Here is a 111,874-nt window from a genome sequence, read left to right as displayed (position 1 = left end):
CCGTTTGCGCGGCCCCGCCCGTCCCGGCGCCCGCCACGCGCCGCCGGCCCGCCTCCCCGGCCCGCGCCCCTGCTAGAATCGCAGTTTCCCGTCGTATTTCCGCCGTTCCTCTACAGACCCTATGTCCGCAACCGACCTCACTTCCGTGCAGGCTGCGGCGCCGCAAGGCGCGCGCCAGATCCTCGTTACGTCCGCACTGCCCTATGCCAACGGGCAGATCCACATCGGCCACCTGGTCGAGTACATCCAGACCGACATCTGGGTGCGGACGCTGCGAATGCACGGTCACGAGGTCTACTACATCGGCGCCGACGACACGCACGGCACGCCGGTCATGCTGCGCGCGGAGAAGGAAGGCCTGAGCCCGAAGCAGCTGATCGACCGCGTCTGGACCGAGCACAAGCGCGACTTCGACAGCTTCGGCGTGTCGTTCGACAACTTCTACACGACCGACTCGGACGAGAACCGCGTGCTGAGCGAGCAGATCTACCTCGCGCTGCGGGAAGCCGGGCTGATCGCCGAGCGCGAGATCGAGCAGGCGTACGACCCCGTCAAGGAAATGTTCCTGCCGGACCGCTTCATCAAGGGCGAGTGCCCGAAGTGCCACGCGAAGGACCAGTACGGCGACAACTGCGAGGTGTGCGGCTCGACCTACCTGCCGACCGAACTGCTGAACCCGTATTCGGTCGTGTCGGGCGCGACGCCGGTGCGCAAGACGTCGAAGCACTACTTCTTCCGCCTGTCCGACCCGCGCTGCGAGACGTTCCTGCGCGAATGGGTGAGCGGCCTCGCGCAGCCCGAAGCGACCAACAAGATGCGCGAATGGCTGGGCGACGCCGGCGAGGCCAAGCTCGCCGACTGGGACATCTCGCGTGACGCGCCGTACTTCGGCTTCGAGATCCCGGGCGCGCCCGGCAAGTATTTCTACGTGTGGCTCGACGCGCCGGTCGGCTACTACGCGAGCTTCAAGAACCTGTGCGACCGCAACGGCATCGATTTCGACGCATGGATCCGCGCGGGCTCGAAGGCCGAGCAGTACCACTTCATCGGCAAGGACATCCTGTACTTCCACACGCTGTTCTGGCCCGCGATGCTCGAGTTCTCGGGCCACCGCACGCCGACCAACGTGTTCGCGCACGGCTTCCTGACGGTCGACGGCGCGAAGATGTCGAAGTCGCGCGGCACGTTCATCACCGCGCAGAGCTACATCGACACGGGCCTGAACCCCGAGTGGCTGCGCTACTACTTCGCCGCGAAGCTGAACGCGACGATGGAAGACATCGACCTGAACCTCGACGATTTCCAGGCGCGCGTGAACAGCGACCTCGTCGGCAAGTACGTGAACATCGCGAGCCGCGCGGCCGGCTTCCTGCTCAAGCGCTTCGACGGCCGCGTGCAGGACAGCGCGATGAACCATCCGCTCGTCGCGAAGCTGCGCGATGCGATTCCCGCGATCGCCGCGAACTACGAAGCACGCGAATACAGCCGCGCGCTGCGCCACACGATGGAACTCGCGGACGACGTGAACGCGTACGTCGACGGCGCGAAGCCGTGGGAGCTCGCGAAGGATCCGGCCAACGCGGTCGCGCTGCACGAAACCTGCAGCGTGAGCCTCGAGGCGTTCCGCCTGCTGTCGCTCGCGCTGAAGCCGGTGATGCCGCGCGTCGCCGAATCCGTCGAGGCGTTCTTCGGGATCGCACCGCTCACGTGGTCCGATGCCGCAAAGCCGCTGTCGTCGGAACAGCCGATCAAGGCGTACCAGCACCTGATGACGCGCGTCGATGCGAAGCAGATCGACGCGCTGCTCGCCGCGAACCGCGATTCGCTGCAAGCCGACGCGGCCGGCGCCGCCGCTGCGGGTGTGAACGCCGCGAAGGATGCAAAGGATGCGAAGAACGCCAAGACCAACGCGAAGCCGGCCGTCGTGAACGGCGCCGACGACGCCCCCATCTCGATCGACGATTTCGCGAAGATCGACCTGCGCATCGCGAAGATCGTCGCGTGCCAGGCCGTCGAAGGCTCGGACAAGCTGCTGCAGCTCACGCTCGACGTCGGCGAGGAAAAGACCCGCAACGTGTTCTCGGGCATCAAGTCCGCGTACCAGCCCGAGCAGCTCGTCGGCAAGCTGACGGTGATGGTCGCGAACCTCGCGCCGCGCAAGATGAAGTTCGGCCTGTCCGAAGGGATGGTGCTCGCTGCGTCGGCGACCGACGAGAAGGCAGAACCGGGCCTCTACATCCTCGAGCCGCACAGCGGTGCGAAGCCCGGCATGCGTGTGAAATAAGCCGAGCCGAGCGCACCGCCGCTTGCACGAAAAAAGGCCCCGCACAAATCGTGCGGGGCCTTTTTTTCACGTGTGCGGCGCGACGCCCGCCGTCAGCGTTGCCCGAACCAGCGGTCGAAGCGCCGCGTGTAGTTCAGGTCGACACCCTGGAACGTGCCGCCGTACGCGGACACCGACCAGAAGCGCGTCAGGTTGATCGTCGCCTTGAACGCGTTGCTCGCCGACTGCAGGCCCTGCTCGAAGCCGAGCACGAAACGCTCGTTGATCGCCTTCGACACCTGCACGACCTGCGGATCGGTCAGGCCGACATCGCTGCGGCCGATCGAGAACTCGTCGAGGCCGAAGGTCTGCGCGACCCGCTTGCCGGTCACGCTGCCGAGCAGCCCGAGCGCCGCTGTCATCGTCCCCTGCTGGCCGACGTTGTTGCCCTGGTCGGTGCCGTGCCCGAACAGCAGCCACGACAGCTTTTCGTTGTCGGTGACGTTCGGCTCCGACACGAGCTTGACCGTCAGCGACTGGATCGTGCCCGTCACCTGCACGCCGGCCTCGACCTCCTGGTTGCGCCGCATCGCGAGGATGTTGACGCCCGGATTCGACACGGGCCCGTTGAACGTGAAGAAGCCGTTCTCGATCGCGAGCTTGCGGCCGAACGACGTGTACGTCGATCCTTCGGTCACGCGCACGTTGCCGACCGCGCGCAGCGGCACGCCCGGCGCGCTCATCACTGTGATCGTGCCGCGCAGCCCGAGATCCGCGCCGTGGCCCTTGAAGCGGAAGTTGTTGCCGAGGCCGATGTCGATGTTCGCGCGCGGCGCGAGCGACGGCGCCGGCTTGTCCGTGGCCGGCTGCGGCTTCGCCACCGCGGTGCCCGTCGGCGTCTCGCCGCGCACCGTGCCGTCCGGCTGCATGATCACGACATCGTCGGACAGGTGCGGCGCCGATTCCTCGGGCAGGTCGAACAGCGCATGGTCGACGACGAACTTGCCGTCGATCGACAGCGCGCCGCGCGGCCCGTCGTTCGCGACCGTCGCCTTGCCCGACAGCGACAGCTTGCGATCCGGCGCCGCGAACAGTTCGAGCTTGTCCGCGACGATGCTCGCGGTCAGGTCGGGCGCCTCGCCGTCGAGGCGCACGCGGCCGAGCGCGCGCAGCGTGCCGTCGCCGCCGTGGAACTCGACCTGCTGGAATTCGACGAGGTTTTCCGTGAGCTTCACGCGCACGATGCCGTCCTTCAGTTGCACGCCCTGGTCGACGAGCGTCGCGGACAGGTCATCGCCCGTCAGCATCCCCGACAGGTTCGGCTTCAACGGCGTGCCGGCGACCGTCAGCTTCAGCGCCGCGCGCCCGCCGAGCAGGTAGCTCGGCCCGAACAGGTTGCCGGTCGCTTTCAGCGACGGGATGTCGGCGTCGATGCGACCCGACAGCGGGCCGTCGTCGGCGACCCCGAACATGCCGTCGCGCAGCGCGAACGGCACCGTGACGTTCGCGTCGAGCGTGCCGATCCGGTTCGCCTTCGCGAGCGCCGTCACGTTGAGCCGGTTGCCGGGCGCGAAGCTCGCGCGCGCGGACAGGTCGGTCAGCCCCAGCGACGCGATGCCGCGCCCGCTCTCGATCGTCACGTCGCCGCCGCGGCGCTTCACCTGCACGTAGCCCGTCGCGTTCGCGCCGAGCGAGAAATCCCAGTCGGCATCGAGCACGACGTCGGTGCGCACCGGCGGCCGCTGGCCCGTCAGCTCCTGGCGGATCTCGAGGAAACGCGCAACCGATACGCCGCTCACCGAGCCTGCCGAGCGCATCTGGCCGTGATCGAACACGAACGACTTCAGGTCGATCGCCGCGCCTTCGAGCGTGAGCCGTGTCGCGCCGAGCGTCACGCGTCCGGCGCCGGCCGACACGGTGAGCGGCGCCTGCAGCGCGACGGCCGGCGTGCCGCGGTTCGCGAGGCGCGTGACGGTGCCGTCCCAGCGCATCCCGTCGCGGCTCTCGACCACGCCGCCGTTCGCCGCGAGCGTCGCGTCGATCACGCGGCCGCCGGCCGTCCCGAGCGCCGATGCGTCGAGCGTGTGCTTCGCGCGCGTGCCGTTCAGATTCGCGCGCAGCGATTTCAGCTTCAGCGAGCCGAGCGCGATGTCGGTCGCGTCGGCCGTGAACACGAGTGCGCCGTGCGCGCCGTCGCGGATGTCCGCGCGGCCCTGCGCGGCGCCGATCCGGTTCGATCCGACGACGACGCGCTCGGCCTTGTAGGTGGCCGTCACGTTCGGATGCGCGAAGCTGCCCGTCAGGTCGCCCTGCGCCTGCACGAGCCCTTCCACGCCGAAGCCGAGCCGGTCGAGCTGCGGCGCGTCGACGACGAAGCGCAGCCGGTCGCCGGGCGCGCCGAAGCTGCCGCGCAAATCGACGTGGTTGCCCGCGATCGACAGGTTCGCGTTGCTCGGCAGGATCCGCGAGCCGACGAGCTGCACGACGCCGGCACCGGTCAGCGGCACACCGTCGTACAGGCTGTCGCCGAGCTTGAAGGTCGCCTTCGTCGACACCTGCGGCGCAAACGCGCCCGACGCGGTCAGCGTGCCCGACACGCGCGTCTCGCCGCGCCTGGCCGGCGCCGCTGCCTTGGCGGCCGCCTTGCCGCCGGCCTTCGGCGCACGTAGCGCGGCGAGCAGCAGCGGATCGAACGCCGTCAGCGTCGCCTTCGCGTCGTAGCTCGAATGCGCGTCGTGGCGGAACACGCCCGTCAGGTCGATACGGCCCTTGGCCGCCGTCACGCGCGCGTCGGTCAGCACCGTCTGCTGCGACGTCAGCGCGACCTTCGCGCGCGCGCCGAGCGCGAGCTTCGGGTCGTTCAGGTTGAAGTCGACGGTCGTCACGTCGCCCGCGAGCGTCACGCCGACCGGGCCGCCCAGGCGCATCGGCCGCAGCTCGGCGACGAATGCGTTCAGGTCGAGGTTCGCGACCTTCAGGTCGAAGCGGCCCTTGCCGCCCGTCAGCGTGCCGTTGCCCGTCACGCTGCCGTCGCGGATCAGTTTCAGCGCGAGATCGTCGATCCGCTGCGCATGCGCGTCGAGATGCACGTTCGCGTGCGCATCGATCACCGGCAGCAGGTGGTCGCCCAGCGTACCGGGCTTCGCGTTGACGATCGACACGGGGCCCGTCACCGCGAAACCCTTCGCCGACGTGGCGTCGGCCGGCGCGGTCACGGGCGCGAGTTCCGCGCGCACCGCGAGATCGGCGGCCGGCGCGCCGGGCGCAAGCGCCTGCGGGTTCACGTGATCGAACGCGAGCGACGCACGCGTGAGCGGCACCGCGCCGAATGGCGCGGCCTCGACGTGCGCGCGCCCGCTCAGCTTCATCCCGCTCGCGTCGACGTCGGCGACGAGCGCCTCGAGCGAACCCGACACGCGGGCCCGCGCGTCGACCGGCTCGTTGGACAGCTTGCCCGCGTAGGTGGCTTCGCCCGTCAGCGCGAACGGCTTCACGCCGTCGAGCTTCGCGCGTGCGGTCAGCGCGCCGTACGGCGTATCGATGCTGTCGAGCGCGAGTTCATGGTGACGGCCGTCGCTGCGGCCGTTCAACGCGAGATGGTCGAGCTGCGTCGTCGAACCGCCTTCGTGAATCGCGAGGTGATCGACGCGCAGGTCGTCGATCCGCAGTTGCAGCGGCAGGCTCAGGTCCTGCGGCGTCGTGCTCGGCGTCGACGGCCCCGGCACGATTCGCACGTCGATCGTGCCCGCGCGAAGATAGGCGACGGACAGCCGCCACGGCGCGCGGGTCAGCGCCCAGCGGCCCGCGATCCGGTCGATGCGTACTTCCGTGCCCGCACCGCCGGGGCTCGTCCACGCGAAGTCGCGCAGCCGCACGCCGGTCGCGAGCGTTCCGCCCTCGAGCGTGCCCGCGAGCTGCCCGCCGAGCACGCGCACGGCCGCCTGCCACGCGAGCCGCGTGCCGCGCTCGGTCGTCGCCGCGGCCAGTATCAGCCCCACCGCCAGCACGACGAGCAGCACGGCCGTCGCAAGCGTCCACGCGACGACGCGCACCGCACGCCCGCGGCGCGGCGCGCGCGGCGGCGCGGCGGGCGCGCCGTCGGGCGAGTCCGGATCGTGAGGCGGCGGCGTGTCGTTCGGGTCCTTCGTCATGCGGTTCGTCGTGGATGAAGCGGTACGTTCAGAAAGCGATGCCGAGCGTCAGGTACGGGCGCACGCTGTGGTTGCGCAACCCGTACGCGACGTCGACGTTGATCGGGCCGACCGGGCTGCGCCAGCGCGCACCGATGCCGACGCCCGGGTAGAACACCTTCTCGCCCCACGCATCGGTCGCGGTACCGATGTCGAAGAACGTCGCGGCGCCCCAGTCGCGGTTGAACCAGTGCTGGTACTCGGCGGTGCCCGTCATCAGGTACTTGGTCGGCAAAACGGAGCCGGCGACGCTGTTGCCGATGCTCTGGTAACCGTAACCGCGCACCGAGTTCGAGCCGCCCGCGCGGAACAGCAGCGATGCCGGCACGCCGGTCGAGCTGCCGCTCGTGAACACGCCGCCGAGCTCCGCGCGGAACACGAACAGGTCGCGCTTGCCGATCGGCAGGTACTGCTGGCCGCGCGCATAGCCGCGGATGAAGGTCTGGTCGGTCGCCACGCCCTTGACCGCGAAGCCGGCCTCCGCGTGGATCAGGTTGCCCGAACGCGGAAACAGCGGATCGTCGACGTTGCGGCGCGTCCAGGCCCATTGCGGCACGAGCGCGCGGCTCGTGGTCGGCCCCGCGCCGTTCTGGTCGAGCCGGTCCTGGTAGAACATCAGCGAATACGCATAGTCGATGAACTGGCCCGTGCGCGTGCGCTGCACGCCGACCCGCGCGCTGTAGATGCGCGTGTCCGACACGTTGGTGTTCGTATACGACGCGAGCACGCTGTTGGTCCACCCCCGCTCGCCCGGCGGCATCGACAGCTGGACCTGCCCGTACTGCTGGATCTGGTCGAGCCGGCCCGACACGGTCAGCGGCCATGCGGCGCCGAACGTGTCGAGATACGTATAGGAGCCCTGCACATGCGGGCCCGTGTCGGTTGCATAGCCGACGCCGCCGCGGATGCTGTTGTACGGGAACTCGCTGACCTTCACGTGCACGGGCGTGCGTTCGGGCTTCGCCGTATCGTCGCCGACGTCGATCGCGACGCTCGCGTAGTACGGCGTGTTCTGCAACTGCCGCTGCAATTCGGTGATCCGCTGCACATCGTAGATCTCGCCTTCCGACAGCGGATTGACGTTCGCGACGATCTTCTCCGGATAGCGGCGCACGCCGTCGACATCGACCTTGCCGATCGTGAAGGTCGGGCCGCTGTCGAACGTGACCGCGAGCGTCGCGCGCTGCGTGCGCGGGTCGATGCGCGCCTCGGACGACGCGATCTTCGCACCGAGATAGCGGCGCGACTGCAGTTGCTTGAGCGCCGCGCCCTTCGCGCCGTCCCAGTCGGACTGCGTGAACGGGTCGCCCGGCTTCAGCGAGAACGCGAAGCGGGTCGCGGCCTCCTGCTTCGGATCTTCGGTATCGACGGGGCCCTTGAACGTCAGGTCGACCGTCGACACGACGGTCTGCGGCCCCGGATCGACCGCGATGCGCACGTCGCGCTTGCCGTCGCGCGTGCGCACGTCGGTGCGCACGACCGGCGAGAAATAACCGGCAGTCGCGGTCAGGTCGCGCACCTGCTGCGGGGTGGCGGTCACGAGGAAGTCGAACTGGTCGTCGCTGATGTCGTCGCGCTTCGAGAAGCGCGCAATATCGAGATGCGACTTGAGCAGCTTGCGGACCGAGCGCGGCGCGTCGATGTCGACGTCGTACTTCGCGTGGGCCGGCAGCGCGAAGCACGCGGCCACGCAACCCGCGAGGGCCGCCCGTGCGGCTCGGGCCGCGGCGCCGGCGCGATTGCGTGCCGCGCGCGGGCCCGCGTCATGCGCCATGTGTGCTTGCTGGTTCGACTGCCCCGCCAAATATGACCTCGCCCTCGGTTGTCACGATTTCGTGGAAACCCTGTATTTGACCACAGGGCGCTGGCGTCAAAGCCAAACGTTTCCGAAAGGCGTCGCGAACCAGCGTGACTGCGGCGCGACGCCTGTCCGCGCCGGCCCGCGGGTTCGACGCGCGATTGGCGCCGGCCGTTCCCCCAATGCGGTAAAATCCCGCCATCGCGAATCCGGCGCATCGTGCGCCGCCCGAAACGGAAAATCCAGCCATGCCGTACCAGTCCGACGTCACGCAGTTCCTGAACCAGCTCAAGCAGCAGAAGCCGACGCTCGAGGAAGAGCAGCGCAAGGGCCGTTCGCTGCTGTGGGACAAGCAGCCGATCGACCTCGAAGAGCGCGCCGAGCAGCAGGAATCGCGCGTGAAGCAAACGTCGTACGTCTACTACCAGAACTTCTGACGACGTGAGCGCCGCCGACGAGGCCAGCGCCGCCCGGCAGGACGACGCGATCGCCGCGCCCGCGGGCGCCGATTCGACGCCCGACACGGTCGACGGTGTCGCGGCGTTCGCTCGCCTGTACGGCGAGCCGCTCTTCAAGCTGCCGCAGGATCTCTACATCCCGCCTGATGCGCTCGAGATCTTCCTCGAGACGTTCGAAGGCCCGCTCGACCTGCTGCTGTACCTGATCCGCAAGCAGAACTTCAACGTGCTCGACATCCCGATGGCGCAGGTCACCGCGCAATATCTGGGCTATGTCGACCAGATCCGCACGTCGAACCTCGAGCTGGCCGCCGAATACCTGCTGATGGCCGCGATGCTGATCGAGATCAAGTCGCGGATGCTGCTGCCGGTCAAGAAGGCCGACACCGGCGACGAAGCGGAAGATCCGCGTGCCGAACTCGTGCGCCGCCTGCTCGAATACGAGCAGATGAAGCTCGCCGCACAGCGTCTCGACCAGTTGCCGCAGCTCGGCCGCGACTTCCTGCGCGCCGACGTCTACATCGAGCAAAGCATCACGCCGCGCTTCCCCGACGTGAACTCCGACGACCTGCGCGCCGCGTGGGCCGACGTGCTCAAGCGCGCGAAGCTCGTCCAGCACCACAAGATCTCCCGCGAGGAGCTGTCGGTGCGCGAACACATGAGCCTGATCCTGCGCCGGCTGCAGAACGCGCGATTCATGGAATTCGCCGACCTGTTCGACACGTCGCGCGGCGTGCCGGTCGTCGTCGTGAACTTCATCGCGATGCTCGAACTCGCGCGTGAATCGCTCGTCGAGATCACGCAGCCCGAGCCGTTCGCGCCGATCTACGTGCGCCTCGCGTACCTGCCCGCGTAAGGCCCGCGCCCACCCGTCCCGTTCTCCCGATTCACCCCGACGCTCGCCGCTTCGCCGCGGCGGGTGGCCGCGGCCCCAAGCCGCGGCTCGTTTCCCGTACGCCCGATTAAAAAGTGAACGATCGTTCTCTTTTCGATGCGTTTGGCGGCCAAATCCTCTACAATCCGCCGACGCCCGATGCGCCGCCCGCGCGCCGGCGTTCTCCGCTTCGACCCCGACGCCGCTGCCGCGGCGCCAACGCGCGCATGCGCGAGGAACCCGCTACCCGATCATGAAAGTCATCAGCTCGATCCAGGAACTGCGCGACCAGTTGCGCGGACAGAACCGCACGGCGTTCGTGCCGACGATGGGCAACCTGCACGAAGGGCACCTGTCGTTGATGCGCCTCGCGCGCCAGCACGGCGACCCGGTCGTGGCGAGCATCTTCGTCAACCGCCTGCAGTTCGGCCCGAACGAGGATTTCGACAAGTATCCGCGCACGCTGCAGGACGATATCGAGAAGCTGCAGAAGGAAAACGTCTACGTGCTGTTCGCGCCGACCGAGCGCGACATGTACCCGGAACCGCAGGAATACCGCGTGCTGCCGCCGGACGATCTCGGCGGGATCCTCGAAGGGGAATTCCGGCCCGGCTTCTTCACCGGCGTGTGCACCGTCGTGTCGAAGCTGATGGCCTGCGTGCAGCCGCGCGTCGCCGTGTTCGGCAAGAAGGACTACCAGCAGTTGATGATCGTGCGCCGCATGTGCCAGCAGCTCGCGCTGCCGGTCGACATCATCGCGGCCGAAACCGTGCGCGACGAGGACGGCCTCGCGCTGTCGTCGCGCAACCGCTACCTGTCGGCCGACGAGCGCCGGGAAGCGCCCGAACTCGCGAAGACGCTGCAGCGCATGCGCGAAAGCGTGCTCGGCGGCGAGCGCGACCTCGGCAAGCTCGAGCAACTGGCGCGCACGCACCTGGCCGAGCGCGGCTGGGTGCCCGACTACCTGTCGATCCGCCGCCGCGCGAACCTGATCGCGCCGAGCGCCGCCGAACTCGAAGCCGGCGAGCCGCTCGTCGTGCTCGCGGCCGCGAAGCTCGGCGCGACGCGCCTCATCGACAACCTGGAAATCTGACGGGCCGCCCGCCCGCGCCTCTCACGACGCATCACGGAGACACCATGCAGCGCCACATGCTCAAATCGAAGATCCACCGCGCGGCAGTCACGCACTGCGAGCTGCACTACGAAGGCTCGTGCGCGATCGACGAAGACCTGCTCGAAGCGTCGAACATCGTCGAAAACGAACGGATCGACATCTGGAACATCAACAACGGCGAGCGCTTCTCGACGTACGCGATCAAGGGCGAGCGCGGCAGCGGGATGATCTCGCTGAACGGCTCGGCCGCGCGCCGTGCGCAGCTCGGCGACCTCGTGATCATCGCGGCATTCGCGATGGTCGACGAAGCCGAGCTGCAGGCCGGCTGGAAGCCGAAGCTCGTATTCATCGACGACGGCAACAAGATCAAGGGCCACCGCGATCACGTGCCGACGCAGAACTGGACCTAACCTGAGCAGCCGCCCGCGTGCCGTGGCGCGCGGGCGCGGCTGCGCCGCCTGCGGTCGAAGGGCCGGATCCCGTGCGACACGGGATCCGGCCCTTTCTCATTTCGGCGCGCGCCCGCCGCGCGATCGGATCAGGACGCCTTGGCGGCCTTCTCCGCCTTCGGCGCACCGCGTTCGGCCCACTCGACGATCGGCCGCCATTGTTCGAGATCCTTTTCGACACGACTCTTCGCGACGTCCCACAGCGTGAGGCCATGCGCGGCGATCTGCACGTAGTTCTGCGTGTCGCGCACGTAGCCGAGCACCGGCAGGCCGAGCCCTTCGACGAAGCGGTGCAGCTGGTCGGACGAGCGCGTGCGCGCATCGACCCGCATCCCGACGATCCCGACCTCGACACCGCCCTTGCGCACGGCCTTCTCGCCGGCGAGGCGCTCCAGAAACTGCTGGGTCGCGAGAATATCGAACATCGACGGCTGCAGCGGCACGATCACCTTGTCGGCCAGTTGCAGCGCGACGCTGAGCCGGTTGCCGTGCAGGCCGGCCGGCGTATCGATCACCGCGTATTCAAGGCCGCGCGGCGGCTTCGACGGCGCGTCCGGATCCAGATCCCACGATTCGATCGCCGGCAAGCCGGCCGGCCGCAGGTCGAGCCACGCATGCGCGGACTGCTGCCGGTCCAGGTCGGCGAGCGCGACCCACGCGCCCTGCGCCGCGAAATAGCCGGCAAGATTGGTGGACAACGTGCTCTTCCCCACGCCGCCCTTCGGATTCGCCACCACGATCACCGTCATGAATTCCCCCGAAAAAGCCACGCGGCGCCGGCCGCATGGCTGGCGCCGCTCGATTGCGGATACAGGGAGCGATGATATCGGCAAACGGGGGATCACCGAAACGGGGTGCACCGAACCATGCGTTGCTCACGCGCCCGTCATGCGCGCTGAACCGCGGCCTCCCGTGCGCCGATCGAGAACGCGCCGCCGCCCAGCAGCGCCTGCACGGCGAGCGTGACGGCCCAGAACGCCGGATATTCCCAGCCGCCGTGCGGCGACGAGAAGCTCCAGCCGTTCGGCAGATGCGCGGCGGTCGCGCCGAGCATGAACGGCAGCAGCGCGAGCGCGGCGACGCGCACGCGGAAACCCGCGAGCAGCGCCAGGCCGCCCGCCAGTTCGACGAACGTCGTCAGGTATGCGAGCCAGCCCGGCAGGCCGATCGACGCAAAGAACTGCGCGGTGCCGGGCAGCGTGAAGACGAAAACCTTCTGCGCGACGTGCGCGAGGTACAGCACGCCGAGCGCGACGCGCAGCAGCGTCGCGGCGAAATCGTTCAGGCGATCGGGGTTCATGGCGGATTCCTTCGTGCGTGGATGAGAATGGCCCCACTCTATTCGAACCGATTCGACCGATAAACACGTCAATCCGCTTTAACTGATTCCCAAAAGGAACGAATAAACCCGAAAAAGGGGCATGAGCGATCATGCCCCGATACCTGCGTCAGTAACCGCTTTTGCCTTGCGTGGCGTCGCCGGAACCGGACTGGCTGCCGCCCGGTGTGTACGAATCGCACGCGTGCGCAACCGCCGATGCGCCCAGCAGCGCCGCGAGCAGCACGCTCCACCACCATCGAGCCTTCATCGTCGCACTCCTCCAGGCGGACCTCCGCCCTCCTTGTGTTGTACGCGATCCGGCGGAAAAAGCGAGGGCGGCACGGCGCCGCTTCAACGAAACTCGGCGTACAGCGCGCCGAGGTCGAGATGTTCGGCGAACGTGTCGGCCAGCCGCTCCAGCGATGCCTCGCGCAGCGCCGGATAGTCGATGCGTTCCGCGCCGTCGAGCCCGGCCCACGCGAGCAGCGCCGCGCACGCGTCGGGCGCGTCGAACAGCCCGTGCACGTAGGTCGCGAGAATCTGGTTGTCAGCCGAAACCGCGCCGTCCGGGCGCGCGCCGCCCTGCGCGGCGTCGGCTGCCAGCGTCAACGCGGGCGCGGCGAGCGCGGGCCCGCGCGTGTCTCCCATGTGGATCTCGTAGCCGCGCACGGCGGCCCCGCCCGGCAGCGCGAGATGCCCCGTCACGTTCTTCAGCGTCTTGTCGGGCTGCAGCGTCGTGTCGAAATCGAGCAGCCCGAGCCCCGGCGCGCTGCCGGGTGCGCCTTCGAGGCCGAGCGGATCGTCCAGCGTGCGGCCGAGCATCTGCATCCCGCCGCAGATGCCGATCACCTTGCCGCCGTAACGCAGGTGACGACGGATCATCGCGTCCCAACCCGCGTCGCGCAGCCATGCGAGATCGCGCTGCACGCTCTTCGAACCGGGCAGGATCAGCAGGTCGGCATCCGGCACCGGGCCGCTCTTCCAGTATGTGAACTCGACCTGCGGATGCGCGCGCAGCGGATCGAAATCGGTATGGTTGCTGATGCGCGGCAGCGCGGGCACGACGACGCGCAGCACGCCGGCGTCGCCGCGTGCGGCGGCGCTGCGCGCCTGCGCGGGCAGCATGTCCTCCGCATCGAGCAGCAGCCCGTGCAGGTACGGCAGCACGCCGAATACCGGCTTGCCGGTCTGCGCGCGCAGCCAGTCGAGCCCCGGTTCGAGCAGTTTGATGTCGCCGCGGAAGCGGTTGATCACGAAGCCGCGCACACGCGCACGCTCGCTGTCCGACAGGCACGCGAGCGTGCCGACCAGGTGCGCGAACACGCCGCCGCGGTCGATGTCGGCGACGAGCACCACCGGGCAGTCGACGCGTTCGGCAAAGCCCATGTTCGCGATGTCGCCGTCGCGCAGGTTGATCTCGGCCGGGCTGCCGGCGCCCTCGACGATCACCGTGTCGTAACCGGCGCGCAGGCGCGCATACGACTCGAGCACCGCGTCGAACGCGACCGGCTTGTAGTCGTGATATGCCCGCGCGTCGAGGTTCAACCGCGCCTTGCCGTGAATGATCACCTGCGCGCCGCGGTCGCTCGTCGGCTTCAGCAGCACGGGGTTGAAATCCGTATGCGGCGCGACGCCCGCGGCCAGCGCCTGCAGCGCCTGCGCGCGGCCGATCTCGCCGCCGTCGGCCGTCACCGCGCTGTTGAGCGCCATGTTCTGCGGCTTGAACGGCGCAACGCGCGCGCCGGCACGGCGCGCCAGGCGGCACAGGCCCGCGACGAGCGTGCTCTTGCCCGCGTCGGACGTCGTGCCCTGGATCATCAGCGTGCCGCGCGGCCGCGGTTCGGGTGCATTCATCGTGTTAAAGGTCGTCGCGAAGCAAAGGCCGCATTATCGCCCGCGCCGGTACGCCCGCGCCGTTACAATCACGCGATGATTCCGCACGACCTCACCTTCGTCCTCGGCGGCGCGCGCTCGGGCAAGAGCGCGCATGCCGAGCAGCTCGCGGCCGACAGCGGCCGCCCCGTCACCTACATCGCGACCGCGACCGCCGCCGATGCCGAATTCGCGCAGCGCATCGCGCATCATCGCGCGCGCCGGCCGGCCGAATGGGGCTTCGCCGATGCGCCCGTCGACCTCGCCGGCACGCTCGCGCGGCTCGACGATCCGCATGCGTGCCTGCTGGTCGACTGCCTGACGCTGTGGCTCACGAACCTGCTGTGCCCGGCCGACGGCGAACCGCTCGACGATGCGCAGTACGCGACGCAGGTCGAGCGGCTCGAACACGCATTGCGCGGCGCGCGCGCGAAGGTGATCGTCGTCAGCAACGAGATCGGGCTCGGCGTCGTGCCGCTCGGGTCGGTCACGCGCCGCTACGTCGACGAACTCGGGCGCCTGAACCAGCGCGTCGCCGCGCTCGCGACGCGCGTGACGCTGCTCGTCGCCGGCCTGCCGCTCGACCTCAAGACGGGAGCGCCGTCATGCTGATGCTGTCGCTGCCCGTCGTCGCGATGCTCGCGGTCGCGGCCGCGATCGTCGACCGCGCGATCGGCGAACCCGCCGGCTGGCATCCGCTCGTCGCGTTCGGCCGGCTCGCCGCGCGCATCGAAGGCGCTCTGAATACGGGCCGGCGCGGCCGCGCGGCCGGTGTCGCCGCGTGGGCCGCGGCCGTCGTGCCGCCGGTGGCCGTCGCCGCATGGCTCGTGGCCGTGCTGCCGTGGCCGCTCGCGGCCGCGCTGCACGTCGCGCTGCTGTGGTTCGCGCTCGGCGCGAAAAGCCTCGCCGACCATGTCGCGCCGATCGCCGCGGCGCTGCTGCGGCGCGACCTCGACGCCGCGCGTAAGCTGACCGCGCGCATCGTGTCGCGCGACACGAGCGACGCCGACGAAGGCGCGTTGTCGCGCGCGGCCGTCGAATCGGCGCTCGAGAACGGCAACGACGCGATCTTCGGCGCATTGTTCTGGTTCGTCGTCGCGGGCGGCCCCGGCGCGCTGCTGTTTCGGCTCGCGAACACGCTCGACGCGATGTGGGGCTACCGCACGCCGCGCTTCCTGACCTTCGGCTGGGCCGCCGCGCGCCTCGACGATGCGCTGAACTGGATTCCCGCGCGCCTCACGGCCGCGAGCTACGCGCTGCTCGGCGACACGGCGGCCGCATGGCGCTGCTGGCGCACGCAGGCGCGCCACTGGGACAGCCCGAACGCGGGCCCGGTGATGGCCGCGGGCGCGGGCAGCCTGAACGTGCAGCTCGGCGGCCCGGCCGTCTATCACGGCGAAATCGAGGATCGTCCGGCGCTCGGCACCGGCGCAACGGCGACCGCCGTCCACGTCGTCGCCGCGCTGTCGCTCGTCACACGCACGCTCGCACTGTGGCTCGCGCTGCTGGTCGCGGGCGGCGCACTCGTCATGGCCACCCATCATGTCTGACACACGCATCGCGCACGGCGGCAACCTGCATGAAGCCGCACGCCGCCACGGCATTCCGTACGACGCGTGGCTCGACCTGTCGACCGGCATCAATCCGGTCGGCTATCCGGTGCCGCCCGTCCCGGCCGACGCGTGGCGCCGGCTGCCCGACGACGGCGACGGCCTCGCGGCCTGCGCCGCGCAGTACTACCGCGCGCCCGATCCCGCGCACGTGCTGCCGGTCGCAGGCAGCCAGGCCGCGATCCGCGCATTGCCTGCGTTGCTGCCGACCGGCGACGCCGGCGTCGCGTCGCTCGCGTACGGCGAATACGCGCCCGCGTTCGCGCGTCACGGCCATCGCGTCGTTCCGCTCGACATCGCCACGGATACGCTGCCGGCGACGCTGCGCCACGTCATCGTCGGGAATCCGAACAACCCGACCGCAGAATTCGTGCCGGCCGAGCGCCTGCTCCGCTGGCATGCGCAGTTGTCGGCCCGCGGCGGCACGCTGATCGTCGACGAGGCGTTCGCCGATACGGGCGCGACGCAATCGCTCGCGCCGCAGGTTAATCGGCCGGGGCTCGTCGTGCTGCGCTCGGTCGGCAAATTCTTCGGTCTCGCCGGTATCCGAGCGGGCTTCGTGCTCGCATGCCCCGAACGGATCGTCGCGCTGCGCGACATGCTCGGCGCATGGACGGTCGGCGGCCCCGCGCGTCACGCGGTCGCGGCGGCGTTCGCCGATCGCGCATGGCAGGCCGCCGCGCGTGAACGACTCGCGGCCGACGGCGAGCGGCTGGCCGCACTGCTGCGCACGCACGGTTTCGCGGTTCGCGCGACACAGCTCTTCAGCTGGACCGACGATCCGCGCGCCGCGGCGCTGCACGCGGCGCTCGCGGCACGCGGGATCTGGACGCGATACTTCGCGAAGCCGTCGAGCGTGCGCATCGGCCTGCCGTGCAGCGAAGCAGAGTGGCAGCGCCTCGATGATGCGCTCGCGCACTGCGTGCCGACGCTGCAACAGGAATCCGCATGAACCCGCGCATGTTCCGCCGGCTGGCGCCGGCCGCGACGCTGACCGCGCTCGCTCATGCACCGCTCGTCCATGCCGATGTCGCGGCACGCGACGACGCCGGCAATACGGTTACGCTGCCTGCGCCCGCGCAGCGCGTGATCAGCCTCGCGCCGCACGCGACCGAGCTGGTCTACGCGGCCGGCGGTGGCACGAAGCTCGTCGGCACCGTCACGTACAGCGACTATCCGCACGCCGCGCAAGCGGTGCCGCGCGTCGGCGACAACAAGGCGCTCGACCTCGAACGAATCGCCGCGCTGAAGCCGGACCTGATCGTCGTCTGGCGGCACGGCAACGCCGAACGGCAGACCGACGCGCTGCGCGCGCTGCATATCCCGCTGTTCTTCAGTGAACCGAAACATCTCGACGATGTGTCGTCGTCGCTGCGCCGGCTCGGCGCGCTGCTCGGCACGCAGCCGGCAGCCGATGCGGCCGCGGCGTCCTTTGCGCACGACATCGCGACGCTGCGTGCACGTTACGCCGCGCGGCCGCCCGTCACGATGTTCTTCCAGGTCTGGGACCGCCCGCTGACGACGCTCAACGGCGCGCACCTGATCAACGACGTGATCGCGCTGTGCGGCGGCCGCAACGTGTTCGCGTCGCTCAAGCCGCTCGCACCAAGCGTCACCGACGAGGCCGTGCTCGCCGCGAATCCGGAAGCGATCGTGACGACGAGCGCCGGCGCAACACGCTCGGACGATCCGCTGCCGAGCCTTGCACGTTGGCACGCGTGGCCCGCGCTGACGGCCGTGGCGCGCAACAACCTGTTCGCGATCGACGGCGATCTGCTGACGCGGCCGTCGCCGCGGATCGCGCAAGGCGCGGCCGCGCTGTGCGAGGATCTCGATGCCGCGCGTGCGCGCCGGCCGGCGCGCTGATTTCCGCTGACTTGCGCGTTGGCCGCGCACCTGCCTCTGCTGCGTCCGGTGCTTGAGATGGTTTGACCGCGCGTCGTGTCGTTCACATGCAGACGCGAGCGAGCCTATTCATCCCAGTGCACGACTTCCCATGTTCGCGCCGCGTCATCCGCACGCAGCCAGACGATACCGCCTGTCGGCACCGGCCGCGACAGCAACGTATCGAGCGGCACACGCAACACATGCGATGCGAACGCGCGGATCACGCCCGCATGCGTGACCGCCCATTGCGGCCGATCGGCCTGCATCACCGCATCGGCCCGCCGTGCAACCCGCGCGGCGAACCGCGCGACGCTTTCGCCGCCATGCGCGCATGCATGCATCAGGTCGGCCGCCCACGCATCGAGCGCCGCACGGTCGATATCGTCCCAGCGCCGCATTTCCCACGCGCCGAAATCCATCTCCTGCCAGCCGGCATCGCGTTGCAGCGGCACATCGAATGCCTGCGCGAGCCGTTCGGCGATCGACGCGCATCGCGTCAGCGGGCTCGTCCAGATCTGTTCGGGCCGCGGCGCGCCGAGAGCCGACAGATGCGCGTGCACGGCATGCGCACCGGCGTCGGCCGGCGCGGCGAGCGGCACGTCGCTGTGTCCGTAACACATGCCCGGCTCGACGCCGACGGCCGGATGGCGGATCAGGACGAGGTCCATCCGAGCACCACGAGATAGATCGCCAGTTCGCTCAATTGCTGCGCGAAGCCGAGGCAGTCACCCGTATAACCGCCGATCCGTTTCACGAAATAGCGGGCCGCCCACGCGCGCACGAGCACGAGCGCGGCGCCCGCGGCGACGCCGATGCGCCAGTCCGGCCAGAACAGCCACGGCAACCCGAATACCGCCGCGACGCACGCCGCGCGTGCGCCCATCCGTTGCGCGACCGGCTTCGCCTTGCCTTCGGGCCGCACATAGTCGAGCGACATCAGCAGGCTGACGGCCGCCGCGCGGCTCGCCGCATGCGCGGCGATCATCGTCCACGCGGCGCGCAGCGGCGGCATGGCCGCGAGCGCCTGCCATTTCAGGCCGAGCGCGATCACGAGCGCGACCGCGCCGAACGTGCCGATCCGCGAGTCGTGCATGATGCGCAGCACGTCGTCGCGCGTATAGCCGCCGCCGAATGCATCGCAGCTGTCGGCGAGGCCGTCCTCGTGGAATGCGCCGGTCGCGAGCAGCGTCGCGGCCATCGACAGCCCGACCGCGATCGACGCGGGCAGCACGCGCAGCGCGGCGAGATAGACGAGCGCACCCCACGCGCCGACGCATGCGCCGACGAGCGGGAAATAGCGCGCGGCCTGGTCGAGATCGCCGGCCGCGTAGCCGATCGCGCGCGGCACGGGCACGCGCGTGAAATAACCGAGCGCGACGAAGAAGTAGCGCAGTTCGGCATGCACGCCGCGTGCGCGATCAGGCGTCACGATTGTCGACGCCGGCAGACTCGAAGCTCGCCATCTCGCTCAGGAACGCGGCTGCCGCGCGCACGAGCGGCAGCGCGAGCGCCGCACCCGTGCCTTCGCCGAGCCGCAGGTCGAGCGCGAGCAGCGGCTTCGCGCCGAAATGCTCGAGCATGCGCCGGTGCCCGGCCTCGTGCGACATATGCGAGAACACGCAGTAGTCGCGCACGCCGGGCGCGATACGCTCGGCGACGAGCAGCGCGGCCGTCGCGATGAAGCCGTCGACGAGGATCGTCATCCGCTCGCTCGCGGCCGCGAGATACGCGCCCGTCATCATCGCGATCTCGAAGCCGCCGAATGTCGCGAGCACGTCGAGCGGCGCGATCGCGTGCGAGTGCTTGACGAGCGCGCGGCCGAGCACCGCGCGCTTGTGCGTGAGGCCCTGGTCGTCGAGGCCCGTGCCGCGCCCGACGCACGCGTCGATCGGCACGTCGAGCAGGCGACTCATCAGGCACGCGGCCGACGACGTGTTCGCGATCCCCATCTCGCCGAAGCCGATCACGTTCGTGCCGAGCGACGCGTGCAGGCGCACGCGCGCCGCACCGGCCGCGAGCGCCGTCATCGCCTCGTCGTGCGTCATCGCCGGCTCCGCCGCGAAGTTGCGCGTGCCGCGCGCGACCGGCAGCGACACCAGCCGGTCGGACAGCGGCAGCGGCGACGCAACGCCCGCATCGACGATCTCGAGCGTGCTCTGCGCGACGCCCGAGAACGCGTTGATCGCCGCGCCGCCGGCCAGGAAGTTCGCAACCATCTGCGCGGTCACCGCTTGCGGATAAGGACTCACGCCCTCGGCCGCGATCCCGTGGTCGCCGGCGAACACGATCGTCACGGGGCGCTGCACGACCGGCCTCTCGGTGCGCTGGATCAGGCCGATCTGCAGCGCGAGCGCCTCGAGCTGGCCGAGGCTGCCGGGCGGCTTGGTCTTGTGGTCGATCACATGCTGCAGGCGCTTGCGCAGCGCCTCGTCGAGCGGCGCAATCGCGGGCGGGAAGTGGGTCGGAGTCGTCATCGGGAAGCCGTGTCGTTGGCGCGGCCTGCGCCGCGCATCGGAAAGGAAAAGGTCATTGTCGCTCGGGCCACGCAGGCAGCAGTGCGTCGCGGCCGTTCTCGCGGATCAGCACGAGCGGATAGCCGAACGCATCGCTCGCACGCTCGGGCGTCAGCACGTCGTGCACGGGGCCGGCCCACGCATGGCCGCGGCCGTCGAGCAACAGCGCATGCGTCGCGAAACGCCGCGCGAGATTAAGGTCGTGGCACGAGAACAGCACCGTGCGCGGGCCTGCGTCGAGCCATGCGGCCAGCGCGCTCAGGCAGTCGATCTGGTGATGCAGGTCGAGATGCGCGAGCGGCTCGTCAAGCAGCATCAGCGGCGCATCCTGGCACAGCGTCGCGGCCAGCGCGACCCGCTGCCGCTCACCGCCCGACAGCGACAGCACGTCGCGCGACGCGAGCGCGGTCAGGTCGAACGTCGCGAGCGCGTCGCGCGCGGCCGCGCGGTCGCCATCGCGCTCCCAGCCCCAGCCGCCGAGATACGGAAAACGGTTGAGCAGCACCGTGTCGAACACGGTCGCGCTGAATGCATCGTGCAGTTGCTGCGGCATCAGTGCGCGGCGCTGCGCGAGCTGCGCGGGCGGCCACGCGGCGAGCGGCCGGCCGTCGATCTCGACCCGGCCGCCGGCCGGCGCGTGCAGCCCCGCGAGCGTCGCGAGCAGCGTCGTCTTGCCCGCGCCGTTCGGCCCCGCGACGCACCAGATTTCGCCGGGGCGGAAGGCCTGCGTGAAGCCGTCGAGCAGCGTGCGCGCGCCGGCCTTCAGCGTCAGGTCGACGGTCGTGCAGGCCATGTCGTTGCCGGAGGCGGCAGCGTGCTGCGCAGTGCCTGTCATCGCATCGGCCTCCTCAGCAACATCCACAGGAACACCGGCACGCCGATCAACGCGGTCATCACGCCGACCGGCAGTTGCGCGGGCGCGATCGCGGTGCGCGCGAGCAGGTCCGCCGCCATCACGCCGCCGCCGCCCGCGAGCATCGCGGCCGGCAGCAGCATGCGCTGGTCGTTGCCGAACGCGAGCCGCAGCGCATGCGGCACGACGAGGCCGACGAAACCGATCGTGCCGGCCGTCGTTACCGCAGCTGCCGCGGCCAGCGACGCGACGAGATAGATTCGCACGCGCAGGCGCGCGACGGGCACGCCGAGCGCGAGCGCGGTCGCGTCGCCGCGCAGCAGCACGTTCAATTGCGGCGCGGCCGGCAGCGCGACGCACGCGGCCAATAGCAGTGCGCCCCACGCGAACCACGGCGCCGTCACGCCGTTCAGGTCGCCCGTCAGCCAGAAGATGATCCCGCGCAACCGCGCATCGGGCGCGAGCGACAGCAGCAGCGTGACGAGCGCGCCCCACCCTGCCGCGATCACGACACCGGTGAGCAAGAGCCGCGGCGACGCGTCGCGCGCATCGCCGCGCCACAGCTCGCGGCGCGCGAGACCGAGCACGAGCGCAACCGACACGAGCGCGCCGGCGAACGCCGACGCATCGACGAGCCACCACGCACCGCCCGCGATCATCGCGACGAGCGCGAATCCGGCCGCGCCGCCGGACACGCCGAGCACGTACGGTTCCGCGAGCGGGTTGCGCAGCAGCACCTGCAGCAGCGCACCGGCAAGCGCGAGCAGCGCACCGCACGCGAAACCCGCAAGCGCGCGCGGCAGGCGCAGCGTGCGGACGATGTCGGCGAACAGCGCGTCGCCGCCGTGCGGCACGAGCGACGCGAGCGCCTGCCACGGCGACATCGGCACGCTGCCGATCGACAGCGATGCGACGAACAGCAACGCGACCACGGCGGCCAGCGCGGCCCAGATCGCGGCGGCGCGCGCGGCGCTCATGCCGCGCACGGCCCCGCGCACGACGCGCAGCGCATCCGCTTACTGCTGCTGCCAGCCGAGCGTGACATAGGCGCCGCGCTTCGGCGTGTTGTAGGCATATGCAAGCTCGTAGTCCTTGTCGAGCAGGTTGTCGATGCGCGCACTGACGTACCACGACTTCGTGATGTTGTAGCGCGCGGAAAGGTTGACGATCCCGTAGCCGCCGAGCCGCCCGCCGCCCGAATCGTTGCGCGCGCCGCTCACGAGCCATTCGCCGCCGGCGCGCCACGCGCCGAACGCGCGGTTCACGGCCATCGACGCGAAACGCCGCGCGCGGCGGTCGAGATCCTGATTCTGCGTTTCGTCGACCGGGTTCTGCAACGTGGCGGCAACCCGTACGTCGGTCGCGCCGACATGCCCCTGCCACGACCCTTCGAGCCCCTGCACCTTCGCGCGGCCGACGTTCTGCGCAATATAGTAGAAACCGCTCCCGTCGGGCCGATAGTTGATCAGGTTCGCGTAGCGCGTCTGGAACGCGGTGAGCCGCATCACGCCCACTGCATCGGACGCATACTGCAGCGCGGCTTCGATCGAATGGCTACGCTCCGGCTGGATCGACGGGTTGCCGGCCATCGGGTAATAGAGGTCGTTGAAGCTCGGCGCGCGGAACGCGTCCGAATAACTCGCGGTCACCTTCCAGCGATCGGTCAGTTCGAGGCCGTAGCCGAGATAGTAGGAATTGGCGCCGCCGAAGTCCGAGTACTGGTCGCGGCGCAGGTTCGCCTGGAACTGCTGGCGGCCGACGCGCCCCGAATAACCGATCCAGCCGGAATTCACATGACGCTGCGGCGCGGCATACGCATTCGACATGAACTGCTGGTCGAGCCGCTCGTAGCCGGCCTGGATCAGGTGCCCGGGCGCGATCCGGAAATCGTTCTGCCACGTGTACTGGCGGTTGTCGGTATTGAAGTGATCGGTATAGACGCCGTTCAGCGCCGACTGGCTACGATCGTTGCCGGTCGACACGCTCAGGCGAGCAGTCCACCAGTCGGTCAGCTTGCCGTTCGCGAACGCACGCACCTGCTGCACGCGCGAATAGAGGTTGTTCAGATCGGTCGGCACGCCCCACGCGTTGTCGTAGCTGTTGTTGCCGTTCGACTGGAAATAGCTGATGCCCGCATCCCAGCGGTCGTTGAAGCGATGGCGCAGCGCCGCGGTGATGCTCTCGTTCAGGTAGCCGTTCGCGTTCGGGTTCGCGTTCGGCTTCTTCGCCGGGTCGAGCGCGGAAAAACCGTTGTCCTTGTCGCGCGCGATCGACACGCTGAACGTCGTTTTCCCGTCGCTGTCGAGCCGGCCCGCTACGCCGGCCTGCTGCGTCTGCGTGCCGTAGCTGCCGACGCCGACCGCGAAGTTGAAGCGCGGCGGATGATTGCCGCCATCCTTCGTGAACACCTGCACGACGCCGCCGATCGCGCCCGAGCCGTACAGCGACGACACGTTGCCGTTCGCGATCTCGACGCGCTCGATCTGGTCAAGCGGCAACTGGCTCAATTGCGCGGCGCCGAGACTCGCGGAATCGACCCGCACGCCGTCGATCAGCACGAGCGACTGCGTCGACTCCGCGCCGCGCAGAAACATCGTCGCGCTCGCGCCGGGGCCGCCGTTGCGCACGATCTGCGCGCCGGGTGCTAACGCGAGCAGCGTCGGCAGGTCGGCGCCCGGGTGCGTGGCAATATCCTGCGCGTCGAATACGGTGGTTTGCGGAATCGTGTCGGCGAGCGACTGCGGCGCGCGCTGCGCGGTGACGACGACCGGTTCGAGCATGGTCGCGGCGGCAGGCTGGGCCGCGGGTACGGCCGATGTTGCCGCCGGTACGGCGGACGCCGCGGAATCGGCATTCGCCGCGGTCTGCGCGGCGGCGGCAAGCGGCAGTCCGCAGAGCGCGCCGAGCGCCGTGCGGACGATTGGGGTCAGCATGAAGATAAATCCCGTGAAGCACTGCGCGCCCCGCTTCCCCGCAGGCCGCGCGTCACGAAGCCCATGCGGGCTCCCCGTCTCGGCCGGTATCCGGGCTGGCGGCATACCGGCTCGCCTTCCCGCGCGATGGCGCGCAGTGGCCCGCGCCCGCGTGCGAAACCTGCACGCGGAACGCGCCCGAGCCGGCCTGCGTCACTGGACGCGGCCGCTTACCGTTGCGGGGGCAGCGCAGGTTGGCGGCCTCCTGGCGGAGCCCGCGCCCTGCTTCCCGTTTAACCGCGCGTTCCACGCGCGAGCACCGAGGCGGCGCCAGTTTAGGAGCCGCTCGCGCGAGCGTCAAGGAAGCGTTCGGACACGCGCGGGACGCGCTTATTCGCGGCAAGAAGCGGGGGTGTTACGACTGGAAACGATACAGATGTCGGATTGCGCGTTATTCCGCGCTAAAATGCTGGGTCTTTAGAGGACGCAGCAAATGCTCAACGAACTCGAAACTTTATCTCAAAATATTGGCCGTCTGATTTCGCTGAACAAGCGCTATCACTCGGAACGGCTCGCGCTCGAGGAGCAGGTCGCGCAATTGCGCGCGGAAGCGGACACGGTCCGCGCGGAACTCGCGCAACTGCGCGACGAACGCAATGCGCTCGCAGCCGAGCGCGACACGCTGTCGGCGAAAATCGACGACGCGCAGGTGAAACTGAACGCGATTCTCGAAAAGCTGCCGCGCTCGAAAAGCGCGGAGCAAGCCGACAACCAGCTCGACCTGCTGGATGCGCAGGCGCGTGCGGATGGCGATGACGCGGCCAGCCACGGAGAACATGCATGAGCACCAAGCAGATCGAAGTCTCGATTCTCGGTCAGCCCTATCGGCTCGCCTGTTCGGCCGAGACCGAAGCGGCGCTGCTCGAGGCAGTCGCGCGCGTCGACGCCGAAATGTCGAAAATCCGCTCGAACAGCTCGGTACGCGGCACCGATCGCATCGCGGTGATGGCGGCACTGTCGCTCGCATCGGAATTGCTGCGGCTGCAAACGAGCGTGCGACACGGTGAAGCATTTCCGGCGGAGGAAATCCGTCGTACAATGCACCAGATGAACGAACAGCTCGGTGCGGTGCTCGCACAGCACGAGACGCAGTAACGTTTCAATCGATGCGTCGATTCTCCTTGATCTCGGCGATCAACGGTGGTCAAATTGGCGCATCGAAACACAGTTCAGTCAGCTTCCCTGCCTGGTTCGCCAAGGTCATATATTCCTTGAACCAATGCCATGTGCACGGTTGCGGAAATTTGTAGCACGGGCGCGCGCGTCACTCTGTCTGATGTACCCGAAGTGCTGCTAACTGCGACCAATTCTGAACCTCAGGTTCAGGATGCCGGCCTAGCGGCCAAGGCGGGGGCCTATCCAACGGCATCGGGCGAGTCCCGGTGCCGTTTTCTTTTTCAGGGTCTGTTTGCACGCGGAACGCGCATGCAAGCAGGCCATCATGCCTCCTGCTGCGTCGATCACGATCCATGCAATACTGGCTGATGAAGTCCGAACCGGACGAAGCAAGCATCGACGATCTCGCCAACGCACCGCAGCGCTCGCTGCCGTGGACCGGCGTGCGCAACTATCAGGCGCGCAATTTCATGCGCGACACGATGAAGATCGGCGACGGCGTGCTGTTCTATCACTCGAGTTGCCCCGAGCCGGGCATAGCAGGCCTCGCCGAAGTGTCGTCGACGCCCTACCCCGATCCCACTCAGTTCGATCCGAAAAGCACCTATTACGATCCGAAGTCGACGCAGGAAGCGCCGCGCTGGTTGCTCGTCGACGTGCGCTACGTGAAAAAGTCGCCGCTCGTGCCGCTCGCCGCACTGCGCGAACACGACGAGCTCGCCGACATGCGCGTGCTCGCACGCGGCAACCGGCTGTCGATCACGCCCGTCACGCGCGCCGAATGGCGGTTCATCACCGAAAAGCTGATGAAGTAGGCGCACGCAGTAGGCACACGCAGTAGGCGCGCGCGCCAAACGTCAAATCTGGTCAGCACGCGCTGCCGCCGCGGAACTCGCGGGTCTTTCGCGCAGCCTAAGCAACCGCTGTCGGCCAATCGGGCCGGCTGTTATTTTTTGTCGCGCGGCACGCCCGCATCGCGCACGCGTGATCCGCGTGCGCGCCCTCGCACAAGGAGTCCAACAATGACCAAGAAATCCGCACTCGCGCTGTCGCTCGCACTCGCCGCTGCCGTTCCCGTCGCGCTGACGCTCGCGTCGCCCGCCGCGCACGCGCAGACCGCGAACCCGCACTTTCCGGAACCGGCGGGCGTGCTGTCGCTTTCGTCGCAGGCCAGCGCCGACGTGCCGCAGGACATCATCCACATCACGCTGTTCTACGAGCAGCAGGCAAAGGATCCGGGCAGCCTCACGTCCGCGCTGAACCAGCGTGCCGATGCCGCGCTGTCGCAAGCGAAGGGCGTATCGGGCGTCACCGCGCACACGGGCGCATTCTCCGTGTATCCGAGCACCGATCGCGACGGGAAGATCTCCGCATGGCGCGGCCGTACCGAGGTCGCGCTCGAATCGCGCGATTTCGCCGCGGCGTCGAAGCTTGCAGGCCAGCTGTCGAACCTGATGCAGGTCGCGAACGTCGAGTTCTCGCTGTCGCCTGAAGCGCAGCGCACGGCCGAGCAGAAGCTCACGACCGAAGCGATCAAGTCGTTCCGCGCCCGCGCGGACGAAGCCGCGAAGGCGTTCGGCTACGGCAGCTACACGATCCGCGATGTCAACGTCGGCAGCGGCCGCAACGTGCAGCCGTACCCGCGCATGATGGCGATGGCCGCGGCGCCGATGGACAGCGCGAAGATGAGCGCGCCGATCGCGGTCGAAGGCGGCAAGGCCACCGTATCGGTCACCGTCAACGGCTCGGTGCAAATGAAGTAACGCGCAACGCGCAGCTGTCGGAAACGAAAAACGCCGGCCCGAGGGCCGGCGTTTTTTTCATGCGTGTTGCCGATGCACGCGCCGATCGCGCGCGCATCGGTATCGCATCACGCAGCCGCATTCGCATTCGTCGCGCGACGGCGATACGCCCAGACCATCAGCGCGATGCCCGCGAGGATCATCGGCAGCGACAGCCACTGCCCCATCGACAGGCCGAGCGCCAGCAGGCCGAGGAAATCGTCGGGCTCGCGTGCGAACTCGACCGTGAAGCGCGCGAGGCCGTAGCCGATCAGGAACAGCGCGGACGCAGCGCCCATCGGCCGCGACTTGCGCGAGAAGAAGAACAGCGCGAAGAACAGCACGATGCCTTCGAGCACGATTTCATAGAGCTGCGAAGGATGGCGCGGCAGCATCTGATACTGCATGAACACGTCGGCGAGATGCCACTTCTCGACGAGCTCCGGATGTTTCGGCAGCCATGCCGCATCGTCGCGCATCGCGCCCGGGAACAGCATCGCCCACGGCGCCGTCGGGTCGGTCACGCGGCCCCACAGCTCGCCGTTGATGAAGTTGCCGAGCCGCCCGGCCGCGAGCCCCGTCGGCACCATCGGCGCGACGAAATCGGTGACCTGCAGCCAGTGGCGCTTGCGCTGCCACGCGAACAGCATCATCGCGAGCGTCACGCCGAGGAAGCCGCCGTGAAACGACATGCCGCCTTCCCACACCTTGAACACGTCGAGCGGATGCGAGAAGTAGAAATCGGCCTTGTAGAACAGCACGTAGCCAAGCCGGCCGCCGAGCACGGTGCCGAGCACGCCGTAGAACATCATGTCGTCGATGTCCTTCGCGGTCCAGCCCTGCGCCGCGACGTGCGGCAGCTTCAGGCGGATCCGGCCGACGACGATCGCCGCGATGAAGCCGACGAGATACATGAGGCCGTACCAGCGCACGGCCAGCGGCCCGAGATGGATCGCAACGGGGTCGAAATTCGGGTGAATGATCATGGGTTAGCGAAGAAGTTTTCGAATGCGGTACGGCCATCGCGAACGCGCAGCACCGCGCATTGGACGGCACCGGCGCTCCATCGTTCACGTCACGCGGCGAAGCCCTGCGCGCGCACGACGTCGATGAAGCCGGCCAGCACGGGACTCACGTCGCCCGTGCGCCACACGAGGCCTGTCTCGACGACCGGCGCATGACCCGCGAGCGGCCGGTAGACCACGCCGGTGCGCCGCAGGTTACGCATCGATTGCGGCACCAGTGCGACGCCCATGCCGGCCGACACGAGGCTGACGATCGTCTGCATCTGGATCGCCTCCTGGCCGATGCGTGGAGTTTCCCCCGCCGCGCCGTAGCAGCCCGTAATGATGTCATAAAAGCCGGGCGCCAAACGACGCGGAAAGATCACGAGCGGCAATGCGGCGACCTCGGCGAGATGCACGGGTTCGTCCTCGGGCGCGTCGGACGCTGCGGCCGGCGATCCGGAGGTCGGCATCGCGACCACCAGCGGCTCGCGCACGACGGGCAGGTACGACAGCCCGGCCGCGTGACGCGGCGGCACCGGCGGAATGACGAGCCCTGCGTCGATGCGACCGGCGACGAGTTCGTCGATCTGCACGTCGCTCGTCGCCTCCGCGAGCTGCAGGCGCACCTGCGGATAGCGCGCGCCGAACGCGCGCAGCAGCGACGGCAGCAGCCCGTAATCGGCGGTCGACACGAACGCGAGCGACAGCGAGCCGGCCTCGCCGCGCGCGAGCCGCCGCGCGAGCGGCGGCAGCGCATCGGCCGACGCAAGCAGCCGGCGCACGTCGGGCAACAGCGCCGCGCCGACCGCGGTCAGCGCCACCGACCGCTTGGTGCGCACGAACAGCGCGACGCCGAGCGCATCCTCAAGCGCCCGGATCGCCTGCGACAGCGGCGGCTGCGTCATCGACAGGCGTTCGGCCGCGCGGCCGAAATGGCGCTCGTCGGCAACGGCCACGAAATAGCGCCACTGGCGCAGGTCGGGTGTCGGATCGGCCATGTGTTACTCATTCGAAAAACGACTTAATAAGCGACAAATAATATATTGGACATCCCAATCCGGAAACTCCATGCTTGTTTCATCCGAACCGGCACGCCGCTCACGGGCGTCGCCCAGACAACGATGGAGTCCCCCATGTCGTACAACCGTCGCTCGAAGCACATCACGCAAGGCGTGGCCCGTTCGCCGAATCGTTCGATGTATTACGCACTCGGCTACCAGAAGGACGATTTCGACAAGCCGATGGTCGGCATCGCGAACGGCCATTCGACGATCACGCCGTGCAACTCCGGCCTGCAGCGCCTGTCCGATGCGGCCGTCGAGGCCGTGAAGGCGTCCGGCGCGAACCCGCAGATCTTCGGCACACCGACGATTTCGGACGGCATGTCGATGGGCACCGAGGGCATGAAGTACTCGCTCGTGTCGCGCGAGGTGATCGCCGACTGCATCGAGACCTGCGTGCAGGGGCAGTGGATGGACGGCGTGGTGGTGGTCGGCGGCTGCGACAAGAACATGCCGGGCGGCATGATCGCACTCGCGCGCCTGAACGTGCCGGGCATCTACGTGTACGGCGGCACGATCCGCCCCGGCCACTGGAAGGGCCGCGACCTGACGATCGTGTCGTCGTTCGAGGCCGTCGGCGAATTCACCGCGGGCCGGATGTCGCAGGAGGATTTCGAAGGCGTCGAGCAGAACGCGTGCCCGACGTCGGGTTCGTGCGGCGGCATGTACACCGCGAACACGATGAGTTCGTCGTTCGAGGCGCTCGGGATGTCGCTGCTGTACTCGTCGACGATGGCGAACCCCGACCAGGAGAAGGTCGATTCGGCCGCCGAATCGGCGCGCGTGCTCGTCGAAGCCGTGAAGCGCGACCTGAAGCCGCGCGACATCATCACGAAGGCGTCGATCGAGAACGCGGTGTCGGTGATCATGGCGACGGGCGGCTCGACCAACGCGGTGCTGCACTATCTCGCGATCGCGCACGCGGCCGAGATCGACTGGACGATCGACGACTTCGAGCGCATCCGCAAGCGCGTGCCCGTGATCTGCGACCTGAAGCCGTCGGGCCGGTACGTCGCGACCGACTTGCACCAGGCCGGCGGGATTCCGCAGGTGCTGAAGATCCTGCTCGATGCGGGGCTGCTGCGCGGGGACTGCATGACGATCACCGGCCGCACGATCGCCGACGAACTGAAGGACGTGCCGAGCGTGCCGCGCGCCGACCAGGACGTGATCTTCCCGATCGACCGCGCGCTGTACAAGGAAGGCCACCTGGCGATCCTGAAGGGCAATCTCGCGGAAGACGGCGCGGTCGCGAAGATCACCGGCCTGAAGAACCCGGTGATCACGGGCCCGGCACGCGTGTTCGACGACGAGCAAAGCGCGATGGATGCGATCCTCGGCGACCGGATCCGCGCCGGCGACATACTCGTGCTGCGCTACCTTGGCCCGCAGGGCGGCCCCGGCATGCCGGAAATGCTCGCGCCGACGTCCGCGATCATCGGCAAGGGGCTCGGCGAATCGGTCGGCTTCATCACGGACGGCCGCTTCTCGGGCGGCACCTGGGGCATGGTGGTCGGCCACGTCGCGCCCGAGGCGTTCGTCGGCGGCACGATCGCGCTCGTGCAGGAAGGCGACTCGATCACGATCGACGCGCACCGGCTGCTGCTGGAGCTGAACGTCGACGAAACCGAACTCGCGCGCCGTCGCGCCGCGTGGAAACAGCCGGCGCCGCGCTACACGCGCGGCGTGCTCGCGAAATTCGCGGCCCTCGCCCGGCCGGCGAACCAGGGCGCCGTCACGGGTTGACGCGATATCGCCGCAGCATGCGACCCCAATGGAAACGGCCGCCGGGCGAACGCGCAAAACGTGCGTTCCCTTTGCTTTTATAATGCGCGGACCATGAAGCCGGCCGTCCCCGCCGGTGGAGAACCGCATGAAACAGACGATATTGCGCGCGCTGCTCGTGACGCTGCTGACCGGCAGCGCAGCGGTCGCGCGCGCCGAACAGGCCGACGGGTTCGCGCTCGCGCAGCGCAAGAACTGCATGGCCTGCCACGCGGTCAGCAAGCCGCTGATGGGCCCGTCGTTCCACGACATCGCCGGCAAGTATGCGGCGCGCGGCGACGCCGTCGATTACCTTGCCCAATCGATCGTGAAAGGCAGCGTCGGCGTATGGAGCGGCGTGCCGATGCCCGCCAATACGCAACTGACGAGCGGCGAAGCCCGCACACTCGCGCAATGGGTGCTGTCGCTGCGTTGAACCGGCTGCCCCGAAGGGCATGACCGTTATGCCGGGCGCCGCCCGCCGACAGGCGGACTTGCCCCTCGCCGGCAGCTTCGCCGGCGCTTACTGGAACCGCCCCCTCTTTTCCATAGCCGGAACGGCCGGGCGTTCAGCCCGAATGACCGGCGCGGCGGCGCGCGATCTCTTCGTCGACCGCGTCGCGGACCCAGTCCATGACCTCGGTTTCCAGCGTCAGCGCCACCTCGCGCGTGATCTGGCCGACCAGCCAGGCCGAATGCTCATGCAGCGCGTCGCGACAGCGGGCCTCGATGGCCTCGCGCCCTGCTCCGGTCAGATAGCTCGTCAGCCGATTGCGCAGGCGCTCGGCGATATGCTGCGCATCTTCCGGCGTCAACCCGACGGCTGCCTGCACATCAGGCTGCGGCACCGCGGCCGGCACGACCGCCTCCGGCATGACCGCTTCAGACGCTTGCCCCACCGCATCACGCGCCACTGCAGCGAACGCTTGCTGCGACGCATCGTCGTCGGCCAGTGACGACTGGAGCGGCGCATTCATGGCCGCTGCGTGCTCGGCGACCACATGCTCCGCGGCGCCCGGCTCGGCCGGCGCGTCGGTCTCGCCTATCGCCGCCGCAGCAGCCGTCGCCACGTCGCCCGGCAGCTCGACCGCCGGCACGTGCGGCGTCGGCACGGGTTCGATCACGACGAATTCGGGGTCGCCCCCGGCTTTCGTGGAATCGCCCGGCGCGATCACGTCGGTCAGCACCGGAATCGCCGCGCCGGCGTGCGGCTGCGGCGCGTCGGGCGCGGGCGAACGCGCCGGCGCCGGCTTGCCCGGCACCAGCACGTCGGTCAGCGTCGGGATCGAGGATGAATCGGCTTGTGTCACGGGAACACTCCGTCGACGGTTGCGGCTAGCTGCCCTGCTTGTAGTTGTTCAGCGCGTATCCGCGATCGCGGTAGAAGCGATAGCGGTCGCGGCCCGCGGCCAGCTCGTCCGGCGCATTGCCGACCACTTCGAGCAGACGCTCGAAGCGGGCGAACTGCGCGGGCACGGTCGCGCCGAGGTTCAGCAGCACGTGATGATGCGGCGCCTTGTCGAGATCGGCGGCCAGCACGATCGGCGTGCCGGCCGCATGCTCGCTATCGACGCCGCAATGCGGAATGAAATCGAGCGGCGAGAACGTCCAGAGCCGCTCGTCGAGCGCGCGCAGACGCGCGGGCTCGGCGAGCACGACGACCGGCTGCCCGGCCTGGTAGGCCTTGCGCAGCAGCCGGCACGCGTACGCGAGCGAATCGCCGACGTTCGAGTGGAAATCGATCCGCGTCATTGGCCGCGCACCCGCATCGTCGTCAGCACCGCCATCACTGGCCGGCGCGGTCGATCAGGAACTGCGCGAGCAACGGCACCGGACGGCCCGTCGCACCCTTCGCGGCGCCACTCTTCCACGCGGTGCCCGCGATGTCGAGGTGAGCCCACGGATAGTTCTCGGTGAAGCGCGACAGGAAGCACGCGGCCGTCACGCTGCCGGCCGGACGTCCGCCGATGTTCGCGAGATCCGCGAAGTTCGACTTCAACTGATCCTGGTACTCGTCGTCGAGCGGCAGGCGCCATGCCGGGTCGCCCGCCTCACGCGACGCGTCGAGCAGTTCGCCCGCGAGCGCGTCGTCCTTCGAGAACAGGCCGCTGTTGTGATGGCCGAGCGCGATGATGCACGCGCCCGTCAGCGTCGCGACGTCGATCACCGCGGCCGGCTTGAAGCGCTCCGCATACGTGAGCGCGTCGCACAGGATCAGGCGGCCTTCGGCGTCGGTGTTCAGCACCTCGATCGTCAGGCCCTTCATGCTCGTGACGATGTCGCCCGGCTTCGTCGCGTTGCCGCCCGGCATGTTCTCGCAGGTCGGCACGATCGCGACGACGTTGATCTTCAGGCCCATCTCGGCGACCGCGCGCATCGTGCCGAGCACGGAACCGGCGCCACACATGTCGTACTTCATCTCGTCCATGCCCTCGCCCGGCTTCAGCGAGATGCCGCCCGTGTCGAACGTGATGCCCTTGCCGACCAGCACGACCGGCGCGGCCTTCGCGGCGGCGCCCTGGTAGTGCAGCACGATGAACTGCGGCGGCTCGACCGACGCGCGCGCGACCGACAGGAACGAGCCCATCTTCAGCGCCTGGATCTGCTTGAGCCCGAGCACTTCGGCCTTCAGGCCCCAATCCTTCGCGAGCTTCTTCGCGGTGTTGCCGAGATAGGTCGGCGTGCAGACGTTGCCGGGCAGGTTGCCGAGGTCACGGGTGAGATCCATCCCGTTCGCGAGCGCAACGGCCTGCTTGACCGCGACCTTCGCGGCCTTTTCATCCGACGGATCGACGCTGAACACGACACGCTTGAGCGTGTGCGACGCCGGTTCCGGCTTGCTCTTCATCTGCGTGAAGCGGTAGGTCTCGTTGCGCAGCGCGAGAATCGCCGCGCGCACGCCCCAGTCGGAGCTGCGCTCGTCGACCGGCAGTTGCGCGAGCGTGAACGTGACCTGGACGACCTTGGTCGCCAGCAGCGCGCGCCAGGCGGCCGTGGCCGCGTCGTTATAGGCTTTCTGATTGAAAGCATCCTGCTTGCCGAGGCCGACGAGCAGCACGCGCGACGCGCCGATGCCCGACACTTCGTGCAGGAACAGCGTCTTGCCGCGCTTGCCGTCCATGTCGCCGGCCTTCACCACGCGCGAAATCAGTCCCTTGGTGGCCGTGTCGATGTCGAGCGCCGCGCCTGAAAGCGTCTGCGCCTCGAAGATGCCCAGCACGATGCAGTCGGACTTCCCGGTCAGGAACCCCTTGGCCTCGCCTTTGCTCCAATCACAGCCTTTTATGCTAAAGTCCATCGCGCTTGTCCTCGGATAAAATCTGGGCTAAGGATGAAAGCCGCAATTATCCGCTATTTTTCCCGTGGCGGCGCGAGCGCTCCACCACGCGTGCGCAGCCTCCCGCCCTCTTCTCATCAAGAATGATCTTCGAACGCTCCCTCCAGCGCGAGCTTGCGTATACGGCTGGCGCCGTGTTCATGGTGCTGCTCACGATCATGCTCACGACGATGATGATCCGCATCGTCGGTTACGCCGCGTCCGGTGAAATCGACCCGCGGGACGTGCTCGTGCTGATCGGCCTGACCGTGATCGGCTATCTCGCCGTGATGCTCGTCGTCACGCTGTTCGTGTCGATCCTGTTCGTGCTGACCCGGTGGTACCGGGACTCCGAAATGGTGGTGTGGCTCGCGTCGGGCGTGAGCCTCACGCGCCTCATCAAGCCGATCGGCGTGTTCGCCACGCCGATCATCCTGCTGATCGCGTTCTTCGCGTTCGTCGGCTGGCCGTGGTCGAACCAGCAGAGCAAGATGATCAAGGCACGCTTCCAGCAGCGCGACGAGATCTCGCTGCTCGCGCCGGGCCAGTTCCGCGAGTCGGCCTCGAACCATCGCGTGTTCTTCATCGAGAAGATGACGCCCGACCAGAGCAAGGTGCAGAACGTGTTCGTGACGTCGACCGAGAACGGCAAGGTCAACGTCGTCGTGTCGCAGACGGGCCATACGGAAACCTCGAAGGACGGCGACCGTTTCGTCGTCCTGGAAGACGGCCGCCGCTACGACGGCACGCCCGGCCAGCCGAACTTCAAGATCATGGAGTTCGAGCGCTACGGCGTGAAGATCACGAGCAAGCCGGTCGTGAACGTGCAGACCACCAACAGCACGCCGACGCCCGAGCTGCTGCGCAACCCGACGCGCGACAACCTCGCGGAATTCGCGTGGCGCGCGGGGCTGCCGCTGATCGCGCTCAACCTGATGGTGCTCGGCATCCCGCTCGCGTACCAGAACCCGCGCCGCAGCCGCACGATCAACCTCGTGATGGCCGTGCTGATCTACCTCACCTACTCGAACCTGCTGAACGTCGTGCAGGCCCAGATCGAGCAGGGCAAGATGTCGTTCGGCGTCGGCCTGGTCGGCCTGCACGCGCTCGTCGCGGCGCTCGTCGCCGTCATCTTCTGGTTGCGCGTGCGCAATCGTCCGCTGTTTACACGCGCGCTGTTCGGCCGCTCGGGAGCATGATCGATGCGGCTCTATGAAAAGTACTTCGCGCGACAGATCTACGTCACGTTCGTCTTCATCCTGTTCGCGTTCTCGGGCCTGTTCTTCTTCTTCGACCTGATCAGCGAACTGAACTCTGTCGGGCACGGCAACTACAAGTTCGGCTACGCGGTGATGCGCGTCGCGCTGCAGACGCCGTCGCGCTTCTACGAGATCATCCCGGTCGCCGCGCTGATCAGCGCGATCTACGTGTTCGCGCAAATGGCCGCGAATTCGGAATTCACGATCTTCCGCGTGTCGGGCCTCGCGACCAACCAGGCGCTGCGCTCGCTGCTGAAGATCGGCGTGCCGCTCGTGATCGTCACCTACCTGATCGGCGAATTCGTCGGCCCGTACGCCGACCAGTTGTCCGAACGCGTGCGGCTGCAGGCGCTCGGCGCGTCGGTGTCGTCGAACTTCCAGTCGGGCGTGTGGGTGAAGGACACGCTCGCGGCCCGCGAGAACGGCGAACAGGTCACCCGCTTCGTCAACGTCGGCAGCCTGTCGCCCGACTCGACGATCAGCAACGTGCGCATCTACGAGTTCGACTCGAAATTCCAGTTGCAGAACGTGCGGATCGCGCAGACGGGCCGCTACGAGCCGCCCGGCCACTGGCTGCTGACGGGCGTCACCGAAACGGAGCTCACGCCGATCAAGCCGATCAGCGGCCAGCCCGCCGACGCGCTGAACCCCGTCTACCGGTCGCAGCAGGTGTCGCTGCCCGAATACCGGCTGCGTTCGGACCTGACGCCGCAGATCCTGTCGGTGCTGCTCGTGTCGCCGGAGCGCATGTCGATCATCAACCTGTTCCGCTACATCCAGCACTTGCGCGAAAACCAGCAGGACACGCAGCGCTACGACATCGCGCTGTGGCGCAAGCTGCTGTATCCGTTCGCGGTGTTCGTGATGCTCGTGCTGTCGCTGCCGTTCGCATACCTGCACACGCGCGCAGGCGTGGTCGGCGTGAAGGTGTTCGGCGGCATCATGCTCGGCATGAGCTTCCAGCTGCTCAATACGCTGTTCTCGCACATCGGCACGCTCAACACGTGGCCCGCGCCGCTCACTGCCGCGACGCCGGGCCTGATCTATCTCGCGCTCGGCCTGTTCGCGCTAAAGTGGGTCGACCGGCACTGAGCGCCGCATCACGACGGAGACTTCGACATGAGCTCGCATGGCATCGTCCTGTTCGGCCACGGCGCCCGCGATCCGCGCTGGGCCGAGCCGTTCGAGCGGCTCGCCGCGCGGCTGCGCGGCGCCGGCTCCCCTGCGTCGCACGTGTCGCTCGCATTCCTCGAACTGATGACGCCGTCACTCGGTGAAGCCGTGGCCGCGCAAGTCGCGGCCGGCTGCGCGCGCATCACCGTGATACCCGTGTTCTTCGGCCAGGGCGGCCATATCCGCCGCGACCTGCCGCAGCTCGTCGATGCATGCCGCGCCGCGCATCCGGGCGTCGAGATCCGCTGCGCGACGGCTGTCGGCGAAGACGACGGCGTGCTCGACGCGATCGCGCGCTATTGCATCGACCGGATCGGCGACGACGCGTAAGCGCAACGGCGGCTCGAAATAAAAAAGCGCTGGCAGAAGCCAGCGCTTTTTTCGTTTCGGACTACGACCGGATTCCGCTCAGGCCGCATCCCGCAGCGGATCGCCCGCTTTCGCGTGCCGTGCGCGCTCGGCGAACGCGTCGCCGATCATCAGCAGGCTCGGTTCCGCGGGATCGAGCCACGCCTGCGCGTCGCCCGCCGCCATCTGCGCGAGCGTCAGCGTCAGCGAGCGCTCGCGCGCGGTGCTGCACGCCTCGACGATCGCCACGGGCGTCGCCGGCGCACGGCCGGCATCGATCAGCTCCTGCGCGATGCCGGGTGCGCTGTCGCGGCCCATGTAGTAGACGATCGAATCGGCGCGCGCGGCTTCGCGAATCTCGTCGCTGCCCGGCGCGCGGCTGTGCGTCGCGAACGCGACGCTGCGCGACACGCCGCGCAACGTCAGCGAACGCTTCAGCGTCGCCGCGCCGGCCAGCGCCGCGGTGATGCCCGGCACGACCTCGTAGTCGATGCAGGCCTCGTCGAGCGCGCGCATTTCCTCTTCCGCGCGACCGAACAGCATCGGGTCGCCGCCCTTCAGGCGCACGACGCACGCATGCTCGCGCGCCGCATCGACGATCTGCTTGTTGATGAAGTGCTGCGCGGTCGAGCGCTGCCCGCAGCGCTTGCCGACCGCGATCTTGCGCGCGTTCGGCGCGTAGTCGAGCATCGCGGGCTCGACGAGCGCATCGTGCAGCACGACGTCGGCCTGCGCCAGCAGCCGCGCGCCGCGCACCGTGATGAGGTCCGCCGCGCCCGGCCCTGCTCCGATCAGATACACCTTGCCCATGTTTGTCGCTTCGCTTGTCCTGCGGCCCGCGCCGCCGCGTGGCGGCACGGATCGCCGGGTTTGCCTATTACGCCGAAAACGCCCGGATCATGCCGGCGGCGACCGTGTGGTGCGTCGCCTCGTCGATCAGCACGAACGCGCCCGTGCCCGGATGCGCGTCGTACGTGTCGCAGACGATCGGCTTCTGCAGCGTCAGCGCGACGCGGCCGATGTCGTTCATCTTCAGTTCGTGACGGTCGATCGCATGCGACAGCGTATGCACGTCGAGCACCTGCTTGACCGCGCCGATCTTCGCGAACACCGTGCTCGTGGTCTGCTTCAGCAGGTACTTGCGCTGCTGCGACAGCGGCGCTTCGTCGAACCAGCACAGGTCGGCCTCGAGCTTCTTGGCCGGCTCGACCGGCTCGACGGTCGTGACGAACATGTCGCCGCGCGACACATCGACATCCTGTTCGAGACGGATCGTCACCGTCTGGCCCGCGAACGCTTGCGCGACTGACGCGGTGCCGCCCGGCACCGGCGCGACGATCTCGGCGACCGTCGCGGTGCGGTTCGACGGCAGCACGACGATCTCGTCGCCGACCTTCACTTCACCCGACTCGACACGGCCCATGTAGCCGCGGAAATCGTCGGCCGAGCTGCCGTCCTGGCGTGCGACCCACTGCACCGGGAAGCGCAGCGCGTCATGCGCCTGCGTCTCCACCGGCAGCGCCTCGAGCACGTCGAGCAGCGGCTCGCCCGCATACCACGGCATGCGCTCGCTCGCGCCGACGATGTTGTCGCCCTTCAGCGCAGACACCGGCACGAAGCGCACGTCGTCGAGGCCGAGCTGCTTCGCGAGCGCGACGTACGCGTCGCGGATCTCGTTGAAGCGCGCCTCGCTGTAGTCGACGAGGTCCATCTTGTTGATCGCGACGATCACGTGCTGCAGCGCGAGCAGCTTGACGATCGCGCTGTGGCGTTTCGTTTGCGGCAGCAGTTCGGCAACGCCGTTCTCGACCGTCACGCGCGTCGCGTCGATCAGGATGATCGCCGCGTGCGCGGTCGACGCGCCCGTCACCATGTTGCGCGTGTACTGCTCGTGACCCGGCGTATCGGCGATGATGAACTTGCGCTTCGCGGTCGCGAAGTAGCGGTATGCGACGTCGATCGTGATGCCCTGCTCACGCTCGGCTTCCAGGCCGTCGGTCAGCAGCGCGAGGTCGAGCTCGTCGCCCACCGTGCGCTTGTTCTTCGCACGCGACAGCGCGGACAGCTGGTCGGACAGCACGGCCTTGCTGTCGTACAGCAAGCGGCCGATCAGCGTGCTCTTGCCGTCGTCGACGCTGCCTGCGGTGATGAAGCGCAGCACGCCGAGGTCTTCGTGATTTTCGATGATGCTCATGATGTGAATGTCCTCGTGTGCTTCAGAAATAACCTTGCTTCTTGCGCTGTTCCATCGCGGCTTCGGAGGTCTGGTCGTCCATCCGCGTCGCGCCGCGTTCGGTGATCTCGGTCACCGCCGTCTCGGCGATGATCTTCTCGACGTCGTCCGCGTCGCTCTCGACCGGGCACGTGCAGCTGATGTCGCCGACCGTGCGGAAGCGCACCTGGGCGACTTCGCTCGTCTCGCCGTCGCGCATCGGCGTGAGCGGCGTGACGGGCACGAGCAGGCCGTTGCGGCGCACGATCTCGCGCTGGTGCGCGTAGTAGATCGACGGCAGCTCGAGGTTCTCGCGCGCAATGTACTGCCACACGTCGAGCTCGGTCCAGTTCGAGATCGGGAACACGCGCAGGTGCTCGCCTTTATGCAGCCGTGCGTTGAAGAGGCTCCACAACTCAGGGCGCTGCGCCTTCGGATCCCACTGGCCGAATTCGTCGCGGAACGAGAAGATGCGCTCCTTCGCCCGCGCCTTCTCTTCGTCGCGGCGCGCGCCGCCGATCAGCGCGGTGTAGCCGTGCTGCTCGATCGTTTCGAGCAGCGTGACGGCCTGCGCGGCGTTGCGCGAATCGGTTTCGCGGCGCAGCACGACCGTGCCGCGCTTGATCGAATCCTCGACGTGGCCGACCACCAGTTCGGCGCCCAGCTCTTGCGCACGGCGATCGCGGAAGTCGATCACTTCCTCGTAGTTGTGGCCCGTGTCGATATGCACGAGCGGGAACGGCAGCGTCGTCTTGCGGTTCGCGCCGAGGCCGAATGCCTTCAGCGCGAGGTGCAGCACGACGACCGAGTCCTTGCCGCCCGAGAACAACAGCGCCGGCTTGCTGCATTCGGCAACGAGTTCGCGCAGGATGTGGATCGACTCGGCTTCGAGCCAGTCGAGGTGGCCCATGCGGTTGTCGGCGCCGGTGGGCGCGGCAAAGGCGGATTGCTCGAGCGTCGTGCTCATGATTTCAGTCCTTCTTTTCTGGGTTCGTGCCGCCCGCTGTCGCAGGCGGCGCAATATTCAGTTTCTGGTGACGCTTTCAGTGCGCGGCGCCGGCTTCGGCACTCGCGGGAATCGGCGTGATCGTGATGTGCAGCCCGCACTCCTTCGTGTCGCGCGATTCCCACCACCAGCGGCCCGCGCGGCTGTCCTCGCCGGGGCGGATCGCGCGCGTGCACGGCTCGCAGCCGATGCTCGGGTAGCCGCGCGCATGCAGCGGGTTCACCGGCACGTCAAACGCGCCGAGGTACGCCCACACATCGGCTTCCGTCCAGTCGGCGAGCGGGTTGTACTTCGCGATCCCGCGCGCTTCGTCCTGTTCTTCCTCGTGCAGCTCCGCGCGCGTGACCGACTGCTCGCGACGCTGGCCCGTGACCCACGCGCCGACATCGGCCAGCGCACGGTTCAGCGGCTCGACCTTGCGAATGTGGCAGCACGACTTGCGCAGCTCGACGCTCTCGTAGAACGCGTTCAGGCCGTGCTCGGCGACGTACTGGTCGACCGCGTCCTGCCGCGGGTGGAACTGCTCGATCTCGTAGCCGTAGCGCTCGCGCACGCGGTCGATCATGCCGAGCGTTTCCGCATGCAGGCGGCCCGTATTCAGCGAGAAGATGCCGATCGACACGCCCTTCGACAGGATCGCGTGCGTGAGCAGCATGTCTTCCGCGGCGAGGCTGCTCGCGAACTTCACCTTCTCGTGACGTGCGCCGATCTGCGCGAGCAGCGCGTCGAGGCGCTCGACCTTCGCGGCGAGTTCCGGCGTCAGCGCGGTAGCGGTCGCGGTGCTCATGCGCCCACCTTGGCGTCGGCCGCGGCGGCGCGGCGGCGGAACAGCGGCGCCGGCTCGTCGAACGCACCCTGGTAACGCTGCGTGAATTCCGTGAACGCATTCAGCGCATCGCTGATGTCCTTGTCGGCGCGCACCGCGAATGCGTCGAAGCCGCAACGCGACATGTACAGCAACTGGTCGCGCAGCACGTCGCCGATCGCGCGCAGCTCGCCCGTCCAGCCGTAACGCTCGCGCAACAGGCGCGCGATGCTGTAGCCGCGGCCGTCCGCGAAGCGCGGGAAGTCGACGGCAATCAGCGAAATCGCGCCGAAATCGGCCACGAGATCGGCCGGCTCGCTGTCCGGCGCGAGCCACACGCCGAGTTCGTCCTTCGTCTTCGCGGCGACGAGCGCCGCGCGCTCGGCCTGCCACAACGCGAACGGCACCAGCACCTTGCCGGCCGGCAACGCGTCGACCGCGGGCAGCGCACCGTCTTCCGCCGCGCGCACGACCTGCCATGCATCGTCGATCACTGCGCGGTTCTTGATAATCGAAGCCATCTGCAAATTCCTTCTACCCGGTTGGTTACGCGTTCACTGCCTGGCGCGCCGCATACACGCGCTCCTTGAACGGCGCGATGCCGATGCGGTCGTACGTGTCGACGAAGCGCTCACCGTCGATGCGTGCTTCGACGAACGTGTCGATCAGCTTCGCGATCACGCCCGGCACTTCTTCCGCCGAGAACGACGGCCCGATCACGCGGCCGAGGCGCGCGCCGTTCTGGCCCGTGCCCTGCTCGCCGCCGAGCGACACCTGGTACCACTCGGCGCCGTCCTTGTCGACGCCGAGGATGCCGATGTTGCCGACGTGGTGATGGCCGCACGAGTTCATGCAACCGGAAATGTTCAGCGACAGGTCGCCGAGGTCGTACACGTAGTCGAGATCGTCGAAGCGCTGCTGGATCGCCAGCGCGATCGGGATCGACTTCGCGTTCGCGAGCGAGCAGAAATCGCCGCCCGGGCACGCGATGATGTCGGTCAGCAGGCCGATGTTCGGCGTCGCGAAACCGGCCGCCTTCGCCTTTTCCCACACCGCGAACAGGTCGCGCTTCTTCACGTTCGCGAGAATCAGGTTCTGCTCGTGCGACACGCGCAGTTCGCCGAACGAGTAAGCGTCGGCCCAGTCGGCAACCAGCTCCATCTGCCGGTCGGTCGCGTCGCCCGGCGCCACGCGGTGATCCTTCAGCGACAGCGTGACGGCCGCGTAGCCGGACACCTTGTGCGGCGCGACGTTGCGCTCGACCCAGCGCGCGAACGCCTTGTTCTCGAGCAGGTGCTGTTCGAATGATGCGTCGGTGTCGGCCAGCTTTTCGTAGACCGGCGGCTTGAAGTACTGCGACACACGGTCGAGTTCGGCCTGCGTGAGCGTCGACGGGCCGTCCTTCAGGTGCTGCCACTCTTCCTCGACCTGCTGCGCGAACTTCGCGGGCGACAGCGCCTTCACGAGGATCTTGATACGCGCCTTGTACAGGTTGTCACGGCGGCCGAAGCGGTTATACACACGCAGCACGGCTTCGCAGTAGGTGAGCAGGTGCTGCCACGGCAGGTCTTCCTTGATCACCGCGCCAATGATCGGCGTACGGCCGAGGCCGCCGCCCGCGAGGATGCTCGCGACCACCTCGCCCTGCGCGTTCTTCTTCAGGTACACGCCGAGGTCATGGATCTGCACGGCCGCGCGGTCGTGCTTAGAGCCCGACACCGCGATCTTGAACTTGCGCGGCAGCCATGCGAATTCGGGATGGAACGTCGACCACTGACGCAGGATTTCCGACCACGGACGCGGATCGATCTCCTCGTCCTGGGCGACGCCCGCGAACTGGTCTGCCGTGATGTTGCGGATGCAGTTGCCCGAGGTCTGGATGCCGTGCATCTGCACCGACGCGAGCTTCGCGAGGATCTCGGGCGTGTCCTCGAGCTGGATCCAGTTGAACTGGATGTTCGAGCGGGTCGAGAAGTGGCCGTAGCCGCGGTCGTGTTCGCGGGCGATGCGCGCCAGCATCCGGAGCTGGTCGCTGCGCAGGTTGCCGTACGGAATCGCGATGCGGTGCATGTACGCGTGGCGCTGCATGTACAGGCCGTTCTGCAGACGCAGCGGGCGGAATTCTTCTTCGCTCAACTCGCCCGACAGGCGGCGGCGCACCTGATCGCCGTACTGCGCGACACGCTCGTCGACGATCGTCTGGTCGTATTGGTCGTACTGATACATTCGGGGACCCCAGGGGTTTTCGTGGTGACCGCGCGACGTCCTAGCCACGTCGCGCCCGAATCTCCGTTCCACCGTCACTGCCGCCGGCCATCCGCTGCCGGGTGGATTGCTAATGACGAAAACAGATATCCATATTTGAAAAACTCCGGTGAATCGTAATAAACTCGCCTTATATTTCAAACGACTAAAAAATTCTGTTGATATGCGGAAGGGTTATAAATGAACCTGCACCAATTTCGCTTCGTGCGCGAGGCCGTCCGGCAGAATTTCAACCTCACCGAGGCCGCCAAGGCGCTCTACACGTCGCAACCGGGGGTATCGAAGGCGATCATCGAGCTCGAGGACGAGCTCGGCGTGGAGATCTTCACGCGGCACGGCAAGCGCGTGCGCTCGCTCACCGAGCCGGGCAGGATCATCCTCGCGTCGGTCGAGCGGATCCTGCAGGAGGTTGAAAGCCTTAAAAGGGTCGGGAAGGATTACGCCGCGCAGGACCAGGGCAACCTGACCATCGCGGCCACCCACACGCAGGCCCGCTACTCGCTGCCGGCCGCGATCGCCGAATTCAAGAAGCGCTTCCCGAAGGTGCACCTGTCGATCCTGCAGGGCAGCCCGACGCAGGTGGCCGAGATGGTGATCCACGACCAGGCCGATCTCGCGATCGCGACCGAGGCGATCGCCGACTACAAGGAACTCGTGTCGCTGCCGTGCTTCCAGTGGCATCACGCAGCCGTCGTGCCGGCCGATCACCCGCTGCTCGAACGCAAGCCGCCGTCGCTGGACGATCTCGCGCAATATCCGCTGATCACCTATGACGATGCGTTCGCGGGCCGCAAGAAGATCAACCAGGCGTTCGCGCTGCGCGGGCTGTCGCCGGACATCGTCCTCGAGGCAATCGACGCCGACGTGATCAAGACCTATGTGGAGCTCGGCCTCGGCGTCGGCATCATGGCCGATATCGCGTTCAATCCCGAGCGTGACCGCAACCTGCGCCTGATCCCGGTCGGCCACCTGTTCGGCAGCAACGTGACGCGCGTCGCGCTCAAGCAGGGCGCCTACCTGCGCAGCTATGTGTATACGCTCGTCGAACTGCTGTCACCGACGCTGAACCGCAAGCTGATCGAGCAGGCGCTCAAGGGCGAATCCGAATCGTACGAGTTGTAAGCGCCCCCGGAACTGTCGCTCCGCGTTAGCTCCCCGAGGGGCTCATCCCCCGAGGGGACTTCCTTCGGGGCGGAAAACCTGGGGCGGCCCTGCGTTTTCTTGAAATCGGCGTGTATAAATACAGGGGCACATATCGCGCCCCTTTTTGCTGTCCGACGGAGACTCCCGCATGACGCTTTCCGCCCTGTTGCGCCGCGCCGCCGGCGCCGCCCTCGTGATGGCCTGCACGGCCGCGCAGGCCGACCTGAAGGTCGGCGTCGACCTGTCGTCGACCGGTCCGGCCGCCGCAATCGGCATCACGAGCAAGAACGCAATGCTGATGTGGCCGAAGACGATTGCCGGACAGCCGGTGCAGGTGACGGTGCTCGACGACGCGTCCGACCCGGGCATCGCGGTACGCAACATCCGCAAGCTGGTCGACGAGGATCACGTCGACGTCGTGGTCGGGCCGAACATCACGCCGGCCGCGCTCGCGGCGCTCGACGCGGTGGCCGCCGGGCAAACGCCGATGATCACGCTGGTCGGCTCGGGCGCGATCGTCGAGCCGCAGGAAGGCGCGCGCACCTGGGCGTTCAAGATGGCGCAGAGCGACCGCGCGATGGCCGACGTGATGACGCGCTACATGGCGAATCACGGCGTGAAGACGGTCGGCTTCATCGGCTTCGCGGACAGTTACGGCGACAGCTGGCTGAACGAGTTCACGCGCTTCGCCGACCTGCGCAAGATCCGCGTCGTCGCGACCGAGCGCTTCAACCGCACCGACGCGAGCGTCACGGGCCAGGCGCTGAAGCTGATCGCAGCGAAGCCCGACGCGATCCTGATCGCCGGCTCGGGCACGCCGGCCGTGCTGCCGCAGCGCACGCTGATCGAGCGTGGCTACCAGGGCGCGATCTACCAGACGCACGGGATCGCGACGCCGGAATTCATCAAGCTCGGCGGCAAGGACGTCGACGGGACGCTGTTCCCGACCCAGCCGGTCGTAGTCGCGCGCACGCTGCCGGCCGACCATCCGGCCCGCAAGGCCGCGCTCGCGTTCGTCGATGCGTACGAGGCGAAGTACGGCGCAGGCACGGTCACGCAGTTCGCGGGCGACGCGGCGGGCGTCTACCCGCGCCTCGCCGACGCGGTCGGCCGCGCACTGAAGACCGCGCAGCCCGGCACGCCGGCATTCCGCGCGGCACTGCGCCGCGAGCTCGAACGCGCGCACGAGCTCGTCGTACCGAACGGTGTCGTCAACACCAGCGACAAGGATCATGTCGGGCTCGACCAGCGCGCGAGCGTGATGGGAATCGTGAAGCAGGGCCGGTTCGTCTACCTGAGCCAGTGACGTGCGCGCTAGATGCCGGGCAGCTTGCCCGGCATCCGGATTTACGCCATAATTCGCGTTTCGCCGCGCACAATCGCATGCGCGGCCAGAATCAAGCCCAGGTGGTGAAATTGGTAGACGCAGGGGACTCAAAATCCCCCGCCGCAAGGCGTGCCGGTTCGATTCCGGCCCTGGGCACCATGACATAGTTCCGGGAAGTTCCCGGAAGTCCCAAAACCCGCGACAGCACAAGGCTTCGCGGGTTTTTTCATTCCGGCAAAGTGCCGTGTGGTGCGTAGACAGCCGGGGCAAGCGGGGGCAACATTGGGGGCAACCCACCCGAAATTGCCTTACCCGTCAGGAGTTGCCCCCGTGCCATTAACAGATACAGCCATCCGGAACGCCAAGCCAGCCGACAAGCCCGTGCGCCTGTTCGACGGAGGCGGCCTCTATCTAGAAATCGCCCCGAGCGGGGGCAAGTGGTGGCGCCTCAAATACCGATTTGGGGGCAAGGAAAAGCGCTACTCGCTCGGCGTCTACCCGGAAGTTACCTTGGCGACCGCACGGAAGAAGCGCGACGAAGCCCGTGAAAAGCTCGCTGCCGGCATCGATCCGGGTGAAGCGAAGAAGGCGGAAAAAAGAGCCAGCCTGCTCGCAGCCGCCCATTCGTTTGAGGTTGTCGCTCGCGGCTGGATGGACGAGCGCAAGACGATTGTGGAGCCAGCGCAGCATGACAAGACGCTCGCCCGCATGGAGAACGATGTATTCCCATGGCTCGGCAAGCGCCCTATCGCTGAAATCGACGCCCCGGAGATACTGGTTGTACTGAAGCGCGTAGACGGGCGCGGAGCGAGATTTACCTCCCATCGCATCCGCAGCGAGATAAGCCGGGTATTCCGCTACGGCATCAAAGAGGGGCACTGCAAGACCGATCCAGCCCGAGATTTGGTAGATGCCATTCCGCCCGCCCAGACAACGCACTTTGCCTCGATCACCGAGCCCGAGAAAGTCGCCGAGATGCTTCGCGCGTTCGACGGCTTCACAGGTACATTCCCAGTTCTCTGCGCGCTCAGACTAGCCCCGATGCTGTTCGTCCGCCCAGGCGAATTACGCAAGGCGCAGTGGTCACAATTCGAGCTCGACAAGGGCGAGTGGCGCTATTTCGTCAACAAAACGAAAACGGATCACCTTGTTCCGCTGGCCACACAGGCGGTTGCGATTTTGCGCGAGCTTCACGCCCTGACTGGCGAAGGCGTCTACGTGTTCCCCGGTGCTCGCGACCGAAATCGGCCGATGAGCGAGGCCGCTATCAATGCAGCCCTTCGTCGGCTTGGCTACGACACTCGCACCGAGATTACCGGTCACGGCTTCCGGGCAATGGCACGGACGATCCTGCATGAAGAGTTGGAGGAAAAGCCGGAAGTGATCGAGCACCAACTAGCGCATACCGTCCCTGACAGCCTTGGGCGGGCGTACAACCGAACAAAATTCATCAAGGCCCGACGTTCGATGATGCAACAGTGGGCGGACTACCTCGACAAGCTCAAAGCCGGAGCGGAAATCATCCCGATCGCGGCGGCAAGATAGACCCATGCTTCGACGTGTATGACCCCCTTGCCGCGCACCTCCCACCGATTTTTCACAGTTGGCACCGCACTGCCGGTCCCCTGCATGTCGGTATGAATATGACCCCCCTTGGCGTGTCGGGGGTAGAGAAAATACGCGGGTGTGAGCCCCCGCGTCTTTGCCCTAGACGCAGGGTCCCCCGCTTTTCGGCCGCCCTGACACTTGCGACCGGCGTAACAATCCCCGAGCGGGGCGCATCGTGGACACCCCCCTTGAAAACACGCCTCTGATGCCCGTCAAATCCCGGAGAACCGCGCCCCGTCTAGCTTCGCGGTTGACGCAGGCGGTCACCGCCTGTCCGCTCACTGCAAAACGAGTTGGAGAGTTGGAGATAAACGCCTGAATCGGCCGCAAAGCCTTGTGGGGTAAGGCTTCGTGTGTCTCCAAACGATTTGGAGAACGCTGGAGATACTGGAGATAAACCAGCCCGGATTGTTACGGCTGCTGCAAGATTCGCGGCAACCGCCCGCCCAGTTCCGTCTGGGGCGTATCGCCCAAAGTGACTTTGCCGCGCGGGCCAAAAATGCCGCGCAAAGGGACGCCCGCCACCGCCCTCCCGGACGGCGGCGGATCTCAGATTTCGAGTGAGAAGATGGACGGCAGGACGCGATAGACCATGAGTCTCTTTGTCATGCCGGGGATATGCTCTTGCCGATACGGACGCCCGTCGCTGCGCGGCATCAGCACGCCACGCTTCATCAAAGCTTTCTCGACGATCCTATGATCGTAGCCGGCGCATACTTCCTTGCGAAACACGGTTGACTCGATCAGGTATTCCGTCTCGACACTCTCCGCATCTTCGGCGCTCATCTTGTCGCCGAACTCCGCGTAATACGCTTGATCCGACTCAATGGCGATGCTGCTCTTGTCGTGCTTCACCAGTCGTTTCCAGCCCGCACGGTGCGGCGCGTTCGGCCGATGGTCGTCCTGTGCCCGGTTCATCCACACGAAACGGTTGTCGCCGTGTGCGACGAGGAAGTGCAGCACCTGTCGCACCGCATCCGCTTCGTCCGAATTGCCGGTGCCACCGCGCAGTTCGAGCCAGCCTTCGAAGCATTGACGCGCGGCCTCGACTGCTTCGCCCTGCGGCCAGCCGGTCAGCCCGTGCGCCGTCGCCAGCTCGCCGGCCACCGCGACGAGGCAGAACCGCTTGGCGACGCGCGCGACCTGCGAATGCGAGCCGTCCGGCACCCATTGCCCGACCAGCTCATCGACGCGCTGGCGAAGATGCTCGGCCAGCTCGCCGGCCTGCGATGACGCCCACTCGATGAACGCGGGGCCGGCCGTGCCGTAGTGCATGCCGGCCTGCCGCTCTAGATGCTCGATCAGCGCGGCCGGCGTCGGGAAGCCGTGCAGCTTTTCCACGACACCCATTTCGCCCACCTCGGCCGGGATCGCGGGCAAGCGCACCTCGATACCGCCTTTCATGGGCTTGTTGCCCTCGGCCATCAATGCGGACACGCTCTTTTCGCCGTTCGACAGGAACAGCAGCCGCCACGTGAGCACGGGCTTGGCCGAGCCGCTACGCGACGCGCGGGCCTTGCCCGACTCGTTCGCGAGCATGTAAATCACATCGCCGACCAAGCGCGGCTCAACCTGCCCGATTTCGTCGAGGATCAGCAGCGCGTCGCTATGCTGCGTGGCCACGGCTTCGAGCGCGTTGTCGGTCGCCTTCCAGCTCCGCACGTAGTCCGGCGAGCCGAACACGGACGCGGCGATGACGCCGCCCGTCGACTTGCCCTTGGACGTCGTGCCGAGCAGGTGGAAGCCGCCTGACTGGAGTCCGGAGAAGTGCAGCAACGGACCAGCGAAGGCGGTAGCGACGCAAAACAGCAGGCGGCTATTGCCGACGCAGTAGGCGGCAACCTCGCGTCGCCAGTCGTCCAGCGTGCCGCGCTCCTTGAACTGGCTCTGAATCGGCGTATCGGCCTGATAGATCAGCGCCTCTTTGCCGGTACCGATCACGCGATCGGGCAGCACGAACGCGCCGTGATGCCAGCCGACGCGAGGCACGCAGCGCACGCGCTCGTCCGGCTGCGCCATCTGCACATAGTTCGCGATCTGCGTGCGGGCAATCTGCGTCACACCAAGCTTCACGCCCATATCGAGCAGCATGCGCCGCAGCTCCGTGCCATCGCCGGCAAAGAGGCCGGCCGGCACCGCCCACCGCTTCAGGATGCCGTCGCGATCCGTGAATTCGAGCAGGTAGCCCCACTCGCTATTCATCTCGTTTCGCGTCTCCGCAATCACGTCGATTCGCGTGCTGACCCAATGCGGCGGCAGCGGGTCGCCCTGATTGTTGAAGCCGTGAAACCACACGCCCTTGTCGTCGACGACGAACCGTGACTTGCCGTCCTGCGCGCGGGCCGTTTTCGGGCGCTTGGCGGGCTTCATGGCGAGCGGTGAAGCCTTGCCCTTGCCGGCATCCGCCGAACCGGCCGGCGCGAGCGCAGCGCGGACGGCAGCGGCCACCGCATCCGGGCCGATGTGCACAGCCAGGTCGTTGAAGTCCGTGCCGGCCGCCGGGCGGTTCGGACCGAAGTCGGGCACGGCCACGATGCCGGCGACCGCCTCGGCCGCCGCGCGGGCCTTCGTCACGCCCGGATTGCCCTTCGTCGTGTGATCGTCATCGGCGCACACGACGATGCGTGCGTCCGGATACTGGCCGCGCAGCGTCGTCGCCACGGCGTGCAGGTTGCCGGCGTCGAAAGCGACGGCGGCCGGATAGCCCGTCGCGGCCGCGAGCGTCGCGCATGTGGCGTAACCCTCGCCAATCAGCAGCGTAGATGACACCGGCCCGCCGATCAGCGAGAAGCAGCCCGCCTTGCGGCCGTTCGGCAGATAGCGTTTCTGGCCGTCCGTGAGGACGAACTCTAGCGTCCACAGCTTGCCGTCCGCGTCACGGGCCGGAATGACGAGCGCGCCGTCGCAAGCGGCCGTGCCGATACACAAGCCGCCACGATAGACGCGCAGCGCGTCAACCGGAATTGACTTGCGAACGAGATACGGATGATCGGCCGGCGCAGGCTCGGCCGCCGACCAGATCGATTCAGCGAGCGCAGACGCGGCTTGCTGTTTCTCGATCTGCTCGGCCAGCTCGGCCGCCTCGCGGGCCGCGCGCTCGGCTTTCTGCCGCTCGCGCTCTGCTGGATCGACGGGTTTGGCTCGATGCGCGCGCGGATCGAAGCCGCCTTGTTTGGCGACGTGGAACAGCGTCTTGATGGTGATCTTGCCGCCCTTGAACGACTTCCACACATCGCGCGTGTCTTTGGCGTTGTAGTTTTGCGCGCCTTGGCTCCATTCGTTCCAGAGGGCGAAGCCCTCTTCGCCGAACTCGGCCTTGAGCGCCATCCCGACCTGACTCCACGTATCGCGGTCGTCGGGTGCGATATATCCGAGCGCAACTCTCGCCCGCTCGAATTCGGACATAGGTGCGTGACTCATAGGTTCCCACTGGACGCGCGCCGGCCGACTCTCCGATTAGTAGTCCATATCGGGCAAGCAGCGATCCGACGCGCGAAGAATTGAATGATGCGACGATGGCTCGCGCGGGAGCGTTAGCCGGCCGCGCGAGGCACCGACAGAACCGCCCCGCCGGCCGTGACGTCGTTGCTGTAGACGTAGCGGCCGAGCCGCGACTCGCCAAGGGCGTCGTTGGCGGCCTCCAGTGCCGCACCGATCGACGGCAGGGACGCGCGGAACAGGCTCAACACCAGCCAGTAGTCGTCGTCGGACATGGCTTTGTGCGCCGCCCATTGCAGGCTGTCCAGCAGCTCCATCGCGTCACTGATCCGCGTGCCGATGCGATTGCCGTCCGGCCGGTTCACTTCGGCCACGAAGTGCGACGCGAGCGGTTGCATGGTTCTCTTGTTCGTCTTTGCCATGGTTCCCCTCAGTGCGTCGTGCGCGGTTCGCGCGTAACGAGGCCGAGCGCGGCGAACAGGTGCTGTTGCACGCGCCCCATCAGGCCGGCCGCGAATGCTTGCCGGCTAACTGCGACGCGGTGCGCGTCGACCTCGCCCGCCTCCTGCATGGCCGTCTCCAGCCCGCGCATGAACGCAGCGGCCTGATGTGCCGCATAGTCGTGCAGGCGCACGTTACCCTTCAGGTCGAGCCATGCATCGGCACAGATCGCCCCCAGGTCGACCGCGAATTGCAGTTCGATTGGTGCGCCCGTATCGAGCGGCGGTGCATTGTCGAATCCGTCGACAACGGCGGTGCGGATGCGTTGCTCAGACATGGTTCACCTCCGGCTTCGACAGGCGACGCATGCTGGCCGAGTACTGGCTCGCCACGTCGCGGCCCATTTCGACCAGCGAACGCTCGTAGGTGAACTCGTCAAGATGCTGACGAATGGCGTCGAACAAGGCTTCGAGATTGGCGAACTGATCGGCCGCGCATGCGGCGATCATGGAGGCTTCTTGCAACAAACCCTGATTAGCCATGCCGCGCCTCTGCACGGACGAGCGCCGCGATGGCGGCCAGTGCTGCGCCGGTTGCGTCGAGTGCGGACTGATATGTGTCGGCGGTTGCCGCGTCGCGCAAGGCGCAACGGATGATCGACTGGATGACTTGAGATTGCCCGGTATGGGCGTGCGTGGACTGGCGCATGGTGCGACCTCTTCGGTTGACGTTGAGGCCCGCATCCCGGTTCCAAACGGGGGTGGGCGGGCACATTGGCAGGGTTGGAACACCGGCAACCGAAGAAACCGGCACGGCCAAAGCCGTCCCTACCAAGGCCCGCCCATAGAAAAAGGCGCGCGAAGGCGGTACGCACAAAAAAGCCGCTCTGCGCGGCTGTGCGCTTCGATTGATCGGGGTTCCACGCCCGGACGCTGCTGTTTCAGCGACGCACACAGGATACCGCGCGATGCCGGACGACGCAAATCGCGACATCCCTCGCCGCGTATTGCCGAGTGCAAAGTGACTTTGGGCGAGCATCAGGCGGCCTCCCCCTTGAGCACCGCGGTCGCCAGCTTGAGCTGTTCGATATCCAGTTGCGAGCTGCCCTGCGCCAGTGATTGGCCGAGCGCGACGCCGCGCAGCAGCGCGCTGACTTCCAAGCGGCGCGTCACGTCCGTGCACTGTGCATCGATGTCGTCGTAAAGCGCACGATAGGCTTTGCGCAGTTGTCGATACTGCCGACGACGATAGTTCGCTGAATCCTGTTCGGCAGCGGCGATCGCCTGGACGAACTTCTCGCAGGCGGTGCCAAGTTGCTTTGTCGTCAGACGCGGGGCTTCGAGCGCGAGCGTCGAGGCGAGCGTGACGGCGATCGCAACCAGCTTGCCGGCGTCGTCGCCACGATTCCAGAAGCACCCCTCGATGTCGTCGAGGATGCCGGCGAGCTTGCGGAGTCGGGCGTCGTGGCAACGCACGAACGCGGCGTCGCGGGCCGTGACGGCCGCGCCCATCGCGCGACCATACGGGCCGCCGCGACTGATCAGTGGGGCGTGCGTGCTCATACTTGCCCCCGCGTGGACTGACGGGATTCGACCCATTGCTGGACGTCCGTCGCGCGCCAGCCGACGCTACGGCTACCTAACTGGACCGGCGCTGGAAACTTGCCCTCGCGAATCCAGCGATACAGCGTTGTTTTCTTGACGCCGACGGTATCGAGCACGCCGACAAGACGAAGCAGTTTGAAAACCATTTTCCACCTAGAAAACGGCCTGCTCCGAAGGAGGGAACGGCGACAGCACTGTATAAAATCTCAGCACTATCGAAAAATCGTAGGCGATGAAAATCCACGCATGGCGCGCGCAAGGGCTTGACGCGGCGCGCCTGCCCCCTTATTGTTCGCATCGACTACAGTGCTTCACTATCTTCCACAAAGATGTGATAGCTGTGGCGTTCCCTCCACGGAACAGGCTCCCAAGCCAAAAAATCGCCGGGGGTTGTGTTGGTAGCACGCTCCCGGCACCTCTTCTGTCGGCTTGGCGCAGTCTGCTTGAACCAAGCTTTCCCGCGCTTTCTACCCCCAAACGTATAGCCCATAAGGGTCACAGGCGTTCGTCTGAGTGCCGACAAGGGCGTAATTATATCGAAAGGGGTGCGCCCCTAAAAGCACTCTTTCGGTGCGGCTGCCCAGGCGCTACCGGATCATCGTGACCCATTTGTCCCGTTAAGTTCGTTGAGGTGCCGTGCGGTATTGGACGGGGATTCAGCTTTTCCGTTGTCGATGGCATCCGAAATCGAACAAACCCGCCAGTCGCATCACTCAGCCGTCGTTAGCCGTTTTCAACATCCCTGACAATTTTCGCCGTGGGCCTTCGAGGGGCTTTGTGGTATACGTCTGAGCTTATCGCGGCACGTCGGGACGAACACGAGCATTGTCGAATCCCGCTTTGCCGGCGCATTCCAGGGCGCACGGGCGGCCCAGCGACACTTCGCGCCCGGATCAAGGGATAAGAACAATGCAGAACACGGCACAAGCCCTGAGAGACCTTGCGCTGGGCCCGCAGCACAACCGGCAAGTGCAAATCAGCTTTCCGGACGATAACGCGCCTTACAGAATCCTGCTGCCGAACGCATTCGATGCGGTCGAAGCGCTATCGAAGGATTTCGCGTACAAGATCGAAATCCTGTCGGATAACGATCATCTTGCGCCGAAGGATTTCATCGGCAAGCGCGTGACGGCCAGCTTGGCACGCGGCGACGGCAGCCACCGATATTTCAACGGCCATATCTTCGCGTTTCGGCACGTTCGCACGGACGGAGGCTGGGTGTTCTATGAGGCGCATGTGGGTCCGTGGCTGCGCTACCTGAAGTTCAGCCAGCACAATCGCCTGTTCCTCGATCAGAACCTGCACGACCAGACAGCGACGGTCTTCCAGGACTACGGCGTGTTGCCCGACTGGGCATGGCAGGTCGGCGAAGACGATCCGCGCATGACGATGGCCTGCCAGTTCGACGAAGACGATCACAATTACCTTCATCGGCGCTGGGAACACGCGGGCTATCTGTACTGGTACGAGCACACGGCCACGTCGCACAAGCTGACCGTCTCCGATCCGACGCGCGCCGCGCCCGCGATTGACGGCAAGGTTCACGAAATTCGCTTCCACAATGGCATGGGTGCAGAGGAATCGGACAGCATTCTGAGCTGGTCTCCGTTCCAGCAGACCACGTCAACGCAGGCGGAACTGTCCCGTTTCGACTTCAAGAGCCCGACGCCGACCCACGTTCAAACGAGCCTGTCGAGCCCGGAAGCCGCGCTGCCGCAGCTTGAATGGAACGAGTACGCCGGCGCATACGGCTATCGGAACATGGAGCATGGCTATCAGGTCGTCAATCGCCGGATGGAGGAAATCGAAGCGACGATCAAGCGCTTCGATGCGAAGGGCAACAATCGCTTCGTGCAGCCGGGGCGCTGGTTCCGACTGACGGACCGTTACGGCTCGGCGCTGAGCCGCGATCAGAGTGACGATGAATACCTGATCGTCTCGGTTCGGCACGTGGCGACCAACAACTATTTGCAGGATACGGGCGTGCTGGCGGAATACCGCAACGAGTTCACGTGCGTACCCAAGGCAACCCCGTGGCGGCCCGGACGTGGCTTCAACAGCGTCGACACGAAGATTCTCGCGCCGCAGACAGCGACTGTCGTCGGCCAGTCAGGCACGAGCATTCACACCGACGAACACGGCCGCGTGCTGGTTCAATTCCACTGGGATCGCGACGGCAAGTATTCGACATGGGTGCGGGTCGCAAGCGGCTGGGCCGGTGGTGGTCAGGGAATGGCAGCGCTGCCCCGTATCGGTTCCGAAGTGATCGTGCAATGGCTCGACGGCAATCCGGACCACCCGATTATCACGGGCCGCGTGATGAACGCGCGCAACGTACCGTCGTGGAAGTTGCCGGACGAGAATGCGCTGATGGGCCTTCGCAGTCGGGAACTGAACGGTGCGGACGGCAATGCGTCGTCCGGCCGCAGCAATCACCTGATTTTCGACGATACGGCGAACGCCATTCAGGCGCAACTTCGGTCCGACCATGCGGCGAGCCAGTTGTCGCTGGGCAAGATCACTCGCATCGAGGATTGGCAGGGGCGCAAGGACGCCCGGGGCGAGGGCTTCGAGCTGCGTACCGACGAGGTTGGCGCGATCCGCACCGGCAAGGGCATGGTGATTAGCACCGAGGTGCGTCCCGCCGCGCAAGGGCACCTCTCTGACGTTGGCGAACCGGTATCGCGCCTGACCAAAGCGCAAACGTTACATGCGCAATCGGCAAAGCTCGCGCAGCACTATCAGGCGCAGGACAACGGAGCGGACCAGACACCGATCGCCGACGCGCTGAAATCGCAGGTGGATGGTATCCAGGGCGCGGGTGCGACGGGCAGCAGTGACAAGGGCGACTTCCCTGAACTCAATGAAGCGCATCTGCTATTGGCTGGCGCGGCCGGCATCGCCGTCACGACGCCCGCGACGGCGCACGTCACGGGCGGGCAGCACGTAGCGGTCACGGCCGGCGAAAGCGTGTCGGTCGCGACGGGCAAATCGTTCTTCGCCAGCGTATCGGACAAGTTCTCGCTGTTCGTGCACAAGATGGGCATGAAGCTAATTGCGGCGAGCGGCAAGGTGCAGGTGCATGCGGAAAACGACGAGCTGGAGCTGCTCGCGAAGAAGGTCCTGTCGATCATCAGCACGACGGACTGGATCAACATCACCGCGAAGCAGGGCATTCGCTTGACGGCCGGTAATAGCCAGCTCGAAGTGAGCGCGAAAGGTATCGTGGGTTACACGCCCGGCGAGAACAAGATTCATGCGGGCAGCCACGATACGGTGGGGCCGCAGAGCATGCCGGCGCAGTTCCCCGGATCGGACTTGTGCTCGCAATTGGCTGACGGTGCCGCACAAACCGGCCAAGCGTCGATCGCGCTCGCCTGATGGATGACCAAATGAAAACACCCGCGCCTCCGATGCAGGCTGTCCCCGATCATCAGGAATTGATGACGACCGGATTCCTGCTGGTGGAACCTGCGACGCTCGCGCACGTGCCTGATCTAGCCGCGCTCGACATGCGTGCCTGCACGCCACGCGCGCTGGCCCATCGCGAAGAACTGATGCCACGGTTGATCGACCTCGCCGCGCTCGATCTGGAGGGGCGACGGATTGCGACCGAACGATGGCAAGAGGAACCGGAGGTTGAACGACCGCCCGCAATTTGCGCGTGGATCAACAGCGCCGTGGATGTCGATGCGCTCGCCGAACACATCGCGCGGTATCTGGTCGGTCCCGGCGAGGACGGGCAGCCAGTGTTCTGGCGGTACTACGATCCGCGTGTCTTGAGCCTCACGCTGGCGGTGTTCGATCCGACCCAGCGGCTGGCCCTCTTGGGACCCGTCCACGAATGGTGCTTCGCTTGGGCCGGCCATCGCTGGCGCAGCGCCGGCCTAGGTGCCGAAATTGTGCCGTCGGACGATCAATCGTCGGGCTGGCCGCGCCTTGACCAGTGGCCACGCATCAACCGCAGCGAGATCGCCGACCAGATTCGCCGCCGGCTGCCGCTACTGTCGGTCGATCAGGCAGCGCAGTTGCCGGCTGCGCTCGATGGGGTCTTGTGCTCGGCGGGCGGACAGGACGCGATGACCACCGATGCGCTCGTCGAGGATGCGGTTCAACGTATGCGGCACGCTTTCGCGACCGAATAAAGACTGTCACTTCATACCATGAAATTCCGAGGATCAACCCATGCCGACCACTAAAGGCTGTCCGCTTTGCGATCGCCAGTCGCTGCTGATCTATCCCGTCCGATACGCGATCGCGTGCCCACGTGGCGCATCCAAAGCGCCGGCCCTGTCCGGCAATTTTCGGATCGACGGGCGCGCCCCTCAGGCCGTTGCCACCGCCAAGTACACGCTGCGCGCATTGCGTCCTGGCTATCTGTACACGTACGATGAGAAGCGGAAGAAGCTGGCCGCCTATATGGTTCTTGACGATGGGATCATGTGGAATTTCCCGCCGGACGTGACGCCGCCACCGGGCGACGCGGAGAACGCGCTTACCCAAGGCTGCGCGATGAACGGAGACTTGGCTTTCGAATCGTTTGGCCGTTGTGTGAGCGTCGAACACACGCCCGGCAGTGACGAAGCGACCAACCTCTGGATTGGCTGGTCGAATGTGCGATGGACCAAGGACCTCGCACACAACAAAATCAATGACGCCGCTTGGCGCAAGCAGCATATGCAGTGCATCAACGTTCCCGCGATGCTGGCCGGGGGCGCGACCGATACGGGCGAATTTCAAGCCACCCAGAGCAAGATCGCGCATTTCGCGATGGACGCTCAGGCGATGAAGGCTGCGTTTGGCTTTAGCAACCGCGCGCCCAAGGACGAGATTCGCCTACGTCAGCGGAACGTCGCCAAACGAATCGGTGATGCGATGGCCGAGTCGCCCAACAAGAAAGGCTTTGTGGTCGCGGTCAACGACCCTGTCGGCCTCACTAACGATCTTGCGGAACTGACGGTTCCCAACCTGAACAACGGTTTCGACGAACAGGTGTATTGGAAGTGGACATCGGCGCAACTGCTCGAACGTGCTGAAGCGGGAATCCGAGCGAATGCGAAGACCGTGACCGGACTGACCTATGGAACATCGAAAACCATCGCGGACGCCAATGCGGTCAATATGAAGGTCGGCGCACCAATCGCGCCGGATGCGATCGGGTTTTTCCACGTGATGCGCTCCTGGATTAGGACGGGAAGTTTTGAACAGGCGGTCAAGGAGGAAGAGCGCAAGACAGAGAACGTCCCCGCAACACAGGAAGAGGCAGCGAATGAGGCGTGGGAGGAAGCAGCGTTCAAGGTCGGTCCCGATGGAAAACGAACCAGCGTGCTCGATGAGGATGCGGTGAAACACTTCCCGCAGGAGTATCAGCGAGCGCTCGAAGCCTTCAAGCCGAAGTGGCAGCCGCTAGTGCAAGCGCATGCGGATTGGCTCAAGTCGCAATTACTCGCCGAATGGATGGCTGGTGTTCACGATTCGCAGGATCTCCGAAGCGGCTATGCGTACAGTGAGTCGTGTGCACAGGTGATCGGCTCGGCAGTCGGTACTGAGCCCTGCAAGAAAGCTCTCGACGACTGGCTGAACGGTCAGGCGTCGAACATCCGCAATCTGTACGCGCGCGCCCTGATGTTCAATCAGGACACGCTGATGAAAGCGGCGGATGCACAGGTGCACGGTTCTGATATCCAGTACGAGAACTTCCTGAACCTCTACAAGGAAGCGTTCAAGAAGATCGAAAATCTTGGCAACGCAGCCAACCTGCGCGATCGGCTCATCGTGACGACAGCCAATCAGATCGTTGGCGTACTCACGAAGGCCACACGCGGTGCCGCGCTCGGCTTCGTGACCATTCGTTTGGCGATACAGTCTGGTGTTCGACTCAAACCGTCACAAGTCAGCAAGCTTGCCATTCGCGACTGGGCTTTACAGCAAGCCAGGGAGTTGGGTGTCAAACTGGACGGCAACCGGACCGAACAGCGTGCATCGGCAACCCAAGTCGGGAAACAGGTCCTGAGGACGGCACCACCAAGTGATCCGAATGTCGTCGCGTACGAGATGGACGTCGACGCGCTGGTTCGGGACGGGAAACTAGAGGCTAGCGCGATCAAGGCCGTCAGGGTTCCTGGCGTGGATACCGCCAAGAAGTGGCTCGGCTCGGCCCGGGAGTTCAATCTCGGCGTCGTGACGGTGATATTCCAGATGGCGACGCTCACCTTCGCGGCGAAAGATTGGGCGGGCAGCGATCAGTTTAGTCAAGGCGAAACCGGTCTGAAGGCGGTCGGCGCTGTCGTTTCGATCGTCGGGACCGTCATTGAAACCGCGTCGGAAACCGTGGCGAAAGCGCCGGCTCATCCGCTATCGGCGTTCATCATGAAGCAGTGGGCCGGTGCAAGCGAATGGGCCGAAGTCGGAGCGAAGGTCGGCCGCGGCCTTGGTGCGCTCGCAGGTATCGTGCTAGCCGGATATGACATCTTCAAGAACATGCCAGAGTCATATGCCAATAAAGAATATGGTCTGACTACTCTCTACGCTTTCAGCGGAGTTCTAGGCGTGTACGTTGCGGTTGCTGCATTCTTCAGCCTGCCCCTGTTCTGGCCTGCCTTGGTCCTATCCATCTTAGTGGGTATTGCGATCGCGCTTTTCAAAGCGTCGGCGCTCAAAGACTGGGTATCACGCTGCAAGTTCAGCAAGGGGGAACACTACGATTCGCTTGAGGCGGAACTCAAGGCATTTAACTCGGCGGCGGGAGGCTGACACGTGGACGAGCGCGTCATGAAAAAATGCATCGGCAAACCAGTACCGGAGTGGGATCTGGCGCATCGCCTGCCGATCAATCGAGCTGTCGGTCCAGACGTTCAGGATTTCGGGGCAACGTTCAGCGTCAATTCAACCTACATGGACGTAATCGAGCCGTCCTTTCTCGAACGACAGTGGTTCATTACCGGCGCTGTAGTGGCCTTTTTGGGTATTGGAATTGGTCCATATATCTATCTCGTAACGCACGCCGATCCAGCTCCTGCGTTTTGGATGTTTGTATTTAATTGCGTAGCGATTATCCCAATAGCCCTTTTCGGCACAATAGTATGGAAACTCGGGCGCGGCCTGTTCTTTGGATTGCGCTATCGCCCGATCCGCTTTCATCGTGACACCCGCAAGCTGTTTGCGATTCGTGCTCGCCGCTTCTTTGCCAAGTCCGGCGAGGGTGATGTCGTTTGGGAAGCACCGTGGACTGACGATTCGATCTTTTGTTTGCACCGCGAGGACACGTCCTTCGGCACGATCTTCCACATTCGGCACTATACGGTCGACGACCACGGCAATGTCATCCGTGTTTTCTCGATCGGTCGGGAATGGACCGGCAAGCGGCAGGTAGAAATGGCACTCGCGCAGTGGAACTACTGGCGCGCATATATGAACGACGGCCCGAACGGCTTGCCCAAGCCGATGCTGTTTCACACGCAGCATGAGACGCCGCGTGAATCGTTCCTGTTTTCGTTGTATAGCTTTGGGATGCGTGCGCCGGTCTTCATTCGTCTGTTGATGATGCCGCTGATTCTGGTTTTCACCGTCATGCGAATCCTTGCGAATGCAACGTGCCGCGATCCCGTCTGGCCTGCCGCGATCGAGCAAATCTCTGCGATCGCTCCCGACGATCCTTACGCGGAACCCCGCTCCGGAACGCCTGTCGGATGGGGCGATACCGTGCTGGCCCAACAGCGCGGCGAGTACCCGAATGATCCGAAAGCACGGGTCGAAGACTGGGTGGGAGAACCCGATGGCAGAATGTGTGCAGCAGCTTGGCTCGAGAATCCTGGTGCCAACATGATGCATGCGGCGGCCCGTAGCTAACGGTAATTGATGACGAGGGTTTCCGGCATGACAGAAAGGCGAATCGTAGCGACGCTAGCCACCGCGCTTGCGTTGTTCGTCGGATGCACGCCAAATGCGTCCGCAAAATACGATGCTGCGGAAAAAGCGGTTCGGGTAGCACTGTCCGATGACCAGGACATCGAGTTTTTCGACTTATACGAAAGCACTCCCGATTTGCATGGAATAAGTCAAACGCCGAACTACAAGCGCACGTTCATTTGTGGATACGCTACCTACAAAAAACAGGATGGCAAACCAGTTCGAGTGCGCTTTATCTATGTGGCCCATTCGGATGATCCGTCTCTCGCCGACTATGGCCCACTCAACCTGGAGAAGCCTGAGTTGAATTACGGCATTCGTGATGAAAGCAGTGGAGGCAGGTACGCGACGGCGTTCGAATTCTCCGGATGGAATCGAGTTTGCACCAATGCTCAGCATCCGAAAACTTTTAGCGGAGTCGCTCCGAAGAGCGACGGTTGACCTGGATGCAGGACCGATCAGGTCTCGCTTGTTCAACAGCATGACAATGCAAACGATGCGGAAAGGATGATGAAGGATGAAAACGGACGAGGCGTGATCCGCTTGCACGACAAGACGACCCACGGCGGCGAAGTGATCACCGCAAGCGACGATTTGACGGCGCTGGGTGTACCGGTTGCGCTGAAGGATCACCTGACATGGTGCCCAAAGTGTGGCGGGCAGTTCAGGATCATTCCGCAAGACAGTACCCGCAACCATCACGGCACGCCGGTCGCCTTTCACGACGATCTGACGGAGTGTGGGGCGCGGCTGATTTCGTCGCTTAAATAGAGGTATCGCGCATGAGCGGTTCGGTAGGTCGGGTGGAGAAAGTAACTTTGCCGGGGGCGTCGTCCCGCCCCCCCGTCTTGATATCCGAGGCCCAGCGTCAAGCGCTGCGCGCCGATATTCGCCAGCGGCTCGTGACCGCGCTGATGCGCTCGGGCGATGCCGTTACCGATCCGAAGCTCGCTCGCCTGCCTGGACCGGTTCGCTATCGGGTTACGGGTGCGCTCGCCGCGTGGGACGCGCTGCGGGCCGCAACAGACCGAGTGGCGTCGCCGACGCTCACCGAGATGCTGCGCTCGCACGGTATCCTGCGACTGACGCGCTATTTCGATCGCTTTACGCGGGACCTCTTGCCGCACGGCGCTGACGGCCGCCCGCCCGACATACTCACCGGGGTCGCTCAATACAGCGCCGTGTGGCTGGCATTCGAGGTACGCAAAGGAGCATTTTACGAGCCGACCCCACCGCTGCACCGCCTGCTCGACGCCGCCTATATCGCGGAGGATGTGCCGATCGGCATGCTCAAAATGCCGACCGATACGCTGTGCATCATTCCCGAACCTACCCGCTGGAAACAGGCCGGCGACATCGAGGCGATCGCGATTTTCAAGAACGACCGGTCGATTGGGTTTGCGACATGGCTAATGGCCGGCGGTCCTGATGACGGCGCGACGATGGATTCGATTACGCTGCCGCTGGAAGACCCCGACAAGACGATCCGTGAATTGGTGGACGACTTGTTCCAGCGGCCTGCGGCTGACGGAATGCCCGATCCGCCTGACGCTCAGCGGTTCTGGCGCGACGCCCTGGACTACGCGATCAAGATGTTGTTGTACCTCAACGCACGTGATGCGCAGGTCGTCCACGATCGCGCTTATTCGAACGCGCCGCGACACTTTCCGGGACTTGGCAAGCGTAAGCGCACGGAACGGCTCGCCGAAATCGAACAGCTCTACGATCGCCACATCGTCGGCCCCGCGATTCTCGACGCCGAGGCGGCCGGATCAGTCCCATCGGACAGTGCGCAGCGCGAAGTAAGTGGCCACTGGCGGCGACCGCACTTCCGGATGCAGCCATACGGCCCACAAGCGGCATTGCGCAAACTTATCTTCGTCGGCCCAACGCTGGTGCGTCCCGACCGACTGGGGCTGTAGCTGAATGGATCACCTGCTGTCGCATTACGAATATGAACTCGGGTTGTTCGCGCGGGCATTGGGCGATTTCGCGATCCGCTATCCGAAGATCGCCGCTCGGCTCGGCATCCAAAGCGGCCGGACCGACGATCCGCATGTGGCGCGTCTGATTCAGACTTTTTCGTTTCTTGCCGCGCACCTCGATTCGAAGCTGGCCGACGACTATCCCGAATTCACCGAAGCGCTGCTTGAGGTTGTCCACCCGCATTATCTGCGCACGGTGCCATCGTGCGCGATTGCCCGATTCGAACCACGGGCGATCGTCGGTCAACTGACAGAGCCGGTCGTCGTGCCGCGTGGCGTGGAGCTGAATGCACGCACGGCCCCGGTGCGATTCCGGTCGGCCTACGACGTGACGATCTCGCCATTGCAAATCCGGTCCGCTCGGTATGCACCGACGACGCTGGCACCGTCGGCCGTGAGATTGCCAGCCGACGCAACTGGCGTGCTGTCGATCAGTTTCACGTCGGCTGCCGGCCCGTTCACAGCGGCCATCACTGACGGCCCCATACGGGTCTACCTTTCAGGCGAGCGGCCGTTTGTCTCGTCGCTGCTGGATGCTTTGCTTCTGCGCGCGGCCGCCGCGTATGTTGAGGTTGATCAATGTGGGCGCTGGCGGGCCATATCGAAGGTGCCGTTTGAGCCGGTCGGTTTCGCCGATGACGATCGCTTGCTACCGGGCAGCAGAACCACCAGCCGCACCGCGACCACCTACCGCTACTTGCTGGAATACTTCGCGTTTCCCGAGTTGTTCGATTTCGTCGATCTCGACATCGGCCGTGTGCGGCGGGCAGCAAGCGCCCCTGAAGCTCGGGAACTGACCTTGCATGTCGTATTGCGCGATACGCCGGCCGATTCGATCGCTGCGCTGGCGCTCGCGTCACTTGACGCAACGGCGTTCAAGCTGTTTTGCACGCCGGTCGTGAATCTCTTCTCTCAACCGGCCCAGCCCATTGTGTTGAAGGGGCGGGATGCCTATTCGGTTCAGCCCATGCGACTGGCGAAACATTCGCCGCTCGGCGTGTATTCGGTCGACGCGGTCTATCTGGGCGAGCTGTCCAAGAAGAAGGACAAAGACGAGGACGTGTCGCTCGACAGCGATCGGCCTAGAACCTTGGTGCGACCCTATCAGGCGCTGAGTCACGATCCACGCCCTGATTCGGCGGCGGTCTATTGGGTCGCGTTTCGTGATCGCGACGCGGGATCGCCCAGTCGTCAAATCATGATGCTGTCGCTGGTCGGACTGGACGGACAGTCGGCCCGGCCGAAGCTGCCGCAAATCGATGTGGTGACGACGGTGACCAATCGCGACCTGCCGGCACGCTTGTCGATCGGCAATTCGGTGGGCGATTTGCTGCTCGAAAGCAAGGCGCTGGATTGCCCGATTCAGTTGATCACTCGACCGACATTGACGGCCGAGCTGCCGCGCGGCAACGGCGCGTTGTGGCGCGTGCTGTCGACGTTGTCGCCGCATCCGCTGGATCTGACGCGCGACGGCATGTCGGGTCTGAAAGCATTCCTGCGGCTCCACGCGGTGCGGACGACGCCGCTCGTGCAGCGCTGGATCGACGCGATCACCGATCTGGACTACAAGCCGGCGATCAAATGGATGTCGCTGGATAATCAGTTCCCGTCGTTCGTGCGCGGCATCGAAATCATGTTGTCGCTTGACGAGACCGCGCTGCGCGAAGTTAGCCTGGTCGTGTTCACGAAACTGCTCGAACGGTTCTTCGCACCGTACGGGCCGACGAACAGTTATGTTCAACTGGTGGTCCGTTCGGCGCAGACCGGCCAGGAACTGACGCGAGGCGCGGCCACGCCCGGCACGCAGCCGCTGATCTGATCGCGAGCCGGTCTCATCGCAATCGGATAAAGGTGTGAAGTGGAGACGGCATCAAATTGCGATCGCCCCACCTTGCGTTAAAGATGTATCACATTCAGTGCCGCGTCGAACGGTTTGCCTCGCCGCCATACCGGGCCAGCCAGTATCGCGAAGCCGTCAAGCGCAGCGCGTCGTGTCGCCGCTGCAAGTCTTCTTCTCCCAGCTCAGTGAGTTCGCGTATCGCTTGCAACACGTAGCGTCGATCCTCGTCGCGCATTTCGACGTGTAGCGCGAAGCGGGCGATGGCACTCAATCTGGAATAGTGTGTCGCGACGTGTTGGAACGACTCCAGCGCGGACTGCACCGCGCTTTCGAGTACAGCGACGTCGCGGGGAAGCATGGGGTCGCGCGCGTGGGGCGCGGTAGGGAATTTGTCATCAGGTGTCACGTTTGGCCCGCCCTCTACTTGGGGTTAAGCCCGCGCCAACACGCGATGAAAATGAGGTGGGCGGGCACGATAACGAGGTTGGCAGACCGGCTTGGAAACCACGCACCGGCAGGCCCCGAAGGGCCTCCCCGCCACGGCCCGCCCGTAAACAGGCGTGCAGAAGCAGACGCACGACCTGCCGAAGCAGGCGTGCGGGTTTCCAATTTAGCAGGCTGCCAAGCCCACACTACCGCTGTTTTGGTAGCGCATTGACTCTAGCATGCCCCCCTGTCGACGTACAGGCCAATTCGTCTGATGAAACAAGGGGCGCGATTGAAGCAAATCAACGCGGGGAGCGCTCGCAGTTATGTACCGGCGGGAGGTTCTGCAGTTACGTCCCCATCCGCTTTGTCGATCGTAGGATCAATGGGATTTGCATGTCCGAAACCGATCCCTTGCGGACAGGGGCATTTTGCCCTGTCCGTAAATAAGGGTTGAAATGTTTTGGACATTGCCTTATATTCGGACACCTATTTCGTACAGATTGAGTGCCCGATATGTCCCGAACCTTTGCCTATGCCCGCGTCAGTACGTCCGACCAGACCACCGCGAACCAGTTACGAGAGATCGAGGCGGCCGGCTTCTCGGTCGACAAGCGCCGCGTTGTGTCGGAAAGCATTTCGGGGAGCGTAAGCGCCGATCAGCGGCCGGGGTTTGCGCAGTTGCTCGTCAAGATGGAAGAAGGCGACGTGTTGATCGTGACGAAGCTCGACCGACTCGGCCGCAATGCGATGGACGTGCGGGCCACGGTCGAGGGATTGGCCGAACGCGGTATCCGGGTTCATTGTCTCGCCCTGGGCGGCGTAGATCTGACGAGCGCGGCCGGCCGGATGACGATGCAGGTGTTGAACGCGGTGGCCGAATTCGAGCGGGATCTGTTGATTGAGCGCACGCACGCTGGTATCGCTCGCGCGAAGGCGGATGGCAAGGCGATGGGGCGGCCGTCCGCCCTGTCGGACGAGCAGCGGGCGGACGTGCTGCGCGAGTTGGACGCGGGGGCAAGCGTGGCCGCGCTTGCTCGGCGATTTGGCACGAGCCGCCAGACGATCATGCGGGTACGCGACGCAGTCTAAGCGGCGCGCGCCGTTCAACTCACGCCTTGCTGGAGACCGGCTCGCTGGGTGATGGAGCGCGCAGCTTAAAGGCGCGAGGCGGCGCATGCGCGGTTCCGGGTTGGATATCGGTCCGCATTGCCCAAATGGCAGCACTCAAAAGTGCGTCATGTCTCTCATCTGTATAAGACTGAACCAGACCAAGCAGAGCAGTGTCAGGTTGTCTGGCTCAGTTCGGCCATGAACGGACAGTCGACACCGTGATCGAAACCGTTGACAATTTCCGCAACGGCTCACCACTGGTCGCATCGAGAATCGACCCAACGACTTCAAACAGCCCTCATCTAACAAGCATGCGCAACGCTTCTCCCGTCGTTTTCGTTCACGGCTTCATCGGTACGCTTGACGTCACCGGCTTCGGATTGCCGCATGCGTCTCCCGATCTGCTTGGGTACGGCGAGCACCAAGCAGTTCCGTTCGATTCCATATCCCTACCGGGCCAGGTCGAGTATCTGCGAGCATTCGTGGACGCCCGTTTTGGAAGCAAACCCGTTGACGTGGTTGGTCATTCCGTTGGCGGTGCGATCGCTATGTTGTTCGCTCGGACCTACCCTGAGCACATCCGCAGGATCGTCAATGTCGAAGGAAATTTCACGTTGGGCGATGCGTTCTGGTCCGCATCGGTAGGACGGATGAGCCAGACCGAGGCTGACGCCATGCTGGCAGATTTCCGTGCCGACCCATTAGCCTGGATCAGCAGTTCCGTTACCACACCTGCGCCGCATATCGGCGAGATTGCCGCCCGGTGGCTTGCTCATCAGCCAGCATCCACTCTCCGCGCCATGGGTCAATCCGTCGTCACGACAACGGGAAACGACGACTACCTAAGATTGCTCGAACAGGTATTCGATCGGCATCCGGTGTATTTGCTTTCCGGTGAGCATTCCCGCAAAGGCTGGAACGCACCGGACTGGGCATTGAAGAAATGCGCTGGAGATTACACGATTGCCAACAGCGGCCATCTGATGATGCTCGACAACCACGTCGAATTTTCATCGGCAATCGAGCGATTCTTGGCCTAATAAGTGGTCATCGATGCGCGGCGCGGGCAAAGGCCAACTTCGATCGTTCAACCGTCGGTGCAAACTTTGTCGACAATCGCGTGACGCTTGCGAATGGCGTCGAAGGCCGCTTTCGAGAAAGCCAAGCGCCCGTTCCGGGTCGATCACGGCCCTTGATGAGGTGACGTCCACGAAATCTCAGACCTGATCTGCCTCCGACTTAGAGATCAGGTCTGGACTTGCACATCTCGGTCCCCGCATCACCAATCTTGTCGCGAATATGCCGCGCTTACTCGTGCCAATCACTGACGTGATGCGACGGTTGCAAAGTAACTTTCTAGCGTAACGGCGGCTCGTGGGTGTGGGCGCGCGGGGCGTTCTTTGCGCGCAGCGTTCCAGAAGGCAGGGCAACTCTCAACATCGTCGTGCGGACGCCATAGCTCAGCAGTCTGTCTCCAACTTTATCTCCAAGAAAATGTGTACTTTGGAGATAGACTTGGAGATAACCACAGCCTTACCAGACAAGGCTTACAGGCCGACACAACCGTCTATCTCCAAATCTCCAAATATTTTTGCTTCCAGCGGCACAGCAACGTTCCGCACGGCACGGGCCTTCGACTGATCGAGCCTACGCCGATACGCCTGTTGGTATCTTCTGAACGACCGCGCCCGAACGGCACACGCAGCAGAGCGATATGAATTCTGCGGCTGCCAGAGGCGCGGGGGGCAACTCTGGGGGCAACTCAGTAACACTCCACAAGCAACACCCTTACACTACGGGCATCACATAGAATTATTTCATTCCGGCCCTGGCACCAGAATTTCGCAGCGCCATGCGCTGCACCTGTCGAAACCCGCGCAAGCCCACCGCTTCGCGGGTTTTTTGTTTTTGCCGCGTGCGACGTTCACCGCAACGCATGCCCTCGCCCGGCGGTCCAAGCATCAGGGAACGCAGCACGGAGGCAGGCCATGTCCACGCGCGCCATTTCAAGCCCGATTCGCCGCGGCGTGCTCGCCGCGCTTCTCCTGATCACGCTGGGCGGATGCGACCTGCTGCGCGAGCCGCCCGTGCCCGACTGGCCGGGGCCGCATGCGCCCTATCCGTTCCCGGACAACATTCCGCATCGCACCGAATGACCGGTTCGACCGACCGCGCGCCGTGACGCAAGCCGCGTGTTCAGCCAAGCTCGCAGAACCGCAGAATCGCGTCGGCGACCGCCGCCGGCGCCTCGCGCTGCGGAAAATGCCCTACTCCATCCAGTACCTGCCGCTCATAACGCCCCGTAAAGAACCGTTCGCGCCCGGCCGAGCTGTCCGGATGATTGCAGGTATCCGCGCCGCCGTGCAGCACGAGCGTCGGCACCGACAGCACGGGCGCCGGATTCAGCCGCGCGTTGTCGTCGGCATAGGCCGGCGCACCCGGCGCGAAACCCCAGCGATGCCGGTACGAATGCAGCACGACGTCGATCCAGTCGGGCCCGTCGAACGCGGCGGCGGCCGCATCGAAATCGCCGTCGCGATACCAGCCGGGCGGCGACCACGTGTCCCACATCACGCGAGCAAACGCACGGCGATCGTCGCGCAGCGCCTGCTCGCCGCGCGGCGTCGCCATGAACCAGTGATACCAGTAGTTGCGCGCCTGCTGCAGCGACAGCGCCTGACCGGAATCGTTGGTGCCGTACCCGACCGACAGCATCACGAGATGCGATGCGACGCCGTTGCGCAGCCCGCACGCGTTCGCGACCGCACGGGCGCCCCAGTCGTGCCCGACCAGCACGGGCCGCTCGACGCCGAGCACATCGACGAATTCGAGCAGGTCGCGCCCGAGCGCCGCGAGCTGGCCGCTGCGCGGCACGGATGCGTTGCGAAAGCGTGTCGGCGCAAAGCCGCGCAGCGCGGGCGCGAGTACGCGGTAGCCATGCGCGGCAAGCGCCGCCGCCACGGGCTCCCAGCCGATCGGGCTGTCCGGCCAGCCGTGCAGCAGCACGGCCACGCGTTCGCCGCGCGGGTTCCATTCCAGATAGGCGATATCGAGCGACGCGGTCGTCGCATGCGCATAGGCAGTCATCGTGTTCTCCGTCGGGTCAACTTGAGCAGACGATGGTAGGCCGGCCTTTCATCACGATTCACGGAGTATCATGATTCATTCTGCGAATATTGCGTTGAATTGACCCATGGAACCGCTGACCGATCCCGCGTCGACCTCGCTCGACATCGCGCTGCTGCGCACCTTCCTCGAAGTCGTCGACAGCCGCGGGTTCGCACCGGCCGCGGAGCGCCTCGCGCTGACGCCGTCGGCCGTCAGCGGCCATATCAAGCGGCTCGAACAGGCGGCCGGCACGGTGCTGCTCGCGCGCACGACGCGCCGTATCGCGCTCACGCCGGCCGGCGACACGCTGTACGCATACGCGCGCAACATCGTCGACCTGGAGCGCGAAGTGCGCGCGAGGCTGCGCGGCGCGCCGACGCACGGGCGGCTGCGCGTCGGCGCATCGGAGGATTTCGCGGGTGCGTGGCTGCCGCAGGTGCTGCGCACGTTCCGAGATCGCCACCCGCGTACGGCAATCGAGCTGAAGGTCGGGATCACCGCGTCGCTGCTTCGCGAGCAGGCGCTCGGCCGGCTCGATGTCGTGTTCGGCAAGCAGTGCCGGCAGGTCGACGCGCAGGGCGAACTGCTGTGGGAAGAACCGCTCGTATGGGCATTCGCGTCGGACCGCACGCTCGACGCCGGCGGCGAAGTGCCGCTCGCGCTGTTTCCGGAACCGTGCGTCTATCGTGAAGCCGTCGTATCGGCGCTCGCCGCCGCGCTGCGGCCGTTCCGCGTGCTGTTCGAGAGCGGCAGCATGGCTGGCTGCGTGTCGGCCGCGCTCGCGGGCTTCGCGGTCACCGCGCTGGCGCGCAGCCAGCTACGCGACGGGCTGCGCGCGTGCGGGCCGCAGGACGGCCTGCCCGCGCTGCCGGCCGCGCGCTTCTACGCGTTCGCATCGAAGCCGGACGGCGCCGGCGCGGCTTTGATCGAAGCGGTGCGGGAAACCGGGCGCAACCGGCGGTTCGCGGCGCTGGCCGACTGAAACAGGCGCGGCGGCACACGACGCAAACCGGTCGCCCCGGTCAATCGCCTTCCGCGCCCTTCCCGGCCGCCGCCCCCGTCAACGCATCCGCCATCAGCTCCCCGAACCAATCGACGAACGCATTGAGCCGTCGCGACCGGTGCCGCCGGTGCGGATACACGGCCGACACGTCCATCGGCTCGGCGCGGTGGCCGGGCATCACGTCGACGAGCGCGCCGCTGTCCAGCAGATGCTCGACGTCGAACCGCGGAATCTGGATCAGCCCCATCCCGGCGATGCAGCCGGCGATATAGGTTTCGGCGTTGTTGACGATCACGCGGCTCGGCAGCGTCAGCGTGCGCCGCTCGCCGTCCACGCAGTATTCCCACCCGAGCTCGCGCCCCGTCGTCGGCGACGCATAACCGATCGCCCAGTGCCCGTGCGCGAGCGCATCCGGATGCTCGGGCACGCCGCATTCGCGCAGGTAGTCGGGGCTCGCGCAGTTGATCAGCGTGAACTGCCCGAGCGGCCGCACGACGAGGCTGCTGTCCGCGAGCCGTCCGACGCGGATCGCGCAGTCGACGCCCTCCTGCACGAGATCGATCGAGCGGTCCGTCGAGCCGAGCGACAGTTGCAGCTTCGGGTAGCGGCGAAACAGCGACGGCAGCGCGGGCGCAATCACGCGGCGCGCGATCCGGCTCGGCACGTCGACGTTCAGCCGCCCGACCACGTCGCGATCGCGGCGGCGGAACAGCCGGTCGAGCTCGTCGGCCTCGGCGAGCAGGCGCCGGCCGCGTTCGAGCAGCAGCACGCCGTCGGCGGTCAACTGCACCTGGCGCGTCGTGCGGTGCAAGAGGCGCGTGCCGAGCCCCGCCTCGAGCTGCTGGACGGCCGCCGACACGGTCGCGCGAGGCACATCGAGCGCATGCGCGGCCTTGATGAAGCTGCCCATCTCGGCAACCTGCAGGAAGATTCTGACCTGATCCAGCTTGTCCATCGGCGGGGAACCTGGGTTCGGACGACCGTCGCCGGCAGCCGTCTCGCATCGCGGCAGGGTCCGGCGGCACAGAGAAAACAGGCGCGCGGCCTCGCGGCTGCGCGCCCGCCCATTGTCCACGCAATCGGCACATTGCGGTGCACGGTGCGCCGCGCGCCGGCGGCGGCCGACGCGCCCCGGTATGCGACCGCTTATCCGGTCGGTTACTTGGTCGTATAACCGCCGTTGATCAGGATCGTCTGGCCCGTGATCCACCAGCCGTCGGTCACGAGATGGCGGATGAACGGCACGACGTCCTCGATGTCGGTCAGGCCCGTCTTGCTGAACGGCGACAGCGCGGCCGCCGTCTTGTGATACGCGACCGCATCGGCGCCTTCGGCCGGATAGAAGAACGGCGTGTCCATCGGGCCGGGCCCGACGGCCGTCACCGAGATCCCGCGTGCGCCGTATTCCTTCGACGCCGCGCGCGTGAAGTGCTCGACCGGCGCCTTCGACCCTTCGTATGCCGCATAGAACGGCGTGAACGCACCGAGCAGCGACGTCACGAGCGTGACGAGCTTGCCGTGATCCTCGAGGTGCCGCCCCGCTTCCTTGATGAAGAAGAACGCCGACTTGCTGTTGACCGCGAACATCTCGTCGTACTCGGCTTCGCTGATCTCGGTGAACGGCTTCTTCAGCACCTTGCCGACCGTGTTGATCGCGATGTCGATCTTGCCGAAGCGCCGCTTCGCGTCGTCGAACAGTTTCTCGACCGCGGCGGCCGTCGTCAGGTCGGCCTGGAACGTTGCGGCCTCGGCACCGGCCGCGCGCACCGCGGCGGCCGTCTCCTCGGCCTGCGCCTGCGACGCCGCGCTGTTGTAGTGAATCGCCACGGCCTTCGCGCCGTGGCCCGCCAGGTCCCGCGCGATCAGGCCGCCGAGATTCTTTGCGCCGCCTGCGATCAGGACGACCTTGTCTGCGAGCGTGTGAGTAGCCACGGTCGACTCCTTTCCTCGTTGAACGAAGCTAGGAGTGTAGGCACGCGCGACGCGCCGGTCAGCCGGTCGCGGCTGGATGGATTATCCAGAAAACCGATCCAATCGGAACGTCGCAGCGTGGTCTGCCGCACCGACAACCGAGCCGGAATTCGCTCGCGCGGCGGCGCGTCCGCCGGCGGGCTCAGCGCGCGTACAGCGCCGCGTCGATCTTGCCGAGCAGCCACTGCATGCCGGCCAGATGCTGCTGGTCGTGGCTGCACAGGTAATGAACGAGCCCGCGCACGGTCAGCGAACCGTAGCCGTCGAACTCGCCGACACGCTCGAACTGCTCGGGCGTGAGGCGCGACACGAGGTCCAGCGTCTCGCGCCGCGCTACGCGGATCGCTGCGAGCACGTCGGACGCATAGGCATCGTTGTAGCGGCGTTCGATCGCGAGCGCATCGCCGTCGATCGACACGAGCAGCGGCCGATCTTCCTCGAGCATCCGCCGCAGCCGCACGTGATAACCGTCGATCTCGATGTCGCGAACATGGCAAAGCTGCCCGAGCGGCGAGAAGTGCTCGCTCGGGATCCCGGCCCAGTCGTCGGGCGTCCAGCGCGCGTAGCCGTCGGGCACGGCCGCGAAATGGGCTTCGAGCTGACGGGGGAAATCGGCGAGTGCGTCGAGCGTCGTCGGATTCATGCGGGAAACTCCCTGTCGGATAAGAGCGGCGGCAGCCCTGGCACGGGCCTGCCGCCATCGTTGCGTCACTTCACGCCGAAGCCGTACGCACCTTGCGTGCGGTGGCCGTCGGTCGCGACGGCCACCCATTTCACCGTATAGGCACCCGTGCCGACCGCCGTGAGCGGCACCGTCATCCGCTTGCGGTTCGACGCATCGATGTGCGCTTTGCCGTCCGACACCGTCTTGCCGTCGCCGTCGACGACGACGATCGAGCTGAACGCCGGCTCCAGCGGCTCGGTGAAATCGATCGTGACGGAGGCCGGTGCGGCGGCCAGCACCGCGCCCGCCGCCGGATCGCTCTTCGCGAGATGCGCATGCGCGAATGCGGCCGACGAAACAGTCGCGGCAACGATGACGGCGGCAGCCTTGCGGCCGAACGGGAACGAATCGAAATGCATGGACTTTCCGTGAAGAATGAACAGGCGCCGCACCCCGCGCGGCGTTCCGGCAGCTTACCAGCGCAAGCGTGTTGATGCCGGTCGCACGCTGCTTGATAGAATGCGCCCGCTATGGATCTCGAAAGCATTCTCTACACCCAGGGCTTCGGCTCGCGCCGCCAGTGCCGCGGCCTGATCGAAGCGGGCCGCGTCGCCGTCGCGGGTGCCAGCGCGAACGACCCCGACGCGTCGTTCGACACCGACGGCCTCGTATTCTCGGTCGACGATACGGCCTGGCCGTTCCACGCACGTGCCTATCTGGCGCTCAACAAGCCGGCCGGCTACGAGTGTTCGCGCGATCCACAGCACCATTCAAGCGTGTTCAGCCTGCTGCCCGCGCCGCTCGTCGCGCGCGGCGTGCAGTGCGTCGGCCGTCTCGACCAGGACACGACGGGCTTGCTGCTGCTGTCCGACGACGGCCAGTTCGTGCACGCGTACACGTCGCCGAAGCGCAAGGTGCCGAAGACCTACGTGGCGACCGTGCGCCACCCGCTCGACGATGCGCAACTGCACGCGCTGCGCACCGGTGTGCAGCTCCACGGCGAGCCGAAGCCGATCGCGGCGGTCGCCGCCGACGCGCGCGACACGCACGCGCTCGTGCTGACCGTCCTGGAAGGCAAGTATCACCAGGTGAAACGCATGGTCGCGGCGGCGAGCAACCGCGTCGAGTTGCTGCACCGCGAAAGCATCGGCGGCTTCGCGCTGCCGGACGACCTCGAACCCGGCGCGTGGCGGTGGCTCGATGACGCCGACCTTTCAGCGTTGCGCAATCCCTTGACATCCTCGCCCGCCTAAAGTCGGGCGATTCCTACGGCGTCTGCCTGCCTATGCAGACAGCTCGCTTCAGTGGGTTCCTGCTGCTGGCGATCTTGCTGCATCGCTCACTTCACAGGCGCAACGGGCGTGTTCCGCCCTGAGCACATTGATCGCGCCAACCAAATCGGCGTTTTCCTCGAAGCCACAATCCATGCACTCGAATCGAGCTTGACCCCGCCGGTTGTCCGCCGACACGTGTCCGCAGCAGGGGCAAGTGCGGCTCGTTTTCTGTGGCGGAACCGCGACGAGATGTCCGCCGTTCCACTCCAGCTTGTAATCGAGTTGACGTCGGAACTCGAACCAGCCCTGATCGAGAATGGACTTGTTCAGGCCGGACTTGGCTCGACCGTTCTTTCCCGGTTGCACGGTACTACCCGCCGCCGATTTGGACATATTCCGAACCTGCAAATCCTCGATGCACACCATCGCGTGGTTTTGGCTGATCGTGGTCGTGGCTTTGTGCAAGTAGTCACGGCGGGCGTTGCCGATCCGGGCATGAATACGCTGGACGCGGGTTTTCGCCTTCTTCCAGTTGTTGCTGAATGTCACCTTGCGGCTCACGGCCTGCTGTGCGCGGCGCAATGCTGTCTCATGCCGCCTGAAGCTGTTCAGCGGCACGTAGAACGTTCCATCCGAGAGGGTGGCAAAGCGAACGATGCCCAAGTCGATGCCGATCGCGCCGCCTTTTGGAACAGGTCGTTCGACCACGCGTTCGGTCTGGATGCTCGCATACCACTTGCCGCCGCTGGCCGACACCGTGACTCGCTTCACCTCGCCCAATACGTTTCGGCTATTGCGGTAGCGCAGCCAACCGAGCTTGGGTAGGAAGAGTCGGCTGGTTCGCTGATCGAGCTTGATCTGTTTCGGGTCGGGATAGCGGAAACTGTCTGACTGCCCCTTCTTTTTGAAGCGCGGGAAGCCCGCACGTTTGGCGAAGAAGTTGGCGTACGCACGCTCCAGGTCCTTGAGCGTTTGCTGCAGGGGATGTGTCGGCGCATCCCTGAGCCACGGTGTCTGCTGGCTGTTGCGCCAATCGGTGATCAACCTGCACAGCCCGGCATAGCCGAGTTTCTTTTCGCCGCGTTCGTAGCGCTCCTTCTGCAACGCCAGCGCCTTGTTGAAGACGAACCGGCACGCCCCGGCGAAGCGGCGCATCTGGCGCTGCTGTTCGCCGGTCGGCATCAGTTCATATTTGAAGGCTTGGAGGCGTTGCATGATTCGAGCATATCAGCCAGCGAAAACACGCTGTCAAGTACCCCTGCGGTGCCGCGCTATCCGTCTTTCCACAGCCCTGAAGGTCGAGGCTTACCACGCACCGGGTCAAAACCCTGTAAGGGAAAATCCGCACGACCGTTCGGTGTCCGGCCGCGTCTCGGCCGTACGATCCCCCGCTATACTCAAATCACAAGCTGCACGAGCAGCGATGCAGGGGAGACATCATGACCATCAACCATTCTTTCGAACTGTCGTACGTGACGATCGCGTTCGCGGTCGTCGGTGTCATCGTGATCGGCGGGCTGCTGGCCGCGATGCACCGGAAGCACAAATATCATCCGAACCTGATCGGCGCGCTGATCGGCGCGCTGCTGTGCTTCCTGCTGATCGAGGCGTTACCGGCGCTGACCTGACGCGCTGCCCGGCGCGAGCGTTTGAAGGAAATCGTCTACGGTCGGATAACGCAACGTCACGCACAATTCGGCCTTGAGCCGTGCGTTGGACAGGCGCCGCGACTCGCGCATGAACGACAGCAGCGCCGGTTCGAGCTGGCGTTCGGCGGCCGCGCGGCTGATGCGCGGCGGCCGCGGCAGGCCGAGCGCCTGCGCGACCCGGTCGAAATACTCCCCCATCCGCAGTTCGCTGTCGTCCGACGCGTGCACGGCGCGCGCCGGCCTGCCGCGCTCGGCCGCGCGGCGCAGGATCGCCGCGAGATCGTCCGCGTGGATGTGGTTCGTGTAGACGTCGTCGGCCGGCTCGAGCGCCGGCGTGCCGCGCTCGAGCCGCGCGACCGGCAGACGGTTCGCCGCGTAGATGCCCGGGATGCGCACGATGCGCGCGGACAGCACGCCGCGCACCGTCGCCGCGCGCAGTTGCCGCTCGGCCGACACGCGCCGGAACGCGCGCGGATTCGCAGGATGCAGCGGGTGCGTTTCGTCGATGCGCGCGCCGCCGCAATCGCCGTATACACCCGTCGTGCTCGCGTAGACGAGCCTCGGCGCGCGAAGACCGTCGGGTACAATACGCGCTGCCCGAACGGGCGCGCCGGCCTGCCGGGCAGCGGCGCGCAGCGTTCGGAGCCGGCCGACCGCCGGTGCCGGCGGTGCCGCCGGGCGCCGCGCGGGCACGGTCGTTGCGGCGATCAGCGCACGCGTGCGCCGGTCGTCGCGGCCGTCGGACTGCGGCGGCGCGAGATGCAGGATCGTGCCGGCAAGGCCCGCGAGGCGGCCGAGCGTCGCCCGGCGATCGAGGTCGCCGACGATCGGCGTCGCGCCTGCGGCCCGCAGTTCGTCGCGGCGGGCCGGGTGGCTCGTCAGCGCGAAGAGCCGCAGGTTGCGGCGCGTGTCGCGCCATTGCGCGACGCAGCGCATGCCGACGTCGCCGCAGCCGACGATCAGTGCGCGCGGCCGGCGCAGGATTCGTGTCGCGATCATGTTGGTTGCGAAATCAGTAGCCACCGTTGCGCGACGCGCAACGGGTTTGCATTGTAGCTGCCGTGCTCGACATGCACGGTCCCCACATTTTGTTCTAGTTTGGTTCTATGGCATTCAACGTCACTCTCAAGCAAAGCGGCCGGCAATTCCAGGTCGAGTCGGACGAAACCGTGCTGGCGGCTGCGCTGCGCCAGAACGTCCATCTGCCGTACGGCTGCAAGAACGGCGCGTGCGGCTCCTGCAAGGGCCAGATCGTGTCGGGCCAGATCGAGCAGGGCCCGCATGCCGCGTCCGCGCTGTCCAATGACGAGCGCACGCGCGGCCTCGCGCTGCTGTGCTGCTCGAAGGCGCAGTGCGATCTCGAGATCGACGTGCGCGAAATCGCCGGCGTCGACGGCGTGCAGGTCAAGAAGCTGCCGTGCCGGATCGCCGCGCTCGAGCGCAAGGCCGACGACGTGATGGTCGTAAAGCTGCAGTTGCCCGCCAACGAACGCCTGCAGTACCTCGCGGGCCAGTACGTCGAGTTCATCCTGAAGGACGGCTCGCGCCGCAGCTACTCGATGGCGAACGCGCCGCACGAGGAAGGCCCGATCGAGCTGCACATCCGCCACATGCCGGGCGGCAAGTTCACCGACCACGTGTTCGGCGCGATGAAGGAGCGCGACATCCTGCGCTTCGAAGGCCCGCTCGGCACGTTCTTCCTGCGCGAGGATTCCGACAAGCCGATCGTGCTGCTTGCATCGGGCACGGGCTTCGCGCCGATCAAGGCGATCATCGAGCACGTGAAGCACCGCGGCATCACGCGCCCGATGACGCTCTACTGGGGCGCACGCCGCAAGAAGGACATCTACCTGGGCGAGCTCGCCGAGCAGTGGGCCAGCGAAATCCCGAACTTCAAGTACGTGCCGGTGCTCTCCGAGCCCGACGACGGCGACCAGTGGACGGGCCGCACGGGCTTCGTCCATCGCGCGGTGATCGAGGACCTGCCCGATCTGTCGGGCCATCAGGTGTACGCGTGCGGCGCGCCGGTGATGGTGGAATCCGCGCAGCGCGACTTCACGCAGCACCACGCGCTGCCGGCCGACGAGTTCTACGCGGACTCGTTCACGAGCGCCGCCGATCTCGCGCATCCGGTCTGAGTACCGCACACCCGCGGCCCGCGCCGCGCTGTCACATCCGTGGCATCGCGGCGGTTTACAGTGGGGCGCCGGATGCCTTATGCTTGCGCACATGAACCGCTTCCTGTCCGCTCTCCGACGTCGCCGCTCGCCGCTCCTCCCGGATGCCGCAGGCTCGTCACGGACTCGCGCGTAACCCCCACACTGCTTCACCGGTTACGCACAAGCTGTTCGACCCCACCAGCCACGGCCTTCCGTGGCTTTTTTATTGCCCGTTTCCCTTTCAACGCCCGCTGGAGTCTGCTGCCATGCCCTTGAACGATTACCCGATCGACTCGCTGATGTACATCACGAACCGCCCCGACATCGTGTTTACGCACGGCAAGGGTTCGTGGCTCTACGATCACACGGGCAAGCGCTATCTGGACTTCATCCAGGGCTGGGCCGTCAACAGCCTCGGCCACTGCAACGACGGCGTCGTCGAAGCGCTGAAGTCGCAGGCCGAAAAGCTGCTGAACCCTTCTCCGGCGTTCTACAACGAACCGATGGCGAAGCTCGCGGGCCTGCTCACGCAGCACAGCGTGTTCGACAAGGTGTTCTTCACGAACAGCGGCGCCGAGGCGAACGAAGGCGCGATCAAGCTCGCGCGCAAGTGGGGCCGCAAGTTCCGCAACGGCGCATACGAGATCATCACGTTCGACCACAGCTTCCACGGCCGCACGCTCGCGACGATGTCGGCCAGCGGCAAGCCGGGCTGGGACACGATCTACGCGCCGCAGGTGCCGGGCTTCCCGAAGGCCGAGCTGAACAACATCAACTCGGTCGAGAAGCTGATCACCGACAAGACCGTCGCCGTGATGCTCGAACCGATCCAGGGCGAAGGCGGCGTGATTCCGGCAACGCGCGAGTTCATGCGCGAACTGCGCGCGCTGACGAAGCAGCACAACCTGCTGCTGATCGTCGACGAAGTGCAGAGCGGCTGCGGCCGTGCGGGTACGCTGTTCGCGTACGAGCTCGCCGACATCGAGCCGGACGTCATGACGCTCGGCAAGGGCATCGGCAGCGGCGTGCCGCTCGCGGCGCTGCTGTCGAAGGCCGACGTCGCGGTGTTCGAGGCCGGCGACCAGGGCGGCACGTACAACGGCAACCCGCTGATGACGGCGGCCGGCTATTCGGTGATCTCGCAGCTGGTCGCGCCCGGCTTCCTCGAAGGCGTGCGTGCGCGCGGCGAATACCTGAAGCGCAAGCTGCTCGAGCTGTCGGAGGAGCGCGGCTTCGAAGGCGAACGCGGCGAAGGCCTGCTGCGCGCGCTGCTGCTCGGCAAGGACATCGGCCCGCAGATCGTCGAGAAGGCGCGCGACATGCAGCCCGACGGCCTGCTGCTGAACGCCGCGCGGCCGAACCTGCTGCGCTTCATGCCCGCGCTGAACGTGACGACCGAAGAGATCGACCAGATGATGGCGATGCTGCGGTCGATCCTCGACACGCTCTAAGGAGACCGCCGCGATGGATGTCGCCGCCGATGCTGTCGCTATCCGCCCGTTCGAACGCGCCGACACCGATGCCGTGCTCGCGGTATGGCGCGACGCGTTCCCGCAGTACGACGAAGCCGGCGCGCCGCCGCACCGCGACCCGCTGCGATCGATCGAGCTGAAGCTCGCGACGCAGCCCGAGCTGTTCTTCGTCGCGACCAGCGGTGCGCGCGTCGTCGGCACGTTGATGGCGGGTTTCGACGGACATCGCGGCTGGCTCTACTCGTTCGGCGTCGCCAACGACGCGCGGCGGCTCGGCGTCGGCCGCGCGCTGATCGCGCACGCGGAAAGCGCGCTCGCCGCGCGCGGCTGCCTGAAGATCAACCTGCAGGTGCTGCCCGGCAACGACGATGCGTGCCGCTTTTATGCGGCGCTCGGCTATCGCGTCGAGGAGCGCATCTCGTTCGGCAAGACGCTGCCGGCCGCGTGATGCAGCCGGCGGCGACGGTGGCCTGCTTCAGCGCGTGATCGGCCCCGCGCCCGGCAGCGGATTGCCGAGCGCGTCGGTCGGCACGGCCTGCTGTTCGAACGCCGCGAAATACGCGGCCCACTGCGTATCGCTCACGCGCACGATCAGCGCGCCGTCCTGCCAGACGTCGTTGTGGTCGTTGTGGTCGTCTCCCGCGCGATGCAGGTAGTTCGTGCCCGTCGAACCCTGGTTCATGTGCGTGTCGTGGATCCCGTTGCCTTCCGCATACGTGCGGCCGAACACGACGACGTCGAGGCCCTGCGACTGCGCGGCACTGACGAGCCGCAGCAGCGACGGGATCGGCTCCGGGTTCTCGGTACCGTCCATCACCGCGCTCGCGCGCCACGCGCCCGTCTCGTTCAGGATGTCGCTGCGCAGGTAGTCGAGCGCGGGCAGCGCGCCCTGCCCCGTGAGGTCGGTGTAGCCTTCCGCCGCGGCCGCAAGCGTCTGCGTGACGGGATGGTGGAAATCGTAGACGAGCTTGTAGTTCAGCAAGTCGTCCGCATCGCTGGTGCCGACGTTGATCGCGACATCCCAGTCGCCTCCCGGCAGCGCCAGCGTCAGGTGGATGTGATACTGGATCTCGCTGCCGTGCGGCGAGCCCTTCAGCTTCGCCACCGATGTCACCTTCGCCTTCACGAAACCGTAGTCCAGACTCATGCGTGTTCTCCGTGTGCCGATGGGCCGTCGATGCTACGCGGCCCGTGTGTCGGTTTGCGGGCGACCGGCTGCGGGCGACCGGCTTCGGGCAGCCGACCCTGTCGTTTCCCGCGCCGCGTGCGCAGCGCAACAGTCGAATGGAGTCGCCTCCGCGCGCACAGTTCGACACGAATCGCACGACACGAAAAAAAGGCTGTCACGGCATCCCGTGACAGCCTTTCGAAAGCCCTTGCATGACGCACGCGGCATCTGCCGCCGCGCGTCACCGGGCCCGCTCATTCATCCACTTACTCGCCGAGATACGCTGCGCGCACCTTCGGATCGTCGAGCATCTGCTTCGCGTCGCCTTCCATCGTGACCATGCCCGAATCCATCACGTAGCCACGGTCGGCCGCCTGCAGCGCGAGGCGTGCGTTCTGCTCGACGAGCAGCACCGTGATGCCCTCGCTCGAGATCGTGCGCACCACTTCGAAGATCTTCTCGACCATGATCGGCGACAGCCCCATCGACGGCTCGTCGAGCAGCAGCAGCTTCGGCTTGGAGAGAATCGCCCGCGACATCGCCAGCATCTGCTGCTCGCCGCCCGACAGCGTGCCCGCGAGCTGCGATGCACGCTCCTTCAGGCGCGGGAAGAAGCCGAACATCCGGTCGACGTCCTTCTTGATCTGCTCGGTGTCGTTGCGCAGGTACGCGCCCATCTGCATGTTCTCGACGATCGACATCCGCGCGAAGATCCCGCGGCCTTCCGGCACCATCGCGAGGCCGCGCTTGAGCAGTTCGTGCGCCGGGATGCCCTTGATCGACTTGCCGTCGTACTCGATGTCGCCCGCCGAATACGGCTTCAGACCCGTGATCGCCTTCATCGTCGTGGTCTTGCCGGCGCCGTTCGCGCCGATCAGCGTCACGAGCTCGCCCTGACGGACTTCCATGTCAACGCCCTTGACGGCCTGGATGCCGCCGTAGTTGACCTGCAAGCCCTTGATTTTCAACATTGCCGCTGCCATCAGTGCACCCCTGCGCCGAGATATGCCTCAATCACCTTCGGATTCTTCTGCACGTCCTGCGGCAGACCCTCGGCGATCACCTTGCCGTAATCGAGCACCGTCATCCGGTTGCACAGCCCCATCACGAGCTTCACATCGTGCTCGATCAGGAGAATCGTGCGGCCGTCCGAGCGGATCTTGTCGAGCAGGCGCGTGAGTTCGACCTTCTCGGTCGCGTTCATCCCGGCCGCCGGCTCGTCGAGCGCGAGCAGCTTCGGGTCGGTCGCCAGTGCGCGCGCGATCTCGAGACGGCGCTGGTGGCCGTACGACAGGTTGCGCGACGTGTAGTCCGCGTACTGCAGCACGCCCACGTATTCGAGCAGCTCGATCGCGCGTTCCTTGATCTCGCGCTCTTCCTGGCGTTCGGCCGGCGTCTGGAACACCGCGCCGAGCAGGCCGTGCTTGGTGCGCACGTGGCGGCCCACCATCACGTTCTCGAGGGCCGTCATCCCGCCGAACAGGCGGATGTTCTGGAACGTGCGCGCGATGCCGGCCTTCGCCACCTGGTGCACGGCCGTCGGCGTGTAGTTCTGGCCGTCCAGCTTGAAGTCGCCGGAGTCCGGCGTGTAGAGGCCCGTGATCACGTTGAAGAACGTCGTCTTGCCGGCGCCGTTCGGGCCGATCAGGCCGTAGATCTCGCCTTCCTTGATCTGCAGGCCGACGTCGGACAGCGCCTGCAGGCCGCCGAAGCGTTTGTTCACGCCCTGCACGGACAGTCGGATTTGCTTGTCGCTCATGTGTGTATCCCCTTGTCCGTTCGTTACGCGCGCACCGGCTTCTTGCTGGCGCGCTTCGCCAGTTTCGCGATCTTGTCCTCATGCTTCGGCGCGGGCCACAGGCCTTCCGAGCGGTACAGCATGATGATCACCATCGCGAGGCCGTACAGCGCCTGACGGATCACTTCCGTATCGACGATGTCATGACCGAACAGCGCATGCTGCAGCGGGCTCATCGTCGAGCGCAGGAATTCCGGGAAGATCGCGAGCAGCACCGCACCCAGGATCACGCCCGGGATGTGGCCCATGCCGCCGAGCACCACGCACGCCAGCACGACGATCGATTCCCAGAACGTGAACGACTCGGGCGACACGAAGCCCTGGAACGAGCCGAACATCGCGCCCGACAGGCCACCGAACGATGCGCCCATCGCAAACGCGAGCAGCTTCACGTTGCGGGTGTTGATGCCCATCGCCTTCGCCGCGATCTCGTCCTCGCGGATTGCCGCCCATGCGCGGCCGATACGCGAGTGCTGCAGGCGCGTACACGTCCAGATCACCAGCAGCGAGCACAGCACGAACAGGTAGTAGTACATGTAGACCGACGGCAGCTGGAGGCCGAACAGCGAGTGCGTCTGCGACAGGTTGAAGCCGCCGACATGCACCGGATCGATGCCCGTGATCCCCTTCGGGCCGTTGGTGATGTTCACCGGACGGTCGAGGTTGTTCATGAAGATCCGGACGATTTCACCGAAGCCGAGCGTGACGATCGCCAGGTAGTCGCCGCGCAGTCGCAGCGTCGGCGCGCCGAGCAGGATCCCGAAGGTCGCCGCCAGCGCCATCGCGATCGGCACGATGATCAGGAACGGGATGTGCAGCCCGCCGGGCGCGAGGGCCGCGATCCACTCGAACTGCGAGGTCAGGTGCGGCGAGCTCAGCAGCGCCGCCGTGTACGCGCCCACCGCGTAGAACGCGATGTAGCCGAGGTCGAGCAGGCCGGCGAAGCCGACCACCACGTTCAGGCCGAGCGCGAGCATCACGTACAGCATCGCGAAGTCGAGCACGCGGACCCAGTAGTTGCCGCCGGCCGAGCCGATGATGATCGGCGCGGCGATCACGAACGCAGCGGTCAGGATGCCGATGACGACGGTCTTGGTGGTGTTGCGCTCTTCGACGAGCGACGTCGAGGATTCGATCGGTTGAATGGATGTCATGTTGTTTGCTCCCTTCCGTTACGCGCGATCCGCGACACGTTCGCCCAGCAGGCCCGACGGACGGAACACCAGCACGATGATCAGCACGATGAAGGCGAACACGTCCTGGTAGTTACTGCCGAATACGCCGCCCGTGAGGTTGCCGATGTAGCCCGCACCGAGCTGCTCGATCAGGCCGAGCAGCACGCCGCCGACCATCGCACCGCCGAGGTTGCCGATCCCGCCGAGCACCGCCGCCGTGAACGCCTTCATGCCGGGGATGAAGCCCATGTAGAAGTGCACGTTGCCGTATTCGGACGCGATCATCACGCCGGCCAGCGCGGCGAGCGCGGAGCCGATCATGAACGTCGCGGAAATCACGAAGTTCGGGTTTACGCCCATCAGGCTTGCCGTGTTCGGGCTTTCGGCGATCGCGCGCATCGCGCGGCCGAGCTTGGTCTTGTGCACGAGCAGCAGCAGGCCGCCCATCACGATGAACGCGACCGCAATGATCACGATTTCAGTCACCGAGATCACGGCGCCGGGCGTCGTGTCGGTGGCCTTGATCACGTTGATCGGGTCGGTCGGCAGCAATTGCGGGAACGGCAGCGGGTTGCGCGACCAGATGATCATCGCGGCCGTCTGCAGCAGGATCGACACGCCGATCGCGGTGATCAGCGGCGCGAGGCGCGGCGCACGGCGCAGCGGCCGGTATGCGACACGCTCGATCGTGAAGCCGACGAATGCACAGACGACCGCGGCGATGCCCAGGGCGATCGTCAGCGTGGCGATGTTGCCGAGTCCGGGGAAATGGTTCTGCAGCACGGTGATGGCCGACAACGCGACCATCGCGCCGATCATCAGCACGTCGCCGTGCGCGAAGTTGATGATGCCGAGAATGCCGTACACCATCGTGTAACCCAACGCGATGATGGCGTACACACTGCCGAGCACCAGCCCGTTGAGAACCTGCTGGACGAAAATATCCATTTAAAGCTCCTTGGCCCGTGCTGCCGGAGGACGTTGCGCCCCGCGGGTAAGCGAGGAATCGCGCCTTCTCGGCGACACTGCGGGTACTAGTCGATACCGGTAAGGGTGTGGATCGTCCCGGCGCGCGCCGCCCGGCCTGTACGGCCGGACCTGCCGCCGGAGCGGATACAAAAACGGCACCGCACTGTTCCGGTGCCGTCGTGAGTCCCGTCGCTAAATCGTCACGACGTCGAGGACGGTGTTCGAGGCCTCCTTGAAGTCGTAGGGCAGCATGCCGGGACGGCCATCGTCCGGTTGCCCGGCATCCGTGCCTTTTCCCGTCCGGTGCGAGGCAAGCCTCGCATCCGGACGGATCGGATTCCGTGCCGCGTCGCCTGGCAAGGCATCGCGAAAGCCGCGCCCGACATTCGTCAGGACTGCGTCGGAATCCATCGTACGAACCAGGCCGCGCGCCACGACACCACCGCTCGCGGCGACACGCTGTTTCGTCGAATCGAAATGAAAGGGGGCCGGGGACATCCGCACGCTGCCCGCACCGCCGCATGCGTGCGGCGCCGTAGCCGGCATCCGTCGATCGGCGCACCCGGTCGTTGTCACGCCACGACCGGCGGCTTGCTGCGATGCAACCTGCATGCCCGCTGCCCGACCGTTCGCCAGGCCAAGCGCGTTGATTTCCTCGATCGCCAAACGTGCCCCGTTTTCCTTGTCCTTGCCCAATTGCTGCGCGATGCGGCACACCGATGGTGCCGCACGACCGGTTCCGGCGACGCGCACGCCGCTGGCCGGCGATGCCGCGAACACCGCAGCCTCCCTGCCCGCCCCGTCGTCGCTCTTTTTGCTGCAACCGGCAAGCATTGCAACCGGTGCGGCGACGGACACGGCGTAAGCCAACTTCACATGCATTGAATGGTCTCCCGCGCCTTGCCCAAATCCGATTTCAAAGCCATTCAGGCCTGAAAACGGGCGCATTGTAACTCCATTTATAGGACGCCAATAATCCTGATTCGATGGGGTTTTCCTGCATTGCAACCAATTTTGAGAGACGGTTACGAACGGACGGAGCAACCGGGTTGCACCACGGCCATGAATTATGGTTGCGATTGCAATTTCGACACACAAAAAAAAGCGCGCCGGGAGGCGCGCTTCGGTGTTCCGCGGGTGCGATGCGGCAATCAGGCAGCGGGCGGCAGGTTCAACCCGCGCGGCAGCGGAAACGACACGTTTTCCTCGATGCCGTCGAGCGCGCGAACGTTGCGCACGCCGAGTTCGCGCAGTCGCGCGATCACGGCCTGGGCAAGCACTTCGGGTGCCGACGCGCCGGCCGTCACGCCGATGCGGCGCTTGCCTGCGACCCATGCCGGATCGATCTGGTCGGGCGCATCGACCATGTACGCGTCCACACCGCGCTTCTCGGCCACTTCGCGCAGGCGGCTCGAATTCGAGCTGTTCGGGCTGCCGACAACGATCACGACGTCGCACTGCGGCGCCATGAACTTCACGGCATCCTGGCGATTCTGCGTCGCGTAGCAGATGTCCTGCTTCTTCGGCTCGCGGATCTTCGGATACTTCGTCTTCAGCGCGGCGATGATCTCGGCCGCGTCGTCGACGGACAGCGTCGTCTGCGTGACGAGCGCGATCCGCTCGGGATCGGCGAGCTCGAGCTTCTGCACGTCCTCGACGCTCTCGACGAGATGCATGCCGCGTTCGACCTGCCCCATCGTGCCTTCGACTTCCGGGTGGCCCTTGTGCCCGATCATCACGATGTCGACGCCGTCCTGGCGCATCTTCGCCACCTCGACGTGCACCTTCGTGACGAGCGGGCAGGTTGCGTCGTAAATGCGCAACCCGCGCACGTCGGCCTCGTCGCGCACGGCCTTCGACACGCCGTGCGCGCTGAAGATCACGGTATTGCCGGCCGGCACTTCCTCGAGTTCCTCGACGAAGATCGCGCCTTTCTTCTTCAGATCCTCGACCACGTACTTGTTGTGGACGATTTCGTGACGGACGTAGATCGGCGCACCGTGCATCGCGATCGCGCGCTCGACGATCTCGATCGCGCGGTCGACGCCCGCGCAGAAGCCGCGCGGCTGGGCCAGCAGGATTTCGGCGTCGGCAGCGACGGTCTGCCCGGACAGCGTATCGGTGGTGCTCATGATTACAGGATTCCGATGATTTTCACTTCGAACGTGAGCGCCTGGCCCGCGAGCGGATGATTGAAGTCGAACAGCGCCGAGGTTTCGCCGACTTCCTTCAGCACCCCTGCATACCGGCCGCCGTCCGGCGCATTGAACTCGATCAGCTCGCCCGGCGTGAAATCGTCGCCGACCATCCCGTTCTCGCGCAGCGTCGACAGCGTCACGCGCTGGAGCATGTCGGGATTCCGGGGACCGAACCCCTGTTCGGGCGTTAGCTGAAAAGTCGAGTGGTCGCCAACCCTGAGCCCGAGCAGAATATGTTCCAGCGACGGCGCCAGTTGCCCCGCGCCGAGCAGCAGCGTGGCCGGCTTGTCGGTGAAGGTGTTGACGATGTCGGCGCCGTCGGCCAGCGCCAGCCGGTAATGCAACGTGACGTGGGAACCGGGCTTCACTTCGGATAGATCGATGAGGCTCATGAATTACTCGTTCAGTCGGCGCCCGATACGGCCGAAAGGCCCGGCGCAAAGCCGATATTGTAAGTCACCTGAGCGCGCCAGGCGGAAAGTGCGACGACGTCGCGCAGCCCGCCCGCCGCCAATGGAGTTTCGAGCATGCTGTCATCCTGCCTCACCCTGCCGCCGGTCGAATGCCGCGACGCCGCCGATACGCCGGCCGATCCGCCCTGCCGCGTCCTCCCGCTCCGCCGGCGCAAGCGCCGCCCGGTGGACTGGCGGCCCGAGCTGCCGCGCGAGCGATTGCTGGAGCGCGGGCCGGCCGCGCTGACCGACGACGAATTGATCGCGCTGCTGCTCGGCACCGGCAAGCCCGGGCACGACGTATTCGTCAGCGCCCGCGCCCTCGTCAAGCAGTTCGGAACGTTGCGCGGGCTGCTCGAGGCAACGACCGACGATTTCGAGGCGCACCCCGGCATCGGCCCCGCACGCTCCACGCGGCTGGCCGCGGTCACCGAGATCGCGCGGCGCATGCTGAAGGAGAAGGCGCGCGAGCGGACGCCGATCGATTCGCCCGGCGCGGTCGAGGATTATCTGCGGCTGAAAATCGGCGCGCACCCGCACGAAGTGTTCGTCGCGGTGTACCTCGACGCCCGCCACGGCCTGATCGAGACGGAGGAAATCACGCGCGGCTCGCTGACGCGCATGGCCGTCTACCCGCGCGAGATCGTGCGCCGCGCGATGACGCACAACGCCGCGGCGTTGATCGTCGCGCACAACCATCCGTCGGGCGCGGTACAGCCGAGCGCGGAGGACCGCCGCCTGACCCGCGTGCTGCGCGACGCGCTCGAACTGGTCGACGTGCGGCTGCTCGATCATGTCGTCGTCGGCACCAGCGACACTTTCTCGTTCGCGCGTGCCGGTTGGCTGTAGACTGTGGCGCGGCGGCCCACCCCGGGGCGCCGCAACGGCGAAGCGAAATTAGGTTTGATTTTCCTGAACTTTTTCTGCTAGAATCGCCGTCTGTCTTTTTTCCAACCAGTTCTAGCCATCGAAGGGCCTTGTCTGCAAGGGCTACGGCGTTCTGAGAGTGCGGCCATGGATCACGTGGCGGTGCAATGAGAACCTTCATCGGCGATCGAACCCCGAATTTAGCGTATTAGGAGTGCTCTCATGGCACGCGTATGCCAAGTAACTGGGAAAGCGCCGATGAGCGGCAACAACGTTTCCCACGCCAACAACAAGACGAAGCGCCGCTTCCTCCCGAACCTGCAAAACCGCCGGTTCTGGGTAGAGAGCGAAAACCGCTGGGTGCGCCTGCGCGTTTCGAACGCGGGCCTGCGCCTGATCGACAAGAACGGCATCGATTCCGTGCTCGCTGACCTGCGCGCACGCGGCGAAGCCTAAGCCCAAGGAGCACAATCATGGCAAAAGGCGCACGCGACAAGATCAAGCTCGAGTCGACCGCTGGTACGGGTCATTTCTACACGACCACGAAGAACAAGCGCAACATGCCGGAAAAGATGGCGATCAAGAAGTTCGATCCCGTCGTCCGCAAGCATGTGGAATACAAAGAAACCAAGATCAAGTAATCTCCGGTTTCTGCCAGCCTGACGGCGACCGAAAAGCCCCGCGCATGCGGGGCTTTTTGTTTTGCGCGCACGCTCGGGCCCGACGCGGTATGCTTTCCCCTTTCCGCGGCCATGGCCGCCGGAACGCACAAGATCAAAAGCGTAACGATGGAGATGCAGCATGAAATTCGACGTGGCGATCGTCGGCAGCGGCCTGGCAGGGCTGTCGGTCGCACTCAATCTGGCCAGCACGCGACGTGTCGCGCTGATCGCGAAACGTTCGATGATGGAGGGCGCAAGCGATAACGCGCAGGGCGGCATCGCGGCGGTCCTCGATTCGGCGGACAGCATCGAGAACCACGTCGACGACACGCTGGTCGCCGGTGGCGGCCTGTGCGACGAAGGCGCGACGCGCTACATCGTCGAGCACGGCCGCGAAGCAATCGAATGGCTGATCTCGCAAGGCGTGCCGTTCACGAAGGACGATGCGGCCGAGCTCGGCTTCCACCTGACGCGCGAAGGCGGCCACAGCCACCGCCGGATCATTCACGCGGCCGACGCGACCGGCCATGCGGTGCTCGCGACGCTGTCGGAGCGCGCGCGCCAGCATCCGAACATCACGTTCTTCGAAAATCACCACGCGATCGATCTGATCACGTCGGACCGGCTCGGCCTGCCCGGCCGCCGCTGTCACGGCCTGTATGCGCTCGACGTCGACAACGACCGCACGATCACGATCGAGGCACCGCATACGGTGCTCGCAACGGGCGGCGCCGGCAAGGTCTACCTGTACACGACAAACCCCGACACGGCGACCGGCGACGGCATCGCGATGGCGTGGCGCGCGGGCTGCCGCGTGTCGAACATGGAATTCATCCAGTTCCACCCGACCTGCCTGTTCCATCCGTACGCGAAATCGTTCCTGATTTCGGAAGCCGTGCGCGGCGAAGGCGGCCTGCTGAAGCTGCCCGACGGCACGCGCTTCATGCCCGCGCACGATCCGCGCGCCGAGCTCGCGCCGCGCGACATCGTCGCGCGCGCGATCGACTTCGAGATCAAGAAGCGCGGGATCGACTGCGTATATCTCGACATCAGCCATCAACCGGAAGCGTTCCTGCGCGAACACTTCCCGACGATCCATGCGCGCTGCCTCGAATTCGGCATCGACATCGCGAAACAGCCGATCCCCGTCGTGCCGGCCGCGCACTACACGTGCGGCGGCGTCGTGACCGATCTCGCCGGGCGCACCGATCTCGCGGGCCTGTACGCGGTCGGCGAAACGTCGTACACGGGGCTGCACGGCGCGAACCGGCTCGCGAGCAACTCGCTGCTCGAATGTCTCGTGATCGGCCGCGCGGCGGCCGAAGCGATCGAGGCGGCCGGCTTCGATTCGGAAACGCCGGCCACGCTGCCCGCATGGGACGAAAGCCGCGTGTCGGATGCGGACGAGGAAGTCGTCGTCGCGCACAACTGGGACGAGCTGCGCCGCCTGATGTGGAACTACGTCGGCATCGTGCGCACCGACAAGCGCCTCGAACGCGCGAAGCACCGGCTGTCGCTGCTGCGCGACGAGATCCACGAGTACTACGCGAACTTCCGCGTGACGCGCGACCTGCTCGAATTGCGCAACCTCGTCGACGTAGCGACGCTGATCGTGAAGAGCGCGCAGTCGCGCCGCGAAAGCCGCGGACTGCACTACAGCCGCGACTGGCCGCACACGCTGCCGAAGGCGCTGCCGAGCGTGCTCACGCCGCGCGCGCGTCGCTGAGCGGCACGCCCTTCCCGGCTGCGGCCGCACAGGAAAAAAGCCGTTGGCGTTTGCGTGCCAACGGCTTTTTTGTCTGATCGCGCGACGCCCGGTCAGTCGACGATCCGCATCGAATAGTCCGTCGCGCGCACGTCCTTCGTCAGCGCGCCGATCGAGATGCGATCGACGCCCGTCTCCGCAAACGCGCGCACCGTATCGAAATTGACGCCGCCCGACACTTCGAGCACCGCCCTGCCGGCCGCCACACGCACCGCTTCACGCATCATGTCGAGCGTGAAGTTGTCGAGCAGCACCGACTGAGCGCGATGCGCGAGCGCCGTGTCGAGCTGCGCGAGCGTCTCGACTTCAACCTGCACGGGCACGCCCGAATCGAGCGCGAACGCCGCGTCGAGCGCTTCGCCGACGCCGCCCGCCGCCGCGATGTGGTTCTCCTTGATCAGGATGCCGTCGTACAGCGCGAGACGCTGGTTCTCGCCGCCGCCGACGCGCACCGCGTACTTCTGCGCGAGCCGCAGGCCCGGCAGCGTCTTGCGCGTATCGAGGATCTTCGCGCGCGTGCCTTCGACGCGGTCGACATAACGGCGCGTCGCGGTCGCGACACCCGACAGCAGTTGCAGGAAGTTCAGCCCGTTGCGTTCGGCCGTCAACAGCGCGCGCGCCGGCCCTTCGAGTTCGCAGACGGTCGAATCGGGCGTCATCCGGTCGCCTTCGCGATAGCGCCATTGCACGGTGATCGCCGGATCGACCCGGCCGATCACGGCCTCGAACCACGGCACGCCGCACAGCACCGCTTCCTCGCGCACGATGATGCGCGCGCGGCGATGCCCGCCGCCCGGCACGAGCCGCCCGGTCTGGTCACCGGAGCCGACGTCTTCCGCGATCGCATCGGCAACGTTGCGCGCGATCGCGTCGTCGAATGCCGAGCCGTATTGCTTGCGAACGATGTCGTAAAGCGGGGAGACTGCACCGGTCATGCCGCCCCCACGTTCGCAAACAGTTGCTGGTCGCGCTGCAGATCGCCGCTCGCCTGCACGCGCTTCTTGTGCGCGGCCGCGAAATCGAGCATCCGGTCGATCGGCAAGCGTGCGCGCTCGCCGATCGCGGGATCGACGAAGATCTCGTTGTGACCGCGTTCCAGCACGTCGGCGAGGTTCGCGAGGCCGTTCATCGCCATCCACGGGCAGTGCGCGCAGCTCTTGCAGGTTGCGCTGTTGCCGGCCGTCGGTGCCGCGATGAAGGTCTTGCCGGGCGCCGCGAGCTGCATCTTGTGCAGGATGCCGAGATCGGTCGCGACGATGAAGCGCGTCGCGTCGAACTTGACGGCCGCGTCGATCAGCTGCGTGGTCGAGCCGACGACATCGGCCTGCGCAACGACGTTTTCCGGCGATTCGGGATGGACGAGCACCTTCGCATCCGGATATTCGGCGCGCAGCAGGTCGAGCTCGATGCCCTTGAACTCGTCGTGGACGAGGCACGAACCCTGCCACAGCAGCATGTCCGCGCCGGTTTTCTTCTGGATATAGCTGCCGAGATGACGATCGGGCGCCCAGATGATCTTCTCGCCGCGCGCATGCAGGTCGGCCACGATCTCGAGGCCGATCGACGACGTGACCATCCAGTCCGCGCGCGCCTTCACGGCCGCGCTGGTATTCGCGTAGACGACGACGGTGCGGTCGGGATGCGCATCGCAGAACGCCGAGAATTCATCGACCGGGCAGCCGAGGTCGAGCGAACAGGTCGCATCGAGATCGGGCATCAGGATCCGTTTGTTCGGGCTGAGGATCTTCGCGGTTTCGCCCATGAAGCGCACGCCGGCGACGACCAGCGTCTGCGCGTCGTGGTCACGGCCGAAGCGGGCCATTTCGAGCGAATCGGCAACGCAGCCGCCGGTTTCGTCGGCGAGTTCCTGCAGTTCGGCGTCCACGTAGTAGTGCGCGACCAGCACGGCCTTTTCACGCACGAGCAGCGCCTTGATGCGCGCCTTCAGCGCAGCGCGTTCCTCGGGGGACGGTGCATCGGGCACCTTGGCCCATGCCTGCCCCACGCCGCACACGGTCCCTGCTGCGACGGGCCGGTCGTACTCGACGGGTTTGATCGTCGATTGCATCTCCATATCTCCTGTCGGTCCGAGTAAGCGCTTTAGCGCTTACTCGGACCCCATGCTTCGCGGTCGACCAGAGTTAGTGCTTCAGCGCTTACTCTGGTCCCATGCTTCGCGGTCAACCAGAATCAGCGCTTCAACACTACTCCGATCCCATCCTCTACGCTCGCCCGGGGCACCATTGCGCCGCTGCCCCAAGCCTCATACGAATTCGAGCCCTGCCGATCGCTTCCGTCAAAAACCGGCCGCCCAAATGAAAAAACCCCGCCAACGCGGGGTTTTTGACGTCCTGAGATTCTAATCGATTTCGAATCAGGCGTAGCGGCGCAGGCGCATCGCGAATTCCTGCAACGCCTTGATGCCGCTTTGTTCCGCGCGATGGCACCAATCCTGCAATTGCGCGAGAAGCTGTTCGCGCGACGCGGTCGAACGATCCCAGATCGCGGCGAGATCCTGGCGCAACTGGAAGTACGTGTGCAGCTTCTGGCTGTTCGCGAAGATTTCCGGCAGCAGCTTCTTCTGCGGCTCGTCGAGGCCGTCGGCGTCCTTGTGGAACCACTTGCGCGCGCCGCGCATCAACTGGTACTTCTCGCTCGAACCGAGTTCCTTCAGGTGCGCGAGCTCCTGGCGGTACGCGCGCTTCACGGCCTTGCCGTAGCGCGCCATCACTTCGTAGCGGTTCGACAGCACGGCCTGCAGCGTTTCCTGGTCGAGCACCATCTTCGGCTTGTTCAGGCGCGGCGTCGGCGCGACCTTCTTCACTTTCGCGAGACCGAACGCCGACATGATGCGGATGTACATCCAGCCGATGTCGAACTCGTACCACTTGTTCGACAGCTTCGCCGACGTCGCGAACGTGTGGTGGTTGTTGTGCAGTTCTTCGCCGCCGATCACGATGCCCCACGGGAACAGGTTCGTGCTCGCATCGGCCGAGTTGAAGTTGCGGTAGCCCCAGAAGTGGCCGAAGCCGTTGACGACGCCCGCCGCCCAGAACGGAATCCAGACCATCTGCACGGCCCACACGGTCAGGCCGAGCACGCCGAACAGCGCGACGTCGATCACCATCATCAGGCTGATGCCGAGGATCGGGTACTTCGAATAGAGATTGCGTTCGATCCAGTCGTTCGGCGTGCCGTGGCTGAACTTGCGCATCGTCTCTTCATTCTTCGCTTCCGCGCGATACAGCTCGGCGCCCTCGAGGAACACCTTCCAGATGCCGCGCGTCTGCGGGCTGTGCGGATCTTCCTCGGTCTCGCACTTCGCATGGTGCTTGCGGTGAATCGCGGCCCACTGGCCGGTCAGCATGCCGGTCGTCATCCACAGCCAGACGCGGAAGAAATGGCTCGCGATCGGATGCAGCTCCAGCGCGCGGTGCGCCTGGCAGCGGTGCAGGTAGACCGTCACGCCGATGATCGTGACGTGCGTGACGGCGAGCGCGAACAGCGCGACCTGCCACCACGAAAAATGCAGGAGCCCGTGGGAAAGAAAATCGAGCAGGGAATTCAACAAGGCAGTTACCTGTGATGAGATGAGAGCGACGCCGGCTCGCGCAGGCGTCAGAAAAATGAAAGCATACCGCGAATAGACTTGGATTTTACTTCAACCGTTCCAAGTCTTTGTAAAAAATGAATATTTTCTTGCCCTGGCGCAACCGGAACAGTCCACGGGCGGACTTGGAGAGGCCCGCGATCCGGTTCCGGCCGCAGGGTCGATACGATTGACGACCGACGCGCGCTATGCAGCCGGCGCGCGAGTGTCCACCGCGCCGTTACCGGCCACCGGATCGCCGGCCGCCGGATCGCCGGCCGCCGGATCGTGCCCCGCCGCCGCGCCCGCGGCGGCAAAACCGTCCGGCAACCCGACGACGCGCACTTCGCGCTGCGGAAACGGAATCGAAATCCCGTGCTCGTTGAACAGCCGCCAGATGTTGCGGTTCACGGCCGAACGCACGCCCGACGTGCCTTTCGCCGAATCCTCGATCCAGAAGCCGAGCTCCAGGTCGATCCCGTCCGCGCCGAAACTCACCAGATACGGGGTCGGCGCGGGCTCCGCCAGCACGCGCGGCACGTCCTTCGCGGCGTCGGCGAGCAGCACGAGCGCGTGCTCGACATCGCTCGTATATGCGACCTGCACCGCGACCTTCGCATAGCCGCGCGTCAGGTACGATGACTGGTTCTGCACGACGTCGGTGATCAGCTTCTCGTTCGGGATCAGCGTCTCGTTGCCGTCGAGGCCGCGCACGACCGTGTAGCGTGTACGGATCTGCGTGACGATGCCCTGCAGCCCGCCGACGCTGATCGCGTCGCCGAGCCGCAGCGAGCGGTCGAGCAGGATGATGAAGCCCGACACGTAGTTGCTCGCGATCTTCTGCAGCCCGAAGCCGAGGCCGACGCCGACCGCGCCGCCGAACACGCCGAGCACCGTCACGTCGATGCCGATGAGCGACAGCCCGATCAGGATCGCCGCGAACACGAGCAGCGCGCGGCCGACCCGCGACAGCACGACCTTCAGGTTCGCATCGAGCGTGCTCGCGCGCGTGAGGCGATCCTCGAGCACCGAGCCGAGCCACATCGCGACCATCAGCGTCACGCACACCCACAGCGCGCCGGAAATCAGCGACAACAGCGTGAGGTGCGCATTGGCGACGCGGAACTGCACGCTGTCGAGCCAGCCGAGCACGTCGCGCTGGATGCCAAGCACGGTCAGCACCATCGCGGCCCACACGACGGTCGACACGATCTTCTCGACGATCGACAGCCACGCATGCGTGTGGCCGTCGCGCGCGAACACGCGCCGCGCGAAGAAGAACAGCACGTAGATCAGCCCGATGCCGAACAACGGCACGAGCGCGAGCGACAGCAGCGACGTCGACATGAACGGGTCGAACGCGAGCTGCACGCCCCCCACGAAGATGCCGCCGAACAACGGGAACAACGCACGCTTCAGGCTTTGCGCACCCGCGCCGGGCGCGCGTCCGGCCGCCCGACGGCGCGCATCGATCCGGCCGTGCACGAAGCGCGCGGCCACCCACGCGAAACACAGCGCGCCGACGAGGATCGCCGCCTGCCAGATCATCACCGGCTGGTGAAAATCGCGAATCACCGATGCCAGCCGGTGCGACAACAGGCGGCTCTGCAGATTCTCCATCGTCCGTCCGGGCCGCCGTTACTGCGCGCGCCGCTCGAGCACCGCGGCAAAGAAGCCGTCGGTCGCGTGACGGTGCGGCCACAACGCCAGGTAGTCGCCCGTCTCGAGCTCGATGCGCTGGTCGGCCAGCACCTTCTGCGCGGGCACCAGCACGAACTCGGGATGGTCGGCCAGGAACTGCTCGACGATGCGCTCGTTCTCGGCGTCGAGCACGCTGCAGGTCGCGTAGACGAGCCGGCCGCCCTTCTTCACGAGGCGCGCGGCGCTCGCGAGGATCGACGCCTGTTTCGGCGTCAGTTCGTCGATCGCCGTGCGCGTCTGGCGCCACTTCAGGTCCGGATTGCGGCGCAGCGTGCCGAGGCCGCTGCACGGCGCGTCGACCAGCACGCGGTCGATCTTGCCGGCGAGCCGCTTGATCTTCGCGTCGTGCTCGCTGTCGATCAGCACGGGGTTCACGTTCGACAGCCCGCTGCGCGCGAGGCGCGGCTTCAGCTTCGCAAGGCGCTTTTCCGACACGTCGAACGCATAGAGGCGCCCGGTCGAGCGCATCATCGCGCCCAACGCGAGCGTCTTGCCGCCCGCGCCCGCGCAGAAATCGACGACCATCTCGCCGCGGCGCGGTGCGACCAGCGAGCACAGCAACTGGCTACCCTCGTCCTGCACCTCGATCTCGCCTTCCTCGAACAGCTTCAGGCGCGTCAGCGCCGGCTTGCCGACCACGCGCACGCCGAACGGCGCGAACGGCGTCGCACCCGCATCGATGCCGTTCGCGCGCAGCGCGTCGATCACCTGGTCGCGGGTCGCCTTCTGCGCGTTGGCGCGCAGGTCGAGCGGCGCCGGGTAGTTCAGCGCGGCGGCGAGCTGCGCGAGCTCCTCCGCGTCGAATCGGGCCGACAGCGCCTGATAGATCCAGTCCGGCAGGTTCGTGCGCACGCGCACCGGCAGGCTCGCCGGATCGATCTTCGACACGTGCTCGAGCCACGCGGACTCGGTGTCGGACAAGAACGGCTTCAGCGCATTGCGGCCGGCCGTCTGCATCAGGCCGAGCAGCGTGAGGCGCCGCGCGGGGGTACCCGTGCCGCTCTCGGCCAGATGCGAAAACTCCATCTTCCGGCGCAGCACCGCGAACACGGCCTCGGCGATCACGCCGCGCTCGGCATGCCCGAGCTTCGGGTGCGCGCGGAAGAACCGGCTCGTCGTCGCGTCGGCGGGGCCGGCGAACTTCAGCACCTCGGCCAGCAAAGTCTCGGTCTGGCCGATCAGGAATCCGTGCAGCTTCATACGCCCTCACTCGTTTCGGTATGCGGTTGATCCGCGAAAATCCAGCGCGCCTCTTCCGGCGCCACCACTGCCCGGCCGTTCTCGAGGCGCAAACGCCCCTCGACGAACCAGCGCACCGCGCGCGGATACAACACATGCTCGACCGTCAGCACGCGCCGCGCGAGCGCGGCCGCGTCGTCGCCTGCGCGCACCGGCACCGCACCCTGCGCGACGATCGCGCCGCTGTCGAGCTCGGGAATCACGAAGTGCACGCTCGCGCCGTGCAGCGCGACACCCGCGTCGAGCGCCTGCTGGTGCGTGTGGATGCCCTTGAAGCTCGGCAGCAGCGACGGGTGGATGTTCAGCAGCCGGCCTTCGTATCGTCTGACGAATGCCGGCGTGAGGATGCGCATGAAGCCCGCGAGGACCACGAGATCGGGGGCAAAGCGGTCGATCTCGGCGGCGAGCGCCGCGTCGAAGCTGTCACGGCCGTCGAACGACCGGTGGTCGACCACCGCGGTCGCCACCCCGTGCGACGCGGCAAAAGCCAGGCCGGCCGCATCGGGCCGGTTGGCGATCACGGCAGCGACCTCGGCCGGCCAGCGTTCCTGCGCGCACGCGCGAACGATGGCCTCCATGTTGCTGCCGCGACCGGAAATCAGGATCACGAGTTTTTTCATCCGCGAATTTTACCATTCGCCCCCGCGTTTCCCGCCTTCTCGGCCGCCGGCCCGCCCGAACGTTTATAATCTTCTGCTTTGCGGCATCCCACCGCCCAATCCCCGACGCTGCATCCGCTATCGTGAAAGTCTTCCGCGGCCTGCCCAACGCCGAGAGCCGCGCCCCGTGCGCGCTGACGATCGGCAACTTCGACGGTGTCCATCGCGGCCACCAGGCCCTGCTCGCGCGCGTGCGCGCGGCAGCGGACGTGCGCGGCCTGCCCGTGTGCGTGATGACTTTCGAGCCGCACCCGCGCGAATTCTTCAACCCGGCCGGCGCGCCGTCGCGCATCGCGATGCTGCGCGACAAGCTCGAGGCGCTGCGCGAGCATGGCGTCGACCGCGTGGTCGTCGAGCACTTCAACCACACGTTCGCGAGCCAGTCGCCGCAGGCGTTCGTCGAGCGCACGCTGGTGAATGGGCTGCACACGCGCTGGATGATGGTCGGCGACGATTTCTGCTACGGCGCGAAACGCGCGGGCACCTTCGACACGCTGAAGGCTGCCGGCGAGCAATACGGCTTCGAAGTCGAGCAGATGGGCACGGTGGCCGGCAGCGACGGCACGCGCATCTCGAGCTCGGGCGTGCGCGCCGCGCTCGCGGCCGGCGATCTCGACGCGGCCGCGCAGGCGCTCGGCCACGGTTATGCGATCAGCGGCCACGTCGCACACGGGCTGAAGCTCGGCCGCGACCTCGGCTTCCCGACGCTGAACCTGCCGATCGCGCACAAGCGGCCGGCGCTCGCGGGCATCTTCGTCGTGCAGGTGCACGGCCTCGGCCCCGCTCCGCTGCCGGGCGTCGCGAGCCTCGGCCTGCGCCCGACCGTCGACGATTCGGGCCGCGTGCTGCTCGAAGTCCACCTGCTCGACTGGCACGGCGATGCATACGGCAAGCTCATCCGCGTCGAATTCCTGAAGAAGCTGCGCGACGAAGCGAAATTCGACGATCTCGAGGCGCTGTCGCGCGCGATCGCACTGGACGTTGCGAATGCGCGCGCGTACTTCGTCGAGCGCGACCGTGCGCCGGGCAGCCGCGCAACGGGCTTCTCGACGTCGGCAACCGACCGAATTAGCTGATCCGGACGGCGGCGCCCCGCGCCGCACCCACGCGCCGCACACTCGCGCGCATACCCGATTCACGACGCACGAGCGTCCCCCGATTTGATAGCGATCCCATCATGAGCAACAAGAAAGCCGATTCGAAACCGCAGGCCAAGTATCCGGTCAACCTGCTCGACACGCCGTTCCCGATGCGCGGCGACCTGCCCAAGCGCGAGCCGCAATGGGTCAAGGAATGGGAAGAGCGCGGCATCTACGAGAAGATCCGCGCGGCCAGCAAGGGCCGGCCGAAGTTCATCCTGCACGACGGCCCGCCGTATGCGAACGGCGACATCCACCTCGGCCACGCCGTCAACAAGATCCTGAAGGACATCGTCGTCAAGTCGCGCAACATGGCCGGCTTCGACGCGCCGTACGTGCCGGGCTGGGATTGCCACGGGATGCCGATCGAGATCCAGATCGAGAAGCAGTTCGGCAAGTCGCTGCCGGCGGCCGAAGTGATGAGCAAGGCGCGCGCGTACGCGACCGAGCAGATCGAGAAGCAGAAGGTCGGCTTCAAGCGCCTCGGTGTACTCGGCGACTGGGCCAACCTGTACAAGACGATGAACTTCGTCAACGAGGCGGAAGAGATCCGCGCGCTCGGCAAGATCATCGAGAAGGGTTATGTGTATCGCGGGCTGAAGCCGGTGAACTGGTGCTTCGACTGCGGCTCGGCGCTCGCGGAAGCGGAAGTCGAGTACAAGGACCGCACCGATCCGACGATCGACGTGATGTTCGCATTCGCGGAGCCGGAAAAGACCGCTCACGCGTTCGGCTTGCCGGCACTGCCGCGCGCCGAAGGCGGCATCGTGATCTGGACCACCACGCCGTGGACGATCCCGGCGAACCAGGCGCTGAACCTCCATCCGGAAATCGTCTACGCGCTGGTCGACACCGAGCGCGGGCTGCTGATCATCGCGGAAGAGCGCGTCGCCGCATGCATGGAAGAGTTCAAGCTGACGGGCCGCGTCGTCGCGACCACGCCGGGCGTGAAGCTCGCGAACCTGCGCTTCCACCACCCGCTCGCACCGGCCCACCCCGGCTACAAGCGCACCGCGCCCGTCTACCTCGGCGACTACGTGACGACCGACACGGGTACCGGCGTCGTGCACTCGTCGCCCGCGTACGGCATCGAGGACTTCATGTCCTGCAAGGCGCACGGGATGACCGATTCGGACTTCATCAACCCGGTGATGGGCGACGGCCGCTATATCGAATCGCTGCCGCTGTTCGGCGGCCTGTCGATCTGGGACGCGAACCCGAAGATCGTCGACGCGCTGAACGCGGCCGGCTCGCTGCTGCGCAGCGAGAAGTACACGCACAGCTACATGCACTGCTGGCGCCACAAGACGCCGATCATCTACCGCGCGACGTCGCAGTGGTTCGCCGGCATGGACGTGACGCCGCGCGACGGCGGCAAGACGCTGCGCGAAACGGCGCTCGAAGGCGTCGACGCGACCGCGTTCTACCCGTCGTGGGGCAAGCAGCGCCTGTTCAGCATGATCGCGAACCGTCCCGACTGGACGCTGTCGCGCCAGCGCCAATGGGGCGTGCCGATGGCGTTCTTCGTGCACAAGGAAACCGGCGAGCTGCACCCGCGCACGCTCGAGCTGCTCGAGGAAGTCGCGAAGCGCGTCGAGCAGTCGGGCATCGAGGCGTGGCAGACGCTCGACCCGCGCGAGCTGATCGGCGACGACACGAACCTGTACGAAAAGAACCGCGACACGCTCGACGTGTGGTTCGATTCGGGCACGACGCACTGGCACGTGCTGCGCGGCTCGCACAAGGATCAACTGCAGTTCCCGGCCGACCTGTACCTCGAAGGCTCGGACCAGCATCGCGGCTGGTTCCACTCGTCGCTGCTGACCGCGTCGATGATCGACGGCCACGCACCGTACAAAGGCCTGCTCACGCACGGCTTCACCGTCGACGGCGAAGGCCGCAAGATGAGCAAGTCGCTCGGCAACGGCATCGACCCGCATGAAGTCGCGAACCGCCTCGGCGCGGAAATCATCCGCCTGTGGATCGCGTCGACCGACTACTCGGGCGAGCTCGCGATCTCCGAGGAAATCCTGAAGCGCGTGACCGAAGGTTATCGCCGCATCCGCAACACGCTGCGCTTCCTGCTCGCGAACCTGTCGGACTTCGACTACGCGCAGCACGCGGTGCCGGTCGGCGAATGGCTCGAGATCGACCGTTATGCGGTCGCGTTCTCGGCGCAACTGCAGGCGGAACTGCTCGGCCATTACGAGAAGTACGAATTCCACCCGGTCGTCGCGAAGCTGCAGACGTACTGCTCGGAAGATCTCGGCGGCTTCTACCTCGACGTGCTGAAGGATCGCCTGTACACGAGCGCGACCGATTCGCGCGCACGCCGCTCCGCACAGACGGCGCTGTACCACCTGACGCACGGCCTGTTGCGCGTGCTCGCGCCGTTCCTGTCGTTCACGGCCGAAGAGGCATGGAAGGTGTTCCAGCCGGCCAGCGACACGATCTTCACGGAAACCTACTATGCGTATCCGGAAGTCGCCGGCTCGGCCGCGCTGATCGAGAAGTGGGCGCTGCTGCGCGACGTGCGCGGCAACGTGACGAAAGCGCTCGAGGAAGCGCGCACCGCGAACCGCATCGGTTCGTCGCTGCAGGCCGAAGTGGCCGTGCACGCGAGCGGCGCGCGCTACGACGCGCTCACGAGCCTCGGCGAAGACCTGAAGTTCGTGCTGATCACGTCGGCCGCGACGGTCGTCAAGGTCGACGACGAAGCGCAGGAAAGCGTCGACGTGGCCGCCTCGAAGTACCAGAAGTGCGAACGCTGCTGGCACTACCGCGAAGATGTCGGCGCGCATGCCGATCATCCGACGCTGTGCGGCCGCTGCTTCTCGAACCTCTTTGAAAACGGCGAAATCCGGAGCGCTGCTTAAATATGGCGAAAACCCTGTCGAAGCCGGCCAGCGGCGCGCTTGCGCCCTGGCTCGGCATTTCGCTGATCGTGATCCTGTTCGATCAACTGTCGAAGATCGCGATCCTGAAAACGTTCGCGTACGGCGCGCAGCATGCGCTGACGTCGTTCTTCAACCTCGTGCTGGTGTACAACCGCGGCGCCGCGTTCGGCTTCCTGTCGACCGCGAGCGGCTGGCAGCGCTGGGCGTTCACCGCGCTCGGCATCGGCGCGACGCTCGTGATCTGCTTCCTGCTGAAGCGCCACGGCCACCAGCGGCTGTTCAGCGTATCGCTCGCGCTGATCCTCGGCGGCGCGCTCGGCAACGTGATCGACCGACTCGTGTACGGCCACGTGATCGACTTCCTCGATTTCCACCTCGGCGCCTGGCACTTCCCGGCGTTCAACCTCGCCGATTCCGCGATCACGGTCGGCGCGGTGCTGCTGATCTACGACGAACTGCGTCGCGTGCGCGGCTCGCGCTAAGCGCGCATACTCGGCGTCGACGGCCGGCCTCGCGCCGGCCGTCCCGTTTGACCCTTGGAGGCCTGAGTTGGCACACGCAGAACTCGCAGGAAAACACCTCGTTCTCGGCCTGACGGGCGGCATCGCCTGCTACAAGATCGCCGAGCTCACGCGGCTGCTCACGAAGGCCGGCGCGACCGTGCAGGTCGCGATGACCGACGCCGCCACGCAATTCATCACGCCCGTCACGATGCAGGCGCTGTCGGGCCGGCCCGTCTTCACGAGCCAGTGGGACGCGCGCATCGACAACAACATGGCGCACATCGATCTGTCGCGCGAAGCCGACGCGATCGTGATCGCGCCCGCGTCGACGGATTTCCTCGCGAAGCTCGCGCACGGATTCGCGGACGACCTGCTGTCGACGCTGTGCGTCGCGCGCGATTGTCCTCTGCTCGTCGTTCCCGCGATGAACCGCCAGATGTGGCAAAACCCGGCCACGCAGCGCAACGTCGCGCAACTGCGCGCGGACGGCGTGTCGGTGCTCGGCCCGGATTCGGGCGCGCAGGCGTGCGGCGAAGTCGGCGACGGCCGCATGCTCGAACCCGATGCGATCTACGAAGCGATCGTTTCGCATTTCGCGCCGAAGGTGCTCGCGCACCGGCGCGTGCTGATCACGGCCGGGCCGACGTTCGAACCGCTCGACCCGGTGCGCGGCCTCACGAACCGTTCGAGCGGCAAGATGGGCTTCGCGCTCGCGCGCGCCGCGCAGCAGGCCGGCGCCGACGTGCATCTCGTCGCGGGGCCGGTCGCGCTCGACACGCCGTGGGGCGTGACCCGACAGGACGTGCAGACCGCGCAGCAGATGTACGACGCGGTGATGCAAGCGGTCGCCGATGCCGACATCTTCATCGCGGTGGCCGCGGTCGCCGACTGGCGCGTCGATCAGCCGGCCGAGCACAAGATGAAGAAGACGGCCGACCGCAAGATGCCGGCACTCGCATTCGTCGAGAACCCCGACATCCTGGCGTCGGTCGCGGCGCTGCCCGATCCGCCGTTCTGCGTCGGGTTCGCGGCCGAAAGCGGCGATCTCGACGTGCACGGCGACGAGAAGCGCAAACGCAAGAACGTGCCGCTGCTCGTCGGCAACCTCGGCCCGCTGACGTTCGGCCGCGACGACAACGAAGTCGTGCTGTTCGAAGCCGCCGGCCTCACGCGCCTGCCGCGCGCGCCGAAGGACGAACTCGCGCATGCGCTCGTCGCGGAAATCGCGAAGCGCCTGCCCGACAATCGCCTGATCTGATCTCCCGCGCGGCGGCTCTCGCCGCCGCGCCCTTCCCGACCGATTCGACGACCGCATGAAACTCGACCTGAAGATTCTCGACGCGCGCATGCGCGACTACCTGCCCGCCTATGCGACCACCGGCAGCGCGGGCCTCGACCTGCGCGCATGCCTCGACGCGCCGGTCACGCTGCAGCCGGGCGAAACGACGCTCGTGCCGACCGGCCTTGCGATCCACCTCGCCGACCCCGGCTATGCGGCGCTGATCCTGCCGCGCTCGGGCCTCGGCCACAAGCACGGGATCGTGCTCGGCAACCTCGTCGGCCTGATCGACTCCGACTATCAGGGCCAGTTGATGGTCTCGACGTGGAATCGCGGCCAGACCGAGTTCGTGCTGAACCCGTTCGAACGGCTCGCGCAGCTCGTGATCGTGCCGGTCGTGCAGGCGCAGTTCAACATCGTCGACGACTTCGCGGAAAGCGATCGCGGCGCAGGCGGCTTCGGCAGCACCGGCCGTCACTGAACGACGCAACACAAAAAAGGGCCGCGAGGCCCTTTTTTTCGTTCGCCGTCGATCGCCGTCATTCGCCGGCCGGCTGCGCGATTCGCGCGGGTACCGGTTCGCGTCGTCGCGCCTGCGCGATGCTCGCATGGATCACCAACGCGACCAGCACGCCGAGCAGCACGGCCGACGAGCCGACCGTACCGAGCGCGAGGCCGCCCTTCGCGACCGGCTTCGTCAGCAGGTCGCCGACCGTCGCGCCGAACGGGCGCGTGAGCACGAACGCGGCCCAGAACAGCAGCACGCCGGAAATCCGCGTGAAATAGTGCGCGAGCACGATCACCGCAAGCAACCCACCGATCAGCAGCGCGCCGCCGCCGAAACCGAGGCCCGAGCTATCCGCGAGGAAGTCGCCGAGCGCGGTGCCGAGCGTGTTCGAGAACAGGATCGCGATCCAGTACAGCAACTCGACCTTGCGCGTGCGGATCAGGTCGACCGACAGCGATTCGCCGCTGAGCCGCCAGACCGCGAAGATCGCCAGCAGGATCGCGACGAGGATCGACGAGCCGGCCGCATAACCGAGGCCGAGCGTACGGTCCATGAAGTCGGACATCGTCGTGCCGGCCGTGCTCGTCGCGACGATCACGGCCCAGTAGATCGCCGGGCGATAGGCCGTCGTCTTGAGCTGCGTGCCCAGCGTCACGAGAAAGAAGCCGAACAGCAGGATCGAGCTCACCGCATAACCGACGTTCAGCGTCATCGACAGCAGGTCGCCGCCGGTTTCGCCGAGCGTCGTCGCGCAGATCTTCATGATCCAGAACGCAAGCGTGATTTCGGGAAGTTTGTTCATTCGAACCCCTTTTGCAGGAAAGCGGCGAGCCGGCGCGTGCCGGCTCGCGTTGCAGACAGGATCGAATGTAGTCGCCGCCGGCTTAACGGAACCTTAGCGAATGTGAAGAACGGAATGGCCGGCGGGCGCCGTCAGCGTGCGTGCTGGTGCCGATAGTGCAGCGCATACGCGAGCGTCAGCAGCACGACGAACACGACACCGACCACCATCGTCATCCGGAATTCGCGCGTGAACGCGGTCGTGAACAGGATCGCCGCGACGAGCCCCGCGCCGAGCAGGCCGCCGAACGGGTGACCCCACATCCGGAACGGGAGCGCCGGGCCGCGATACTGCGAACGGAAGCACAGGTGCGTGACGAAGATCATCAGCCATGTGAACAGCGCGCCGAACATCGCGATCGCCATCATCACGGTGAACGCCGTGTCGGGCGCCAGCGCGACTAGCACGGCCGCCACCGCGACGCCGCTCGTCGAGATCCACAGCGCCGCACGCGGCACGCCGTTCGTGCCGAGCCGGCCGAACACCGCGGGCGCGAGCCGTGCGCGCGACAGGCTGAACATCATCCGCGTCGTCACGTAGAGCTGGCTGTTCATCGCCGACAGCGCCGCGATCAGCAGCACGAAGTTGATCACACCCGCCGCGTACGGCACGTGCGTCGCGGCCATCACCTTCACGAACGGGCTTTCGTCGGTGCCGGCCTGCGTCCACGGCACGATCGCGAGCATCAGCGACAGCGTCAGCAGGTAGAACAGTACCAGCCGGAACACCGTCGAGCGGAACGCGCGCGTGACCGCGTGCTGCGGATCGCGCGCCTCGCCGGCTGCGATCGCGACGGCCTCGATGCTCATGTAGCTGAAGATCGCGACGATCACCGCGACCCAGGTGCCCCACGGCCCCTTCGGCATGAAGCCGCCGTGCGCGGTGTAGTTCGCGAAGCCGATGCCCGATGCGGCCGGCGCCGACCACACGAGGGACGCGCCGAGCACGATGAACACGACGATCGCCGCGATCTTCAGCAGCGAGAACGCATATTCGACCGAGCCGTACAGCGTGACGCTCGCGAGGTTCACGGCGATCAGCAGCGCGGAAAAGCCGATCACCCAGTACCAGCCAGGCACGGCCGGAAACCAGTACTTCATGAACACGGCAATCGCGCTGATCTCGGTGCCGATCGCGAACACGACCGCGAACCAGTACGCATAACGCACCAGAAAGCCCGCGAGCGGGCCGACGTAGTGTTCGGCATACGCGCCGAACGAGCCGGCCGTCGGATGCGCGACGGTCATTTCCGCGAGCGCGCCCATCAGCAGCAGCGCGATCAATGCGCCGATCGCATACGAGACCAGCACGCTCGGGCCGGCGAGCCCGATCGCGAACCCGCTGCCGAGGAACAGCCCCGTGCCGATCGCGCCGCCGATCGCGATCATCGCCATCTGCCCCGACGTCAGCGCGTGGCGCAACCCTTGTTCGCGCGCGACGATGTTGTCGAACGACCGTTGTTGTTGTGTCACTGCGTTACCACTCCCCTGCACCACCATTGCGCCGCCGGCGCCGGATAAAACGAAACGGCGCGGAGAACTTCCCGCGCCGTTCGCATGAACAACGAATTATCGCTTACTCGACTTCGACCGTCTCTTCATTCGGCTTGTGCGGCGGATTCGCCAGCTTGTCGAACGACAACTGCACCTTGTCGTTTTCGTCGACGTCGACGGTCACGTGACCGCCGTTGACGAGCTTGCCGAACAGCAGCTCGTCGGCCAGCGCACGACGGATCGTATCCTGGATCAGCCGCTGCATCGGCCGCGCGCCCATCAGCGGGTCGAAGCCGTGCTTCGCGAGATGCTTGCGCAACGCGTCGGTGAAGAGCGCGTCGACCTTCTTCTCGTGCAGCTGCTCCTCGAGCTGGATCAGGAACTTGTCGACCACGCGCATGATGATTTCCTCATCGAGCGAGCGGAAGCTGATGATCGAATCCAGGCGGTTGCGGAACTCCGGCGTGAACAGGCGCTTGATGTCGGTCATCTCGTCGCCCGTTTCGCGGCGCGTCGTGAAGCCGATCGTCGCCTTCTGCATCGATTCGGCACCCGCGTTCGTCGTCATGATGATGATGACGTTGCGGAAATCCGCCTTGCGGCCGTTGTTGTCCGTCAGCGTGCCGTGGTCCATCACCTGCAGCAGCACGTTGAAGATGTCCGGGTGCGCCTTCTCGATTTCGTCGAGCAGCAGCACGCAATGCGGCTTCTTCGTGACGGCTTCGGTCAGCAGCCCGCCCTGGTCGAACCCGACGTAGCCCGGCGGCGCGCCGATCAGGCGGCTCACCGCATGACGCTCCATATACTCCGACATGTCGAAGCGGATCAGCTCGATGCCGAGCGTGAACGCGAGCTGGCGCGCCACTTCGGTCTTGCCGACGCCGGTCGGGCCGGAGAACAGGAACGAACCGATCGGCTTGTCCATCTTGCCGAGGCCCGCGCGCGCCATCTTGATCGATGCCGCCAGCGCGTCGATCGCAGGATCCTGGCCGAACACGACGCTCTTCAGGTCGCGGTCGAGCGTCTGCAGCTTGCTGCGATCGTCCTGCGACACGCTCTGCGCCGGCACGCGCGCGATCTTCGAGATGATTTCCTCGATCTCGCTCTTGCCGATCGTCTTCTTCTGCTTCGACTTCGGCAGGATGCGCTGCGCGGCGCCCGCCTCGTCGATCACGTCGATCGCCTTGTCCGGCAGGTGACGGTCGGTGATGAAGCGCGCCGACAGTTCGGCTGCGGCCGACAGCGCACCCGACGAATACTTGACGCCGTGATGCTCCTCGAAGCGCGACTTCAGCCCGCGCAGGATCGCGACCGTCTGCTCGACGGTCGGCTCCGTCACGTCGACCTTCTGGAAGCGCCGCGACAGCGCCGCGTCCTTCTCGAAGATGCCGCGATACTCGGTGAACGTGGTCGCACCGATGCACTTGAGCGTGCCCGACGACAGCGCCGGCTTCAGCAGGTTCGACGCATCGAGCGTGCCGCCCGACGCGGCGCCCGCGCCAATCAGCGTATGGATCTCGTCGATGAAAAGGATCGCGTGCGGGCGCTCCTTCAGTTCCTTCAGCACCGTCTTCAGGCGCTGCTCGAAATCGCCGCGATACTTGGTGCCCGCGAGCAATGCGCCCATGTCGAGCGAGTAGACCTGCGCATTCGCGAGGATGTCGGGCACTTCGCCGCGCGTGATGCGATAGGCGAGCCCTTCCGCGATCGCGGTCTTGCCGACGCCGGCCTCGCCGACGAGCAGCGGATTGTTCTTGCGGCGGCGGCACAGCACCTGCACGACGCGCTCGACCTCGGGCTCACGACCGATCAGCGGATCGATGCGGCCGTCCTTCGCCATCTGGTTCAGGTTCTGCGTGAACTGCGCGAGCGGCGTTTCCTTCTGCGCATTCGCGTCTTCGCTTTCCGCGTTCGCGTCGGTCGACTTGGCGGCCTCGCCGCCGTTCGTCTTCGCGATGCCGTGCGAAATGAAGTTCACGACGTCGAGGCGCGTGACGCCCTGCTGCTGCAGGTAGTACACCGCGTGCGAATCCTTCTCGCCGAAGATCGCGACCAGCACGTTCGCGCCGGTCACTTCCTTCTTGCCGTTCGACGTCGACTGGACGTGCATGATCGCGCGCTGGATCACGCGCTGGAAACCGAGCGTCGGCTGGGTATCGACGTCGTCGGTGCCCGGGACGGTAGGTGTGTTGTCGTGGATGAAATTGCGCAGGTTCTGACGCAGGTCCTCGATGTTTGCCGCGCACGCGCGCAACACCTCGGCTGCCGTCGGATTATCCAGCAGGGCCAGCAGCAGATGCTCGACCGTAATGAACTCATGGCGCGCCTGGCGTGCTTCCATGAACGCCATGTGCAGGCTGACTTCCAATTCCTGGGCAATCATGCTTCCTCCATCACGCACTGCAGCGGATGCCCGGCCTGCCGCGCATGGGTAACGACTTGCTCAACCTTGGTCGACGCGATGTCCCGCGTATAGACCCCACAAACCCCTCGCCCTTCGCGATGGACCTTCAGCATGATCTGCGTGGCCGTCTCGCGATCCTTCTTGAAATACTCCTGGACCACCATCACGACGAACTCCATCGGCGTGAAGTCGTCGTTCAGCAGCACCACCTTGTACATCGAAGGCGGCTTGAGCTTCTGCTGCTTGCGTTCCAGGACGGTACTGTCCTGCTTGTCCGGGATAATCGCCATACACCCATTCTAAACAACTCGGACAGGCCCGCAATCCTGCCATTACCCGACCGAGCGGCCGGCGCCCTCCCCGGTATCCCGGAACACGCGATCGTCTTCGCGCCATACGAAAGCCGGCTGCGGTGCCGGCTTTCACGCGTGGCGCGGAACACGAACCGTCAGGGGGAACCGCACCGGAACGTCGCATCCGCATCCAGTATCCCACAAGCCGGGACGACTCGAACGCGTGTCACTCGAGCCTGGTATATGAGCCGATTATGCGGCTTTTCAAGTCCCCGCGCTTGGCCGCATGCTGCGAAGCAAAGCCGGAAAAACCCTGAAAATGGGTTCTTTACAACGGCCCTCCATACGTCTAAAAATTCCTCTTGACACTCCAATAAAGAGCGCCAACAATCAAGCTGGCACTTTTTTCATATTGCCGGTTGGCGAAATGAAAGAGGCCGAGGTGAGCTTGTGAGGGGGGAACGGCTGCATTTTCCGGTCGTTTAGCTTTTCGAGCGTGCTCGTGGTAAGTAGCAGCGACTGTGTGACAGGGGAAGTAGGTATGGCAACTGGTATCGTTAAGTGGTTCAACGACGCGAAGGGCTTCGGTTTCATCACTCCCGACGAGGGCGGTGAGGATCTGTTTGCTCACTTCTCGGCTATCACCATGAATGGCTTCAAGACGCTGAAGGAAGGCCAGAAGGTGAGCTTTGACGTCGTTCAGGGACCGAAGGGCAAGCAAGCGTCGAACATCCAGGCCGCATAAAGGCATCGGATATCGGACGAAGAAACCCGGCGCAATGCGCCGGGTTTCTTTTTTTGAGGCCGGCCAATCGATTATCGATTGGCCGGCCTTTTCGTTCAATCCCGATTATTGAACACGTATTGTCTTGTCACGCATGCAGATCGGAAACTGATCCGGCATGTGAAACACATTAGCGCCTTCGTTACACGACCTTCAAGGTGCCCATCATGCCGAGATCCTCGTGTTCGAGAATGTGGCAATGAAACATGCGCTCGCCGGGCATGTCTTGCGTGACGAGAATCGTCACGGTTTCGCCGCTGCGTACGTTCACGGTATCGCGCCATGCGCGGAACGGTTCGGCCGTGCGCGAACCGCCCGACGCGCGCTCGATCACCTGGAACTGCGTGCCGTGCAGGTGGAACGGATGATCCATGTCGGTGGCATTGCGGATCTCCCACCGTTCGACGTCGCCGCGACGGCTCGTCAGCGTCGCGCGGTGCGGCGCATAGGTCTGGTCGTTGATCGTGAAGCGCATGCCGGCCGGGCGGCCGTGCGCCGCGCCCTTCATCATCGCGTCCATGTCCATTTCTTCGCCGAACGCGACCGTCTTGTGCGCAACCGGTTCGCCCAGCGGTGGCACCGCGCGCAGCGTGGCGGGCAGCGCGCGCGCCTCGGCGGGCGCAAACGCGACATCGGCCAGCGCCAGCGACGGATCGGGCGGCAGGCTGCCGTGGCCGTCGTCGTGCGACATCGCCATCTTGCGGCGGTCGTATTCGGCCGCCTGCAGCACCGCACGCGACGCGCGGTCGCAGGCGCGCACCAGCAACTCCGCGCGCTCGCCCGGCGCAATCAGCAGCGACGTCACGCGGCGCGGCGCGTCGAACAGCCCGCCGTCGGTGCCCGCGTGCTCGAACGCTCGGCCGTCGTCTAACGCGACGCGCAGGTAGCGCGCGCTGCACGCGTTCCATACGCGCCAGCGCTCGTCGCCGGCAACGTCGATCCGCGGCCGGCGTGCGCCGTTGACCAGCACGAACTGACCTTCACGGCCGTTCATCCAGTCCATCATGTCGTTCGGTGCAATCGTGCCGTCGCGCGCAAGCTTCAGATCCGACACGAACAGGTTCCGCTCGGGCCAGCCGGCGAGCGGATCGTCCGCGGCGCGCACCACGAACGGGCCGGCCAGCCCGCGAAACACCTGCTCGGCCGTCATCATGTGCGGATGCGGGTGGTACCAGTAGGTGCCGGCGCTGCCCTTCGGCAGCGTGAAGCGGTACACGCGCGACGCGCCGGGCGCGACCGGATCGGACGGATTGCCGTCCTGGTCGGGCGGCACGGGCAGCCCGTGCCAGTGGATCGTCGACGGCTGCGGCAGCTTGTTCACGAACCTGATCTCGACCGTATCGCCCTCGCGCACGTCGATCAGCGGCCCGACGACGGGGCCCTGCGTGCCCGCGCCGAACTGCCAGAAAGTGGTCGGCCGTGCACCGTGCAGCATCGGACGCGCAACGGGCTGCGCCACCAGCGTGGCCCGGAACGTGCCGGGCTCGCGGCTTTCGTTCGCGAGCGTACGCAACGCGGCGAGCGGCGCGCCGGCCGGCAGCGCGTCGGCGGCCGCGAGCGCGGCCTGCGCGGGCTTGCCGTGCTGCGCATGACCCGACATCCCCGACATGCCCGCCATGCCGGGCATGTCGTCCATCGAATCCATGCCGGCCATGCCCTCATGACCGGCATGCTGCGCCCAAGCAGTGCGCGCGAACAGCGACGCGACCGCGACACCGATGGCGCGCGACAGGAAGGTTCTCCGTATCATCAATCGTTCCTCGTTATCCATGCTGCGTCGCGCGGCAGCCGCGACGCCCGCGCCGGCCGGCTCGAATGCCGATGTGCGACGCGAAACCTGATACCCGCGTCATCATAACCGCGAGCCCCCGTCGAAACGCGCCGCCGCCGGTCGGGCGGCGATGCGCCACAGTGCGCGGCGCTGCCGAGCCGGGTTCGACACGCATCGACCGGCATCGTCGATCAGCGATGCACACCCGCTCATCGGCGACCGCCGCCGCCACTCTCATCCGCTCCGATCCCGGACTCCGGGCTTACCGCTTGGCGCCGGCCGTTCGCCCCGGCATTGGCG

Annotated in this window: 106 protein-coding genes, 1 tRNA gene, 1 other RNA gene and 1 riboswitch; of the genes, 50 read left to right on the top strand and 58 right to left on the bottom strand. The window is 66.1% G+C overall.

What is annotated here, in order from left to right; genetic code table 11:
- The first annotated feature begins 121 nt into the window (after nucleotides 1-121).
- Complete coding sequence (gene metG / locus GD429_RS26355) at nucleotides 122-2,284, top strand: methionine--tRNA ligase (protein ID WP_152861239.1); 2,163 nt, start codon at nucleotides 122-124, stop codon at nucleotides 2,282-2,284.
- Nucleotides 2,285-2,376: 92 nt separating this feature from the next.
- Here metG and GD429_RS26350 read toward each other — a convergent pair whose 3' ends face one another.
- Together GD429_RS26350 and GD429_RS26345 are read right to left on the bottom strand one after the other, a co-directional pair.
- A complete protein-coding gene (locus GD429_RS26350; RefSeq protein ID WP_152861237.1) occupies nucleotides 2,377-6,414 on the bottom strand; it encodes a translocation/assembly module TamB domain-containing protein in 4,038 nt (1,345 codons plus the stop codon).
- A gap of 28 nt (nucleotides 6,415-6,442) precedes the next feature.
- Nucleotides 6,443-8,257, bottom strand: a complete 1,815-nt coding sequence (locus tag GD429_RS26345) for an autotransporter assembly complex protein TamA (protein ID WP_152861235.1) — start codon at nucleotides 8,255-8,257, stop codon at nucleotides 6,443-6,445.
- A gap of 242 nt (nucleotides 8,258-8,499) precedes the next feature.
- On the opposite strand from GD429_RS26345, the gene GD429_RS26340 reads away from it, so the two are divergent.
- The 4 genes from GD429_RS26340 to panD all read left to right on the top strand — a co-directional run bounded on the left by GD429_RS26340 (nucleotide 8,500) and on the right by panD (nucleotide 11,107).
- The gene (locus tag GD429_RS26340; protein ID WP_006478107.1) at nucleotides 8,500-8,688 is read left to right on the top strand and encodes a DUF3460 family protein; all 189 of its coding nucleotides are present in this window, start codon (nucleotides 8,500-8,502) and stop codon (nucleotides 8,686-8,688) included.
- Nucleotides 8,689-8,692: 4 nt separating this feature from the next.
- Nucleotides 8,693-9,565 carry a segregation and condensation protein A gene (locus tag GD429_RS26335; protein WP_258281252.1) on the top strand — a complete coding sequence of 291 codons (873 nt, stop codon included), beginning with the start codon at nucleotides 8,693-8,695 and terminating at the stop codon, nucleotides 9,563-9,565.
- Nucleotides 9,566-9,836: 271 nt separating this feature from the next.
- Nucleotides 9,837-10,676, top strand: coding sequence for a pantoate--beta-alanine ligase (gene panC / locus GD429_RS26330; protein WP_152861233.1), 840 nt, complete (start codon nucleotides 9,837-9,839; stop codon nucleotides 10,674-10,676).
- Between the two features lie 44 nt (nucleotides 10,677-10,720).
- Entirely contained in the window at nucleotides 10,721-11,107 is a 387-nt protein-coding gene (gene panD / locus GD429_RS26325) for an aspartate 1-decarboxylase (protein WP_031398432.1), read from the top strand.
- Between the two features lie 128 nt (nucleotides 11,108-11,235).
- Here the strand turns inward: panD and GD429_RS26320 are convergent, their stop codons facing one another.
- From GD429_RS26320 to GD429_RS26310, 4 genes are all read right to left on the bottom strand, one after another.
- Nucleotides 11,236-11,895: a ParA family protein gene (locus GD429_RS26320; protein ID WP_111016338.1), complete on the bottom strand. Its 660-nt coding sequence runs from the start codon at nucleotides 11,893-11,895 to the stop codon at nucleotides 11,236-11,238.
- Nucleotides 11,896-12,032: 137 nt separating this feature from the next.
- Complete coding sequence (locus GD429_RS26315) at nucleotides 12,033-12,446, bottom strand: DoxX family protein (RefSeq protein WP_152861231.1); 414 nt, start codon at nucleotides 12,444-12,446, stop codon at nucleotides 12,033-12,035.
- Between the two features lie 148 nt (nucleotides 12,447-12,594).
- Entirely contained in the window at nucleotides 12,595-12,735 is a 141-nt protein-coding gene (locus GD429_RS40630) for a hypothetical protein (RefSeq protein WP_166896785.1), read from the bottom strand.
- A gap of 83 nt (nucleotides 12,736-12,818) precedes the next feature.
- On the bottom strand, nucleotides 12,819-14,321 hold the full coding sequence (locus GD429_RS26310) for a cobyric acid synthase (protein WP_152861229.1): 1,503 nt from the start codon (nucleotides 14,319-14,321) through the stop codon (nucleotides 12,819-12,821).
- 75 nt (nucleotides 14,322-14,396) lie between these two features.
- Between GD429_RS26310 and cobU the strand changes: the two genes are divergently transcribed.
- The 4 genes from cobU to GD429_RS26290 are packed head-to-tail and all read left to right on the top strand — an operon-like array spanning nucleotide 14,397 to nucleotide 17,815.
- Nucleotides 14,397-14,951: a bifunctional adenosylcobinamide kinase/adenosylcobinamide-phosphate guanylyltransferase gene (gene cobU, locus GD429_RS26305; RefSeq protein WP_152861227.1), complete on the top strand. Its 555-nt coding sequence runs from the start codon at nucleotides 14,397-14,399 to the stop codon at nucleotides 14,949-14,951.
- A complete protein-coding gene (gene cbiB, locus GD429_RS26300; RefSeq protein ID WP_152861225.1) occupies nucleotides 14,945-15,889 on the top strand; it encodes an adenosylcobinamide-phosphate synthase CbiB in 945 nt (314 codons plus the stop codon). The genes cobU and cbiB overlap by 7 nt, the downstream gene beginning before the upstream one ends.
- Nucleotides 15,882-16,901 carry a threonine-phosphate decarboxylase CobD gene (cobD, locus tag GD429_RS26295; RefSeq protein WP_152861223.1) on the top strand — a complete coding sequence of 340 codons (1,020 nt, stop codon included), beginning with the start codon at nucleotides 15,882-15,884 and terminating at the stop codon, nucleotides 16,899-16,901. Before cbiB ends, cobD begins: the two co-directional genes overlap by 8 nt.
- Nucleotides 16,898-17,815: a cobalamin-binding protein gene (locus tag GD429_RS26290; RefSeq protein WP_152861221.1), complete on the top strand. Its 918-nt coding sequence runs from the start codon at nucleotides 16,898-16,900 to the stop codon at nucleotides 17,813-17,815. Before cobD ends, GD429_RS26290 begins: the two co-directional genes overlap by 4 nt.
- Before the next feature lie 104 nt (nucleotides 17,816-17,919).
- Here the strand turns inward: GD429_RS26290 and cobC are convergent, their stop codons facing one another.
- The 6 genes from cobC to GD429_RS26260 are packed head-to-tail and all read right to left on the bottom strand — an operon-like array spanning nucleotide 17,920 to nucleotide 24,135.
- Nucleotides 17,920-18,504: an alpha-ribazole phosphatase gene (gene cobC / locus GD429_RS26285; RefSeq protein WP_152861219.1), complete on the bottom strand. Its 585-nt coding sequence runs from the start codon at nucleotides 18,502-18,504 to the stop codon at nucleotides 17,920-17,922.
- Nucleotides 18,489-19,265 carry an adenosylcobinamide-GDP ribazoletransferase gene (locus GD429_RS26280; RefSeq protein ID WP_258282893.1) on the bottom strand — a complete coding sequence of 259 codons (777 nt, stop codon included), beginning with the start codon at nucleotides 19,263-19,265 and terminating at the stop codon, nucleotides 18,489-18,491. The genes cobC and GD429_RS26280 overlap by 16 nt, the downstream gene beginning before the upstream one ends.
- The gene (gene cobT, locus GD429_RS26275; RefSeq protein WP_152861215.1) at nucleotides 19,255-20,310 is read right to left on the bottom strand and encodes a nicotinate-nucleotide--dimethylbenzimidazole phosphoribosyltransferase; all 1,056 of its coding nucleotides are present in this window, start codon (nucleotides 20,308-20,310) and stop codon (nucleotides 19,255-19,257) included. Before cobT ends, GD429_RS26280 begins: the two co-directional genes overlap by 11 nt.
- A 52-nt stretch (nucleotides 20,311-20,362) precedes the next feature.
- Nucleotides 20,363-21,184, bottom strand: a complete 822-nt coding sequence (locus GD429_RS26270) for an ABC transporter ATP-binding protein (protein ID WP_152861213.1) — start codon at nucleotides 21,182-21,184, stop codon at nucleotides 20,363-20,365.
- Nucleotides 21,181-22,179 (bottom strand): FecCD family ABC transporter permease, encoded by a 999-nt coding sequence (locus tag GD429_RS26265; RefSeq protein ID WP_152861211.1) that lies wholly within the window; start codon nucleotides 22,177-22,179, stop codon nucleotides 21,181-21,183. The genes GD429_RS26270 and GD429_RS26265 overlap by 4 nt, the downstream gene beginning before the upstream one ends.
- Before the next feature lie 39 nt (nucleotides 22,180-22,218).
- The gene (locus GD429_RS26260; protein ID WP_152861209.1) at nucleotides 22,219-24,135 is read right to left on the bottom strand and encodes a TonB-dependent receptor domain-containing protein; all 1,917 of its coding nucleotides are present in this window, start codon (nucleotides 24,133-24,135) and stop codon (nucleotides 22,219-22,221) included.
- A gap of 63 nt (nucleotides 24,136-24,198) precedes the next feature.
- A riboswitch (cobalamin riboswitch) is annotated at nucleotides 24,199-24,453 on the bottom strand.
- A gap of 154 nt (nucleotides 24,454-24,607) precedes the next feature.
- Here GD429_RS26260 and GD429_RS26255 point away from each other — a divergent pair.
- The 5 genes from GD429_RS26255 (at nucleotide 24,608) to GD429_RS26235 (ending at nucleotide 27,053) form a co-directional block, all read left to right on the top strand.
- Complete coding sequence (locus GD429_RS26255; protein ID WP_027785155.1) at nucleotides 24,608-24,958, top strand: ATPase; 351 nt, start codon at nucleotides 24,608-24,610, stop codon at nucleotides 24,956-24,958.
- Nucleotides 24,955-25,269 (top strand): cell division protein ZapA, encoded by a 315-nt coding sequence (locus GD429_RS26250; protein ID WP_006478091.1) that lies wholly within the window; start codon nucleotides 24,955-24,957, stop codon nucleotides 25,267-25,269. Before GD429_RS26255 ends, GD429_RS26250 begins: the two co-directional genes overlap by 4 nt.
- 81 nt (nucleotides 25,270-25,350) lie before the next feature.
- Nucleotides 25,351-25,532, top strand: a non-coding RNA gene (gene ssrS, locus GD429_RS26245) — 6S RNA.
- A gap of 111 nt (nucleotides 25,533-25,643) precedes the next feature.
- On the top strand, nucleotides 25,644-26,105 hold the full coding sequence (locus tag GD429_RS26240; RefSeq protein WP_152861207.1) for an EVE domain-containing protein: 462 nt from the start codon (nucleotides 25,644-25,646) through the stop codon (nucleotides 26,103-26,105).
- A 207-nt stretch (nucleotides 26,106-26,312) separates the two neighbouring features.
- Entirely contained in the window at nucleotides 26,313-27,053 is a 741-nt protein-coding gene (locus GD429_RS26235; protein WP_152861205.1) for an SIMPL domain-containing protein, read from the top strand.
- A 107-nt stretch (nucleotides 27,054-27,160) separates the two neighbouring features.
- On the opposite strand, the gene lgt is transcribed toward GD429_RS26235, so the two are convergent.
- Nucleotides 27,161-28,057, bottom strand: coding sequence for a prolipoprotein diacylglyceryl transferase (lgt, locus tag GD429_RS26230; RefSeq protein ID WP_152861203.1), 897 nt, complete (start codon nucleotides 28,055-28,057; stop codon nucleotides 27,161-27,163).
- A gap of 89 nt (nucleotides 28,058-28,146) precedes the next feature.
- Nucleotides 28,147-29,076, bottom strand: coding sequence for a LysR substrate-binding domain-containing protein (locus GD429_RS26225; protein WP_152861201.1), 930 nt, complete (start codon nucleotides 29,074-29,076; stop codon nucleotides 28,147-28,149).
- Nucleotides 29,077-29,211: 135 nt separating this feature from the next.
- On the opposite strand from GD429_RS26225, the gene ilvD reads away from it, so the two are divergent.
- Both ilvD and GD429_RS26215 read left to right on the top strand, forming a co-directional pair.
- Entirely contained in the window at nucleotides 29,212-30,885 is a 1,674-nt protein-coding gene (ilvD, locus tag GD429_RS26220) for a dihydroxy-acid dehydratase (protein ID WP_152861199.1), read from the top strand.
- 127 nt (nucleotides 30,886-31,012) lie between these two features.
- On the top strand, nucleotides 31,013-31,339 hold the full coding sequence (locus GD429_RS26215; protein ID WP_152861197.1) for a c-type cytochrome: 327 nt from the start codon (nucleotides 31,013-31,015) through the stop codon (nucleotides 31,337-31,339).
- A 133-nt stretch (nucleotides 31,340-31,472) separates the two neighbouring features.
- On the opposite strand, the gene GD429_RS26210 is transcribed toward GD429_RS26215, so the two are convergent.
- Genes GD429_RS26210 through GD429_RS26200 form a run of 3 tightly spaced genes read right to left on the bottom strand, consistent with a single transcriptional unit; the run spans nucleotide 31,473 to nucleotide 34,201 of the window.
- On the bottom strand, nucleotides 31,473-32,213 hold the full coding sequence (locus GD429_RS26210; RefSeq protein ID WP_321574878.1) for a DUF2486 family protein: 741 nt from the start codon (nucleotides 32,211-32,213) through the stop codon (nucleotides 31,473-31,475).
- A gap of 25 nt (nucleotides 32,214-32,238) precedes the next feature.
- On the bottom strand, nucleotides 32,239-32,655 hold the full coding sequence (locus tag GD429_RS26205) for a DNA polymerase III subunit chi (RefSeq protein ID WP_034178777.1): 417 nt from the start codon (nucleotides 32,653-32,655) through the stop codon (nucleotides 32,239-32,241).
- A 34-nt stretch (nucleotides 32,656-32,689) separates the two neighbouring features.
- Nucleotides 32,690-34,201, bottom strand: a complete 1,512-nt coding sequence (locus GD429_RS26200; RefSeq protein WP_034178778.1) for a leucyl aminopeptidase — start codon at nucleotides 34,199-34,201, stop codon at nucleotides 32,690-32,692.
- Nucleotides 34,202-34,323: 122 nt separating this feature from the next.
- Here GD429_RS26200 and lptF point away from each other — a divergent pair, with 122 nt between their 5' ends.
- From lptF to GD429_RS26185, 3 genes are read left to right on the top strand one after another with little or no spacing between them, the layout of a single operon-like run.
- Nucleotides 34,324-35,418, top strand: coding sequence for an LPS export ABC transporter permease LptF (gene lptF / locus GD429_RS26195; RefSeq protein WP_152861196.1), 1,095 nt, complete (start codon nucleotides 34,324-34,326; stop codon nucleotides 35,416-35,418).
- A gap of 3 nt (nucleotides 35,419-35,421) precedes the next feature.
- Nucleotides 35,422-36,570, top strand: a complete 1,149-nt coding sequence (lptG, locus tag GD429_RS26190) for an LPS export ABC transporter permease LptG (protein ID WP_072443567.1) — start codon at nucleotides 35,422-35,424, stop codon at nucleotides 36,568-36,570.
- Nucleotides 36,571-36,597: 27 nt separating this feature from the next.
- Nucleotides 36,598-36,981, top strand: a complete 384-nt coding sequence (locus GD429_RS26185; protein ID WP_152861194.1) for a sirohydrochlorin chelatase — start codon at nucleotides 36,598-36,600, stop codon at nucleotides 36,979-36,981.
- Nucleotides 36,982-37,059: 78 nt separating this feature from the next.
- Here GD429_RS26185 and cobA read toward each other — a convergent pair whose 3' ends face one another.
- The 6 genes from cobA to GD429_RS26155 all read right to left on the bottom strand — a co-directional run bounded on the left by cobA (nucleotide 37,060) and on the right by GD429_RS26155 (nucleotide 43,248).
- Nucleotides 37,060-37,809: a uroporphyrinogen-III C-methyltransferase gene (gene cobA, locus GD429_RS26180; RefSeq protein WP_152861192.1), complete on the bottom strand. Its 750-nt coding sequence runs from the start codon at nucleotides 37,807-37,809 to the stop codon at nucleotides 37,060-37,062.
- Between the two features lie 67 nt (nucleotides 37,810-37,876).
- Nucleotides 37,877-39,193, bottom strand: coding sequence for a sulfate adenylyltransferase subunit 1 (locus GD429_RS26175; RefSeq protein WP_152861190.1), 1,317 nt, complete (start codon nucleotides 39,191-39,193; stop codon nucleotides 37,877-37,879).
- Nucleotides 39,194-39,215: 22 nt separating this feature from the next.
- Nucleotides 39,216-40,178, bottom strand: a complete 963-nt coding sequence (cysD, locus tag GD429_RS26170) for a sulfate adenylyltransferase subunit CysD (RefSeq protein WP_152861188.1) — start codon at nucleotides 40,176-40,178, stop codon at nucleotides 39,216-39,218.
- Nucleotides 40,179-40,254: 76 nt separating this feature from the next.
- Nucleotides 40,255-41,004, bottom strand: coding sequence for a phosphoadenylyl-sulfate reductase (locus GD429_RS26165; protein WP_152861186.1), 750 nt, complete (start codon nucleotides 41,002-41,004; stop codon nucleotides 40,255-40,257).
- The gene (locus GD429_RS26160; RefSeq protein WP_152861184.1) at nucleotides 41,001-41,543 is read right to left on the bottom strand and encodes a DUF934 domain-containing protein; all 543 of its coding nucleotides are present in this window, start codon (nucleotides 41,541-41,543) and stop codon (nucleotides 41,001-41,003) included. The genes GD429_RS26165 and GD429_RS26160 overlap by 4 nt, the downstream gene beginning before the upstream one ends.
- 25 nt (nucleotides 41,544-41,568) lie before the next feature.
- A complete protein-coding gene (locus tag GD429_RS26155) occupies nucleotides 41,569-43,248 on the bottom strand; it encodes a nitrite/sulfite reductase (RefSeq protein WP_152861182.1) in 1,680 nt (559 codons plus the stop codon).
- A 219-nt stretch (nucleotides 43,249-43,467) separates the two neighbouring features.
- Here GD429_RS26155 and GD429_RS26150 point away from each other — a divergent pair, with 219 nt between their 5' ends.
- The 4 genes from GD429_RS26150 (at nucleotide 43,468) to GD429_RS26135 (ending at nucleotide 47,302) form a co-directional block, all read left to right on the top strand.
- A complete protein-coding gene (locus tag GD429_RS26150; protein ID WP_096471548.1) occupies nucleotides 43,468-44,409 on the top strand; it encodes a CysB family HTH-type transcriptional regulator in 942 nt (313 codons plus the stop codon).
- A 169-nt stretch (nucleotides 44,410-44,578) separates the two neighbouring features.
- Entirely contained in the window at nucleotides 44,579-45,736 is a 1,158-nt protein-coding gene (locus GD429_RS26145; RefSeq protein ID WP_152861180.1) for an ABC transporter substrate-binding protein, read from the top strand.
- 95 nt (nucleotides 45,737-45,831) lie between these two features.
- Nucleotides 45,832-45,916: transfer RNA gene (locus tag GD429_RS26140), tRNA-Leu, on the top strand.
- A 171-nt stretch (nucleotides 45,917-46,087) separates the two neighbouring features.
- Nucleotides 46,088-47,302, top strand: coding sequence for a tyrosine-type recombinase/integrase (locus GD429_RS26135; protein ID WP_321574875.1), 1,215 nt, complete (start codon nucleotides 46,088-46,090; stop codon nucleotides 47,300-47,302).
- 612 nt (nucleotides 47,303-47,914) lie between these two features.
- On the opposite strand, the gene GD429_RS26130 is transcribed toward GD429_RS26135, so the two are convergent.
- From GD429_RS26130 to GD429_RS26100, 7 genes are all read right to left on the bottom strand, one after another.
- Nucleotides 47,915-50,770, bottom strand: coding sequence for a DUF927 domain-containing protein (locus tag GD429_RS26130; protein ID WP_193727196.1), 2,856 nt, complete (start codon nucleotides 50,768-50,770; stop codon nucleotides 47,915-47,917).
- A 128-nt stretch (nucleotides 50,771-50,898) separates the two neighbouring features.
- A complete protein-coding gene (locus tag GD429_RS26125; RefSeq protein WP_152861176.1) occupies nucleotides 50,899-51,225 on the bottom strand; it encodes a hypothetical protein in 327 nt (108 codons plus the stop codon).
- An 8-nt stretch (nucleotides 51,226-51,233) separates the two neighbouring features.
- On the bottom strand, nucleotides 51,234-51,581 hold the full coding sequence (locus tag GD429_RS26120; RefSeq protein WP_152861174.1) for a hypothetical protein: 348 nt from the start codon (nucleotides 51,579-51,581) through the stop codon (nucleotides 51,234-51,236).
- Complete coding sequence (locus tag GD429_RS26115; RefSeq protein WP_227791750.1) at nucleotides 51,574-51,786, bottom strand: hypothetical protein; 213 nt, start codon at nucleotides 51,784-51,786, stop codon at nucleotides 51,574-51,576. Before GD429_RS26115 ends, GD429_RS26120 begins: the two co-directional genes overlap by 8 nt.
- Entirely contained in the window at nucleotides 51,779-51,952 is a 174-nt protein-coding gene (locus tag GD429_RS26110; protein ID WP_152861172.1) for a hypothetical protein, read from the bottom strand. The genes GD429_RS26115 and GD429_RS26110 overlap by 8 nt, the downstream gene beginning before the upstream one ends.
- A gap of 329 nt (nucleotides 51,953-52,281) precedes the next feature.
- Nucleotides 52,282-52,806: a hypothetical protein gene (locus GD429_RS26105; protein ID WP_152861170.1), complete on the bottom strand. Its 525-nt coding sequence runs from the start codon at nucleotides 52,804-52,806 to the stop codon at nucleotides 52,282-52,284.
- On the bottom strand, nucleotides 52,803-52,994 hold the full coding sequence (locus GD429_RS26100) for a helix-turn-helix transcriptional regulator (protein ID WP_152861168.1): 192 nt from the start codon (nucleotides 52,992-52,994) through the stop codon (nucleotides 52,803-52,805). Before GD429_RS26100 ends, GD429_RS26105 begins: the two co-directional genes overlap by 4 nt.
- 763 nt (nucleotides 52,995-53,757) lie before the next feature.
- Between GD429_RS26100 and GD429_RS26095 the strand changes: the two genes are divergently transcribed.
- From GD429_RS26095 to tssF, 8 genes are all read left to right on the top strand, one after another.
- The gene (locus GD429_RS26095; RefSeq protein WP_152861166.1) at nucleotides 53,758-56,229 is read left to right on the top strand and encodes a type VI secretion system Vgr family protein; all 2,472 of its coding nucleotides are present in this window, start codon (nucleotides 53,758-53,760) and stop codon (nucleotides 56,227-56,229) included.
- Between the two features lie 11 nt (nucleotides 56,230-56,240).
- Nucleotides 56,241-56,993, top strand: a complete 753-nt coding sequence (locus tag GD429_RS26090; RefSeq protein WP_227791749.1) for a DUF4123 domain-containing protein — start codon at nucleotides 56,241-56,243, stop codon at nucleotides 56,991-56,993.
- Nucleotides 56,994-57,033: 40 nt separating this feature from the next.
- Nucleotides 57,034-59,601, top strand: a complete 2,568-nt coding sequence (locus GD429_RS26085; RefSeq protein ID WP_152861164.1) for a T6SS effector BTH_I2691 family protein — start codon at nucleotides 57,034-57,036, stop codon at nucleotides 59,599-59,601.
- Between the two features lie 18 nt (nucleotides 59,602-59,619).
- On the top strand, nucleotides 59,620-60,696 hold the full coding sequence (locus tag GD429_RS26080; RefSeq protein WP_152861162.1) for a DUF6708 domain-containing protein: 1,077 nt from the start codon (nucleotides 59,620-59,622) through the stop codon (nucleotides 60,694-60,696).
- A 9-nt stretch (nucleotides 60,697-60,705) separates the two neighbouring features.
- Nucleotides 60,706-61,197, top strand: a complete 492-nt coding sequence (locus tag GD429_RS26075; RefSeq protein WP_152861160.1) for a hypothetical protein — start codon at nucleotides 60,706-60,708, stop codon at nucleotides 61,195-61,197.
- Nucleotides 61,198-61,266: 69 nt separating this feature from the next.
- Nucleotides 61,267-61,527, top strand: a complete 261-nt coding sequence (locus GD429_RS26070; protein WP_152861248.1) for a PAAR domain-containing protein — start codon at nucleotides 61,267-61,269, stop codon at nucleotides 61,525-61,527.
- An 11-nt stretch (nucleotides 61,528-61,538) separates the two neighbouring features.
- A complete protein-coding gene (locus tag GD429_RS26065; RefSeq protein ID WP_152861158.1) occupies nucleotides 61,539-62,678 on the top strand; it encodes a hypothetical protein in 1,140 nt (379 codons plus the stop codon).
- A gap of 4 nt (nucleotides 62,679-62,682) precedes the next feature.
- Complete coding sequence (tssF, locus tag GD429_RS26060; RefSeq protein WP_152861156.1) at nucleotides 62,683-64,560, top strand: type VI secretion system baseplate subunit TssF; 1,878 nt, start codon at nucleotides 62,683-62,685, stop codon at nucleotides 64,558-64,560.
- A gap of 94 nt (nucleotides 64,561-64,654) precedes the next feature.
- Here the strand turns inward: tssF and GD429_RS26055 are convergent, their stop codons facing one another.
- On the bottom strand, nucleotides 64,655-64,939 hold the full coding sequence (locus GD429_RS26055) for a hypothetical protein (protein ID WP_152861154.1): 285 nt from the start codon (nucleotides 64,937-64,939) through the stop codon (nucleotides 64,655-64,657).
- A gap of 584 nt (nucleotides 64,940-65,523) precedes the next feature.
- Here GD429_RS26055 and GD429_RS26050 point away from each other — a divergent pair.
- From GD429_RS26050 to GD429_RS40625, 3 genes are all read left to right on the top strand, one after another.
- Entirely contained in the window at nucleotides 65,524-66,099 is a 576-nt protein-coding gene (locus tag GD429_RS26050; protein WP_152861152.1) for a recombinase family protein, read from the top strand.
- 332 nt (nucleotides 66,100-66,431) lie between these two features.
- Nucleotides 66,432-67,160 (top strand): alpha/beta fold hydrolase, encoded by a 729-nt coding sequence (locus tag GD429_RS26045; RefSeq protein ID WP_152861246.1) that lies wholly within the window; start codon nucleotides 66,432-66,434, stop codon nucleotides 67,158-67,160.
- 948 nt (nucleotides 67,161-68,108) lie between these two features.
- Entirely contained in the window at nucleotides 68,109-68,276 is a 168-nt protein-coding gene (locus GD429_RS40625) for a hypothetical protein (RefSeq protein WP_174420011.1), read from the top strand.
- Nucleotides 68,277-68,316: 40 nt separating this feature from the next.
- Here GD429_RS40625 and GD429_RS26035 read toward each other — a convergent pair whose 3' ends face one another.
- Nucleotides 68,317-69,207 (bottom strand): alpha/beta fold hydrolase, encoded by an 891-nt coding sequence (locus GD429_RS26035; RefSeq protein WP_152861150.1) that lies wholly within the window; start codon nucleotides 69,205-69,207, stop codon nucleotides 68,317-68,319.
- 106 nt (nucleotides 69,208-69,313) lie between these two features.
- On the opposite strand from GD429_RS26035, the gene GD429_RS26030 reads away from it, so the two are divergent.
- Nucleotides 69,314-70,210: a LysR family transcriptional regulator gene (locus tag GD429_RS26030; protein ID WP_152861148.1), complete on the top strand. Its 897-nt coding sequence runs from the start codon at nucleotides 69,314-69,316 to the stop codon at nucleotides 70,208-70,210.
- A 40-nt stretch (nucleotides 70,211-70,250) separates the two neighbouring features.
- On the opposite strand, the gene GD429_RS26025 is transcribed toward GD429_RS26030, so the two are convergent.
- The 4 genes from GD429_RS26025 to copC all read right to left on the bottom strand — a co-directional run bounded on the left by GD429_RS26025 (nucleotide 70,251) and on the right by copC (nucleotide 73,285).
- Nucleotides 70,251-71,186, bottom strand: a complete 936-nt coding sequence (locus GD429_RS26025) for a LysR family transcriptional regulator (RefSeq protein ID WP_152861146.1) — start codon at nucleotides 71,184-71,186, stop codon at nucleotides 70,251-70,253.
- Nucleotides 71,187-71,389: 203 nt separating this feature from the next.
- Nucleotides 71,390-72,163 (bottom strand): SDR family oxidoreductase, encoded by a 774-nt coding sequence (locus GD429_RS26020; protein WP_175683418.1) that lies wholly within the window; start codon nucleotides 72,161-72,163, stop codon nucleotides 71,390-71,392.
- Nucleotides 72,164-72,344: 181 nt separating this feature from the next.
- Entirely contained in the window at nucleotides 72,345-72,845 is a 501-nt protein-coding gene (locus tag GD429_RS26015; RefSeq protein WP_152861144.1) for a DinB family protein, read from the bottom strand.
- A gap of 65 nt (nucleotides 72,846-72,910) precedes the next feature.
- On the bottom strand, nucleotides 72,911-73,285 hold the full coding sequence (copC, locus tag GD429_RS26010; protein WP_152861142.1) for a copper homeostasis periplasmic binding protein CopC: 375 nt from the start codon (nucleotides 73,283-73,285) through the stop codon (nucleotides 72,911-72,913).
- A 111-nt stretch (nucleotides 73,286-73,396) separates the two neighbouring features.
- On the opposite strand from copC, the gene GD429_RS26005 reads away from it, so the two are divergent.
- Nucleotides 73,397-74,119: a pseudouridine synthase gene (locus GD429_RS26005; RefSeq protein ID WP_152861140.1), complete on the top strand. Its 723-nt coding sequence runs from the start codon at nucleotides 73,397-73,399 to the stop codon at nucleotides 74,117-74,119.
- A 48-nt stretch (nucleotides 74,120-74,167) separates the two neighbouring features.
- On the opposite strand, the gene GD429_RS26000 is transcribed toward GD429_RS26005, so the two are convergent.
- Nucleotides 74,168-75,355: an RNA-guided endonuclease InsQ/TnpB family protein gene (locus tag GD429_RS26000; RefSeq protein ID WP_152861138.1), complete on the bottom strand. Its 1,188-nt coding sequence runs from the start codon at nucleotides 75,353-75,355 to the stop codon at nucleotides 74,168-74,170.
- 224 nt (nucleotides 75,356-75,579) lie between these two features.
- Between GD429_RS26000 and GD429_RS25995 the strand changes: the two genes are divergently transcribed.
- Nucleotides 75,580-75,768 carry a hypothetical protein gene (locus tag GD429_RS25995; protein WP_152861136.1) on the top strand — a complete coding sequence of 63 codons (189 nt, stop codon included), beginning with the start codon at nucleotides 75,580-75,582 and terminating at the stop codon, nucleotides 75,766-75,768.
- Here GD429_RS25995 and GD429_RS25990 read toward each other — a convergent pair.
- Nucleotides 75,751-76,788 carry an NAD-dependent epimerase/dehydratase family protein gene (locus GD429_RS25990; protein WP_152861134.1) on the bottom strand — a complete coding sequence of 346 codons (1,038 nt, stop codon included), beginning with the start codon at nucleotides 76,786-76,788 and terminating at the stop codon, nucleotides 75,751-75,753. The genes GD429_RS25995 and GD429_RS25990 overlap by 18 nt on opposite strands.
- 107 nt (nucleotides 76,789-76,895) lie before the next feature.
- Between GD429_RS25990 and GD429_RS25985 the strand changes: the two genes are divergently transcribed.
- The 3 genes from GD429_RS25985 to GD429_RS25975 all read left to right on the top strand — a co-directional run bounded on the left by GD429_RS25985 (nucleotide 76,896) and on the right by GD429_RS25975 (nucleotide 79,868).
- Nucleotides 76,896-77,927 carry a CDP-6-deoxy-delta-3,4-glucoseen reductase gene (locus GD429_RS25985; protein WP_034178801.1) on the top strand — a complete coding sequence of 344 codons (1,032 nt, stop codon included), beginning with the start codon at nucleotides 76,896-76,898 and terminating at the stop codon, nucleotides 77,925-77,927.
- Nucleotides 77,928-78,214: 287 nt separating this feature from the next.
- Nucleotides 78,215-79,399, top strand: coding sequence for an acetylornithine transaminase (locus tag GD429_RS25980; protein WP_152861132.1), 1,185 nt, complete (start codon nucleotides 78,215-78,217; stop codon nucleotides 79,397-79,399).
- Between the two features lie 13 nt (nucleotides 79,400-79,412).
- Entirely contained in the window at nucleotides 79,413-79,868 is a 456-nt protein-coding gene (locus tag GD429_RS25975) for a GNAT family acetyltransferase (RefSeq protein WP_152861130.1), read from the top strand.
- A gap of 27 nt (nucleotides 79,869-79,895) precedes the next feature.
- Here the strand turns inward: GD429_RS25975 and GD429_RS25970 are convergent, their stop codons facing one another.
- From GD429_RS25970 to GD429_RS41665, 9 genes are all read right to left on the bottom strand, one after another.
- Nucleotides 79,896-80,567, bottom strand: coding sequence for a DUF2278 family protein (locus GD429_RS25970; protein WP_152861128.1), 672 nt, complete (start codon nucleotides 80,565-80,567; stop codon nucleotides 79,896-79,898).
- 287 nt (nucleotides 80,568-80,854) lie between these two features.
- Nucleotides 80,855-81,571: an ABC transporter ATP-binding protein gene (locus GD429_RS25965; protein WP_152861126.1), complete on the bottom strand. Its 717-nt coding sequence runs from the start codon at nucleotides 81,569-81,571 to the stop codon at nucleotides 80,855-80,857.
- The gene (locus GD429_RS25960; protein ID WP_034178806.1) at nucleotides 81,571-82,347 is read right to left on the bottom strand and encodes an ABC transporter ATP-binding protein; all 777 of its coding nucleotides are present in this window, start codon (nucleotides 82,345-82,347) and stop codon (nucleotides 81,571-81,573) included. Before GD429_RS25960 ends, GD429_RS25965 begins: the two co-directional genes overlap by 1 nt.
- A 23-nt stretch (nucleotides 82,348-82,370) precedes the next feature.
- On the bottom strand, nucleotides 82,371-83,540 hold the full coding sequence (locus tag GD429_RS25955) for an ABC transporter permease subunit (RefSeq protein ID WP_152861124.1): 1,170 nt from the start codon (nucleotides 83,538-83,540) through the stop codon (nucleotides 82,371-82,373).
- An 18-nt stretch (nucleotides 83,541-83,558) separates the two neighbouring features.
- Complete coding sequence (locus tag GD429_RS25950) at nucleotides 83,559-84,509, bottom strand: branched-chain amino acid ABC transporter permease (protein ID WP_047898817.1); 951 nt, start codon at nucleotides 84,507-84,509, stop codon at nucleotides 83,559-83,561.
- 213 nt (nucleotides 84,510-84,722) lie between these two features.
- On the bottom strand, nucleotides 84,723-85,412 hold the full coding sequence (locus GD429_RS25945; protein WP_152861122.1) for an amino acid-binding protein: 690 nt from the start codon (nucleotides 85,410-85,412) through the stop codon (nucleotides 84,723-84,725).
- 269 nt (nucleotides 85,413-85,681) lie between these two features.
- Nucleotides 85,682-86,662, bottom strand: a complete 981-nt coding sequence (gene ispH / locus GD429_RS25940) for a 4-hydroxy-3-methylbut-2-enyl diphosphate reductase (RefSeq protein ID WP_096471566.1) — start codon at nucleotides 86,660-86,662, stop codon at nucleotides 85,682-85,684.
- 2 nt (nucleotides 86,663-86,664) lie between these two features.
- Nucleotides 86,665-87,120, bottom strand: coding sequence for an FKBP-type peptidyl-prolyl cis-trans isomerase (locus GD429_RS25935; RefSeq protein WP_152861120.1), 456 nt, complete (start codon nucleotides 87,118-87,120; stop codon nucleotides 86,665-86,667).
- An 11-nt stretch (nucleotides 87,121-87,131) separates the two neighbouring features.
- Complete coding sequence (locus GD429_RS41665) at nucleotides 87,132-87,257, bottom strand: hypothetical protein (protein WP_265334690.1); 126 nt, start codon at nucleotides 87,255-87,257, stop codon at nucleotides 87,132-87,134.
- Between GD429_RS41665 and radC the strand changes: the two genes are divergently transcribed.
- The 4 genes from radC to nadB all read left to right on the top strand — a co-directional run bounded on the left by radC (nucleotide 87,256) and on the right by nadB (nucleotide 90,435).
- Nucleotides 87,256-88,029, top strand: coding sequence for a RadC family protein (gene radC, locus GD429_RS25930; RefSeq protein WP_152861118.1), 774 nt, complete (start codon nucleotides 87,256-87,258; stop codon nucleotides 88,027-88,029). The two genes, GD429_RS41665 and radC, sit on opposite strands and share 2 nt — an antisense overlap.
- A 240-nt stretch (nucleotides 88,030-88,269) precedes the next feature.
- On the top strand, nucleotides 88,270-88,503 hold the full coding sequence (rpmB, locus tag GD429_RS25925; protein ID WP_004186391.1) for a 50S ribosomal protein L28: 234 nt from the start codon (nucleotides 88,270-88,272) through the stop codon (nucleotides 88,501-88,503).
- A 17-nt stretch (nucleotides 88,504-88,520) separates the two neighbouring features.
- A complete protein-coding gene (gene rpmG, locus GD429_RS25920; protein ID WP_006478046.1) occupies nucleotides 88,521-88,688 on the top strand; it encodes a 50S ribosomal protein L33 in 168 nt (55 codons plus the stop codon).
- A 160-nt stretch (nucleotides 88,689-88,848) separates the two neighbouring features.
- Nucleotides 88,849-90,435 carry an L-aspartate oxidase gene (gene nadB / locus GD429_RS25915; RefSeq protein WP_034178813.1) on the top strand — a complete coding sequence of 529 codons (1,587 nt, stop codon included), beginning with the start codon at nucleotides 88,849-88,851 and terminating at the stop codon, nucleotides 90,433-90,435.
- Nucleotides 90,436-90,527: 92 nt separating this feature from the next.
- Here nadB and nadC read toward each other — a convergent pair whose 3' ends face one another.
- From nadC to purN, 6 genes are all read right to left on the bottom strand, one after another.
- Nucleotides 90,528-91,409: a carboxylating nicotinate-nucleotide diphosphorylase gene (gene nadC, locus GD429_RS25910; protein WP_152861116.1), complete on the bottom strand. Its 882-nt coding sequence runs from the start codon at nucleotides 91,407-91,409 to the stop codon at nucleotides 90,528-90,530.
- Entirely contained in the window at nucleotides 91,406-92,542 is a 1,137-nt protein-coding gene (gene nadA, locus GD429_RS25905) for a quinolinate synthase NadA (protein ID WP_047901043.1), read from the bottom strand. Before nadA ends, nadC begins: the two co-directional genes overlap by 4 nt.
- Nucleotides 92,543-92,848: 306 nt before the next feature.
- Nucleotides 92,849-94,045, bottom strand: a complete 1,197-nt coding sequence (locus GD429_RS25900) for an acyl-CoA desaturase (RefSeq protein ID WP_047898824.1) — start codon at nucleotides 94,043-94,045, stop codon at nucleotides 92,849-92,851.
- 225 nt (nucleotides 94,046-94,270) lie between these two features.
- A complete protein-coding gene (locus GD429_RS25895; protein WP_152861115.1) occupies nucleotides 94,271-95,683 on the bottom strand; it encodes a mechanosensitive ion channel family protein in 1,413 nt (470 codons plus the stop codon).
- Between the two features lie 18 nt (nucleotides 95,684-95,701).
- Nucleotides 95,702-96,964 (bottom strand): RsmB/NOP family class I SAM-dependent RNA methyltransferase, encoded by a 1,263-nt coding sequence (locus GD429_RS25890; protein ID WP_152861113.1) that lies wholly within the window; start codon nucleotides 96,962-96,964, stop codon nucleotides 95,702-95,704.
- A complete protein-coding gene (purN, locus tag GD429_RS25885) occupies nucleotides 96,961-97,623 on the bottom strand; it encodes a phosphoribosylglycinamide formyltransferase (RefSeq protein ID WP_152861111.1) in 663 nt (220 codons plus the stop codon). Before purN ends, GD429_RS25890 begins: the two co-directional genes overlap by 4 nt.
- 122 nt (nucleotides 97,624-97,745) lie before the next feature.
- Between purN and GD429_RS25880 the strand changes: the two genes are divergently transcribed.
- The 5 genes from GD429_RS25880 to dut all read left to right on the top strand — a co-directional run bounded on the left by GD429_RS25880 (nucleotide 97,746) and on the right by dut (nucleotide 103,961).
- Nucleotides 97,746-98,738, top strand: coding sequence for a bifunctional riboflavin kinase/FAD synthetase (locus tag GD429_RS25880; protein ID WP_321574871.1), 993 nt, complete (start codon nucleotides 97,746-97,748; stop codon nucleotides 98,736-98,738).
- A 101-nt stretch (nucleotides 98,739-98,839) separates the two neighbouring features.
- The gene (gene ileS, locus GD429_RS25875) at nucleotides 98,840-101,677 is read left to right on the top strand and encodes an isoleucine--tRNA ligase (RefSeq protein WP_152861108.1); all 2,838 of its coding nucleotides are present in this window, start codon (nucleotides 98,840-98,842) and stop codon (nucleotides 101,675-101,677) included.
- 2 nt (nucleotides 101,678-101,679) lie between these two features.
- Nucleotides 101,680-102,180, top strand: a complete 501-nt coding sequence (lspA, locus tag GD429_RS25870; RefSeq protein ID WP_047898830.1) for a signal peptidase II — start codon at nucleotides 101,680-101,682, stop codon at nucleotides 102,178-102,180.
- 67 nt (nucleotides 102,181-102,247) lie between these two features.
- On the top strand, nucleotides 102,248-103,459 hold the full coding sequence (gene coaBC / locus GD429_RS25865) for a bifunctional phosphopantothenoylcysteine decarboxylase/phosphopantothenate--cysteine ligase CoaBC (RefSeq protein ID WP_152861106.1): 1,212 nt from the start codon (nucleotides 102,248-102,250) through the stop codon (nucleotides 103,457-103,459).
- A 55-nt stretch (nucleotides 103,460-103,514) separates the two neighbouring features.
- Nucleotides 103,515-103,961 carry a dUTP diphosphatase gene (gene dut / locus GD429_RS25860; RefSeq protein WP_065499366.1) on the top strand — a complete coding sequence of 149 codons (447 nt, stop codon included), beginning with the start codon at nucleotides 103,515-103,517 and terminating at the stop codon, nucleotides 103,959-103,961.
- Nucleotides 103,962-104,019: 58 nt separating this feature from the next.
- On the opposite strand, the gene GD429_RS25855 is transcribed toward dut, so the two are convergent.
- The 4 genes from GD429_RS25855 to clpS all read right to left on the bottom strand — a co-directional run bounded on the left by GD429_RS25855 (nucleotide 104,020) and on the right by clpS (nucleotide 109,016).
- On the bottom strand, nucleotides 104,020-104,790 hold the full coding sequence (locus GD429_RS25855; RefSeq protein WP_152861104.1) for a hypothetical protein: 771 nt from the start codon (nucleotides 104,788-104,790) through the stop codon (nucleotides 104,020-104,022).
- 131 nt (nucleotides 104,791-104,921) lie between these two features.
- Entirely contained in the window at nucleotides 104,922-106,301 is a 1,380-nt protein-coding gene (locus GD429_RS25850) for an amino acid permease (protein WP_174419986.1), read from the bottom strand.
- A 103-nt stretch (nucleotides 106,302-106,404) separates the two neighbouring features.
- Nucleotides 106,405-108,705 carry an ATP-dependent Clp protease ATP-binding subunit ClpA gene (gene clpA / locus GD429_RS25845; RefSeq protein WP_011657720.1) on the bottom strand — a complete coding sequence of 767 codons (2,301 nt, stop codon included), beginning with the start codon at nucleotides 108,703-108,705 and terminating at the stop codon, nucleotides 106,405-106,407.
- Nucleotides 108,702-109,016 carry an ATP-dependent Clp protease adapter ClpS gene (gene clpS, locus GD429_RS25840; protein ID WP_006398529.1) on the bottom strand — a complete coding sequence of 105 codons (315 nt, stop codon included), beginning with the start codon at nucleotides 109,014-109,016 and terminating at the stop codon, nucleotides 108,702-108,704. Before clpS ends, clpA begins: the two co-directional genes overlap by 4 nt.
- A gap of 544 nt (nucleotides 109,017-109,560) precedes the next feature.
- On the opposite strand from clpS, the gene GD429_RS25830 reads away from it, so the two are divergent.
- A complete protein-coding gene (locus GD429_RS25830) occupies nucleotides 109,561-109,764 on the top strand; it encodes a cold-shock protein (protein WP_006478030.1) in 204 nt (67 codons plus the stop codon).
- A gap of 181 nt (nucleotides 109,765-109,945) precedes the next feature.
- Here the strand turns inward: GD429_RS25830 and GD429_RS25825 are convergent, their stop codons facing one another.
- Nucleotides 109,946-111,553, bottom strand: coding sequence for a multicopper oxidase family protein (locus GD429_RS25825; protein ID WP_152861098.1), 1,608 nt, complete (start codon nucleotides 111,551-111,553; stop codon nucleotides 109,946-109,948).
- Nucleotides 111,554-111,874 lie beyond the last annotated feature (321 nt).

The organism is Burkholderia sp. BE17 (genome assembly GCF_009362305.1).
GTDB lineage: Bacteria > Pseudomonadota > Gammaproteobacteria > Burkholderiales > Burkholderiaceae > Burkholderia > Burkholderia pyrrocinia_C.
This window is presented reverse-complemented; position numbering and strand designations above follow the sequence as displayed.

What these genes read in the sequence shown, in the direction of transcription:
- metG (WP_152861239.1), top strand. Translation starts at nt 122, where the DNA reads ATGTCCGCAACCGACCTCACTTCCGTGCAGGCTGCGGCGCCGCAAGGC.
- GD429_RS26350 (WP_152861237.1), bottom strand. Translation starts at nt 6,414, where the DNA reads ATGACGAAGGACCCGAACGACACGCCGCCGCCTCACGATCCGGACTCG.
- GD429_RS26340 (WP_006478107.1), top strand. Translation starts at nt 8,500, where the DNA reads ATGCCGTACCAGTCCGACGTCACGCAGTTCCTGAACCAGCTCAAGCAG.
- panC (WP_152861233.1), top strand. Translation starts at nt 9,837, where the DNA reads ATGAAAGTCATCAGCTCGATCCAGGAACTGCGCGACCAGTTGCGCGGA.
- panD (WP_031398432.1), top strand. Translation starts at nt 10,721, where the DNA reads ATGCAGCGCCACATGCTCAAATCGAAGATCCACCGCGCGGCAGTCACG.
- GD429_RS26320 (WP_111016338.1), bottom strand. Translation starts at nt 11,895, where the DNA reads ATGACGGTGATCGTGGTGGCGAATCCGAAGGGCGGCGTGGGGAAGAGC.
- GD429_RS26315 (WP_152861231.1), bottom strand. Translation starts at nt 12,446, where the DNA reads ATGAACCCCGATCGCCTGAACGATTTCGCCGCGACGCTGCTGCGCGTC.
- GD429_RS40630 (WP_166896785.1), bottom strand. Translation starts at nt 12,735, where the DNA reads ATGAAGGCTCGATGGTGGTGGAGCGTGCTGCTCGCGGCGCTGCTGGGC.
- GD429_RS26310 (WP_152861229.1), bottom strand. Translation starts at nt 14,321, where the DNA reads ATGAATGCACCCGAACCGCGGCCGCGCGGCACGCTGATGATCCAGGGC.
- cobU (WP_152861227.1), top strand. Translation starts at nt 14,397, where the DNA reads ATGATTCCGCACGACCTCACCTTCGTCCTCGGCGGCGCGCGCTCGGGC.
- cbiB (WP_152861225.1), top strand. Translation starts at nt 14,945, where the DNA reads ATGCTGATGCTGTCGCTGCCCGTCGTCGCGATGCTCGCGGTCGCGGCC.
- cobD (WP_152861223.1), top strand. Translation starts at nt 15,882, where the DNA reads ATGTCTGACACACGCATCGCGCACGGCGGCAACCTGCATGAAGCCGCA.
- GD429_RS26290 (WP_152861221.1), top strand. Translation starts at nt 16,898, where the DNA reads ATGAACCCGCGCATGTTCCGCCGGCTGGCGCCGGCCGCGACGCTGACC.
- cobC (WP_152861219.1), bottom strand. Translation starts at nt 18,504, where the DNA reads ATGGACCTCGTCCTGATCCGCCATCCGGCCGTCGGCGTCGAGCCGGGC.
- cobT (WP_152861215.1), bottom strand. Translation starts at nt 20,310, where the DNA reads ATGACGACTCCGACCCACTTCCCGCCCGCGATTGCGCCGCTCGACGAG.
- GD429_RS26270 (WP_152861213.1), bottom strand. Translation starts at nt 21,184, where the DNA reads ATGACAGGCACTGCGCAGCACGCTGCCGCCTCCGGCAACGACATGGCC.
- GD429_RS26265 (WP_152861211.1), bottom strand. Translation starts at nt 22,179, where the DNA reads ATGAGCGCCGCGCGCGCCGCCGCGATCTGGGCCGCGCTGGCCGCCGTG.
- GD429_RS26260 (WP_152861209.1), bottom strand. Translation starts at nt 24,135, where the DNA reads ATGCTGACCCCAATCGTCCGCACGGCGCTCGGCGCGCTCTGCGGACTG.
- GD429_RS26255 (WP_027785155.1), top strand. Translation starts at nt 24,608, where the DNA reads ATGCTCAACGAACTCGAAACTTTATCTCAAAATATTGGCCGTCTGATT.
- GD429_RS26250 (WP_006478091.1), top strand. Translation starts at nt 24,955, where the DNA reads ATGAGCACCAAGCAGATCGAAGTCTCGATTCTCGGTCAGCCCTATCGG.
- GD429_RS26240 (WP_152861207.1), top strand. Translation starts at nt 25,644, where the DNA reads ATGCAATACTGGCTGATGAAGTCCGAACCGGACGAAGCAAGCATCGAC.
- GD429_RS26235 (WP_152861205.1), top strand. Translation starts at nt 26,313, where the DNA reads ATGACCAAGAAATCCGCACTCGCGCTGTCGCTCGCACTCGCCGCTGCC.
- lgt (WP_152861203.1), bottom strand. Translation starts at nt 28,057, where the DNA reads ATGATCATTCACCCGAATTTCGACCCCGTTGCGATCCATCTCGGGCCG.
- GD429_RS26225 (WP_152861201.1), bottom strand. Translation starts at nt 29,076, where the DNA reads ATGGCCGATCCGACACCCGACCTGCGCCAGTGGCGCTATTTCGTGGCC.
- ilvD (WP_152861199.1), top strand. Translation starts at nt 29,212, where the DNA reads ATGTCGTACAACCGTCGCTCGAAGCACATCACGCAAGGCGTGGCCCGT.
- GD429_RS26215 (WP_152861197.1), top strand. Translation starts at nt 31,013, where the DNA reads ATGAAACAGACGATATTGCGCGCGCTGCTCGTGACGCTGCTGACCGGC.
- GD429_RS26205 (WP_034178777.1), bottom strand. Translation starts at nt 32,655, where the DNA reads ATGACGCGGATCGATTTCCACTCGAACGTCGGCGATTCGCTCGCGTAC.
- GD429_RS26200 (WP_034178778.1), bottom strand. Translation starts at nt 34,201, where the DNA reads ATGGACTTTAGCATAAAAGGCTGTGATTGGAGCAAAGGCGAGGCCAAG.
- lptF (WP_152861196.1), top strand. Translation starts at nt 34,324, where the DNA reads ATGATCTTCGAACGCTCCCTCCAGCGCGAGCTTGCGTATACGGCTGGC.
- lptG (WP_072443567.1), top strand. Translation starts at nt 35,422, where the DNA reads ATGCGGCTCTATGAAAAGTACTTCGCGCGACAGATCTACGTCACGTTC.
- GD429_RS26185 (WP_152861194.1), top strand. Translation starts at nt 36,598, where the DNA reads ATGAGCTCGCATGGCATCGTCCTGTTCGGCCACGGCGCCCGCGATCCG.
- cobA (WP_152861192.1), bottom strand. Translation starts at nt 37,809, where the DNA reads ATGGGCAAGGTGTATCTGATCGGAGCAGGGCCGGGCGCGGCGGACCTC.
- GD429_RS26175 (WP_152861190.1), bottom strand. Translation starts at nt 39,193, where the DNA reads ATGAGCATCATCGAAAATCACGAAGACCTCGGCGTGCTGCGCTTCATC.
- cysD (WP_152861188.1), bottom strand. Translation starts at nt 40,178, where the DNA reads ATGAGCACGACGCTCGAGCAATCCGCCTTTGCCGCGCCCACCGGCGCC.
- GD429_RS26165 (WP_152861186.1), bottom strand. Translation starts at nt 41,004, where the DNA reads ATGAGCACCGCGACCGCTACCGCGCTGACGCCGGAACTCGCCGCGAAG.
- GD429_RS26160 (WP_152861184.1), bottom strand. Translation starts at nt 41,543, where the DNA reads ATGGCTTCGATTATCAAGAACCGCGCAGTGATCGACGATGCATGGCAG.
- GD429_RS26155 (WP_152861182.1), bottom strand. Translation starts at nt 43,248, where the DNA reads ATGTATCAGTACGACCAATACGACCAGACGATCGTCGACGAGCGTGTC.
- GD429_RS26150 (WP_096471548.1), top strand. Translation starts at nt 43,468, where the DNA reads ATGAACCTGCACCAATTTCGCTTCGTGCGCGAGGCCGTCCGGCAGAAT.
- GD429_RS26145 (WP_152861180.1), top strand. Translation starts at nt 44,579, where the DNA reads ATGACGCTTTCCGCCCTGTTGCGCCGCGCCGCCGGCGCCGCCCTCGTG.
- GD429_RS26130 (WP_193727196.1), bottom strand. Translation starts at nt 50,770, where the DNA reads ATGTCCGAATTCGAGCGGGCGAGAGTTGCGCTCGGATATATCGCACCC.
- GD429_RS26125 (WP_152861176.1), bottom strand. Translation starts at nt 51,225, where the DNA reads ATGGCAAAGACGAACAAGAGAACCATGCAACCGCTCGCGTCGCACTTC.
- GD429_RS26120 (WP_152861174.1), bottom strand. Translation starts at nt 51,581, where the DNA reads ATGTCTGAGCAACGCATCCGCACCGCCGTTGTCGACGGATTCGACAAT.
- GD429_RS26115 (WP_227791750.1), bottom strand. Translation starts at nt 51,786, where the DNA reads ATGGCTAATCAGGGTTTGTTGCAAGAAGCCTCCATGATCGCCGCATGC.
- GD429_RS26110 (WP_152861172.1), bottom strand. Translation starts at nt 51,952, where the DNA reads ATGCGCCAGTCCACGCACGCCCATACCGGGCAATCTCAAGTCATCCAG.
- GD429_RS26105 (WP_152861170.1), bottom strand. Translation starts at nt 52,806, where the DNA reads ATGAGCACGCACGCCCCACTGATCAGTCGCGGCGGCCCGTATGGTCGC.
- GD429_RS26100 (WP_152861168.1), bottom strand. Translation starts at nt 52,994, where the DNA reads ATGGTTTTCAAACTGCTTCGTCTTGTCGGCGTGCTCGATACCGTCGGC.
- GD429_RS26095 (WP_152861166.1), top strand. Translation starts at nt 53,758, where the DNA reads ATGCAGAACACGGCACAAGCCCTGAGAGACCTTGCGCTGGGCCCGCAG.
- GD429_RS26090 (WP_227791749.1), top strand. Translation starts at nt 56,241, where the DNA reads ATGAAAACACCCGCGCCTCCGATGCAGGCTGTCCCCGATCATCAGGAA.
- GD429_RS26085 (WP_152861164.1), top strand. Translation starts at nt 57,034, where the DNA reads ATGCCGACCACTAAAGGCTGTCCGCTTTGCGATCGCCAGTCGCTGCTG.
- GD429_RS26080 (WP_152861162.1), top strand. Translation starts at nt 59,620, where the DNA reads ATGAAAAAATGCATCGGCAAACCAGTACCGGAGTGGGATCTGGCGCAT.
- GD429_RS26075 (WP_152861160.1), top strand. Translation starts at nt 60,706, where the DNA reads ATGACGAGGGTTTCCGGCATGACAGAAAGGCGAATCGTAGCGACGCTA.
- GD429_RS26070 (WP_152861248.1), top strand. Translation starts at nt 61,267, where the DNA reads ATGAAGGATGAAAACGGACGAGGCGTGATCCGCTTGCACGACAAGACG.
- GD429_RS26065 (WP_152861158.1), top strand. Translation starts at nt 61,539, where the DNA reads ATGAGCGGTTCGGTAGGTCGGGTGGAGAAAGTAACTTTGCCGGGGGCG.
- tssF (WP_152861156.1), top strand. Translation starts at nt 62,683, where the DNA reads ATGGATCACCTGCTGTCGCATTACGAATATGAACTCGGGTTGTTCGCG.
- GD429_RS26055 (WP_152861154.1), bottom strand. Translation starts at nt 64,939, where the DNA reads ATGCTTCCCCGCGACGTCGCTGTACTCGAAAGCGCGGTGCAGTCCGCG.
- GD429_RS26050 (WP_152861152.1), top strand. Translation starts at nt 65,524, where the DNA reads ATGTCCCGAACCTTTGCCTATGCCCGCGTCAGTACGTCCGACCAGACC.
- GD429_RS26045 (WP_152861246.1), top strand. Translation starts at nt 66,432, where the DNA reads ATGCGCAACGCTTCTCCCGTCGTTTTCGTTCACGGCTTCATCGGTACG.
- GD429_RS40625 (WP_174420011.1), top strand. Translation starts at nt 68,109, where the DNA reads ATGTCCACGCGCGCCATTTCAAGCCCGATTCGCCGCGGCGTGCTCGCC.
- GD429_RS26035 (WP_152861150.1), bottom strand. Translation starts at nt 69,207, where the DNA reads ATGACTGCCTATGCGCATGCGACGACCGCGTCGCTCGATATCGCCTAT.
- GD429_RS26030 (WP_152861148.1), top strand. Translation starts at nt 69,314, where the DNA reads ATGGAACCGCTGACCGATCCCGCGTCGACCTCGCTCGACATCGCGCTG.
- GD429_RS26025 (WP_152861146.1), bottom strand. Translation starts at nt 71,186, where the DNA reads ATGGACAAGCTGGATCAGGTCAGAATCTTCCTGCAGGTTGCCGAGATG.
- GD429_RS26015 (WP_152861144.1), bottom strand. Translation starts at nt 72,845, where the DNA reads ATGAATCCGACGACGCTCGACGCACTCGCCGATTTCCCCCGTCAGCTC.
- copC (WP_152861142.1), bottom strand. Translation starts at nt 73,285, where the DNA reads ATGCATTTCGATTCGTTCCCGTTCGGCCGCAAGGCTGCCGCCGTCATC.
- GD429_RS26005 (WP_152861140.1), top strand. Translation starts at nt 73,397, where the DNA reads ATGGATCTCGAAAGCATTCTCTACACCCAGGGCTTCGGCTCGCGCCGC.
- GD429_RS26000 (WP_152861138.1), bottom strand. Translation starts at nt 75,355, where the DNA reads ATGCAACGCCTCCAAGCCTTCAAATATGAACTGATGCCGACCGGCGAA.
- GD429_RS25995 (WP_152861136.1), top strand. Translation starts at nt 75,580, where the DNA reads ATGACCATCAACCATTCTTTCGAACTGTCGTACGTGACGATCGCGTTC.
- GD429_RS25990 (WP_152861134.1), bottom strand. Translation starts at nt 76,788, where the DNA reads ATGATCGCGACACGAATCCTGCGCCGGCCGCGCGCACTGATCGTCGGC.
- GD429_RS25985 (WP_034178801.1), top strand. Translation starts at nt 76,896, where the DNA reads ATGGCATTCAACGTCACTCTCAAGCAAAGCGGCCGGCAATTCCAGGTC.
- GD429_RS25980 (WP_152861132.1), top strand. Translation starts at nt 78,215, where the DNA reads ATGCCCTTGAACGATTACCCGATCGACTCGCTGATGTACATCACGAAC.
- GD429_RS25975 (WP_152861130.1), top strand. Translation starts at nt 79,413, where the DNA reads ATGGATGTCGCCGCCGATGCTGTCGCTATCCGCCCGTTCGAACGCGCC.
- GD429_RS25970 (WP_152861128.1), bottom strand. Translation starts at nt 80,567, where the DNA reads ATGAGTCTGGACTACGGTTTCGTGAAGGCGAAGGTGACATCGGTGGCG.
- GD429_RS25965 (WP_152861126.1), bottom strand. Translation starts at nt 81,571, where the DNA reads ATGGCAGCGGCAATGTTGAAAATCAAGGGCTTGCAGGTCAACTACGGC.
- GD429_RS25960 (WP_034178806.1), bottom strand. Translation starts at nt 82,347, where the DNA reads ATGAGCGACAAGCAAATCCGACTGTCCGTGCAGGGCGTGAACAAACGC.
- GD429_RS25955 (WP_152861124.1), bottom strand. Translation starts at nt 83,540, where the DNA reads ATGACATCCATTCAACCGATCGAATCCTCGACGTCGCTCGTCGAAGAG.
- GD429_RS25950 (WP_047898817.1), bottom strand. Translation starts at nt 84,509, where the DNA reads ATGGATATTTTCGTCCAGCAGGTTCTCAACGGGCTGGTGCTCGGCAGT.
- GD429_RS25945 (WP_152861122.1), bottom strand. Translation starts at nt 85,412, where the DNA reads ATGCATGTGAAGTTGGCTTACGCCGTGTCCGTCGCCGCACCGGTTGCA.
- ispH (WP_096471566.1), bottom strand. Translation starts at nt 86,662, where the DNA reads ATGAGCACCACCGATACGCTGTCCGGGCAGACCGTCGCTGCCGACGCC.
- GD429_RS25935 (WP_152861120.1), bottom strand. Translation starts at nt 87,120, where the DNA reads ATGAGCCTCATCGATCTATCCGAAGTGAAGCCCGGTTCCCACGTCACG.
- radC (WP_152861118.1), top strand. Translation starts at nt 87,256, where the DNA reads ATGCTGTCATCCTGCCTCACCCTGCCGCCGGTCGAATGCCGCGACGCC.
- GD429_RS41665 (WP_265334690.1), bottom strand. Translation starts at nt 87,257, where the DNA reads ATGCTCGAAACTCCATTGGCGGCGGGCGGGCTGCGCGACGTCGTCGCA.
- rpmB (WP_004186391.1), top strand. Translation starts at nt 88,270, where the DNA reads ATGGCACGCGTATGCCAAGTAACTGGGAAAGCGCCGATGAGCGGCAAC.
- rpmG (WP_006478046.1), top strand. Translation starts at nt 88,521, where the DNA reads ATGGCAAAAGGCGCACGCGACAAGATCAAGCTCGAGTCGACCGCTGGT.
- nadB (WP_034178813.1), top strand. Translation starts at nt 88,849, where the DNA reads ATGAAATTCGACGTGGCGATCGTCGGCAGCGGCCTGGCAGGGCTGTCG.
- nadC (WP_152861116.1), bottom strand. Translation starts at nt 91,409, where the DNA reads ATGACCGGTGCAGTCTCCCCGCTTTACGACATCGTTCGCAAGCAATAC.
- nadA (WP_047901043.1), bottom strand. Translation starts at nt 92,542, where the DNA reads ATGCAATCGACGATCAAACCCGTCGAGTACGACCGGCCCGTCGCAGCA.
- GD429_RS25895 (WP_152861115.1), bottom strand. Translation starts at nt 95,683, where the DNA reads ATGGAGAATCTGCAGAGCCGCCTGTTGTCGCACCGGCTGGCATCGGTG.
- GD429_RS25890 (WP_152861113.1), bottom strand. Translation starts at nt 96,964, where the DNA reads ATGAAGCTGCACGGATTCCTGATCGGCCAGACCGAGACTTTGCTGGCC.
- purN (WP_152861111.1), bottom strand. Translation starts at nt 97,623, where the DNA reads ATGAAAAAACTCGTGATCCTGATTTCCGGTCGCGGCAGCAACATGGAG.
- ileS (WP_152861108.1), top strand. Translation starts at nt 98,840, where the DNA reads ATGAGCAACAAGAAAGCCGATTCGAAACCGCAGGCCAAGTATCCGGTC.
- lspA (WP_047898830.1), top strand. Translation starts at nt 101,680, where the DNA reads ATGGCGAAAACCCTGTCGAAGCCGGCCAGCGGCGCGCTTGCGCCCTGG.
- dut (WP_065499366.1), top strand. Translation starts at nt 103,515, where the DNA reads ATGAAACTCGACCTGAAGATTCTCGACGCGCGCATGCGCGACTACCTG.
- GD429_RS25855 (WP_152861104.1), bottom strand. Translation starts at nt 104,790, where the DNA reads ATGAACAAACTTCCCGAAATCACGCTTGCGTTCTGGATCATGAAGATC.
- clpA (WP_011657720.1), bottom strand. Translation starts at nt 108,705, where the DNA reads ATGATTGCCCAGGAATTGGAAGTCAGCCTGCACATGGCGTTCATGGAA.
- clpS (WP_006398529.1), bottom strand. Translation starts at nt 109,016, where the DNA reads ATGGCGATTATCCCGGACAAGCAGGACAGTACCGTCCTGGAACGCAAG.
- GD429_RS25830 (WP_006478030.1), top strand. Translation starts at nt 109,561, where the DNA reads ATGGCAACTGGTATCGTTAAGTGGTTCAACGACGCGAAGGGCTTCGGT.
- GD429_RS25825 (WP_152861098.1), bottom strand. Translation starts at nt 111,553, where the DNA reads ATGATACGGAGAACCTTCCTGTCGCGCGCCATCGGTGTCGCGGTCGCG.